The 115,343-nt window shown below is 36.1% G+C and carries 113 protein-coding genes and 3 tRNA genes (1 of these 116 running past the window's edge); 80 read left to right on the top strand and 36 right to left on the bottom strand.

Annotated features, from left to right (window positions below):
- Both IEV85_RS15705 and IEV85_RS15700 read right to left on the bottom strand, forming a co-directional pair.
- A protein-coding gene (locus IEV85_RS15705) for a DUF6048 family protein (RefSeq protein WP_188465111.1) crosses the window boundary here: on the bottom strand, positions 1–216 show its beginning. 525 nt of this gene lie to the left of the window's left edge; 216 of the gene's 741 nt are visible here — the first part of the coding sequence; it begins with the start codon at positions 214–216; its stop codon lies off the left edge, out of view.
- Positions 182–664: a DUF6452 family protein gene (locus IEV85_RS15700; RefSeq protein ID WP_188465108.1), complete on the bottom strand. Its 483-nt coding sequence runs from the start codon at positions 662–664 to the stop codon at positions 182–184. Before IEV85_RS15700 ends, IEV85_RS15705 begins: the two co-directional genes overlap by 35 nt.
- A gap of 220 nt (positions 665–884) precedes the next feature.
- Here IEV85_RS15700 and rimO point away from each other — a divergent pair, with 220 nt between their 5' ends.
- From rimO to IEV85_RS15645, 11 genes are all read left to right on the top strand, one after another.
- On the top strand, positions 885–2,195 hold the full coding sequence (rimO, locus tag IEV85_RS15695) for a 30S ribosomal protein S12 methylthiotransferase RimO (RefSeq protein WP_188465106.1): 1,311 nt from the start codon (positions 885–887) through the stop codon (positions 2,193–2,195).
- A gap of 4 nt (positions 2,196–2,199) precedes the next feature.
- Entirely contained in the window at positions 2,200–3,765 is a 1,566-nt protein-coding gene (gene bshC, locus IEV85_RS15690) for a bacillithiol biosynthesis cysteine-adding enzyme BshC (RefSeq protein ID WP_188465104.1), read from the top strand.
- Positions 3,758–4,342, top strand: coding sequence for a 5-formyltetrahydrofolate cyclo-ligase (locus tag IEV85_RS15685; RefSeq protein ID WP_188465103.1), 585 nt, complete (start codon positions 3,758–3,760; stop codon positions 4,340–4,342). The genes bshC and IEV85_RS15685 overlap by 8 nt, the downstream gene beginning before the upstream one ends.
- 106 nt (positions 4,343–4,448) lie before the next feature.
- On the top strand, positions 4,449–5,207 hold the full coding sequence (locus IEV85_RS15680) for a DUF4331 family protein (RefSeq protein WP_188465101.1): 759 nt from the start codon (positions 4,449–4,451) through the stop codon (positions 5,205–5,207).
- Between the two features lie 27 nt (positions 5,208–5,234).
- Positions 5,235–6,089 carry a DUF4331 family protein gene (locus tag IEV85_RS15675; RefSeq protein WP_188465099.1) on the top strand — a complete coding sequence of 285 codons (855 nt, stop codon included), beginning with the start codon at positions 5,235–5,237 and terminating at the stop codon, positions 6,087–6,089.
- Positions 6,090–6,162: 73 nt separating this feature from the next.
- The gene (locus IEV85_RS15670) at positions 6,163–7,467 is read left to right on the top strand and encodes a tetratricopeptide repeat protein (protein ID WP_188465097.1); all 1,305 of its coding nucleotides are present in this window, start codon (positions 6,163–6,165) and stop codon (positions 7,465–7,467) included.
- Between the two features lie 10 nt (positions 7,468–7,477).
- Complete coding sequence (locus IEV85_RS15665) at positions 7,478–7,873, top strand: hypothetical protein (RefSeq protein WP_188465095.1); 396 nt, start codon at positions 7,478–7,480, stop codon at positions 7,871–7,873.
- A gap of 148 nt (positions 7,874–8,021) precedes the next feature.
- Positions 8,022–10,271 carry a TonB-dependent receptor domain-containing protein gene (locus IEV85_RS15660; protein WP_188465092.1) on the top strand — a complete coding sequence of 750 codons (2,250 nt, stop codon included), beginning with the start codon at positions 8,022–8,024 and terminating at the stop codon, positions 10,269–10,271.
- 216 nt (positions 10,272–10,487) lie between these two features.
- Positions 10,488–11,954, top strand: a complete 1,467-nt coding sequence (crtD, locus tag IEV85_RS15655) for a 1-hydroxycarotenoid 3,4-desaturase CrtD (protein ID WP_188465090.1) — start codon at positions 10,488–10,490, stop codon at positions 11,952–11,954.
- Positions 11,944–12,603, top strand: a complete 660-nt coding sequence (locus IEV85_RS15650) for a carotenoid biosynthesis protein (protein WP_188465088.1) — start codon at positions 11,944–11,946, stop codon at positions 12,601–12,603. Before crtD ends, IEV85_RS15650 begins: the two co-directional genes overlap by 11 nt.
- A 202-nt stretch (positions 12,604–12,805) precedes the next feature.
- Positions 12,806–13,555, top strand: a complete 750-nt coding sequence (locus IEV85_RS15645) for a GIN domain-containing protein (RefSeq protein ID WP_188465086.1) — start codon at positions 12,806–12,808, stop codon at positions 13,553–13,555.
- A gap of 62 nt (positions 13,556–13,617) precedes the next feature.
- Here IEV85_RS15645 and IEV85_RS15640 read toward each other — a convergent pair whose 3' ends face one another.
- Positions 13,618–14,163, bottom strand: a complete 546-nt coding sequence (locus tag IEV85_RS15640; protein WP_188465084.1) for an inorganic diphosphatase — start codon at positions 14,161–14,163, stop codon at positions 13,618–13,620.
- A gap of 80 nt (positions 14,164–14,243) precedes the next feature.
- On the opposite strand from IEV85_RS15640, the gene IEV85_RS15635 reads away from it, so the two are divergent.
- Positions 14,244–15,170, top strand: a complete 927-nt coding sequence (locus IEV85_RS15635; protein WP_188465081.1) for a mechanosensitive ion channel family protein — start codon at positions 14,244–14,246, stop codon at positions 15,168–15,170.
- On the opposite strand, the gene IEV85_RS15630 is transcribed toward IEV85_RS15635, so the two are convergent.
- Positions 15,144–15,305, bottom strand: coding sequence for a DUF1328 family protein (locus IEV85_RS15630; RefSeq protein WP_188465079.1), 162 nt, complete (start codon positions 15,303–15,305; stop codon positions 15,144–15,146). The two genes, IEV85_RS15635 and IEV85_RS15630, sit on opposite strands and share 27 nt — an antisense overlap.
- A gap of 100 nt (positions 15,306–15,405) precedes the next feature.
- Here IEV85_RS15630 and IEV85_RS15625 point away from each other — a divergent pair, with 100 nt between their 5' ends.
- Positions 15,406–16,293 (top strand): SMP-30/gluconolactonase/LRE family protein, encoded by an 888-nt coding sequence (locus IEV85_RS15625; protein WP_188465077.1) that lies wholly within the window; start codon positions 15,406–15,408, stop codon positions 16,291–16,293.
- A gap of 77 nt (positions 16,294–16,370) precedes the next feature.
- On the opposite strand, the gene IEV85_RS15620 is transcribed toward IEV85_RS15625, so the two are convergent.
- The 4 genes from IEV85_RS15620 to IEV85_RS15605 all read right to left on the bottom strand — a co-directional run bounded on the left by IEV85_RS15620 (position 16,371) and on the right by IEV85_RS15605 (position 20,080).
- Complete coding sequence (locus IEV85_RS15620; protein ID WP_188465075.1) at positions 16,371–17,903, bottom strand: GH3 family acyl-acid amido synthetase; 1,533 nt, start codon at positions 17,901–17,903, stop codon at positions 16,371–16,373.
- Positions 17,904–17,931: 28 nt separating this feature from the next.
- A complete protein-coding gene (locus IEV85_RS15615) occupies positions 17,932–18,750 on the bottom strand; it encodes a Cof-type HAD-IIB family hydrolase (protein WP_188465073.1) in 819 nt (272 codons plus the stop codon).
- 25 nt (positions 18,751–18,775) lie between these two features.
- On the bottom strand, positions 18,776–19,063 hold the full coding sequence (locus IEV85_RS15610) for an SEC-C metal-binding domain-containing protein (protein WP_188465071.1): 288 nt from the start codon (positions 19,061–19,063) through the stop codon (positions 18,776–18,778).
- Between the two features lie 78 nt (positions 19,064–19,141).
- Entirely contained in the window at positions 19,142–20,080 is a 939-nt protein-coding gene (locus IEV85_RS15605; RefSeq protein ID WP_188465069.1) for a hydrogen peroxide-inducible genes activator, read from the bottom strand.
- A 341-nt stretch (positions 20,081–20,421) separates the two neighbouring features.
- Between IEV85_RS15605 and IEV85_RS15600 the strand changes: the two genes are divergently transcribed.
- From IEV85_RS15600 to hpf, 3 genes are all read left to right on the top strand, one after another.
- On the top strand, positions 20,422–20,913 hold the full coding sequence (locus IEV85_RS15600; protein WP_188465066.1) for a Fur family transcriptional regulator: 492 nt from the start codon (positions 20,422–20,424) through the stop codon (positions 20,911–20,913).
- Between the two features lie 151 nt (positions 20,914–21,064).
- A complete protein-coding gene (locus tag IEV85_RS15595; RefSeq protein ID WP_188465064.1) occupies positions 21,065–21,415 on the top strand; it encodes a HepT-like ribonuclease domain-containing protein in 351 nt (116 codons plus the stop codon).
- A gap of 1 nt (position 21,416) precedes the next feature.
- Positions 21,417–21,740: a ribosome hibernation-promoting factor, HPF/YfiA family gene (gene hpf, locus IEV85_RS15590; RefSeq protein ID WP_188465062.1), complete on the top strand. Its 324-nt coding sequence runs from the start codon at positions 21,417–21,419 to the stop codon at positions 21,738–21,740.
- Positions 21,741–21,746: 6 nt separating this feature from the next.
- Here the strand turns inward: hpf and IEV85_RS15585 are convergent, their stop codons facing one another.
- The 3 genes from IEV85_RS15585 to IEV85_RS15575 form a co-directional block, all read right to left on the bottom strand.
- On the bottom strand, positions 21,747–23,591 hold the full coding sequence (locus IEV85_RS15585) for an ATP-binding protein (RefSeq protein ID WP_188465060.1): 1,845 nt from the start codon (positions 23,589–23,591) through the stop codon (positions 21,747–21,749).
- A 165-nt stretch (positions 23,592–23,756) separates the two neighbouring features.
- Entirely contained in the window at positions 23,757–24,770 is a 1,014-nt protein-coding gene (locus IEV85_RS15580; RefSeq protein WP_188465058.1) for a LacI family DNA-binding transcriptional regulator, read from the bottom strand.
- A gap of 212 nt (positions 24,771–24,982) precedes the next feature.
- Complete coding sequence (locus IEV85_RS15575) at positions 24,983–26,101, bottom strand: glycerate kinase (RefSeq protein WP_188465056.1); 1,119 nt, start codon at positions 26,099–26,101, stop codon at positions 24,983–24,985.
- A gap of 179 nt (positions 26,102–26,280) precedes the next feature.
- Between IEV85_RS15575 and hemB the strand changes: the two genes are divergently transcribed.
- The 5 genes from hemB to IEV85_RS15550 all read left to right on the top strand — a co-directional run bounded on the left by hemB (position 26,281) and on the right by IEV85_RS15550 (position 32,174).
- Entirely contained in the window at positions 26,281–27,255 is a 975-nt protein-coding gene (gene hemB / locus IEV85_RS15570) for a porphobilinogen synthase (protein WP_188465054.1), read from the top strand.
- A 181-nt stretch (positions 27,256–27,436) separates the two neighbouring features.
- Positions 27,437–29,590 carry a TonB-dependent receptor gene (locus IEV85_RS15565; protein WP_188465053.1) on the top strand — a complete coding sequence of 718 codons (2,154 nt, stop codon included), beginning with the start codon at positions 27,437–27,439 and terminating at the stop codon, positions 29,588–29,590.
- A 39-nt stretch (positions 29,591–29,629) separates the two neighbouring features.
- Positions 29,630–30,274 (top strand): hypothetical protein, encoded by a 645-nt coding sequence (locus IEV85_RS15560; protein WP_229712611.1) that lies wholly within the window; start codon positions 29,630–29,632, stop codon positions 30,272–30,274.
- A 119-nt stretch (positions 30,275–30,393) separates the two neighbouring features.
- On the top strand, positions 30,394–31,425 hold the full coding sequence (locus IEV85_RS15555) for a sensor histidine kinase (RefSeq protein ID WP_229712610.1): 1,032 nt from the start codon (positions 30,394–30,396) through the stop codon (positions 31,423–31,425).
- Positions 31,422–32,174 (top strand): LytR/AlgR family response regulator transcription factor, encoded by a 753-nt coding sequence (locus tag IEV85_RS15550; protein ID WP_188465051.1) that lies wholly within the window; start codon positions 31,422–31,424, stop codon positions 32,172–32,174. The genes IEV85_RS15555 and IEV85_RS15550 overlap by 4 nt, the downstream gene beginning before the upstream one ends.
- Before the next feature lies 1 nt (position 32,175).
- On the opposite strand, the gene IEV85_RS15545 is transcribed toward IEV85_RS15550, so the two are convergent.
- Both IEV85_RS15545 and IEV85_RS15540 read right to left on the bottom strand, forming a co-directional pair.
- On the bottom strand, positions 32,176–34,155 hold the full coding sequence (locus IEV85_RS15545; RefSeq protein WP_188465050.1) for a M56 family metallopeptidase: 1,980 nt from the start codon (positions 34,153–34,155) through the stop codon (positions 32,176–32,178).
- A complete protein-coding gene (locus tag IEV85_RS15540; RefSeq protein WP_188465048.1) occupies positions 34,148–34,531 on the bottom strand; it encodes a BlaI/MecI/CopY family transcriptional regulator in 384 nt (127 codons plus the stop codon). Before IEV85_RS15540 ends, IEV85_RS15545 begins: the two co-directional genes overlap by 8 nt.
- 128 nt (positions 34,532–34,659) lie before the next feature.
- Between IEV85_RS15540 and IEV85_RS15535 the strand changes: the two genes are divergently transcribed.
- The gene (locus IEV85_RS15535; RefSeq protein WP_188465046.1) at positions 34,660–35,028 is read left to right on the top strand and encodes a hypothetical protein; all 369 of its coding nucleotides are present in this window, start codon (positions 34,660–34,662) and stop codon (positions 35,026–35,028) included.
- Positions 35,029–35,135: 107 nt separating this feature from the next.
- Positions 35,136–35,264 (top strand): hypothetical protein, encoded by a 129-nt coding sequence (locus IEV85_RS25105; RefSeq protein WP_262892153.1) that lies wholly within the window; start codon positions 35,136–35,138, stop codon positions 35,262–35,264.
- A gap of 180 nt (positions 35,265–35,444) precedes the next feature.
- On the opposite strand, the gene IEV85_RS15530 is transcribed toward IEV85_RS25105, so the two are convergent.
- Together IEV85_RS15530 and IEV85_RS15525 are read right to left on the bottom strand one after the other, a co-directional pair.
- Positions 35,445–36,518 carry a mannose-1-phosphate guanylyltransferase gene (locus IEV85_RS15530; protein WP_188465044.1) on the bottom strand — a complete coding sequence of 358 codons (1,074 nt, stop codon included), beginning with the start codon at positions 36,516–36,518 and terminating at the stop codon, positions 35,445–35,447.
- A gap of 64 nt (positions 36,519–36,582) precedes the next feature.
- On the bottom strand, positions 36,583–37,551 hold the full coding sequence (locus tag IEV85_RS15525) for a KpsF/GutQ family sugar-phosphate isomerase (protein WP_188465042.1): 969 nt from the start codon (positions 37,549–37,551) through the stop codon (positions 36,583–36,585).
- A gap of 77 nt (positions 37,552–37,628) precedes the next feature.
- On the opposite strand from IEV85_RS15525, the gene recQ reads away from it, so the two are divergent.
- The 4 genes from recQ to IEV85_RS15505 all read left to right on the top strand — a co-directional run bounded on the left by recQ (position 37,629) and on the right by IEV85_RS15505 (position 43,149).
- Positions 37,629–39,806: a DNA helicase RecQ gene (recQ, locus tag IEV85_RS15520; RefSeq protein ID WP_188465039.1), complete on the top strand. Its 2,178-nt coding sequence runs from the start codon at positions 37,629–37,631 to the stop codon at positions 39,804–39,806.
- A gap of 200 nt (positions 39,807–40,006) precedes the next feature.
- Positions 40,007–41,299 carry a phosphoribosylamine--glycine ligase gene (gene purD / locus IEV85_RS15515; RefSeq protein WP_188465037.1) on the top strand — a complete coding sequence of 431 codons (1,293 nt, stop codon included), beginning with the start codon at positions 40,007–40,009 and terminating at the stop codon, positions 41,297–41,299.
- A 42-nt stretch (positions 41,300–41,341) separates the two neighbouring features.
- Positions 41,342–42,661, top strand: coding sequence for a regulatory iron-sulfur-containing complex subunit RicT (locus IEV85_RS15510; RefSeq protein WP_188465035.1), 1,320 nt, complete (start codon positions 41,342–41,344; stop codon positions 42,659–42,661).
- Complete coding sequence (locus tag IEV85_RS15505) at positions 42,658–43,149, top strand: gliding motility lipoprotein GldH (RefSeq protein ID WP_188465033.1); 492 nt, start codon at positions 42,658–42,660, stop codon at positions 43,147–43,149. The genes IEV85_RS15510 and IEV85_RS15505 overlap by 4 nt, the downstream gene beginning before the upstream one ends.
- Before the next feature lie 264 nt (positions 43,150–43,413).
- On the opposite strand, the gene IEV85_RS15500 is transcribed toward IEV85_RS15505, so the two are convergent.
- Positions 43,414–47,436 carry a DEAD/DEAH box helicase gene (locus IEV85_RS15500; RefSeq protein WP_188465031.1) on the bottom strand — a complete coding sequence of 1,341 codons (4,023 nt, stop codon included), beginning with the start codon at positions 47,434–47,436 and terminating at the stop codon, positions 43,414–43,416.
- Between the two features lie 76 nt (positions 47,437–47,512).
- Complete coding sequence (locus IEV85_RS15495; protein ID WP_188465029.1) at positions 47,513–48,484, bottom strand: helix-hairpin-helix domain-containing protein; 972 nt, start codon at positions 48,482–48,484, stop codon at positions 47,513–47,515.
- Positions 48,485–48,838: 354 nt separating this feature from the next.
- Here IEV85_RS15495 and IEV85_RS15490 point away from each other — a divergent pair, with 354 nt between their 5' ends.
- The 12 genes from IEV85_RS15490 to IEV85_RS15435 all read left to right on the top strand — a co-directional run bounded on the left by IEV85_RS15490 (position 48,839) and on the right by IEV85_RS15435 (position 62,865).
- The gene (locus IEV85_RS15490; protein WP_229712609.1) at positions 48,839–49,705 is read left to right on the top strand and encodes an ABC transporter permease; all 867 of its coding nucleotides are present in this window, start codon (positions 48,839–48,841) and stop codon (positions 49,703–49,705) included.
- A gap of 205 nt (positions 49,706–49,910) precedes the next feature.
- Positions 49,911–50,450: a UpxY family transcription antiterminator gene (locus IEV85_RS15485; protein ID WP_188465027.1), complete on the top strand. Its 540-nt coding sequence runs from the start codon at positions 49,911–49,913 to the stop codon at positions 50,448–50,450.
- Between the two features lie 139 nt (positions 50,451–50,589).
- Positions 50,590–51,831 (top strand): ABC transporter ATP-binding protein, encoded by a 1,242-nt coding sequence (locus IEV85_RS15480; protein ID WP_188465025.1) that lies wholly within the window; start codon positions 50,590–50,592, stop codon positions 51,829–51,831.
- A complete protein-coding gene (locus IEV85_RS15475) occupies positions 51,825–52,553 on the top strand; it encodes a hypothetical protein (RefSeq protein WP_188465023.1) in 729 nt (242 codons plus the stop codon). Before IEV85_RS15480 ends, IEV85_RS15475 begins: the two co-directional genes overlap by 7 nt.
- Positions 52,550–53,587: a glycosyltransferase family 2 protein gene (locus IEV85_RS15470; protein WP_188465021.1), complete on the top strand. Its 1,038-nt coding sequence runs from the start codon at positions 52,550–52,552 to the stop codon at positions 53,585–53,587. The genes IEV85_RS15475 and IEV85_RS15470 overlap by 4 nt, the downstream gene beginning before the upstream one ends.
- Positions 53,577–54,539: a glycosyltransferase family 2 protein gene (locus IEV85_RS15465; protein ID WP_188465019.1), complete on the top strand. Its 963-nt coding sequence runs from the start codon at positions 53,577–53,579 to the stop codon at positions 54,537–54,539. Before IEV85_RS15470 ends, IEV85_RS15465 begins: the two co-directional genes overlap by 11 nt.
- Entirely contained in the window at positions 54,530–55,435 is a 906-nt protein-coding gene (locus IEV85_RS15460) for a glycosyltransferase family 2 protein (RefSeq protein ID WP_188465017.1), read from the top strand. The genes IEV85_RS15465 and IEV85_RS15460 overlap by 10 nt, the downstream gene beginning before the upstream one ends.
- Positions 55,432–56,505, top strand: a complete 1,074-nt coding sequence (locus IEV85_RS15455; protein WP_188465015.1) for a glycosyltransferase family protein — start codon at positions 55,432–55,434, stop codon at positions 56,503–56,505. The genes IEV85_RS15460 and IEV85_RS15455 overlap by 4 nt, the downstream gene beginning before the upstream one ends.
- Positions 56,486–57,313: an FkbM family methyltransferase gene (locus tag IEV85_RS15450; protein ID WP_188465013.1), complete on the top strand. Its 828-nt coding sequence runs from the start codon at positions 56,486–56,488 to the stop codon at positions 57,311–57,313. Before IEV85_RS15455 ends, IEV85_RS15450 begins: the two co-directional genes overlap by 20 nt.
- Positions 57,314–57,316: 3 nt before the next feature.
- Entirely contained in the window at positions 57,317–58,111 is a 795-nt protein-coding gene (locus IEV85_RS15445) for a glycosyltransferase family 2 protein (protein WP_188465010.1), read from the top strand.
- Between the two features lie 2 nt (positions 58,112–58,113).
- Positions 58,114–59,304, top strand: a complete 1,191-nt coding sequence (locus tag IEV85_RS15440) for a glycosyltransferase family protein (RefSeq protein ID WP_188465009.1) — start codon at positions 58,114–58,116, stop codon at positions 59,302–59,304.
- Complete coding sequence (locus IEV85_RS15435; protein ID WP_188465007.1) at positions 59,305–62,865, top strand: PKD domain-containing protein; 3,561 nt, start codon at positions 59,305–59,307, stop codon at positions 62,863–62,865.
- A gap of 100 nt (positions 62,866–62,965) precedes the next feature.
- On the opposite strand, the gene IEV85_RS15430 is transcribed toward IEV85_RS15435, so the two are convergent.
- Both IEV85_RS15430 and IEV85_RS15425 read right to left on the bottom strand, forming a co-directional pair.
- Positions 62,966–64,387 (bottom strand): ATP-binding protein, encoded by a 1,422-nt coding sequence (locus IEV85_RS15430; protein WP_188465006.1) that lies wholly within the window; start codon positions 64,385–64,387, stop codon positions 62,966–62,968.
- Positions 64,388–64,685: 298 nt separating this feature from the next.
- A tRNA-Phe gene (locus IEV85_RS15425) sits at positions 64,686–64,758 on the bottom strand.
- Positions 64,759–64,853: 95 nt separating this feature from the next.
- Between IEV85_RS15425 and IEV85_RS15420 the strand changes: the two genes are divergently transcribed.
- From IEV85_RS15420 to IEV85_RS15410, 3 genes are read left to right on the top strand one after another with little or no spacing between them, the layout of a single operon-like run.
- Complete coding sequence (locus tag IEV85_RS15420; protein WP_188465004.1) at positions 64,854–66,176, top strand: 4Fe-4S dicluster domain-containing protein; 1,323 nt, start codon at positions 64,854–64,856, stop codon at positions 66,174–66,176.
- A gap of 39 nt (positions 66,177–66,215) precedes the next feature.
- On the top strand, positions 66,216–67,013 hold the full coding sequence (locus tag IEV85_RS15415; protein WP_188465001.1) for a (Fe-S)-binding protein: 798 nt from the start codon (positions 66,216–66,218) through the stop codon (positions 67,011–67,013).
- 51 nt (positions 67,014–67,064) lie between these two features.
- Positions 67,065–67,508, top strand: a complete 444-nt coding sequence (locus tag IEV85_RS15410) for a VOC family protein (protein WP_188464999.1) — start codon at positions 67,065–67,067, stop codon at positions 67,506–67,508.
- A gap of 287 nt (positions 67,509–67,795) precedes the next feature.
- On the opposite strand, the gene IEV85_RS15405 is transcribed toward IEV85_RS15410, so the two are convergent.
- A complete protein-coding gene (locus IEV85_RS15405; protein ID WP_188464997.1) occupies positions 67,796–68,005 on the bottom strand; it encodes a hypothetical protein in 210 nt (69 codons plus the stop codon).
- Here IEV85_RS15405 and IEV85_RS15400 point away from each other — a divergent pair.
- Entirely contained in the window at positions 67,989–69,194 is a 1,206-nt protein-coding gene (locus IEV85_RS15400; RefSeq protein WP_188464995.1) for an AI-2E family transporter, read from the top strand. The genes IEV85_RS15405 and IEV85_RS15400 overlap by 17 nt on opposite strands.
- A gap of 54 nt (positions 69,195–69,248) precedes the next feature.
- Here the strand turns inward: IEV85_RS15400 and IEV85_RS15395 are convergent, their stop codons facing one another.
- From IEV85_RS15395 to IEV85_RS15370, 6 genes are all read right to left on the bottom strand, one after another.
- Positions 69,249–69,803, bottom strand: a complete 555-nt coding sequence (locus IEV85_RS15395) for an REP-associated tyrosine transposase (protein WP_188464993.1) — start codon at positions 69,801–69,803, stop codon at positions 69,249–69,251.
- 328 nt (positions 69,804–70,131) lie between these two features.
- Positions 70,132–70,848: a hypothetical protein gene (locus tag IEV85_RS15390; RefSeq protein WP_188464991.1), complete on the bottom strand. Its 717-nt coding sequence runs from the start codon at positions 70,846–70,848 to the stop codon at positions 70,132–70,134.
- On the bottom strand, positions 70,841–71,212 hold the full coding sequence (locus IEV85_RS15385; RefSeq protein WP_188464989.1) for a hypothetical protein: 372 nt from the start codon (positions 71,210–71,212) through the stop codon (positions 70,841–70,843). The genes IEV85_RS15390 and IEV85_RS15385 overlap by 8 nt, the downstream gene beginning before the upstream one ends.
- Positions 71,213–71,475: 263 nt before the next feature.
- The gene (locus IEV85_RS15380) at positions 71,476–71,925 is read right to left on the bottom strand and encodes a hypothetical protein (RefSeq protein WP_188464987.1); all 450 of its coding nucleotides are present in this window, start codon (positions 71,923–71,925) and stop codon (positions 71,476–71,478) included.
- A gap of 340 nt (positions 71,926–72,265) precedes the next feature.
- A tRNA-Ser gene (locus tag IEV85_RS15375) sits at positions 72,266–72,340 on the bottom strand.
- Between the two features lie 71 nt (positions 72,341–72,411).
- Positions 72,412–72,483 (bottom strand) — tRNA-Arg (locus IEV85_RS15370).
- Between the two features lie 321 nt (positions 72,484–72,804).
- Between IEV85_RS15370 and IEV85_RS15365 the strand changes: the two genes are divergently transcribed.
- From IEV85_RS15365 to IEV85_RS15345, 5 genes are all read left to right on the top strand, one after another.
- Positions 72,805–73,092, top strand: coding sequence for a MerR family transcriptional regulator (locus tag IEV85_RS15365; RefSeq protein ID WP_188464985.1), 288 nt, complete (start codon positions 72,805–72,807; stop codon positions 73,090–73,092).
- A gap of 78 nt (positions 73,093–73,170) precedes the next feature.
- Positions 73,171–73,398 (top strand): hypothetical protein, encoded by a 228-nt coding sequence (locus IEV85_RS15360; RefSeq protein ID WP_188464983.1) that lies wholly within the window; start codon positions 73,171–73,173, stop codon positions 73,396–73,398.
- Between the two features lie 65 nt (positions 73,399–73,463).
- Complete coding sequence (locus IEV85_RS15355) at positions 73,464–74,657, top strand: hypothetical protein (protein WP_188464981.1); 1,194 nt, start codon at positions 73,464–73,466, stop codon at positions 74,655–74,657.
- A gap of 17 nt (positions 74,658–74,674) precedes the next feature.
- The gene (locus IEV85_RS15350; RefSeq protein WP_188464980.1) at positions 74,675–74,926 is read left to right on the top strand and encodes a hypothetical protein; all 252 of its coding nucleotides are present in this window, start codon (positions 74,675–74,677) and stop codon (positions 74,924–74,926) included.
- A 38-nt stretch (positions 74,927–74,964) separates the two neighbouring features.
- Positions 74,965–75,546 carry a C2H2-type zinc finger protein gene (locus IEV85_RS15345; RefSeq protein WP_188464977.1) on the top strand — a complete coding sequence of 194 codons (582 nt, stop codon included), beginning with the start codon at positions 74,965–74,967 and terminating at the stop codon, positions 75,544–75,546.
- 58 nt (positions 75,547–75,604) lie between these two features.
- Here IEV85_RS15345 and IEV85_RS15340 read toward each other — a convergent pair whose 3' ends face one another.
- Complete coding sequence (locus IEV85_RS15340) at positions 75,605–75,787, bottom strand: helix-turn-helix domain-containing protein (RefSeq protein WP_188464975.1); 183 nt, start codon at positions 75,785–75,787, stop codon at positions 75,605–75,607.
- Between the two features lie 214 nt (positions 75,788–76,001).
- Here IEV85_RS15340 and IEV85_RS15335 point away from each other — a divergent pair, with 214 nt between their 5' ends.
- The 29 genes from IEV85_RS15335 (at position 76,002) to IEV85_RS15190 (ending at position 100,744) form a co-directional block, all read left to right on the top strand.
- Entirely contained in the window at positions 76,002–76,463 is a 462-nt protein-coding gene (locus IEV85_RS15335; RefSeq protein WP_188464973.1) for a hypothetical protein, read from the top strand.
- Positions 76,463–77,374, top strand: coding sequence for a transglutaminase-like domain-containing protein (locus IEV85_RS15330; RefSeq protein ID WP_188464971.1), 912 nt, complete (start codon positions 76,463–76,465; stop codon positions 77,372–77,374). Before IEV85_RS15335 ends, IEV85_RS15330 begins: the two co-directional genes overlap by 1 nt.
- 5 nt (positions 77,375–77,379) lie before the next feature.
- Complete coding sequence (locus IEV85_RS15325; protein ID WP_188464969.1) at positions 77,380–78,804, top strand: hypothetical protein; 1,425 nt, start codon at positions 77,380–77,382, stop codon at positions 78,802–78,804.
- Positions 78,805–78,829: 25 nt separating this feature from the next.
- Positions 78,830–79,444: a hypothetical protein gene (locus tag IEV85_RS15320; RefSeq protein WP_188464967.1), complete on the top strand. Its 615-nt coding sequence runs from the start codon at positions 78,830–78,832 to the stop codon at positions 79,442–79,444.
- A gap of 37 nt (positions 79,445–79,481) precedes the next feature.
- Positions 79,482–80,108 carry a hypothetical protein gene (locus IEV85_RS15315; RefSeq protein WP_188464964.1) on the top strand — a complete coding sequence of 209 codons (627 nt, stop codon included), beginning with the start codon at positions 79,482–79,484 and terminating at the stop codon, positions 80,106–80,108.
- A gap of 11 nt (positions 80,109–80,119) precedes the next feature.
- On the top strand, positions 80,120–80,512 hold the full coding sequence (locus IEV85_RS15310) for a hypothetical protein (RefSeq protein WP_188464961.1): 393 nt from the start codon (positions 80,120–80,122) through the stop codon (positions 80,510–80,512).
- A complete protein-coding gene (locus IEV85_RS15305) occupies positions 80,509–81,051 on the top strand; it encodes a hypothetical protein (protein ID WP_188464959.1) in 543 nt (180 codons plus the stop codon). The genes IEV85_RS15310 and IEV85_RS15305 overlap by 4 nt, the downstream gene beginning before the upstream one ends.
- A gap of 3 nt (positions 81,052–81,054) precedes the next feature.
- The gene (locus IEV85_RS15300) at positions 81,055–81,372 is read left to right on the top strand and encodes a hypothetical protein (RefSeq protein WP_188464958.1); all 318 of its coding nucleotides are present in this window, start codon (positions 81,055–81,057) and stop codon (positions 81,370–81,372) included.
- Complete coding sequence (locus IEV85_RS15295; RefSeq protein ID WP_188464956.1) at positions 81,369–81,680, top strand: hypothetical protein; 312 nt, start codon at positions 81,369–81,371, stop codon at positions 81,678–81,680. Before IEV85_RS15300 ends, IEV85_RS15295 begins: the two co-directional genes overlap by 4 nt.
- Positions 81,681–82,616, top strand: a complete 936-nt coding sequence (locus tag IEV85_RS15290; protein WP_188464954.1) for a hypothetical protein — start codon at positions 81,681–81,683, stop codon at positions 82,614–82,616.
- On the top strand, positions 82,597–82,782 hold the full coding sequence (locus IEV85_RS15285) for a hypothetical protein (protein ID WP_188464951.1): 186 nt from the start codon (positions 82,597–82,599) through the stop codon (positions 82,780–82,782). The genes IEV85_RS15290 and IEV85_RS15285 overlap by 20 nt, the downstream gene beginning before the upstream one ends.
- 2 nt (positions 82,783–82,784) lie before the next feature.
- Positions 82,785–83,204, top strand: a complete 420-nt coding sequence (locus tag IEV85_RS15280; protein ID WP_188464949.1) for a hypothetical protein — start codon at positions 82,785–82,787, stop codon at positions 83,202–83,204.
- A gap of 2 nt (positions 83,205–83,206) precedes the next feature.
- The gene (locus tag IEV85_RS15275) at positions 83,207–84,220 is read left to right on the top strand and encodes a peptidoglycan-binding domain-containing protein (RefSeq protein ID WP_188464947.1); all 1,014 of its coding nucleotides are present in this window, start codon (positions 83,207–83,209) and stop codon (positions 84,218–84,220) included.
- A gap of 35 nt (positions 84,221–84,255) precedes the next feature.
- Entirely contained in the window at positions 84,256–84,642 is a 387-nt protein-coding gene (locus IEV85_RS15270; RefSeq protein ID WP_188464945.1) for a hypothetical protein, read from the top strand.
- Entirely contained in the window at positions 84,564–85,127 is a 564-nt protein-coding gene (locus tag IEV85_RS15265) for a CHAP domain-containing protein (RefSeq protein ID WP_188464943.1), read from the top strand. Before IEV85_RS15270 ends, IEV85_RS15265 begins: the two co-directional genes overlap by 79 nt.
- The gene (locus IEV85_RS15260) at positions 85,117–85,800 is read left to right on the top strand and encodes a hypothetical protein (RefSeq protein WP_188464936.1); all 684 of its coding nucleotides are present in this window, start codon (positions 85,117–85,119) and stop codon (positions 85,798–85,800) included. Before IEV85_RS15265 ends, IEV85_RS15260 begins: the two co-directional genes overlap by 11 nt.
- Positions 85,787–86,017 (top strand): hypothetical protein, encoded by a 231-nt coding sequence (locus IEV85_RS15255; protein ID WP_188464934.1) that lies wholly within the window; start codon positions 85,787–85,789, stop codon positions 86,015–86,017. Before IEV85_RS15260 ends, IEV85_RS15255 begins: the two co-directional genes overlap by 14 nt.
- On the top strand, positions 86,014–86,418 hold the full coding sequence (locus IEV85_RS15250) for a hypothetical protein (RefSeq protein ID WP_188464933.1): 405 nt from the start codon (positions 86,014–86,016) through the stop codon (positions 86,416–86,418). The genes IEV85_RS15255 and IEV85_RS15250 overlap by 4 nt, the downstream gene beginning before the upstream one ends.
- Positions 86,418–86,828 (top strand): hypothetical protein, encoded by a 411-nt coding sequence (locus tag IEV85_RS15245; protein WP_188464932.1) that lies wholly within the window; start codon positions 86,418–86,420, stop codon positions 86,826–86,828. The genes IEV85_RS15250 and IEV85_RS15245 overlap by 1 nt, the downstream gene beginning before the upstream one ends.
- 10 nt (positions 86,829–86,838) lie before the next feature.
- Positions 86,839–87,102, top strand: a complete 264-nt coding sequence (locus IEV85_RS15240; protein WP_188464931.1) for a hypothetical protein — start codon at positions 86,839–86,841, stop codon at positions 87,100–87,102.
- Positions 87,103–87,187: 85 nt separating this feature from the next.
- Positions 87,188–88,246 carry a PD-(D/E)XK nuclease family protein gene (locus tag IEV85_RS15235; protein WP_188464930.1) on the top strand — a complete coding sequence of 353 codons (1,059 nt, stop codon included), beginning with the start codon at positions 87,188–87,190 and terminating at the stop codon, positions 88,244–88,246.
- Positions 88,243–91,158, top strand: a complete 2,916-nt coding sequence (locus tag IEV85_RS15230) for an AAA domain-containing protein (protein WP_188464929.1) — start codon at positions 88,243–88,245, stop codon at positions 91,156–91,158. Before IEV85_RS15235 ends, IEV85_RS15230 begins: the two co-directional genes overlap by 4 nt.
- Positions 91,155–95,492 carry an NACHT domain-containing protein gene (locus tag IEV85_RS15225; protein WP_188464928.1) on the top strand — a complete coding sequence of 1,446 codons (4,338 nt, stop codon included), beginning with the start codon at positions 91,155–91,157 and terminating at the stop codon, positions 95,490–95,492. The genes IEV85_RS15230 and IEV85_RS15225 overlap by 4 nt, the downstream gene beginning before the upstream one ends.
- Positions 95,493–95,803: 311 nt before the next feature.
- Positions 95,804–95,968: a hypothetical protein gene (locus tag IEV85_RS15220; RefSeq protein ID WP_188464927.1), complete on the top strand. Its 165-nt coding sequence runs from the start codon at positions 95,804–95,806 to the stop codon at positions 95,966–95,968.
- 44 nt (positions 95,969–96,012) lie between these two features.
- Positions 96,013–96,486 carry a JAB domain-containing protein gene (locus tag IEV85_RS15215; RefSeq protein WP_188464926.1) on the top strand — a complete coding sequence of 158 codons (474 nt, stop codon included), beginning with the start codon at positions 96,013–96,015 and terminating at the stop codon, positions 96,484–96,486.
- Positions 96,483–98,519: a DNA (cytosine-5-)-methyltransferase gene (gene dcm / locus IEV85_RS24900; RefSeq protein ID WP_229712608.1), complete on the top strand. Its 2,037-nt coding sequence runs from the start codon at positions 96,483–96,485 to the stop codon at positions 98,517–98,519. Before IEV85_RS15215 ends, dcm begins: the two co-directional genes overlap by 4 nt.
- Before the next feature lie 80 nt (positions 98,520–98,599).
- Positions 98,600–99,793 (top strand): P-loop NTPase family protein, encoded by a 1,194-nt coding sequence (locus tag IEV85_RS15200; RefSeq protein WP_188464925.1) that lies wholly within the window; start codon positions 98,600–98,602, stop codon positions 99,791–99,793.
- On the top strand, positions 99,783–100,094 hold the full coding sequence (locus IEV85_RS15195) for a hypothetical protein (protein WP_188464923.1): 312 nt from the start codon (positions 99,783–99,785) through the stop codon (positions 100,092–100,094). The genes IEV85_RS15200 and IEV85_RS15195 overlap by 11 nt, the downstream gene beginning before the upstream one ends.
- An 80-nt stretch (positions 100,095–100,174) precedes the next feature.
- A complete protein-coding gene (locus IEV85_RS15190) occupies positions 100,175–100,744 on the top strand; it encodes a hypothetical protein (protein WP_188464921.1) in 570 nt (189 codons plus the stop codon).
- On the opposite strand, the gene IEV85_RS15185 is transcribed toward IEV85_RS15190, so the two are convergent.
- Positions 100,741–100,983: a helix-turn-helix transcriptional regulator gene (locus IEV85_RS15185; protein WP_188464919.1), complete on the bottom strand. Its 243-nt coding sequence runs from the start codon at positions 100,981–100,983 to the stop codon at positions 100,741–100,743. The genes IEV85_RS15190 and IEV85_RS15185 overlap by 4 nt on opposite strands.
- A 119-nt stretch (positions 100,984–101,102) precedes the next feature.
- Between IEV85_RS15185 and IEV85_RS15180 the strand changes: the two genes are divergently transcribed.
- Entirely contained in the window at positions 101,103–101,258 is a 156-nt protein-coding gene (locus tag IEV85_RS15180; RefSeq protein ID WP_188464917.1) for a hypothetical protein, read from the top strand.
- A 154-nt stretch (positions 101,259–101,412) separates the two neighbouring features.
- Here IEV85_RS15180 and IEV85_RS15175 read toward each other — a convergent pair whose 3' ends face one another.
- The 4 genes from IEV85_RS15175 to IEV85_RS15160 all read right to left on the bottom strand — a co-directional run bounded on the left by IEV85_RS15175 (position 101,413) and on the right by IEV85_RS15160 (position 106,591).
- The gene (locus tag IEV85_RS15175) at positions 101,413–104,259 is read right to left on the bottom strand and encodes a P-loop NTPase fold protein (RefSeq protein WP_188464915.1); all 2,847 of its coding nucleotides are present in this window, start codon (positions 104,257–104,259) and stop codon (positions 101,413–101,415) included.
- Positions 104,260–104,434: 175 nt separating this feature from the next.
- On the bottom strand, positions 104,435–105,376 hold the full coding sequence (locus IEV85_RS15170; protein ID WP_188464913.1) for a TIR domain-containing protein: 942 nt from the start codon (positions 105,374–105,376) through the stop codon (positions 104,435–104,437).
- Complete coding sequence (locus IEV85_RS15165) at positions 105,369–106,418, bottom strand: nucleotidyltransferase-like protein (protein WP_188464911.1); 1,050 nt, start codon at positions 106,416–106,418, stop codon at positions 105,369–105,371. The genes IEV85_RS15170 and IEV85_RS15165 overlap by 8 nt, the downstream gene beginning before the upstream one ends.
- Positions 106,418–106,591: a hypothetical protein gene (locus IEV85_RS15160; protein WP_188464909.1), complete on the bottom strand. Its 174-nt coding sequence runs from the start codon at positions 106,589–106,591 to the stop codon at positions 106,418–106,420. Before IEV85_RS15160 ends, IEV85_RS15165 begins: the two co-directional genes overlap by 1 nt.
- A 596-nt stretch (positions 106,592–107,187) precedes the next feature.
- On the opposite strand from IEV85_RS15160, the gene IEV85_RS15155 reads away from it, so the two are divergent.
- Positions 107,188–108,327 carry a DNA polymerase Y family protein gene (locus tag IEV85_RS15155; RefSeq protein ID WP_188464907.1) on the top strand — a complete coding sequence of 380 codons (1,140 nt, stop codon included), beginning with the start codon at positions 107,188–107,190 and terminating at the stop codon, positions 108,325–108,327.
- 18 nt (positions 108,328–108,345) lie between these two features.
- Positions 108,346–111,471: a DNA polymerase III subunit alpha gene (locus tag IEV85_RS15150; RefSeq protein WP_188464905.1), complete on the top strand. Its 3,126-nt coding sequence runs from the start codon at positions 108,346–108,348 to the stop codon at positions 111,469–111,471.
- 36 nt (positions 111,472–111,507) lie between these two features.
- Here IEV85_RS15150 and IEV85_RS25225 read toward each other — a convergent pair whose 3' ends face one another.
- From IEV85_RS25225 to IEV85_RS15130, 4 genes are all read right to left on the bottom strand, one after another.
- On the bottom strand, positions 111,508–111,627 hold the full coding sequence (locus IEV85_RS25225) for an IS1 family transposase (RefSeq protein WP_188464902.1): 120 nt from the start codon (positions 111,625–111,627) through the stop codon (positions 111,508–111,510).
- Positions 111,609–111,866: a hypothetical protein gene (locus IEV85_RS15140; protein WP_188464901.1), complete on the bottom strand. Its 258-nt coding sequence runs from the start codon at positions 111,864–111,866 to the stop codon at positions 111,609–111,611. Before IEV85_RS15140 ends, IEV85_RS25225 begins: the two co-directional genes overlap by 19 nt.
- 456 nt (positions 111,867–112,322) lie before the next feature.
- Positions 112,323–112,703, bottom strand: a complete 381-nt coding sequence (locus tag IEV85_RS15135) for a hypothetical protein (RefSeq protein ID WP_229712606.1) — start codon at positions 112,701–112,703, stop codon at positions 112,323–112,325.
- Positions 112,669–113,604, bottom strand: a complete 936-nt coding sequence (locus IEV85_RS15130) for a hypothetical protein (protein WP_188464896.1) — start codon at positions 113,602–113,604, stop codon at positions 112,669–112,671. The genes IEV85_RS15135 and IEV85_RS15130 overlap by 35 nt, the downstream gene beginning before the upstream one ends.
- Between the last annotated feature and the right edge of the window lie 1,739 nt (positions 113,605–115,343).

Genomic DNA, 115,343 nt, shown 5'->3' with positions numbered 1-115,343 from the left:
TTTAGTTCCTATAGTACTAATACCCAACCCCACTAAATCTGCACCAATCCTGAGACCTGTAGGAATGTAAAATGACTTCGGGACCTTTGGCTTGGGAGGCTCCTTTTTGATTACATTTTCAGTAGTATCAGCTGTTGGAGGCGCTTGGCCAATCTGTGCCACCACAGCACTGGCAAATATATTAATTAATAAAAAGCTTAATATTAGGCGTCTCATCTTGTCTTCTTCTTAAAGTATCATTAACAATTATTAGGGAATCAAAGGTTTGAAGCACTGTATCAAGCCCTATAAATTCCATATCGATCCCACATTCAGGAGAATCCACCCTATTAATTTTCTCATGTGAAAAGCGAATGGTATCTACTTGCTCATCATAATAAAAATAGAAATCAGTAGTATCACCTTCAGGATTTAATCGTAACCGGAATGAACTAAGTAATAAATCAACAGTATCCGGCTGCTGAAAAATGGTTATAATTGCCTGTGGGCTTTTAATGGAGTCAAAAAGAACTGTCTTTTCGACCTCTCTTCCTTCAGCATTTAATTCTACTACGTCAAAAGTTACATAGTCAACATTAATACTACCACAGTTGGAATCCACTTCACAGGCAAAAATCAACGAAAGAAAAAGCCCGATCAAACAGTATCTTAATATTTTATTCATGGAGCTGCAAAGATATTTAATATTCTGACAAGCTAAACGTGAAGCCTGAATGATATTGCTTTTTAGACAAAAACAATACCAAAAATAAAGTACTTAATAAAAGATTCACAAAGGTATTTTTATATTCTCGTTTAAGAAAACTATACAAGCTAAATGCTTTATGAGGGAACGATTCCTGTACAAATTTCCTTAACTTTGCAATCTTAAATAAAGAAGTAATTTGAAAACCAAAGGATTAAAAAAAGACAAGGTAAATGTAGTCACTCTGGGATGCTCCAAGAATTTGGTGGATTCCGAAGTAATGATGACTCAACTGAGGGGGAATAATATTGATGTTACGCACGAATCGGATAAGGATGACTCTAATATTATTATAGTAAATACCTGCGGATTTATTGATAATGCCAAGCAAGAATCCATTGACACCATTCTGAGGTATGCTGATGCCAAAATGGATGGCCAGATTGACAAGCTTTATGTAACAGGTTGTCTGTCTCAACGATATAAGGACGATCTTGAAAAGGAAATTCCTCAGGTAGATGCCTATTTTGGCACAATGGAGCTTCCTCTTCTACTTAAAAAGTTTAAAGCTGATTATAAGCACGAGCTAGTTGGTGAAAGAATTATTACTACAGCCAATCATTATGCTTATATGAAAATAGCCGAAGGTTGCGACAGGCCTTGCTCTTTTTGTGCTATTCCTCTTATGCGTGGAAAACACGTTTCCCGCCCTATTGAAGAGTTGGTAAAAGAGGCGAAAAATTTAGCAAGAAATGGTGTAAAAGAATTATTACTGATTGCTCAAGATTCTACTTATTATGGGCTGGACATTTACAAGAAAAGAAATCTTGCCGATCTGTTAAGAAACCTTTCAGATGTTGAAGGAATTGAATGGATCCGCTTACACTATGCTTTTCCTACTGGTTTTCCTGAAGATATTTTAGATGTAATGGCTGAGAGAGATAACATCTGCAATTACCTTGATATGCCGTTGCAGCATGGATCAACCAATATGCTTAAATTAATGAGGCGTGGTACCACAAGAGAAAAGCAAGAAGCCCTTATTGAACGGATAAGAGAAAAAGTGCCTGGCATAGCATTAAGAACCACTTTAATTGCAGGTCATGCTGGTGAAACAGAAGAAGATTTTCAGCAAATGATGGATTTTGTTGAAAAAACCCGCTTCGACAGGTTGGGAGTATTCCCTTATTCTCACGAAGAAAACACACATGCATTTAGTTTTAAAGATGACGTTCCTGAAGAAGTTAAACAAGAACGCACAGATGCCGTTATGGAATTGCAGACTGCTATATCACAGGAATTGAATGAAGCTAAAATAGGTAAATCTTTCAAGGTTTTGGTTGATAGAAAAGAAGGCGGTTATTTTATAGGCAGAACAGAACACGACTCTCCTGAAGTGGATAATGAAGTTTTAATTGATGCGACTAAACAATATGCACGCATTGGAGATTTTGTACAGGTAGAAATTACAGATGCCACTGAATTTGACTTGTACGGCACAATAGAATAAAAATATGAAGGTAGAATGTATTGATTTTTCAGAAACCGGGCAGTTTGCTCCTATTTTTAACGATTTTATCAATCAAAAAGAAGTTTTAAAACCATTCTACCATCGTTTTCCACTAGTGGAAAACTTTAAAGAACAAATTGAAGAAAAGAAAAGCAGAAAGATTAGTAGACCTGTACTGGTTCAAACTTTAAAGGAGCAGTATCAAAACGTTCCGGGCTTAACTGATGCTTTCATAAAACAGATTGATCTATTAGCTGAAGAAAATACTTTTACCCTTACTACCGGGCATCAGCTAAATATTTTTACAGGCCCTCTATATTTCCACTTTAAGATTATTACTGTAATAAATGCCTGTAAAAAGTTAAAACAGACTTATCCGGAATATAATTTTGTCCCCGTTTATTGGATGGCTTCAGAAGACCACGACCTGGACGAAATAAAATCAGTACAAGTGGAGGGGAAGAAATATAAGTGGGATACGGAGCAAGCAGGTGCAGTAGGACATATGAATACCACCGGATTAGCTGAACTAGCTAGACTAGTAGAAAAAAATGACGGTCTGTTTCATCAGGCATATTCATCATCAGCTAATTTGGCAAATGCTGTAAGGCAATATGTTCACCAGCTTTACTCAACAGAGGGCTTGGTTGTTATTGATGCTGATGATAAAAACCTTAAGAAGGAATTCATTCCTGTTATAGAAGAAGACATTTTAAAGAATACCCCTAACAAACTGGTTGAAAATCAGTCTGCCAAACTGGATGAGTTAGGATACACTTCTCAAACATATCCGAGAGAAATTAACTTCTTCTACTTGAGAGAAGGTTTACGAAATAGAATTGTAAAGGAAGGGAATGAATATTCTGTTTTAGATACAGACTTTAAATTTTCAGAGGAAGAGATCAAACAACTAATTGAAAAACATCCGGAATACTTTAGCCCGAATGTTATTCTCAGACCACTGTATCAGGAGATGATTTTACCTAACCTTGCTTACACCGGTGGACCGGCAGAAGTAGCCTACTGGATGCAACTCAAGCCTGTTTTTGAACATTTTGAAACTCCGTTTCCCATTCTATTACCCCGTAATTTCGGAATGATTATCCCGAATAGAATTCAACACAAGATAAAAAAGCTTAAGCTTTCCAGTGTTCAGGTATTTAAAGAACGGGAAGAACTTAAAAAAAGCATTACTAAGAAGGTAAGTGCTCAAAAGTTACACCTAAATGAGGAGAGGCAACAGCTTATTCAACTAATGGATGACGTACAGCAGTATGCTGGCGAGGTAGATTTAAGTCTGGAAGAAATGGCATTAGCTGAAACTCAAAAGATTCGCAATTCCTTAGATAAAATTGAAAAGAAAATGCTGGCTGCTGAGAAAAGAAAACACAGCGATAAAATGCGCCAGATAGATGAATTGAAAGATTACCTTTTCCCTGGAAATGGTTTACAGGAGCGAAAAGAAAATTTCCTCCCTTTTTATACTGCTGATAAGCTATTTATAGAGAAATTACTTAAATCATTTGACCCTTTTCAATTAAAATTTCATATTCTCCGCTGGGATGGATAAGCAAACACTTCGAAAAGTATACCTGGGTAAAAGAAAAACACTAAGTACATTAGAGTACCAAAGAAGAAATCAATTGCTGACAACGCAATTAATAAGCTTTGTTAGGAATAAGCATTTTAAGAATATCCATATTTTCTTACCCATCACCTCACAAAAAGAGCCAGACACATTCCCTTTTATTTATCATTTATGGGAAAATCATCCTGAAATAAATGTGATAACCAGCATTTCAGATTTAAAAACTCCGGAAATGCAGCATTACCGCATTGATAAGCAAATTGTTATACAGCCAAATAAATGGGGGATTCCTGAACCCCGGAATGCGAGCCTCTTTCCTATTGAAAGAATTGATTGCGTATTGGTTCCAATGATAGTAGGTAGTAAAACGGGACACAGAATAGGCTATGGGAAAGGCTATTATGACCGATTTTTACAAAAATGTTCATCTTCCACTTTTTTTCTAGGTATCTCATTATCTCCATTACTTGAGGGCAATATTTATGCGGACAAGCATGATCAAAAAATGAATGCCACTGTAACACCCTTTCAAATGCATCCCTTCAACAAGGAATATTAAAAGCTCGCATATTATTTACCAAAAAGATACAATCTTTTACCGATTAAATCCGGCTTTTCATTTCTTCTCGTAATTGGCCTAACAAGTTCAAACTTAAAAAACAATTATGAAAAAGTTAATTATTGCATGTTCTGTTATGGCGGTTGTAGGAGTAGGTTCCTTTTTGATCGCAGCAGATCATATTGATGCTCCCGCAGTAGGATCACTGACGACAGGAAGTTCAGCTGCTGATATTACAGATTATTATGCTTTTGAGAGTAAAGAAAATTCTGAAAACTATGTTTTTGTAGTAAATGTACAAGGTTTAACCGCCCCAGCTGCTACGGCTGAAGCCTCATTTGACGAAGAAGTGATGTATGAAATCAACATTGATAACAATGCTGATAATGTGGAGGATTTAGTGATTCAGGCAATCTTCAGAAATGGAAATTTAGTGGTTTTTGGCCCTACTGCACCAACTCAAACCGGACTTTCAGGAAAAGTTGAAACCGCTGGAACAAGAGTTTCTACAGCTATCACTGCTTATGGTGACACTCCGGTGGTAGGTACAAGTGGCGGCATTAAGATTTTTGCTGGCCCAAGAGAAGACCCATTCTTTATGGATTTCTTTCAATTTGTATCGATAGTAAACGGGGTAGGCGCAGCATTAGGTGATGAGGTAAACACTGGAGTTTATGATTCCAACAGAGACTCCGACCCTGATACAGAAGGTGTGCAACCTTACCCTGCTTCTTTTAAAGGAAATGAGGCTACTGATACTTTTGCCGGATCAAATGTGCTTTCTGTTGTAATAGAAGTACCTAAAAGCAGTTTAGGAACCAGCGCTACTTTCACTTCATGGGCTGAATCAAAAAGAAAACAATAAAAAGTTAATAGTATAAAATTAGAAAATATGAAAATGTTTAAAAACATATATACGATACTAGCATTAGGGTTGCTTGTTACATTTGCAAGCTGTAATGATGATGATAAAATGGATGATGCAATGGGTATGGAACCTGAAGCTGTCATTGGAGCTGACTTTTCAGTAGATATTGAAGAGGTAGTAAATTTAGATGCTTCATCTACTACAGGAGAAAGTGTTACATATACCTGGACTGTAACAAGTCCTTCAGGAGCACAAGTTTCTTTAGCAAATGCTACCAGCGATATGATCTCTTTTACTGCAACACAAGAAGGAGAGTATGATGTAACTTTGGTAGCTGTCAATTTAGCTGGTACAAGTACTGCTCAATCCACAATAACTGTTATAAATCCAACTTATGCTACTGCGGATCAAATGGGTAGACCAGCTATCAACACTGTATTTAATTTCTTTGGAGATGCAGATACCAAAAATGGTTATAATATGACAACTCCTGAAGATGGAAATGTTCCTTCTGCAGGTTTTAAAGGAATATTGGATGCTTTGCAAACTTATATCGGTTTGGATCCTGCCACTTATACAAATGTTTTAGGTTTGGATAATGCTACAACAGCCAGTGTTTTGGCTACTGACGTTTTAATGTCAAACAAGAATTTCCCAAGTACTTATGGTCCTTCTAATCCCAGTGATATTAGATTGGGAGAAAATGTATTAAATGGAAGAGGTTTAGGTGACGATGTTGTTGATGTTACCTTGATTCTTGCATTTGGTGGTGATTTACAAAATTTAAGTGCAACTCAACAAGGTTTAATTGGTGATGGCGTAGCTGGTAACGATGCTGAATTTTCAGCAACTTTTCCTTACTTAGCCCCTGCTAACTAAAAAAGTGGCAGGATTAGTTTTAAGGGAGAGATGATTTTATTTCTCCCTTTTTTTTAAGATTAAATTTACAATCATGAAGAAAATATGTTTACTGCTAACTTTTTGTATTGCTATAGTAGCATGTACAAATCAGAATGTACATGATCACAAAATTGTTGATAAAACCGATTATTCTCAGTTTCTAAGCGAGTCAAAAGTGGAATTGGCAGATAACCAGGAAAGCAACGCTTCTTTTTGGGAAAATAAACTAAAAGAAGAACCAAGGGGCTACACCTTTATGCAAAAATTAGCTGTAATTAAAGCTAATCAATTTGAAAAAACAGGTAAGGTAGAATATTTAGACCAGTCCGACAGCTTACTCCTAAAAGCAAACACTTTTCTACAAGATAACAAAAGAGTAAGTAATTATCTTTCTCTGAGTAGCAATGCTATTACGCAACATCAATTCAAATCTGCATATGAATACGCTGAGCAAGCTTCCATAAGAACAGAGGAGAAGTTCGCTCCATATCTAATGATATTTGATGCTGCTATGGAAATTGGGGAATATGAGGTAGCCGAAGAAATGCTCATAAGAACCCAACGAAACACTTCTTTTGATTTTCTGGTCCGGAAATCAAAATTCAAAGACCACATTGGAGATTTAGATTCAGCTATTATTTTAACAGAGTATGCTATTAAAACTTTAGGCGAAAATGACAGCAGAAAAATTTGGGCACAAGCCAACTTAGCAGATATGTATGGCCACGCTGGTGAATTAGAAAAATCCTATCAGAAATTTTTAGATGTTTTGGATCAAAAGCCTGATTATTTACACGCGCTAAAAGGTATAGCATGGCTTGCGCTCTCTCATGATGGAAATACTGAGGCTGCAAAAGAAATAACACAGTACCTTTTAACTAAAACTGCTTTACCTGATGCCCACCTAATGATGGCAGAAATTGCTACGATTGAAGGAAAGGGAAAGCAAAAACTAGAGCATCTGAAAGCTTTTGAAAAAGAAGCTTCAAAAGAGAAGTATAAAAACATGTACAATAAGTATTTAGCTTCTTTATATGCAGAAGATTTTAAAATGTTTGAAAAAGCAATCACAATTGCTAAACTTGAGGTTAAAAACAGGCCTACTCCAATGGTATATTCATTACTTGCCTGGGTTTATGAGCAAAAAGGAGAGCATAAAAAAGCACTAAGCATTATCAATGAACACGTTGAAGGAAAAACTTACGAGCCTGAAGTAATTTACCAGATGGCAATGATCTATGCTTCTAATAATGAGTTAAGCAAAGCTAAAAAATACCTGATGGAAGCTTCTCAAGCATGGTTTGAGCTTGGCCCTATAAAAACAAAAGAAATAAACCTTAAACTTGCTGAAATATAATTAGCAAAGCATGACAAAACAATTGTCCATATTACTGATCTTCATTTATGGAATTATACTTTCCGGGAGCTTACTATCAGTTGGGCATAATCTGTTACATGCTACTTCATCAATCACAGGAATTCATCAGCATTCTACGAAAACACATAGTCATACGCACAGCCACAATCACCATCAAATAAGTGACCATGGAAATATATTCAATGACTTATTGACTCTTTCTAAAGATAACGCCAAGTTATTGACGGATATAAGTTTCATTTTATTCTTCTATGAACCCAGCTTCAAGTTAGGTGATAATGTGCCTTCAGAATTCCGTATCTGTTACCCAATTTTCACCCCTACTGAAATAACCCGCCCTAAGAGGCTGTACTCACCTCCGCCAGATCAATTTCAAAGTATATAAAGGTTAACAGTTAGGAGGTTCCAGATTCCAAAAACTATTTAATACCTCTACTGGATTTAACCTATTCAATTACTCTAGTATTGATCTTTTAGTATGCTTTCAACTTAATTGATAATTAAGTCATGGAACTGCTATGTAAAAAAAACAAATGAAAAAATTTAACATACTATTAATAATTACTGGCTTTCTATGTGCCTCCACTATTTCAATGGCACAGAAAGTACAACTATCGGGTTCTGTATTTTCTGATAAAGGGAAGCCGCTTCCGGGCGCTAATATTGTTACAGAAAATGGGTTAGGGACATCAAGCAACTTACTGGGCAACTATAACCTAAACCTTAATCCCGGAATTTACACACTTAATATTTCCTATATAGGTTATGAAACTATTTCCAGAGAAGTGATACTTGAGCAAAATCAAAACTCAAGCTTAAACTTCTATTTAACTGAAAGCCAAATTGAGTTGTCTGATGTAGTGGTTTCAAGTAATGAAAATGAAAATACTGAGAAAATATCAGCTATTGACATCAAGCTGAGACCTATACAAACCAGTCAGGACATTTTACGGATGGTGCCCGGACTCTTCATTGCACAACATGCAGGAGGAGGTAAAGCTGAGCAAATCTTTTTAAGAGGTTTTGATATTGACCATGGAACTGATATTGCACTTTCCGTGGACGGCATGCCTGTAAATATGGTTTCGCATGCGCATGGACAAGGCTACTCTGATTTACACTTCTTAATTCCTGAAACTATTGAGAAGGTAAATTTCAACAAAGGGCCTTATTATGCAGATCAGGGAAATTTCAACACAGCAGGATTTGCTGAATTTAAAACAAAATCATTTCTGGATAAAAGCAGTGTTAAACTGGAAGGTGGCCAATTCGGGACTATCCGATCTGTAGCTATGATTGACTTGATAGAGGAGAAGGAGAATCAAGATTTGTATATCGCATCTGAATTCTACCTTACTGATGGTTACTTTGAAAGTCCTCAGAATTTTTCCAGGCTAAACCTAATGGCAAAGTATTCAGGCAGATTGGAAGATAATAGCTTAGTAGAGGTTTCCGCTTCTACATTTAGCAGCAAATGGGATGCTTCAGGACAAATTCCTGAAAGAGCAGTAGAAAGTGGCTTAATCAGCAGATTTGGAAGCATTGACGATACAGAAGGCGGTGAAACCAGCAGGACAAATCTGAATGTTAAATACCTTAAAGCGCTAGACGAAAACAGCACATTGAGCCAGCAGGTGTATGCCATCGATTATAAATTTAATTTGGTTTCAAATTTCACTTTCTTTTTGGAAGATCCTGTAAATGGAGATCAAATTACTCAGAGTGAGCATCGAAAAATTTATGGTTATAATGGTTCTTACAAACGAGAGGACAGAATAGGTGGATTAAATCTTCTATCTGAACTTGGTGCGGGAGTGAGATATGATGACATAAATGATATTCGTTTATCTAAAACTATCAATCGCAGAGAAGTAGTAAGTGATCTGGCAAGAGGTGATGTAGATGAGTACAACCTACATGCCTATCTTTCGGAAACCATGTTTTTCAGTCCAAGGCTTTCCCTCACAGGCTCCATCCGGTTTGATTATTTCACCTTTAACTATGTAGATGCTTTAAAGCCTAATTATGAAAGAGAGCAGGTTTCGCAGGGTATAGCTAGTCCTAAGTTAATCTTCAACTATAAAGCAAGTAATAACCTTAACCTGTTTGCTAAGGGTGGAATCGGTTTTCATTCTAACGATACAAGAGTAGTAGTAGCACAACAAGGAGAGGAAATTTTGCCTAAAGCATATAGTGCGGATCTTGGAGCTACCTATAAACCATTTCCTAATTTGGCAATTAATACCGCTTTATGGTACCTCTATCTGGAACAGGAGTTTGTTTATGTGGGGGATGCAGGCATAGTAGAACCTAGTGGCAGAACGGAGCGCAAAGGAATTGATATTTCTTTCAGATACCAGCTATTGGATTGGTTATATTTTGATACCGACCTGAATTTTACAGATCCGGTTGCCCTTGATGAAGCTGAAGGTGAAAATCACATTCCATTAGCACCTACTTTTACCAGTATTGGAGGCTTAAGTTTTCAGCTGGATAATGGCTTAAATGGAAGCTTGCGTTACAGATATTTAGGAGATAGAGCAGCAAATGAAGACAACAGTTTAACTGCTGAGGGATATTTTCTTATGGATGCTGTGGTAAATTATACAAAACCTAAGTATCAGGTTGGAATATCCATTGAGAATATCCTGAACGAAGAATGGAAAGAAGCACAGTTTGAAACAGAATCGAGACTTTTTAATGAACCAGAACCTGTTTCTGAAATCCACTTTACACCAGGGAGTCCATTTTTTGCAAGGGTAAATGTTAGCTACTTCTTTTAAGCTATGCGATAGTATATTAGTGTCCTTTCTGTTTTCAATTTGGAAAAGACTAATGTAAAAGATGAATATCATTCTGGCACTTTGTTAGCCAGAATGATATTTTTCCTAAAATCTCAAACCTTTTGTGCGTAATTTCTCTTTTAAGATGCAGTAAATGAAGATACTTTTACGATCATATCTTCTTAATTTAGCGGCACAGTTTAATAATAAAAAATAATGCGGGCAATTATTGTAGGTGCAGGTATAGGTGGAATAGCAACAGCCATCCGATTGGCGAAAAAAGGCTATCAGGTTGAGGTTCACGAACAAAATAGCTATCCTGGCGGTAAATTAACTGCCTTTGAGCAAGATGGCTTTAGGTTTGATGCCGGCCCCTCATTATTTACCCTTCCTGAATTGGTGGATGACTTGGTAGGTTTACAAGAGCTCCCTGGTCAAATTGATTTCCCTTATTATAAATTAGATGAATCGTGCAGGTATTTCTGGGATGATGGGGCTCACCTGATTGCCAACACAGATCCTGTAAAGTTTGGCAACGAAGTAGAAAAAGTTTTTGGGATTGATGCTAAAGTAATCACTCAGTACATTAAAGATGCTTCCTTTAAATATGAAAAATCTGCTACTTTATTTTTAGAAAAATCACTTCATAAAACCAGTACTTTTTTTTCCAAAGAGGTTATTCCTGCTATACTCAATATTTACAGGTTTGGCTTATTTGAAACCATGCATCAGCTAAACCATAAGAGTTTAAAACATGCTAAGCTGGAGCAACTTTTTGACAGGTTTGCTACTTACAACGGTTCCGACCCCTATCAGGCCCCCGGAATTTTGACTTCCATTGCCAATCTGGAATTAAATAAAGGCACTTTTTACCCTAAAGAAGGTATGCATCAGATTACCGAAAGGTTGGTAAAAGTTGCTGAATCTTTAGGGGTAAAGCTTATCTACAATTCCTCAGTTGAAAAAATTATAGTGGAAAATAAACAAGCAAAAGGCGCTACTATTAATGGAGAGTTTCATTCTGCTGACCTGGTTGTAAGCAATATGGATGTTTATCCTACCTATAAAAGATTATTGCAGGATCAGCCACAACCTGAGGCTATTCTCAATCAGGAAAGAAGTAGTTCAGCGCTTATTTTCTATTGGGGTATTAACAGAGAGTTTAAAGAGCTTGGCCTGCACAATATATTTTTCAGTAAGGACTACAAAGAAGAATTTCGACATATCTTTAAGCTGAAATCGGTTCATCATGATCCTACTGTTTATGTCAACATTAGTTCCAAGCACAGCCCGGAAGACTCTCCGGAAGGTATGGAAAACTGGTTCGTAATGGTAAACGTACCGGCAAATTCCGGCCAGGATTGGGATTCCATTATTCCTGAAGCAAGAAAAAATATTATTGCAAAAGTTGGTAATCGGTTAAATGTAGCGCTTGAGCAATACATAACAACTGAAAACATTTTAGAACCGAGAACTATAGAATCAAAAACTTCATCTTACAAGGGTGCACTGTATGGGAGTAGCTCCAACAATCGGTATTCAGCATTTTTAAGGCATCCGAATTTTCATCAAAAAATAAAAGGTTTGTATTTTTCCGGGGGAAGTGTGCATCCAGGTGGTGGAATTCCATTATGTTTGCTTTCTGCTAAAATAATTGATGATTTAACGCCTCATGCCAGCTAATATTCTTCAGAAAACTTCTATACAGATTAAGGATAAACCTGTAGTAGGTGTAATAATATTGTCCGCTTTTTACTTCTTTGGCATATTAGGCATACAGACAAAGTATGCTGATTGGTTTATTGAAAAAACAGCCTTCAACCTGCTGCTATCATGCATTATCTTGTTTGTTTACCAAAAACATTATAATTATAGATTGCTGTTGGCATTTATATTTTGTTACCTCATAGGTTTTTCTGCAGAGTACATAGGAGTAAGCACAGGAATACTTTTTGGCAACTACCTTTACCCAACAACATTAGGTCCTCAGTGGATGGATGTTCCAATAATTATTGGGGTCAACTGGTTCATCTTAACATTTTGTGTCTGGGCCTTATTAAAAAATCTAAAACTTTATCCAATTTTAACTATTCTTCTCAGTACAATAGTTACTGTGCTTATTGACACATTAATTGAACCAGTAGCTATTCAATTAAACTTCTGGAAATGGGAAAACAATAGTATTCCTTTTCAGAACTATATAGGATGGGCACTCATTTCCTTTATCATTTTTTCTTTCTATAGCATAATAAAAATCCCAACCGATAATAAAATTTACAAAGTACTTCTCCTCTGGCAAATTATCTTTTTTACCGTGCTTAACATGCTATAAGTGTTGCCTTAGCTAATTTCTATTCCTGGAAAACAAAACGCATCAAAAAAAAATAAAAATTTCATTACCGGTGCAACTATTGCAAAAAATCAGCATCTCTATTAAAAACATATAAATCAGATTGATGGTGGATGTGACAGAACTTATGAATTTCAAGTAATAGCTCTCTACATTGCCACAACAAAAACTAAACAAAATTCTTATGAAAAATTTAGCCCTCATACTCATTTTATGGTTGCCATTTCAATTAATGGCTCAGCAAAGAGAAACCAGAAGTCTGGATAGTTTTACTGAAGTAAGTTCCAGTGCCAGCATTAAAGTTACTTTAGTACAAGGATCTTCCCCAAAAGTAGATGTAAGCACTGATGGAGAATTAGAAGACGTACTAACAGAGGTATCAGGAAATCACCTGAAAATTAGCAGAAAGCAAAATGACAGTTTTTTCGGCTCAAACTACAACAATGATAAAATAGAAGTAACTGTTTATTTCCAGGAAATAGACAGGTTGAAGGTAAGCAGCTCCTCTAAAATGGAGGTGAAGAACCTGATTAAAGGTAAAAGATTAAATGCTGAAGTATCAAGTTCAGGAAAATTAACTTTCAGTGCCGATGTTGAAGAATCTGATATTAGTGTATCCAGCTCCGGCAGATTGGAAGCTCAAATCAATTGTAAAGAGTTAGAAGCTAAAGTAAGCAGCTCTGGAAAAATAGAGATCAATGGAGAGGCTGATGAGTTTGATGCAACCGCCAGTAGTTCCGGCACTATAAATGGAGATGGGTTTACATGCAGCATTGCAGATTTAAGTACAAGTTCATCAGGTAAAATCAGTTTAACAGTGGCATCAGAGTTAAGTGGAAAAGCCAGTTCTTCAGGAAGAATTAGCTATAAAGGATCGCCAAAAATAGTAAGTGTTAATACAAGCTCTGGAGGCAAAATAAACTCAAAAGATTAAGTTTAGGTAGGTTAAATTTGAATCCGCTGATCAAAAGTTGAAAAGCGGATTCTTTTTACATCTTACTTTTTAAAAGTGTTTTCATAAAGTTCAATGCTGTCTTTAATAACTTTAAGTGCTTCTTTTCTATCAAAGAAGTCTTCAACAATTACTTCCTTATTTTCAAGCTTTTTGTAGTCCTCAAAAAATCTTTGCATTTCTTTAGAGGTATGTGGCGGTAAGTCATTGATGTCATTCATATAATTCACAGACATGTCATTCGCTGCCACAGCAATAATTTTATCATCTGCCTCGCCCTGGTCCATCATTTTCATTACACCAATTACTTTGGCTTTCACCATGCACAAAGGTGGCAATTCTATAGAAGTTATTACCATGATATCCAATGGGTCATTGTCATCGCAATAAGTTTTAGGAATAAAACCATAATTAGCCGGATAGTGAACAGCGCTAAACAACACCCTATCTAACATTAAATAACCTGTTTCTTTATCTAACTCAAATTTCCCTTTACTTCCTTTAGATATTTCTATAATGGCATTTACATAATCAGGAGCTTCCTCTCCAAAGTGGACATCATGCCAGGGGTTTCTTTTTGTATCTTGCATATTTAATTTTTTCGCAAATTTAAGCCAATAATAAGAAACCGCCTATTTAGAAGGCATAAGATTATATTATCTTTGTGATTATGATTAAAAATTCTCCTACCGCTCAGATAAAAAAAGAAAATAAAAAGAGAATCAGGTTTGTCCTGAAAGTAATCATCTTCAGCACTATACTATTCAGCTTTAACTATTTTCGTGATAGTATTATCTCCATTGGAGTACCTGTTCACTTTCTGAACGCAATTCAGTTTTACTTATATGCCGATCTTCTTATCTCACTGGCCAGGTTGATAGTAGTCTATTTTTATTTCAAAAAGCATAAACTGAGAAGAGATGTAAAACATAATTTTGAGGTAGGTATAAATCATATAGCTAATATACTACACACAATTGTATTTATTGCTGCTATCATTATGCTCTTTGGGCTTAACCCTATAACGCTAATTACCTCATTAAGTATTGTGGCTGCAGCAATAGCCATTCTTTCCAAAGATTATATTTCTAATATGATTAATGGAATGATCATTATGTTCTCAGATGAGCTAAGCCTTGGAGATGAGATTAAGATTGGAGATGTTAAAGGAAAAGTGATTGATATCACGCTCACTAATGTTCACATTGTTAATGATGATGAGGATTTAATTTACATCCCCAATTCCATCATTTTCACCTCTCAAATTCTAAATTATACCAAAAGAAGAGTGAGGAAAGTTAGCTTTGATTTCGATTTAAAAAACAATCTACTTACAAGTATTGAAGCTGTTGAAAAATATATTATTGATTCTTTAGAACCCTACAAAAGCCATATCCAACCCGAAAGCTACAACTTGAGAATTATAAAAATTAATGAAAACTTTACTTCATTAAAATTTCAGTTTGTATTACATAAAAGTGCCAAAATACCTGAGAAGGATATCCGCAGGGTGGCACTAAGAAAAGTATTATCTCTTCAGGAATTTAAACCTGAAGAGATGGTATCTACATCAGCGTTTCGCCAAACGCATGATTAGGCCTATGATAAATAAGACTAAAAAGATGTAAAATAAAATCTTAGCAATAGATGCCGCACCTGCTGCAATACCACCGAATCCAAAAATGGCTGCTATAATAGCAACGATCAGAAAAATAATTGTCCAACGTAACATAAAAAATATTTTTAGGTTAAAAAAACAAATGCAAACTTTTGCATTGATTTATAGTTATACTACATTCACTATTAATAAGTTGCTAAAAAACAATCAAATTATGAAGTATCAATTTTTAATATTTACCCTAGCGTTAACTGTAATCGCTTGTGAGCCAGGTAAAAAGAAGGAGTCGGAAGAAGCCAATGAAGCCAATAATGAAGAAATAATTGAAGTTCCGGTTGATCCTGAATTGGTGAAATTATGGGAAACGGATACTGTTTTAACCACCTGCGAATCTGTTTTGTATGATGGAGAAAATAGCAGACTTTTTGTTTCCAATATAGATGGCAAACCTCTTGATAAAGATGGAAAGGGTTTTATTTCTATTTTAAATTTAGATGGAAGCATTAAAACTTTAAAATGGGCATCCGGGCTTAATGCTCCTAAAGGAATGGGCATTTCTGATGGACATTTATATGTGACAGATATTGACAGAATAGTTGCGATAGATTTAGAAACTGGTAAAGTAGCTAAAGAATATACTCCTGAAAAAGCTGAATTTTTAAATGATATTACTGTAGCAGATAATGCTGTTTATGCATCAGATTCTAACCTGGGTTTCATTCATAAAATTGAAAATGATGAACTTACTACAGTAACTGAAAATGCTTCGGGTGTTAATGGCCTCTTAATGAAAGATGGAGACCTGCTTGTCTTAGATAAGAATGGTTTTCGCTCTCTCAACCTTGATAGCAGAGAATTTACTATGGTTAATGACTCAGTTACGGGAGGTGATGGACTTACAGTACTTAACGATAGCACTTACATAGCCAGCCGATGGAAGGGGGAAATTTATTATGTTACTGGTAATAAAGCTCATTTACTTTTAGACACAAAAGCGGAAGAATCTCAAACTGCTGATATTGGTTTAAACGCTAGCGAAAAAATTGTTTATGTACCTACTTTTTTCAAAAACAAAGTAGTAGCATATGAAATAAAAGATTAATCTCATTCTATTTAAAATAAGAAAAAAGGCTGCTAATCTTATGAATAGCAGCCTTTTTCTTGTCTCTCCATTCAGCTCTATTTGGAAGATTTAACAAACTCCTCAAATTCTTTGAAGGCTTCTTCTTTCATTACTTTTGCCATTTTCACCTGCCCTCCCTTTTTCTTCTTAAAATTATTCCATTCTACAAATAACTGAACAGGTACTAAAGAGACCTTAATATCTTTTAAAGCTTTATTTCGAGCTACTTTATAGTTCTTATTACTCTCTTTTAAATTTTCGTCCAGAAAAGTCTTAATTTTTGAAGTATCTATAGAGTTGCTATCACCCTCTATTCCCATATACCAATGGTGGATATAGTCATCCTGCTCACGCACAGCTGCCACAGTAAATTCCTTTATATTAACAGAGAAATTTTCATTGATACTACTTATAGCATCATCCATCTTATTCACTGCCAGTTGAGAACCTACAACATTTAGGAAAAACTTAGTTCTGCCTGTGATTTTAATTTCTGCCAGCTCCTTATTAGTGAAAGCAATAGTATCACCTATCATGTAACGCCATGCACCAGCTACAGTAGATATAACAAGAATGTAATCAACCCCTTCACTAACCTCAGTTATACTTAAGGAAGGAGCGTTTTCTGCAATGGAACCGTCTTCATTTAAATTATCAGCTTCAAATGGCACAAATTCAAAGAATATACCATTATTACAGATAAGCTGCATAGCATCCGTATCAGGCCTAACCTGGGTAGCAACATACCCTTCAGAAGCAAAGTAAGTATCAATGTATTGAACAGGCTTAGCAAACAATTTTTCAAAGCTTTTCTTATAAGGGTCAAGAGCCACCCCACCTGAAGCATAAACTGCCAGGTTGGGCCAAATTTCATGTATATTATTCACCTTATGATGCTCGATCACCTTTTGAAGCATCAATTCAATCCATGAAGGAATACCCGAAATACTGCCAATATCCCAATTAGATGCTTCCTCAGCAATTTTCTGAATTCGCTCATCCCAATCATCTATTGAGCTTATCTCCTGACCAGGCTTATAAAATCTATGAAACCAATTAGGAATGTTAGCTGCACTTATGCCACTTATTTCACCCTCATGGTGATCATCCACTTTTTTAAGATTAGTACTTGAGCCAAGCATTAAAACCTCCTTCTCGAAAAAAGCTTCCGGTAAATCATTAAAATTTGCTAGGCTCAAAACCTGATGAATTCCTGCTTTACGCACGCTATCCAGCATAGCTTCTGTTACAGGGATATGCTTGCTGGAACTGGTTGTTCCTGAACTCACCGCAAAATAATTGCACTTTCCAGGCCAGCATATATCCGGCTTTCCTTCCAGAGACTTGTGCCACCATTTGCTGAATATTTTATCATAATCATGATAAGGCACTTCTTTTTTAAAAGCTTCTTCAAGGTTTTCACTCTCCAATAGTTGCTCAAAACCATAATATTTACCAAAAGAGGTATCTTTGGCACCATTTAGCAAATCTTTTAAAACAGCAGCCTGTGCCACTTCGGGAGAATCTCGGTTTTCTAATTTACTACCAACTGATATGGCAGATTTTACCAGGTTAGCTATTATTTCCATGCAAAAATTAAAGTTTAAAAAATGTTAATCAGGAAAAAGAAAGGAAATGCTTTTCTATTGCTTTAGCAACACCGTCATTTTTAGCGAAATCTGTTATCTCATCTGCAACAGCTTTTAGTTCGTCTCTAGCATTGGCTACAGCAATTCCTTTTCCTACCTCTTTTAACAGTTCTATGTCATTAAAGTTGTCTCCAAATGCTACAACATCATCAATAGAGAAGTTATACTTATCTTTAATGAGTAAATTAAGTGCCGAAGCTTTAGATATTTGCAGTGGTGCTATTTCAAGATACGTATCTTTTGAGCGATATAAATGTAGAGGAGCCTTTCTTTCGGAGAGGTACTGAACCAACTCATCAATTAGAACGGGCTCACCCATACACATAACTTTGTGAGCTCCGTTTTCATTCGGCTTCCACTGAGACATAAGGTCAGAATTAGTTAAAATATGGGCCTTCACTTTAGTATTGCTCATCTCTCTCTCTGTCCAGACATCAATTTGAGGTGCGTACCAGTTATCCTCAAAATAGAAACTGGCATGAAGACTTGTTTTCGCGGACCATTCAGCTATATCCTGAGCAATGGAGAAAGGTATGGTAACTGAATCTACAATTTTAATTACCTTATCCTGATCAATTAAATAACCACCATTGTAGCAAATAAGTGGGTGTGTGGAAATGCCCAGCTTTTCTTGCAGATGCCGCATTGCTGCTGGCATTCTTGATGAAGCAAGAATTACCGGAATATCCTTATTGAGTGCTTTAAAGGTTGAAATTGTTCTTTTTGAAAGATCTCTTTCGCTATTTAGTAGTGTACCGTCAATATCGGTACAAATTGCTTTGTACATTATGGATTTATTTCCTGATTTCCTTTTAAATATCGTGCCAGTGGCCATGTTCAGCTGACCATACCTTTCCGGGAGGTGTTTCTCCTGCAGGCTGCGGAGTATAGGTATTGCTATTAGTGTTGCTTCGTGTAGAGGGTGCTTTATCCCAATTATAAAAGACGGAAAACCCTGCAAGCACTAAAATTACTGCAAATACAGAGATATAAAGAATGCTTTTATTACTTTTAACACCTTCACTTTTTCCCATGTGGCAGTTTTTATATTTCTTGCCACTTCCGCAGTGGCAAGGTTCATTTCTTCCTGGCTCGTTCATATCTATAAATTTTATTGATTAAATATACAGAAATTTTGTGAAGCAAAGTCAAGGTATTAAGAGCTTATCAGCAATAGACTATCTCCATTTTATTATCTGCAGTTCATTTTCATCTCTGTTCTTTAAACTATCAGGTAAGCTATGAATAATCTCTTTTTGTAAGGACTCAATAAGTCTTCGCTTCAGAAAATCTCTTTTCATCACCAGGCTAACTTCCCTAAATGGGGTAGGCCTTTTAAATGTATGAAGCTTTTCTTTATCTTGTTCTGACAAATCCAGGGTAGCAAGCTCAGGAAGCAGAGTGATGCCTCCTTGTTTATCAACCATTCTCTTTAAAGATTCAAGCGAACCACTTTGGTAGTTAAGGATATTATCCATATTTCTGTTTTGGCAGATATTGAGTACTTGTTCTCTAAAACAATGGCCTTCATTAAGCAGCCAAAGTTCTCCTGCCTCCAGGTCTTCTGCACTAACTACCTGCCCTTTTTCAATAGGTGTATTATGAGCGTAAGCCAGAAATTTTTCATAGTAAATAGGAACTTCTCTGATAGAAGGATCATCAACAGGCCCAACAACAATTCCTACATCTAATGACTCATCCTTCACTTTTCTTAGTGTAGCAGCAGTTAATAACTCTTCCACCTGAATATTAATAGCTGGATAATTTTTCATAAAACCTGTTGCAAAAAGAGGAATCAGGTAAGGAGCAATGGTAGGAATAATTCCTATTCGTAAATCACCGGCTACTTCACTTTTTTGATCTTCGATCAGCTCTTCCATCTTTTTAGCTTCATTCACCACCTTTCTTGCTTGTTCCAACAGAATAGATCCAAGCTCGGTAGGCACTACAGGATGCCTGCTTCTATCAAAAATTTTCACTCCCAGGTTTTCTTCAAGCTTATTAATTTGCATACTCAAAGTAGGTTGGGTAATAAAACACTTATCAGCTGCTTTGCCAAAGTGCCTGTAAGTATCCAAAGCAATAATATATTCTAATTGTGATATAGTAGCTTTCATAATTAAACGCTTAAAGTATCAATAATTTATGACAAATAGCTTATCTCTCCTCCATAGATAAGGTAGCCTGGAATATTGATGCATCCTTTAGGTTACCTTAAGATATATACCAGCTCATTTTGCCAATGATAAAATAAAGGAGTAAAGGTAAAACTTTGAAAGCATTAACACTTAATAATATCCCTCAATATAAATTGAAATAAGCTTGCTTATTATAATATAACTTGCGTTTTTCATGATTAAAATCATATTTTATACTCATCATACCATTCAGAATTAGTAAAATAATTAAGTTTTTATTTAACTTGTAGTAAACTTTAAAAAATATACCTATTGAGCATATGTCGGAACCGGTAAAGAAAGAAGTATTAATTAGGGCTAGAAAAATATTGGATGAATACTTAAATGACCAAAATTTAAGAAAGACAACAGAAAGGTATGCCGTGCTGGATGAATTGTATAAGCTTCCGCAAGATGAGCACATAGATGTAGAGTCATTATTTCTTAAAATGCGGAATAAAGAGTATACTATTTCTCGTGCCACTGTTTACAATTCTATCGATTTACTAGTTGAATGTGGCCTTGTGGTAAAACACAATTTTAAAGATAAAAATGCTTTGTATGAACCTGCATTAACATACGAGCATCACGACCACCTTGTATGTAACGAATGCTTTAAAATTAAAGAATTCCTGGATCCGGCCATTGAAGATATTAAAGCAAGAGTGGGTGAATCGCTTAGCTCTAAGATAAAATTACACTCTCTTGTTTTTTATGGAGACTGTACAATCTCCAACTGCGAAAATTTACAAAGAAAGCAAGCTACTTCCTGATCACCTTAGCATTTTTATAAACTGAATTTTATTATTATCTGATTTCTTTTTTGACTGGAAGAAGGCAATACCTCTTTCAATTAAGCAATTAATGCATTGTAAGTGTACGCGTTTTGTGCAACAATTTAGCACTAATGCCGATTAATAGAGTATGATGCACTTACAAGAAACAATACAACATCTTAACAGAATTGTAGATAATATAGCTGCTGTAAATGCTGAGACCAGCGGCATGACTGTTCAGGATTTTCAACAAAATGAAATGGCCAGACAAGCAGTGTTTGAATACCTGCAGGAAATAGGACAAGCGGCAAGAGAACTTTCCAATAATCAAAAATTACCTCCTGAGATTAACCTGGAGCCATTAGTAGCATTTAGAAATGCCAGATACAATCAGGAAGCTGAATTTGCACATCAGCAGGTGTTTAATGTAATTCCTGACTTGAAAGAAATTGCAGAACAAATTGAACAATCAGATTTATACCAAAATAACTTAAGATAAAATGAATATAACATTGGAACCGGTTAATTTTAATATTAGCCAAGAGCTGAATGATCATATGAGGGAAATGTTTAATAAATTAAGCAAATACAATGATCAAATTGTAGGTGTAGACCTATATTTAAAATCACTTCAGGAAACGGAAAATGGAGATAAGCTGGTAGAGGCTAAAGTTTTTCTGCCTGGTAATGATGTTTTTGTTACAGGTAAGGGTGAGAGCTTTATAACTGCAGCTCAAGAATGCTATGATGTTGCTAAGCGAAATGTGAGGAAAGCAAAAGAAAAAGTTAAAGACAGGCACGAAAAAAGACCTGATAAATTGTAATATTAACTAAGATGAGGCTAATTCAGCCTCATTTTTTATTTTGAGCAAGCTTACATAAAATGTACTTCCTTTTTTTAATTCAGATTCTACCCACACTTCCCCACCCAAAAGATTGACATATTTTTTCACGATAGAAAGCCCGAGCCCCGTGGATGGCTCACCATTGGTAGGCTTTGCACTTAATTTCTGATATTTTGTAAATGCCAGCTTTTTGTCCTGTTCTGTGAATCCCGGCCCCTGATCTTTCACAGTAAAGATTATATTATCATTTTTAGAGAGTACTTCCATCTCCACTTTTGTTCCCTTTTCAGAAAATTTGATAGCATTAGAAATTAAATTCTCCATAATTTGGGTGAGAAAAAGGTAATCAGTTTTTAACCCATAGGAAGCCTCTATCTTAAGTTGTAAATCAATCTCTTTTTCCTGCGCACTAGGTTTGAAATTCTCTACCAGCAGTTCCATTAATTGATTAATATCTATTTTCTCTGTATTGGCAAACATTCTATTTCCTTCCAGCGCATCAAAATCCAATATTTTATGAATCATTTGATTAAGCCTGCTGGCAGAATCTTTAATCTGAGAGGTTATTTTTTTATCCCCTTCTGCCAGGTTAGCAGCAGAAATTTGAAGTACATTTATTAAACCTGTTATATGATTAATCGGAGTTCGGAGGTCGTGAGCAAGTATTTTCACAAGATTGTTTTTCTCCTCATTTAAGGTGGTTAACTGTACATTTCTATTAATAAGCTGCTCATTCTTATTTCTAATACTTTCCTCTTGTAAAGTAATTTGTTTTTTCTGGGTTGATAGTTTCTTAACAATCTTTCTTGTATTGAATAATAAAACAAAAATGGAAATAGCGGAAACACTCACCACAATTATTAAAAAAATAAGCAATCTCCTGTAAAATTTTTCTTTAGCTAATTGATTTTCTGCATTTGCAATTTGCTCCATCTGAATTTCCTTTTCTTTTGTTAGAATAGAAGTTCCCAAATTATCGTCTCCATACGTACTTTCAATAAACATGTAAAGTTCCGGGCTTATGTATTTAGAAATAATATTGGCAATCTTCACCTTTGACTCAGGGTCCTCCAAAAACTGGTTTAAAGGTATAATCCAGTCACTTCCCTGTGGAGAGATATATGCGTAACCATCGCCTCTTAAGGTAAAGAAATTTTGGCGGGTTAATTCTCTCCCGTCTTTTATCATCATGAGGTAAATAGGCAAATCAATAAATCCGAAATAATTGTTTCCATTTACAATTTCATCCAGGATATTTTTATCGCTGTTAATATAAATTGTTTCAAATTTCAGATTCAGCTGCTCTTTTAAATCTTCCAGAAATTTTTCATAAGTAGTTCCCCTAATAGTAACAGCCGTTAATTTGCTCATTAATTTATTAATTTCATCGAGCGTACGTACAATAGGAGTTCCTTTACTTGATACTAAAACAGCTACATCAGAAAGGTAAGGGTCAGAAAAAGTAACTATTTCTTTTCGTTCCTCAGTAATAGAAAAGGCTGAAACTCCGAAAGTATTTGGTTTATCCAAATTAGCTACAGTCTGATGTATAGAACTGAAACTAGGAGTTTCTATCCAATTTAACTGGATATCAGTATCATATTTCTGCTTTAAATAGTCACAGAAAGCTTCCATCATCTCCACTTCCAACCCCTTCATCTGCCCTCTATCGTCTTTATAGACAAAAGGTTTAGAAATATACCAATACAAATCCAGCTGCGCGGTTTTAGCTCTCTTTGCTTGCTCCCAATACAAACCAGAGTTAGCATATGTCATTCTGCTACCATAGAATGACAATAAGACAAACATTAGAAGAGACCTAAACTTCATACCCTATATTAGATTAAGATTATGAATTTAGCACTAAATAAAGAATGGAAAAATTCTTTTCTTTCAAAAAAAGTAAATACCAGATAATCCTGGTAATAAGCTACTTAAAATAATTTTGATTTAAGATAATTCGCTTGAAAATTGCCTTTGATTAGTATTTAACTTCTAATTGATTGTTGAATCTCGTACAATTAATTCTGCATCAACAAAAATCTGTTTTACAGATTTAGAGAAGCCTGCATTATCTACAATATCCATCAGTAGCTTTACTGCTTCAATTCCCATATCGTACGGATTTTGAGTAACAGTGGTAAGGTTGGGCTCTACTACTTCTCCTACAGAATCATTCCCAAAGCCTACAACTTTAATCTGCTCGGGAACTTTGACTCCTTGCTTTTTAAGATGCAATATACTTTGTACAGCAATAGGATCACTTACAGCAAAAACACCATCCACCTTTGGTGAAATTTCAAGTAATTTCTTGATTACCTCGTCTTCAAACTCATCACTTTCCAAGCTTACTTCAATAATTAATTCTTCTCTCACCGGAACTTTAAATTGTTTCAGAGCCTGCAAATAGCCTTCTTTTCTATTCAGGCAATTCCTGAGATTTTCCGGGCCTGCCAGATGGGCAATATTTCTACACCCCAAACTTAACAGGTGCTGAGTCGCTTTAAAACCAGCCCCATAGTCATCTGCTTCTACCTGGTTAGCTTTTACAGATTTAAAAGCTCTATCAAAAAAAACTACAGGTATTCCGCTTTCTTCCAATTCAGAGATAGCCTCATAAGATTCTGTTTCACCTGAAATAGAAATTAAGATTCCTTCTGCACCACTTGCCACTAAAGTATTTAGCTGATGCGTTTCAAGCTCTACGCTTTCGTTAGATTGGCAGATCATTACACGATATCCCTTCTCATTAGCAACTTCCTGTATTCCACTTATAGTATGAGCGAAAAAAGGGTTTTTCAGACTGGGAACAATAACACCAATCATTTTAGTCTTCTTAGTTCGTAAAGCAGAGGCCCAGTTATTTTTCTTATAATTGAGCTCCTTTGCAAGCTTCTGCACTTTCCGAATAGTGGCTTGATTAATATTTTTATTATTATTTAAAGCGCGAGAAACTGTGGAAGGTGAAAGTCCTAATTGGCTGGCTAAATCTTTTATTGTTATACTCATTTCTTGAAATTAAAACTTTCAATAAAATTTCCTTAGTAAAATCTTAACTATTTCTAATGAACGCAAATAATTACACTTAATTTGACTTCTTCTATTAAGAAATACTTTAGCTAATCCTACGTAGAATAAATTTCTTCATTTAAATTAATCAAAAGTAAGAAAATCTTACCTCAGAAACTATGCCTATTTGCTTTAAAGCTAAATTAAATCATTTACATTGATTCTACCCATTGTTTCACTGCTTGCTTTAACATTAATTCTGACTGGTTCATCGCTTCCGCTTCACTTCCTGCTACATCAGTAAGACTGAATATTCTAGTCTTCAGAAACTGTTTTTTTAAAAGATCTCCCAAATCATTTTTACCTACTAAAAGTAAGAGGGGCTTACTAAAATTTTGAGCTAACCTATACATTTCTGTTACTACTTTACCTTCCAGGGATTGACTATCTAACTTCCCTTCGCCTGATATCACCCAATCTGCTGAGGCAACATGCTTTTCGATTTCCAACAACTTACTTATATAATTAGCTCCTTCCTTAAGTTGTGCATTAAGGAAAAAGGTAGCTCCCCCACCTAAGCCACCAGCAGCTCCTGCGCCTGACTGTTCATCAATGGAGAAGCCGAAATCACTTTTGATGAGTTTTGCAAGGTGACGAAAGCCTCTATCCACTATTTCACATTCTTCATCAGAAAGCCCTTTTTGAGGACCATAGACATATGCAGCCCCTTCATAACCATACAGAGGATTTCGAACATCGGTAAGTACCGTTACTTTTACACGATTGAAATAATTAATCTCCGGGGGAATAATTGTGGCTATTTGCGATAGCGTTTCACCATTAGGAATAAAAGCTTTTCCTTCAACATCCTGAAAAATATATTCCAAAGCATTTGCCATAGCCGTACCCGCATCGTTAGTGGCACTACCTCCAATGCATAAAATGATGTGGCTGGCTCCTCTTTTAATTGCATCCTTTATTAACTCTCCTGTACCGTAAGTATTGGCTATTAGCCCATTGCGTTCAGCAGCAGAAAGTAATTGTAAACCTGAAGCTTCAGCCATTTCAATATAAGCTTCTTTCTTTTTTGAAGCATAATAATATGAGGCCATTCGCATTCTCATCAGTGGTCCGTGGACAGCTACATTCAATTTCTCTGCTCCAAAGTGCTTACCTAAAATCGCTGAAGTTCCTTCCCCTCCATCTGCCATAGGAAACTTAATCACTCCTGCATCAGGCACATACTGTTTAATTACACCCCCAATAATGTTTGCTACTTCCTCAGCGCTAAGGCTTCCTTTATACTTATCAGGTGCAATAATAATTTTCATTTGCTGTAGTGAGAGGCATATTGACTTGATCAAAAATAGCAAAAAAGAGTTGCATCAGAAATATGAGGGATCTCATCAAGAATATTTACTCAGTTCCTATTTTACTATATTTTTCACCTTAAACTTATCAACTGATCTTGTAAAAAAGCGTAATTTTGACTAATCAATAAAACAATTACATGTTAAGAAGACCAAGAAGAAACCGAAAATCAGCTGCTATCAGAGAAATGGTGGAAGAGACAACGCTTACCACTAAAGACTTTATATTTCCTTTATTTCTATTGGAGGGTAAGAATAGAAAAATTGAGGTAGAAAGCATGCCGGGTATTTTCAGGTTAACTACTGATTTGATGCTAAAAGAAATTGAAGAATGCCTTAAGCTTGGTATTAAAGCATTCGATATTTTCCCCGTAGTGGAAGAAAAACACAAGGATAAAATGGCCACGCAAAGTGCCAACCATGATTTCTTCTACTTAAAGGCATTAAAAGAAATTAAATCCAGGTTTCCTGAAGCCTGCATTATGACGGATGTAGCAATGGATCCCTACAGCAGCGATGGACATGACGGAATTGTGGATGAAAATGGGTATATATTAAATGACGAAACACTGGATGTTTTAGCCGATATGGCACTTGCTCAGGCTGAAACAGGAATTGATATTATTGGGCCTTCAGATATGATGGATGGCCGGGTGGAGGTAATTCGTGATATTTTGGATGACAATAATTTCGAGAACGTATCCATCATGAGTTATTCTGCTAAATATGCAAGCGCTTTTTACGGTCCTTTTCGGGATGCACTGGATTCCGCACCTAAATCGGGAGATAAAAAGACCTATCAAATGAATCCTGCCAACAAGCATGAAGCACTTATTGAAGCAGAGCTTGATGCAGATGAAGGAGCCGATTTCTTAATGGTAAAACCTGCCCTGGCTTATCTTGATGTAATTCATTTACTAAAAGAAAACCATGAACTACCAATTGCAGCCTATAATGTGAGTGGAGAATATTCCTTGATTAAAGCAGCAGCTCAAAAAGGGTGGCTTGATGGCGAACGCACCATGATGGAAAGTTTATTAAGTATTAAGAGAGCTGGCGCAGATGTAATTTTAAGTTACTTTGCGAAAGAGGCGGCAGTAATTTTGAAAAGATAATTTACACCACTTTTAAAAGCAGGCTGGTCTTTATCCTGTCTGCTTTTATTCCAAATTCTAAAAAGTAGTTTTTTCCTCATCTTCCTCTTTATACACTTCATCCTTCTGATTCTACGGTTCAGTAAGCTTTAATTTTTCCTGAGCCGACATTCCTCCACATTTGGTGTAAACAAATGCACCAATGAAAACACTATTAACTTTTATTCTAGCCTTAAGCGCCACCTCAGTAGTTACAGCGCAAACTTTTATTCAGGGAATTGTTACTGACACAAAAGGAGAAGCTCTCCCCGGGGTTAATGTTTTTATTGAAGATACTTATGACGGCACCTCTTCTGATGGCAATGGTAACTTTAATTTTACTACTACTGAAAAAGGAGAAAAAACTTTAGTAGTTTCCATGATAGGCTTCCACCCATCTGCAAAAACTATAAACTGCGATGGCACAAAACAGCAGCACTCTTTTGTATTAAAAGAAAAGATTGACCAACTAAATGCAGTAACTATTACTGCCGGAGCTATGGAAGCCAGTGATGTAAAGAAAGCTGTGGTGATGAAGCCACTAGATATAGTGACTACTTCAGGAGCTATGGGAGATGTGATTGGAGCTCTTACTAAATTACCGGGAACTTCTACCGTAGGAAACGATGGACGCTTATTTGTAAGAGGTGGAGATGCCTCAGAAACCAACATTTATTTTGATGGTTTGCAGGTAGGAAATGCTTATGGAAGCACTGCCTCAAACGTGCCAACTCGCTCTCGTTTTAACCCTAACCTTTTCAAAGGAAGCTTTTTTAGCACTGGAGGCTACTCTGCAGAATTTGGGCAAGCACTTTCTTCCGCTTTAGTTCTTAATTCGATTGATATGCCACTTCGGAACCAAACTGATTTGAGCCTGATGTCAATTGGTGGAGATTTCACTCAGACTTTAGTAGGTGAAAGAAACTCTGTAACTGCAAGTGGTGCATTTATGAATTTGGCTCCTTATCAATCTATCATCAGTCAGAATATGGACTTTGAAAAAGCTCCTTCCAGCTGGCAGGCTGAAATACTAGGAAGGCAAAAGGTAGGGAAGTCAGGTTTACTTAAAGCCTTTTACCATACAGAGCATGCAAAAGTATCTGTTAATCAAGAACAACCGGGAACAGACGAGGTGCTTACTACTTCAATAAACAACAACTATAATTTCGGAAATATAAATTATAAACAAGCTCTAGATAATGGCTGGTCATATTATGGTGGAGTTTCCGCATCTTTTAATCAAGACAATATTGGAATTAATGGAACACAATTTAAGCTCACTAATACATTAAATCACATAAAAGGAGTAATAGTAAAAGATTTTTCTGATCGACTCTCAGTAAAGAATGGTTTGGAATTATATCATTCCACTTACAAAGAGAAAAATGAAACCAGTCAGCAGGAAAGAAGCTTTAATGAAAATACTTACAACCATTTTATCGAGTCAGATTACTACTTGAGCAAAAACCTTGTTTTCAGAGCAGGTTTACGATCCACTTACAATACACTCCTTGAAAAAATCTGGGCAACTCCACGTGCGTCATTGGCTTATAAATCAGGAGAAAACTCACAAGTATCTTTTGCTTACGGACAATTTAAGCAACTAGCAAAGCCTGAAATAAGAATACAAAAGAACGATTTGGGAAATAGCGAATCTTCACATTTCATTCTTAACTATCTCTACAGTAAAAAAGGAAGAACATTCCGCACAGAAGCTTTCTATAAATCATATGAGAATTTAATAAGATATGACTCAGCATCCTCTCGCAACCTCTATGGCTTAAATAATAATGGAAGTGGTTATGCACAAGGTTTCGACTTCTTCTATAGAGATAATAAATCTTTAAGAGAAACTGATTTCTGGATTACCTATTCATTTACCGATAGCGAAAGAAACTTAAATAATTTCGAGTCTAAAGTGACTCCCGGCTACGCTCCAAAGCATAATGCTTCAGTAGTGATGAAAAGATTCATCCAGGCATTAAATTCTCAGCTAGGGTTTTCATACTCCTGGAATTCCGGCTACAACTATCATAATCCTAACATGGCAGGTGAAATGCAATCTACAACCAGAGACTATAACAACTTAAGCATAAGCTGGAGCTATTTGCCAATGCCTAACCTGATTATCCATTTTGAATGCTCCAACGTGCTCGGATACAAAAACGAGTTTGGATATCAATATGCAACTCAACCTAATGCGCAAGGTCAGTTTGAAAGCCTTCCTATTCAACAGGTAGCGGACAGGTTTTTATTCCTGGGCATATTCTGGACAATCTCTAAAGACAAAAATGCTAACCAACTTAATAATTTGTAATTCTTAAAAAATTCATTTTTAACCCTAAAAATTAATCTCATGAAAAAGACAGTTTTAACATTCGCAATCCTTATCATAGTTGTAACCTCTTCAATCGCAGAAATCATCAACCCATACGAAAAGGCAATGAAAGCACAACTTGCATTACTGGATTCTGCACAAACTATTCAGGAATACCAGGCAGTGGCCAATAGCTTTGAAAGAATAGCACAAAAAGAAAGTAATGAATGGTTACCTTTATATTATGCAGCTTACAGCTATATTAATATAGGGTTTGACAAATCCTTAACGCTGGATCAGAAAGATACCTACTTTAATAAAGCAGAAGAACTGCTTAAAAAAGCTGAAACACTCTCAGCAAATAACTCCGAAATTACTGCTCTCCGTGGCTATGCAGTAATGGCTAAGCTAGCTGCAGATCCGGCAAGCAGAGGACAATCCCTTTCACCTGTGGCCATGCAATTATTTGGCAAGGCCATTCAGCAAAACGGTAAAAATCCACGTGCACTATACTTAATGGCACAGATGGAATATGGAATGGCGCAATTTTTCGGAAGTGGCACGGAAAAAGCCTGTTCAATGGCGAAAAAGAGTGTATTTCTATACGAAAATGAATCTATAGAAGGTATTAATCCTTACTGGGGAGCTGAAATGGCCAAAGAAATGACCACTAAATGTAAATAATGTATTGCCTATCTGACTTTAAAGTCAGATAGGCAAATATGCTTTAAAAGAAGAAACAATCCTCTATATTTAAGTTTGAAAGAGTAAAACCGCTAATGACCCCTGCCCAGCTTAACAATTTGAAAAGAATTAGAAAATTCATCTTCCTGAACTTAGGAATTGCCTTTGTTCTAATGGTGATGTTCTGCCCCAAATGCTTCCTTTCCTGGGAAGGAGTGGTTGAATTAATTCCTGATTTTATTTTTTCGTTTTTGATGTCATCAACATTAAGTTTCGGAGGGTTTATGGTGGAATCTTATTTTGATAAAAAAATGAGCTGGATCAAGTTTCCAGTAAAAAGGTTATTGCTTACAGTGACTACCTATCTTCTCTACTCCTTTATAGCTAGTTACCTGCTCACAGCAGTTTTCACAATACTTATTAACGATGCAGAAACCATCAGAAAAATTGATTGGGTAAAAATGATGGACAATACCATCTTACCGGTAATTGTTGCTTTAATAATCATTACCATTTTTACTGCGCGTTCCTGGTTATATGAATGGCGTAATGCAGCTATTGAAACTGAACAGCTACGTTCGGAAAGGCTGGCAGGTCAGTATCAGTCCTTAAAAGATCAGTTAAACCCGCACTTCCTTTTTAATTCATTAAATGTTTTATCCAGCCTGGTATATGAAAGTGCTGATCAGTCTGCCGCCTTTATTCAGCAACTATCAAAAATATATAGGTATGTGCTGGATGTACAGCAGGAAGAACTTGTGCCTTTATCCCGAGAAGTAGAATTTGCTAAAAACTATTTGAGCCTGCAGAAACTTCGTTTTGATGATAGCCTCACTTATACAATATCGATTTCAACAATGCAAGGCTATTATTTACCTCCACTCTCATTGCAGCTCTTATTGGAAAATGCAATAAAGCATAATGTGATTAGTAATAAAAATCCTCTTCAAATCACGATTAAGCAGGAAGGGGAGAGTCTTGAGGTCAGTAACAATTTTCAGCCTAAGCAGACAAAAGAAATTGAAAGTAGCGGAATAGGTCTTGAAAACATCAAGAAGCGATACGAGCTATTGAGTGATAGGGCTCCTCAGATAAGGGAGATAGAAAAAGCATATATAGTTATTTTACCTTTACTAAAAGTAGAAAAATGAGAGTATTAATTATTGAAGATGAGCGACCAGCTGCTAATAGAATTAAACAACTAATTGCTGGTTATTTACCTGAAGCTCAAATTTTCGGGCATTTGGATAGTATTTCTTCAGCTGTAAAGTGGTTTAAGAATGAACCAGCGCCTGATCTTATCTTCAGCGATATTGAATTAGCTGACGGGCAGAGTTTCAGCATCTTTGAGCAAGTTCATGTAAAAAGCCCCATCATTTTCACTACAGCATACGATCAATATGCTATTAAAGCATTTAAGCTCAATTCCGTGGACTATCTGCTCAAACCTATTGATCCGGCAGAGCTTGAAAAAGCAATATTGAAATTTAAAAACAGTCAGTTACAACCACAAATTGACCTCAGCCAATTGCAAAATCTACTAAAAACCGGGAATGTAAATTACAAGAGCCGCTTTATGGTAAAAATTGGAGAAAGAATTCAAAGCATAGCGGTAGATGATGCCTGCTATTTTTTTAGTGCAGAAAAGACAACTTTTATTCAGTTGAAGGAAGGGAGGAAATATATCCTGGATTATACACTTGATCAGATTGAAGAAATGCTAAACCCTCAGCAGTTTTTCAGGATTAACAGAAAGTACATTGCGTCTATTGATGCCATAGCTGATATTTTCAGCTACTCCAATAGCCGGCTGAAAATTAAATTAAAAGGCTGTGAGGATAATGATATCCTCATCAGCCGGGAAAAAGTGAATGTTTTCAAGGGTTGGCTTGATGGATAAACTATTTCTTTTTTGAGGTAATTTCAATTACACCATTTTTACCTTTATCGCCATACTTTTCAATGGCTGTTTCTCCTTTTAAAACATTTATATGTTTAATATCCTCAGGGTTAATTTTTTTCAATTTAGATTTTTTAATTGGTTCACCATCTAAAACGAAGTAAGGTGGAATTTCAGAGTCCGGGTACTTATCACTTACTTTAAACTTTAAATTTCCCCATATCTCTACTATTGTGATTTTAGTAGTAATCTCTATTACTCCCTTTTTAGCTCGCTCTCCATATTTAGCAACTGCATTTTCATCTTTAAGCACTGTTATTTTTTCAATATTTTCGGGAGATAAATCCTCAACCAATTCCAATCCGAAACCTAAAATCTCCTCATCCACTACAACTAAAATAGAATCAGTACTAGAAATAGGTTCTTCTACAGCATGTTCCTCCTCAATTGGGCCTATATTGGTAGCAATTCTCATTGTTCTAAACATTAGAGGACGCTTAACAGAAGTGGAAGATTTGCTTTGTTCTTCCTGTACCTGTTTTTCCACTTTTACATCCTCCGTTTTACTAACAGCCACTAAATCCGCAACAGGCTCTTCATTTTTAATTAATACTATACCTCTCTTAGCATACATTTTATATTCATCTGGCACTACAGAAGGCAGGTATGCCTTAATTATGTTATTTTTCTCAACATCAATCAATTCATGAACATTGGCAGATTGCTCTACTTTTTTACCATTCATGAATACAGCCGGATCTGTTAAGGCCTCCAATCCAGCATTGGGATATAAATTTTGAATTTGTTGGAAGAAAGTAGTTGAACTACTTTTAACTTCGCTTAAATCAAAGTTGTCATTATTCAAATCCTGAGAATTCGAATTTATTTCACTTTTTGCTGCCGAACTTGCCTCAAAAACCGTTGATTTATCGGATTTAGATTCATTTAATGTGAGCCAGCTAAAGCTCATCATAAAGAAAGCTAGAATAATAAGGCTAAGAAATGGCTTAACTGAACTCTTTCTAGCAGGATTTTTATCAAGTATTCTCATAATTCTTTTATTTAATTGTGAAGGTTCTTTTGAAAAATATAAACTCATTCGAGTGGGTTGATCAATTAATTCTTCCACGTTGAGCAACGCTTTAGCATAAGTGAAAGGATTTCTGGTGTATTCAATAACTGCGTCATCACGTAGGTTTTCCCTCTCCTCCTCTAAAATCTTAGTTAGTTTCCAAACTAAAGGATGATAAAAGAAGATTACCTGAAGGCTCATCACCAAAATATTAATAAGGTAATCCCGATGTTTTATGTGATACAATTCATGAAGGATAATGGCTTCTATTTGATCTGCTGGAAGCGTAGTGAAAAAACCTAGCGGAAACAATATAACCGGTTTAAAAAGGCCAAAAGTCAAAGGGCTTTTCACCTTGCTGCTAAGCATTAATTTCACTTTTCTCTTAATCTTAAGTCTGGTTTTAAGTTCTCCAATTCGTCCTTTCCAAAACGGAGATAATTCTTTACAACCATCTTTCATGAAAAACTTTAAATAAACAAAGCCTCCAAAAAACTTTATACCATAAACTAAAACACCTATGAGCCAGAAAACACCTAAAATAGCTTGAAAAGGAGCCAACAGTGCCATAAAAGTATCCGGTTTATATATCTTTCCATTTTCTGAAGTGCCAGATAATAAATTAGCAAAGGCCTCAGGGCTCAAGTGCATCACTATACTATCCGAGTTCTCATTATTTCCATATGAAAAGAATGGTTCGCTGCTCCACAAATAGGTAAAAGTAAGAGTGATCACGAAAAGTGACACAAGCCCTACTAAAGCAGTTTGATATCCAATTTTAGCATTTGTATCAGGATTTAAATACTGATATCCCTTGAGCAACACCCAAATAAGCAGCCCTGATAGTATGCTGACTGCGACCCAACTTCCACACATTAGCAGCAAATTGTTATTTAGTAAATTACTCATTTTCTTCCTGTTTTTTAATCCATTCCTTTAACTGAGCTAATTCTTCAGGTGATGTTTTCTGATTTCCCAAAGCATGCATGACCAACTCCATGGCAGAACCCTGAAATAAAGTATCTGACAAGCCCGCAAAAATATTGCGCTTGGCAGAAGCTTCATCTAGCAACGCAGTATACCTATGTGGCTTTTCATGCTCATTTCGAGTTAGCATTTTCTTTTCCAGCATTCTTTGCATTTGCTTTAAAACTGTAGTATAACCTATGTCTCTCTTATGTTGCAAAATAGCATGAACCTCACGCACACTTATCTTAGGAGCATTCCACAATACCTGAAGTATTTCAAGCTCCCCATCTGATGGTTTTAAAGTTTTTTTACTCATAACTATTAATGTATTTTGCTAAGTAAACGACAATTGTCGTGTAATCCAAATTATATTACGACAATTGTCGTTTAATGTGAAAAATAATTTTTCCACTGCTGAAATCTTTTATTTAAAAACTACGTTAATTGGCATGTTCCTTCAATAGAGGAATCCGCTATATGAGGCCAACAGCTATCTTTTTGCTTGCTTTTTACATTCTTACCATTTTTGGAAGGCCTGCTCAAGCTTTAGCTGAAAAATTGGCTCCTTCAGACTCTGACCAACTAGTTGAATTAAAAAATTCACTGAAGGAAAATTTTTATACGGCTCCTCTATCCCAAAGCCAGTCTGCCACTGAAGTAAAAGACAAATCTCCTGATGTTAGCATAATCAGCATAACTCCTCTATATTTTAAGAGGGCTCACGATAAGCTTAGCAGAACTTGCAATTCTGAACTTAACACTTCTACAAAAATTCATTACTGCTGGAGTAAAATCTGCATTAATGCTCCTTAATATTTAGTCTCTTTACTGTTCCACTCCAACTTCTTGAACACGCATAAAAATTATGCGACTAAAAGAAAGGAGCTTAAGAATATCAAGACTTGTAAATATTAACGAAAATGAAAACTGAAGTAAAAAATAAAGTAAATAAACCTATTGAAGAAATCGAAGAGGCTAACTGGGCTGTTGTAATTCCTGTTTTAATAGTAATGGCAGGCTTAATGATTGCTTTTTACTTTTTATATTAAATAGAGCCCATTAGGCAACTACACGAGAATCAATGATATGTATCTGAAAGTTAGCAGCAAATGATTACCCATTGTGTAAGCTAATTTTAGATTACATACAAATGCACAATATAGATAGGCAAAAAAAATGGCTTGCTTTTTCCAAAGCAAGCCATTCTTATTTTATAGCTTCAACAGAATCTATATAAAACTATCTCCTTTTTTGTTTTTCACTGCCGCAACAATATCCTTCACTTCTTTTTCAGCATTTTTCTTACAAATCAGAATTACACCATCCTCTTCAGCTACTAAAAAATCTTTCATGCCATGTAAAACAACCAGTCTGGACTGATCCGTAGTTACTATGTTATCTGTGGAATCAAAACATAATACATTTTCCGGAATAGCATTATTGTCATCATCTCTGTTACGAATTTCATGAAGCGACTCCCAATTACCTAAATCTGACCACCCAATATCTGCCAGTAAAACATACACATTTTCTGCTTTTTCCATGATACCAAAATCGATAGAAATGTTCACACATTGAGTGTAGGCCTTATTAATAAATAATTTTTCATGTGTACTGAAATAAGGTTCTTCTCCATCAGAGAATATTTCAGCAATATCAGGCAGGTGGTTTTCAAATGCTTTTATTATTGCTTTGGCAGACCAGATAAAAATACCGGCATTCCACACAAAATCACCACTTTCAATAAATTTTTTGGCTAATTCCAACTCCGGTTTTTCTGTAAAGGTTTTCACTTTCTTCACCACTGATGAATCCGGAATATATTGTATATAACCGTACCCTGTTTCAGGCCTATTTGGTTGCATCCCAAGTGTTACCAGATAATCATTTTTAGAAGCACTATCCATTGCTACCGACAAAGCCTGATGAAAAGTATCTTCCTTCAATATAAGGTGATCGGCTGGTGCAACTACCATAGTTGCTTCAGGATTTTGAGAAGCTATTTTATATGCTGCATAAGCAATACAAGGTGCAGTATTTCGCTTGTTAGGTTCTAAAAGAAGCTGATCTTCGGTAATTTCCGGGATCTGCTCTTTCACCAACATTTCATAGTCTTTATTAGTAACCACATAAATATTTTCCCGCTTGTAATGAGTTAGAAAACGCTCATAAGTCATTCTTAGCAAGGATTTCCCCACCCCTAATAAATCATGAAATTGTTTTGGCTTTTGGCTGGTACTTACCGGCCATAAACGGGTTCCCGTTCCTCCGGCCATAATTACCACATATCTGTTTTCGTCCATTGGTTTAAGGTTAATAATTATTGGTGCAGGTTTTATTTTGTAAAAGTATCATTTGCAAAGTTATTTAGGCTATTCCTTCCTTTAAAAGGTCATGAAGATGAACAAACCCTATAGGTTTACCATCCTTTACGGCAACAATTTGAGTAATGTTTTTACTCTGCATTATCTGTAATGCCTTAGCTGCAAAATCTTCTGAAGACAATGAGGTAGGATTAGCAGTCATGAAATCAGTGGCTTTTACCTGACTAATATCTCGGTCAGATTCCATCAATCTCCTCAAATCACCATCCGTGATAATTCCTATTAGCTTTCCCTCTTCATTAACTACTGACGTAGCTCCCAATCGCTTTGCAGAAATCTCAAAAATAACTTCTTTAAAATTAGCGGTAGCTTTAACTTTTGGCAACTGATTCTGTTTAATCAGGTCATCAATTCTAAGATATAACTGTTTCCCTAAAGAGCCACCGGGATGATACTGTGCAAAATCTTCTGAAGAAAAATCTCTTGCTTCTAATAGACAAACCGCCAGCGCATCGCCCATTGCCAAATGAGCAGTAGTGCTAGTGGTAGGCGCAAGATTAAGCGGACAGGCCTCCTGCCCTATTGTGGCGTTCAGCACAAAATCTGCCTGATGTGCCAGATAAGAATCTACATTACTAACCAGGGCAACGAGCATAGAGCCTCTTCTTTTTAGCAAAGGCACCAGAACTTTCACCTCAGGAGTATTTCCACTTTTAGAAATACAAATCATTATATCATCTTTTTGCACCATCCCCAAATCACCATGGATGGCATCTGCAGCATGCATAAATAGAGCGGGTGTACCAGTCGAATTTAGGGTAGCTACAATCTTTTGAGCAATGATAGCACTTTTGCCTACTCCGGTAATAACCACCCTTCCTTTTGCGTTAAGAATTTCGTAAACACACTGCTCAAAATCACTATCGAGGTAGTTCACTAAATCATTTATTGCTTTTGCCTCATTAATTAGAACATTTTGGGCTATTTTTAGAATATTTTTTCTTAAATTCAAGGTATCTGACGTTAAGGAACTAAATTTGACACAAAGATATATATTTAAGAATTAATCAAGCAATTGATGTTAAAGAGATGATAGAAGCGCAACAAGCTACTTTAAAAGAAAAACTAAAAGAAGTATTTGGATACAATCAGTTCAGAGGGAAGCAGGAACTGATTATGAAGAACATCCTTGATAAGAAGAATACATTCGTTATTATGCCTACAGGAGCTGGTAAATCACTGTGCTACCAGTTGCCTGCTATTTCTCAGGAAGGCACGGCCATAGTGGTTTCGCCACTGATCGCCTTAATGAAAAACCAGGTAGACACCTTAAATGCCTTAGGCGTAAATGCTCGTTTTCTGAATTCCACACTCTCAAAAACGGAAGTAAACAGAGTTAAAAAAGAAGTATTAAATGGAGATTTGAAATTGTTATATGTGGCACCGGAGTCTCTTACAAAAGAGGAGAACGTAGCATTTTTGCAAAAAGCCCATATTTCATTCGCTGCCATTGATGAAGCACATTGTATTTCAGAATGGGGACACGATTTCAGGCCTGAATACAGAAAAATAAAAGCTATTTTACAGCAAATTGCAGATATTCCTGTAATTGCTTTAACAGCAACTGCCACACCAAAGGTACAGCTGGATATTCAGAAGAACCTGAATATGGAAAAAGCCAACGTATTTAAATCGTCCTTTAACAGGGATAATTTATTCTATGAGGTTCGTCCAAAAAACCAGGCTAAAAAGCAACTGATTCGCTTTTTGAATGACAGAAAAGGTAAAAGTGGAATCATCTACTGCCTCAGCAGAAAAAAAGTAGAAGAAATAGCAGAATTTCTGAATGTTAACGGCTTTAATGCTGCTCCTTACCATGCGGGTCTTGATGGCAACATGAGAATGAAAAATCAGGACGACTTCCTAAATGAAGATGTAGATGTCATTGTAGCTACAATTGCCTTCGGAATGGGGATCGATAAACCGGATGTTCGCTTTGTGGTGCATTATGACACCCCTAAATCAGTTGAAGGTTATTACCAGGAAACAGGTCGTGCCGGCAGAGATGGTTTAGTAGGTGACTGCCTGATGTTTTACAGTTACAATGATATTCTGAAACTGGAGAAATTTAATAAGGATAAGCCTGTTACTGAGAAGGAAAATGCCAAGCTATTGCTTGAAGAAATGTCATCCTACGCAGAGTCTTCCGTTTGCAGAAGAAAGCAACTTCTTCATTATTTTGGAGAAACCTACCATGAGCCTTGTGGAAAGTGTGACAACTGCACACATCCGAAAGAGAAATTCCAGGCCAAAGAGGAAATGATCATTGCACTTAAAACTGTTAAATTAACAGGAGAGCGTTTTGGAATAAATCACCTGGTAAATGTTATCAGAGGTTCAAAAGATCAGTATGTTACAAGCTACAGCCATGATCAATTGGAAGTGCATGGAGTGGGAAGCGAAAAGGAACCTGAATTCTGGAAATCTGTAATTCGCCAAACCATGCTTAACGGCTATTTGGATAAGGACATTGAGAACATTGGTGTGCTCAAAATGAATGAAGCAGGTGAAGAATTCCTCAAGGATCCTAAAGATATAGAATTCACCATTAACCATATTTATACGGATGTGGGTGATGAAGATCAGATAGAAAAAGAATCGTTAGCTACTAAATCTTTTGATGAAGTACTTTATTCCCAACTAAAAGCTTTAAGGAAAAAAGTAGCTAAATCTAAAAATGTACCTCCATACGTGGTATTCCAAGACCCTTCTTTGGAAGAAATGGCTACCACCTATCCTACCACTAATGATGAGCTTGCTGCCGTTAATGGAGTTGGATTAGGGAAAGTTCATAAATTTGGCAAACCTTTTCTGGATTTAATCAAGGACTACGTTGAAGAAAATGACATTACCACTGCAGCCGATGTAATGGTAAAATCTTCTGTTAACAAATCCAAAATGAAAATTTTCATTATTCAGCAGGTGGATAAGAAAATTGAATTAGAGGAAATTGCAGAGATGAAAGATATCAGCTTCGAACAGCTTATCACAGAAATAGAAAACATCTGTTATTCCGGCACTCGCTTAAACCTTGATTATTACCTTGAGCAAATTATAGATGAGGATAAGCAGGAAGAAATTATCGAATACTTCTTATCAGCTGAAACAGATAGTATTGAAGATGCTATGGAAGAATTTGATGATGAATTTTCTGAAGAAGATATGCGTTTGATGCGGATTAAATTCTTATCGCAGTACGCTAACTAAGAGTGAAGCTTAAGGGAGAAAATGCTTCGTTCATTCCAATAAGGCTAAACAGAGCCCTTGCTTCAACAATTTATCAGTGCAAATCAATTTTTTTACTGTTTGTAAATAAATAACGAGATTTGTACTGATTTTAAAATTTGTCAATTATTAAAATATGGGTTTGCTTACTTGCGAATCCAATTTTGCTTAAAAAAACTTTAATGAATATACTTATATTAGGTGCTGGAGGAAGAGAACATGTTTTTGCAACAAAAATAGCTACCAGTGACTTATGCGATCAATTATACGTAGCCCCAGGTAATGCAGGAACGGCAACAATTGCTAAAAATATAAACTTATCCCCTACTGACTTTCCAGCCATAGGTGAGTTCTGCCTTAAAGAGCAGATTCAAATGGTAGTAGCAGGGCCGGAGGCACCTTTGGTTGCAGGTATTAAAGATTATTTTCAAAATAATGCTTCTTTACAAAATATTCAGGTAGTTGGACCTGGCAAAAAAGGGGCTGAATTAGAAGGAAGTAAAGATTTTTCCAAGCGCTTTATGCAGAGGCATAACATTCCAACTGCAGCATATGCAACATTTACCAAAGAGAAATTAGAAGATGGTCTCACCTATCTAAGAAGCATAAGTGCTCCCTATGTACTGAAAGCTGACGGATTAGCGGGCGGAAAAGGTGTGGTGATTTGCGAAAACCTTGAGGAAGCTGAACAAACACTAGTGGAAATGCTTAGGGATGCAAAATTTGGGGATGCAAGTGCCAAAGTTGTTATTGAGGGGTTTCTTTCGGGAATTGAATTGTCTGTTTTCGTTTTGACGGATGGAGAAAATTACAAAGTGCTGCCCGAAGCCAAAGATTATAAGAGAATTGGTGAAGGCGATACTGGGCTAAATACCGGTGGCATGGGAGCTGTTTCCCCTGTTCAATTTGCAGATAAAGCTTTTATGGATAAGGTGGAAAGCAAAGTAATTAAACCTACCATTGATGGATTAAAGGCAGATAGTATTCCCTACGAAGGGTTTATCTTCATTGGTCTAATGAATGTGGCTGGCGAACCTTTTGTAATAGAATACAACGTGCGAATGGGTGACCCGGAAACACAAGTAGTTTTTCCAAGGATAGAGAATGATGTAGTCGCTTTATTTCAAAGCCTTAAAGCCAAAACACTTCACCAGCAAGACTTAAAGATTTCAGATAAAACCGCTGCTACTGTTGTAATGGTAGCCGGGGGTTATCCGGGCAATTACGAAAAGAATAAAACTATAAAAGGGCTTTCAGAAGTTAAAACCGGCACTGTTTATCATGCCGGAACTACCTTAAAAGAGGCAGAAGTTGTAACGGCAGGAGGTCGTGTAATGGCTATTACCGGAATGGGTAATGAATTAGAAACAGCTTTGCAAAATGCTTATGAGGGTACAAAAAGTATCTGTTGGGATGACATATACTTTAGAAAAGATATAGGCCGTGATTTAATGGCCTTACAAGAAAAAAATTAGTACAGCAGGCCTTAAGTGGCTTTATATATAAATAGTAATATTATGGGATGCTCATCGTGCGGAATAAAAAAGAAAGAGGGAGAAGTAAGTGGATGCCAGAATAATGGTGGTTGCAGTACCGGAGGATGCAATAAAATGAATGCGTTCGACTGGTTATCCAATATGGATTTCCCCAGTTACGATACTTTTGATGTAGTAGAAATAAAATTTAAAGGTGGCAGAAAAGAATTTTTCAGGAATGTACATAATCTTAATTTAACAACAGGTGATCCTGTTGTAGTGGATGTTCCTAATGGACACCATATAGGTTATGTATCTTTGCAGGGTGAATTGGTACGCTTGCAGATGCAGCGCAAAAAAGTGAAAAATGATGATGAAATAAAAGCCATCTACAGAATTGCCTCCGACAAAGACCTTGAAAAATGGTATGAAGTTCAAAACAGAGAACTTACCACCATGTACAGAGCAAGAGAAGTAATTAAAGAGTATAAAATGAATATGAAACTGTCTGATGTAGAATTTCAGGCAGATAATACAAAAGCTACTTTTTACTACTCTGCTGAAGAAAGGGTTGATTTCAGAGAGCTGATTAAAAAATTGGCTGGTGAATTTAAAATCCGGGTGGAAATGCGCCAAATCTCTTTAAGGCAGGAAGCCGGCAGATTAGGTGGGATAGGATCTTGTGGTAGAGAATTATGCTGCAGCACCTGGCTTTCAGATTTTAAAAGTGTTTCTACAAATGCTGCACGATATCAAAACCTTTCATTAAATCCGAGCAAGCTTTCAGGGCAATGTGGCAGGTTAAAATGTTGTCTTAATTATGAATTAGATACTTATATTGATGCACTACAGGGAATACCTGAAGTAAACAAGCCTATTCAGACACAAGTAGGGAACGCAAAGCTACAGAAGACTGATATTTTCAGACGAATTATGTGGTTCAGTTATTCTGATGATAATATATGGCATCCGGTGAGTACTGACAGAGTAGCTGAAATATTATTGCTTAATGAAAAAGGAGAGAAACCTGAAACACTTCTGGAAGATGTACTGGAAATTGAGGACCATGTAAACATTAACAGCGATTTAATCAGGTTAGACAGAAAATTTTCTACGCCTAAAAAGAAGTCAAAATCCAGAAATAAAAAAAGAAAATCAAATGCAGGAGCAGCTCCGCAGAATAAATCTGCCCAGCAGCAAAACAATGCAAATCAACCTAAAGCGAAGAGAAAGCCCAATCAGCCGATAGTAGAAAACCAAACCAAAAACAAAGCTGAAGAAGGAAACCGACCCAAAAATAAGCCTAAGTTCAAGAAGCGATTTAAAAAGAATAATAAGCCTAACAACAAAAAGGAAGAATGAAGCAATATTTAAACTCGTTATTTTTACTTTTCTTAGCTTTTGTAGCTTTTTCCTGCACTGAAAACAGATATTATGAAGAGAACATAGACTTTTCAGATAGAATCTGGCAGATGAATGAAACTGCCAGTTTCACTTTTAACATTGATGATGACAGCAGTTATTATGAGCTATATCTAAACCTTCGAAATGATGTACAATATCCCTATAGAAATATTTATGTGCATTATACTTTACAGGATTCAACCGACAGGGAGTTAGAAAAGGAGTTGCAAAACATTCAATTATTTGATCCCAAAACAGGTGAACCTTTCGGAAGTGGGGTGAGTAGCATTTATAGTCATCAGGTTTTATTAAAAGATTCTGTGCTGTTTCCCAGAGAAGGCAGATACACCATTGCCCTTAAGCAATATATGCGTACAGATTCACTTCAAGGAGTTTACTCCGTTGGTTTAAGAATTGATAAACAAAGCAGTTCAGTCAATCCTTAGACTTTTCCAGTATCCCAAAGTAAGAAGTAACATTTCATAGTAGGTCATCATTGCAGGTTTAACGACCAGCGGCAGGAACTAAGCAATCTTATCAATTAAACCCAGGTTTACAATTCAAAAGATTGCTTAGCATAATTCTGACAAAAATGTCAGAATTCAATGCTCACAATTATCAGGGTAATTTAAGGTTATTCTTAAATTTCTGACGCAGGAAAAGCTTATCATAAAGACATTGCGATCGTGATAAACACATTATGGAAAATTTTAATTGCGCTGAATAAATTTCTGGATTTTTTCCATCATTTCAGCCTTATTATCCCAATAGTTACGACTTTTCACGCGAATGTAGGGCCAGTTCATTTTCTGAAGCATAAATGGAGTATAAGCATAAATATCTTTTACAGAAGGGTTCTCATAAAACAAATCATCATCTGACAGAAGCAAGCCTTTATATTTTTCCTTCTCAACAAAGCTAAGGTCTGCAAAAGGGAGCTCTTCTTTAACTTCCACTTTCTCCAGAGATTCATTTAATTCTGTAGCTAATTTTTTCTTCAAAAACCAATGATTACCGAATTTATCAAGGGTAGCTGGCTGTGGTTTAAAGTTATTTTTAGATACTTCCAATGCATAATTCAAATAAGCTTTAAGTAACTTTGGCCCCTCATTTTTTGTGTCATCCACCTTTAATTGCTCAGGATAAATGCTACTAACAATTATAATTTTCTCCCTGGCACGCGTAATGGCAACATTTAACCTGTTTTCTCCTTTTAGGGTATTGATACTACCAAACTGCATATTCATTTTACCCTTTGCATCAGGCGCATAACCTGTACTAAATATGATTACATCCTTTTCGTCTCCCTGAACATTCTCAATATTCTTTACAAAGAAATTGTCTGGCAGTGTAATGTTACCTGTGCTTACCTGCTCTTCTAAAATATCCCAGATCAGCCCTTGCTGAGGAGCATTAAAAGTGACCACTCCTATTTCCTTATCAGGCTCATCTTTTAAATATGCCTTAATAATATCAACTACATTCAGTGCCTCGATTTCATTTTTCTGATTTTCCCAAATACCTGCCACTTTAATATAATCTATCCCCGGATCTGCCTGATTGATATAATTGAAATCCGGTAGCAAACGAAGTTTACCATTATAAAAATGCTTGTTAGAAAAATCAATTAAATCCAATGATTTGCTTCTATAATGACCTGCTAAATGTACATTCATCAGGTATTTGTTAGCCAAATCCAAAAGACTATCAATTTCCAGATCTACATGCTCAGGCTCATCTTCTTCCCATCTTACTTTATATAAATCATTTGGACTAAGCTGCTTATCATCTCCTGCTATTACCACCTGTGAGCCTCGGTACATTGCAGGAATTCCCTTTTCCACAAAACATTGGGAAGCTTCATCAAACACCACCAGATCAAACATTTGCTCCATAGGAAAAATTGCTGACACGGATTCCGGGCTTGCCAGCCAGCAAGGAATTAAATCAAACAGCTCTTCATTAAATTCTTTGATTAATTTTCGGATAGGCCAAACCTGCCTTTTCTTAGTAACCTGATGGCTCAGATCCCGATATGAGACCCTGTTATTAAGCCTGTTATACTCCACATTGCTGAAAGTTCTTTCACGTACCTTCAAAGTAAGAATTTCATTGCTAAGCCTCCACTTTTCTTCAATGGCCGACTGTAACTCATCGGTTTGCTTGTCAAACTTCCTTGTAGAAACCTCTCTTAAGATAGGATACTTGGTTTCAATATGGTCCAACCAGGATAGGTAAATACTGTTAATAAATATTTTCCTTATATTTTTCTGATTGATTTGAAGATCACTTTCTTCAAATAGCCTTAGCACACCTTTTTCATGCGGAGCCATAGCTTCATACATTTTATCGAAATCAACCAACTCGTCAAAATGCTTCTTGAAAGCTTCCGCATAGTTAGGAACAACACCGCTTTGCTCCAGGTGGTCTATTTGAGTTCTTGTAAAATACTTCTTCCAGGATTGCTTTTCAGCAATTACAGATTCTGATAGGGCTATTATCGCGTCAATTTTGGCCAGAAAGCTTTTTATGGAACCGTCTTTGAAGAAAGTAAGCTCTTTATAATTGGTAAAGATGGATAAAATTTCTTTCGCCTTAATCGCATTCTTTTGCTCTTCGAACCACTCATTAAGCAAAAGCTGATCTTTGGTATCCGGCACATTTATTAACCACTCCTGATTCTTCAGCTTTGTCATATTATGCTCAAAGTTCAGTCGGTTATCTAATAGCCTTTCCATCTGAACTACGCCTTCTTTGTTCATTACAACAGCATTGGCAACAGCTACTTTTTTCAGAAAATACTTTTCTTTTGAAAAAACATGCCAATTAAGCCATTCAGGAGGCCTTTTAAGAGATTGTCTCCTTAACTCCAACACTTTTTGCAAAGTGCCAAGATTCTCAGCGGCAAGACTACTTTCAATTCCCCCATCCTTAAAACACTCATTAATTACACGCTGATTATTAGAAAGCCATAGCAAACGAGTATTCTCATCTTCATCAAATTGCATTAAATGGTTGAGGTAGTCAAAAACATTTGGGCTTAATAACTTCTCAAACTGTAATAACTTTTCTTTATGATAAACAACATCCTCGAACTCCTTTAATGACATTTTGGAGCCAACAATATCAAAGGCTTTTTCACCATTATTTTCAATATATTCAGGAATATGTTTTAGTAAGCGCAAGATTTCTTTTTTATCAGAAAGAGTGAAATCGGTAAAATCCACCCTATCATTCCAGATAAACTGTTCACTGCTGAAGTCATCTACATAACTTTGATAATGCTCTATTTTGTCTGAAAATTGTCTTATCTCAGAAAGGTGAAAATGTCTGTATTCCTGCTTTAAATTGATCGAAGGCAGAGAAATATCTGAATTAAGATAAAGCTCTTTAGCAGAAATCCCGCATTCACCCTCATCGAAAAATGCTTGCCGGTATTCTTCCCGCTCCTCCACAATTTGATCAATCCTTCTACTCGCATGCAGAAAATCTCTTTGGATTTGCACGGCATCAAGCCCGTTATTCTTTACTTCATATTCATCAATCTTCTCAATTTGACTTTGGACCTGCTCAAAAATTCTCTTTTTATCATTCTTAAAATCATGCACTAAAGCCGCAAAAGGATCCATCTCGATAGACTGCAGTTTTTTGTAAATCACATCCAATGCTGCACGCTTTTGGCAAACCACTAATACTTTCTTTCCTCTTGCTATAAAATCAGTAATTAAGTTGCTGATCAGTTGAGATTTTCCCGTTCCGGGAGGTCCCTGAACCACCAAAGAATTTCCCCTCTTTACAGCTTTTAAAGCATTCTCCTGGTAAGCATCCATGGGAAAAACACTAAAAGTTTCTTCCTCTTTTATGGTATCAATAAATCGGTATTTTTGCCTGTACAAATCAGGATTTTCTTCCGTTTTATCAAGTGTCCTACTTAAAAAAAACTCTTCAATATCCTGCACTTTTTGCTCTTCATCAAGCATAAAAGTGTAATCAGGAACTAAATAAGAACCGCTTTGCGGGAAAATACCTAATACTGCTTCGGGGAAGAGTTTGATCTCTCCTTCCTTTTGTTCTTCCTCAAAATCTGCTTTTTTATAATTTTTAAAAGATTGTAGTTTATCTATGAAGTTATCCTGGTTAAAATTTAAGTTAACAGCACTTTCTTTAAAAATTTGGTATAACTCCGTTCTGAAAACGCGGCTATCAGTGTCATAAATCTCAAAAACTTTTTCCAGCAAGTCATCATTCACTTTAATACCATGGTAAAAAGCGTAGGCGAGCAAAAAAGTCTTATTAAAAGTGATATTCACCTCTTCCCTCAGCTGCATTACCCACTGGTCATCTTTTTGTATGATTTCAACAGGAAAGAAAATGAGTGGACATCTCACAAGAGTACCACCTTGTAGTTTACCTCTTACGAAAGGCCATCCGACATACAGGTCCTTGGCCCCTCTTTCATCATGAATGAATTTCTCAATTCTCTTTAGCTTTTTTAACTTCCCACTTAACAAGTTGTTAGCCTCCATACGAGGATCCGAAATAGCCGCTAAGGGAATATCTTTCTTTTTGGCGAGCAAAGCTTCAATCAGAGAAAAGGATGGCTTATTGAGGATAAAATCAAAGTCATGCAAATCGATAGTTTGATCTGAGATTAGCCTTAACAATAACAAAGAGCGGTTGCTGCTTGAAAGATTTGTTAACCGTTTTAAATAGTACCTCAGAATTTCATGCATGCAAAAAAATGTTTAGCAAGGTTAAATTTAAAAAAAAATTATGTTTTTCTCTTAACGAAGTAAATTAGGTTTAGGTCTATCTAGCTTCAAACGACAAATATTCTTCAACCTTTTCAATAAAAGTTGAATCTAAAACTTTTACATTCAAGAGTTCTGCAGCACTATTATAATCCCCATGCATATCCCTGTAGGCGATTATTAATTTCGCTTGCTGGTATGAAATATAAGGATGATTAGCTAATTCTTTCTCAGTGATACTGTTAAGTTTTAGTTTCTTCACATTTAATGGTGGATTAACTTTCGCATAAATTTTCAATGAATCAAGATTAGGTGATTTTAAACCATAGATTTCGTTGAATTGATCCTGCCGTATAAATCCACCCAGCAGATCACGGTAGTCTACAATTCTTTGAGCGTATACAGCACCTATTCCGTATATCTTTTTGAGCTGAGCAGTATCAGCCTGATTGATATCAAAAGGAATTAATTGAGACTTAAATGATTTAGAAAAATTCTTTTTGTTGCGAGAATACAAGGTATCTCTATCGACTGAACTATGATAATAAGACTCAGATCTATTCTTACCAGATTCTGGTAAAGCTTTAATCTTTATAAAAGGTTTTAATGTTAGGTATAAGGTAGAATCCATTCCGTAGACTTTGAGAAGCTCTGAGGAGCTAGTAAAAGGCTTTACCTTTTCCCTATATTTCAACACCCTATCTGCCAGGAATTCTGGCAAACCAAAACTTTGTAATTCAGCTGAAGTAACTGTATTTAAATCAAAATCATACAATAAACTTTCATTAGAAATAGCCGCTTCCTCATTCTTAATAATTACATTTTCATCCATTACCCTCAACAAGCTATCAAGCTTTCTCACATCTGAGGCCAGCAACAGATCGGGTTGCATCTGTAGAAATACTTGCTTGGTAAGCAAGGGAGCAAACAAAATCAAGACCATCAGCAACAACAATATGATAAAACCATTTGCTTCGGTACGGGAGAATCCAAAGAAATTTCTTAACCTGCTAATAATTCTTTGCCACATAAAGGTACGTATGGTTGAAATAGGTTGAAATCTGAAATAGAAGAAGTATTTATCTTTCTATGCCTTTTAAAAGTACGAATGAAAGTAAATAATAAAAATTAATGCTTCAAAAATATGAGTGTTAGCCGCTTTTAAGAATGAATTAATAAAAATACCTGACTATTGGGAGTTTACGTGTCAGGGCACGAAGCAATCTTTCTAATTATACCTCTATCATCAATAAAAGATTCCGTCCTAAAGGCAGAATGGAAGGCTCGCAATCACTAACAACAATGATAGCTTCACTTCTTAAAACTAATTACCAACTTTTCGATTACCCTTATTTTTCAATCGCTATATAAAGCACTGATAATAATGAACATATTACTTAAAGCCATTATCTTTACGCCAATTATGGAAAAACTAGTAGTAGATGCATCAAAGCCAAAATGGAAAATTAACATTGGCGAGCTTTGGCATTACAGAGACTTATTTTTGATTCTTGCTTATAGAGATTTAAGAGTGCGTTATGCGCAAACTTTTTTGGGTTTGCTATGGGCAGTTCTTCAACCCGTTACCACCATCATTATTTTCACAGTTGTTTTCGGAAAAGTAGCTAATGTAGATACTGAAGGTATCCCCTATCCTCTTTTTGCGGCAATTGGATTAGGTAGCTGGTCTTATTTTTCCTTCGTTTTAAACCAGTCTGGCAACTCTATTATTGGAGCTCAGGAAATGGTGAAGAAAATTTATTTCCCACGCCTTGTTATTCCACTCTCCAAGGCTTTAGTTGGCTTTGTAGACTTTGCAATCATTCTACTATTCATCATAGTTTTAATGATTTATTACGGTGTGGCACCCTCCTCACAAATTGTATTTCTACCCATATTTATATTGTTGACAATTCTTTCTGCTTTAGCGGCCGGAATCTGGTTAAGTGCACTGACCATTCGTTATAGAGATTTCCAACACATTGTTCCATTTTTAGTGCAATTTGGTCTTTATGCGACTCCAGTTGGCTATTCAGCGAAAGACCTGATTAAAAATTTGCCAGAATGGGCGACTTTCTTAGTATATGCCAATCCTATGGCAGGTGTGGTGGAAGGCTTTCGCTGGAGTATTATTGGTGGCACTCCCCCAAGTATTTATGCTTACTTTTCATTTATGGTTGTCTTAATTCTTTTTATTTCTGGACTGTACTACTTTAAAAGGGTAGAGCGTGTAATGGCAGATATTGTTTAAATACTATATCCCTTAAAGTAAAACAACCACTTCCTTCACAATAACATTTACTTAATAAGTACTTGGTATAAGAAACCTTGCATGTATGATTTATTTTAAAATAGTACTATTTAAATATACTAATAATGCTATTTTTAGAGATATTTTTGAAAAAAGTCTTACATTTGTAATTAAATATTAATTAACCAAAATATCAAAATTTAATGTGATTAAAGAGGAGGGACATAAATGGTTTGCTATTTATACTAAGTCAAGAATGGAAAAGAAAGTGGCTGATAGACTAACCGAAAAAGGAATTGAAGTTTATTGTCCCACCCAAACTGTGCTTAGACAATGGTCGGATCGAAAAAAGAAAGTAAAAGTAGCTGTATTTTCTTCCTATGTCTTTGTAAAATGGAACAATGACCAGGAACGCCTTAAAATCTTACAAACTCAGGGAGTAGTTAACTTCGTACGTTATTTGGGACAAGATGCTAAAATTCGATCTAGCGAGATAGAAGCCATACAAAATTTATTAGGTGAATATGAGGAAGTAAGTGTTGAACCTATTTCTGAAGGAGATAGGGTGCAAATTGAGCAAGGTAGCATGAAGGGGCAGAAAGGAAAAGTAATTAAGACCCAAAAAGACAGGGTAATTGTATTTATAGAAAGCCTTGGCTTAAGCCTGACTGCGGAAATCAGTAAAGCCAGACTCAAAAAAGTGGGAGATAAAGAAGATATTAAAGACTCTAAGTTCCATTTTTAATTGGAATAACCTGGGTTGAAATAGCTCTTTGCTAAGTCGTAACATGTGACTGAAAGGGCGGAGCCGTAGATAATTAGTAATTAATAATTTGATAATTAGTTTTTTAAATAAAACACCTTCATAGGGAGCTATATAAAGAATGTCAGATACTGCGATTAAAGTTGAAGGCTTAGGTAAGCAATACATCATCGGCCATAAAAAGCAGGGCGATCTTCGCTATGCTTTAGGAGATAAAATAAAGGGCTTGTTTAAGCCTGATGCAAGTGAGAAGGAAATATTTTGGGCACTTAAAGATATCAACTTCGAAATAAAGCATGGTGAGGCTGTTGGTATTATCGGTAGAAATGGTGCAGGTAAAAGTACACTGCTGAAAATACTTAGTAGGATAACTGAGCCAAGCACAGGCCGATTTACTATTAACGGACGTGTGTCCTCATTGCTTGAGGTAGGTACCGGCTTCCATATGGAGCTTACAGGTAGGGAAAACATCTACCTTAATGGCACCATTCTGGGTATGAAGCGGGCAGAAATCAGACAAAAATTTGATGAAATAGTTGACTTTAGTGGAGTAGAAAAATTTCTAGACACACCAGTAAAGCACTACAGCTCCGGCATGAAAGTGCGACTGGCTTTTTCAGTAGCCGCCCATCTGGAACCTGAAATCCTTATTGTTGATGAAGTGCTTGCCGTTGGCGATGCCGAATTCCAGAAAAAATGCCTGGGCAAAATGGATCAGGTAAGCAAGAATGAGGGTAGGACAGTGGTTTTTGTGAGTCACAATATGGGGGCTGTGCAGAATTTATGTAGTAGGGGGATTTTAATTAAAGAAGGAAAGCTTAAATTGGATGATAGGATTGAAACTGTTATAAATGAATATAAAAGATATTCATTTAGTGATTTGAATGGCAAAAAATACATTTCTGATAGTCAAATAAGAGAAGGAAGAGGAATCGCTAAAATACAGAGTATTGAAATTATTGAAAATGGAGAAAACGTAGAGTTTTTCACTATCGGTTCAAATGCTGTTTTCAGATTGAAAATTGAAAATAATTCACAAGAGTCATTAAAAAATGTAGAAATTGCAGTTGGAGTGGATGACTCATTAAATAATAGAATTATACATTTGTCAAATTACTTTTCAAATCACCCTATCGAATTGATACCTGGTAAAAATACTATTGATATCAATATTCAAAATTTACCTTTGATGGAAGGTCGATACAGTCTCACTTTTTTTATGACTACAAAAGATATCTTGGAAGATTGGTTGAAGGATATTTTTACTTTTGATGTAGAAACAGGTGATTTTTATCATAATGGGCGATTACCTAGACTAGGTAAAGCACAATTTTTACTAAATCACAACTATAGTATATGTTAATACAAGAAATGGCAAAAGGAAAACTAATGCCTCTTTGGTATTGGAGATTAACACAATTTCTTAAAAATAAAATATATGGTAACAAAAGCAATTCTCTCAGTCCTTCAGAGAGTGAATTAGAATGTATTTATGAAAATAAAAGTTTAAATACTGAATTGCAAAATATAATTAATTTAGATCAATCAAATAAATGGACACTGGATGCTGAAGTTTTAAACTTTTTATGGGAAGAACTGAATCATCATAAACCCAATGTAATTTTTGAATTTGGAAGTGGTACAAGTACAGTTTTATTCATGCACTATTTTTCTAAATACCCTACAACTAATTTTACGCTTTACACTATTGATCAGGATAATTCATTTTTAAGCAAAACAATTGAAAGCATTCATGTCCCGAAAAATGTTGATTTTAAACCTATATATGTTGAAGTGGATAAAGAAGGCTTTAAACTAGAGGAGTTGATTTCAAAAAATATATTTGCAAATATAGAATTAGAATTTATATTAATTGACGCTCCATTCGGAGGATGGATGATTAGAAAAAATACAATTCCTTCAATATTAAAATATTGTGCAAATAAAGCAGTATGGTTTTTAGATGACGCTTTTCGTGATAGTGAAATTCAAATTCTGAGAAAATGGAAATCTATGAAAAGTATTAAGATTGAGGGAATTATAAACATTGGAAAAGGATTAGGTAAAGGCTTAGTAAGAAAATGACAAACCCTTTAGTTTCAATTATAATACCTTCTTTCAATCGCGAAACTTTAATTAGTGAAACACTAGATTCTGTGATTAATCAAACCTATGAAAACTGGGAATGTATAGTTGTTGATGATGGAAGTACAGATGACACAATAAATACTATTGAAAGAAGAATAAAAAAGGATTTTCGAATTAAACTATTTTCAAGAGAAAGAAGCCCGAAAGGAGCAAGTACTTGTAGAAATATTGGTATTGAAAACTCGAAGGGGGATTATATTATTTTCCTTGATTCGGATGATCTTTTAAAGGATGACTGTATAGCAATTAGAGTATCAAATTTCATGAAATATAGCGACTATGACTTTCTCGTATTTAACTGTTTAGGTTTTAAATCTTCACCAGGTGATTTTAATCTTAAATGGAATCACTTAACAAAATCAAATATATCTCCAATTGAAAGATTTATGCAAGGTGATACGCCATGGGCCACTTTGTCTGTAATATGGAGTAGAGAAGCTTTTAATATTAATGGAGGGTGGGATGAGGAAGCACTTTGTTGGCAAGATTGGGAAATTCATATTAATTCATTGCTTCTAGGGCTTAAATTTAAAACATTTGATAATTCTCCAGATTCCTATTTTAGGGTCGATCATCAATTTGATTCTATTGGGAAAATTGAGAACACGAAGAAACAGTTATTTTCTCGATATAAAATTGTGACTAAAGTATGGAAGAAAAATGAGATGCAAATAAAATCTTTAAAGCTTGAAAAATTTTTTATGCTATGGCTTTTTAGATTAAGTATTTTCTTTTTAGAGTTAGGTGAAAAGCAAAAAGCAGAAGAAGTTTGGAATACAAATTATAAATGGAAGTTAAATAGAAAATGGTATTTCAAACTATGGGATAGTTATTTGAAATTAGGTTACTACAAGAGATCAAAAATTAATGCTCCATTAAAAAAAATGATGGATTATACTGCTTATAGAATACTTAAAGTCCATTTTTGGGACACAAAAAACAGTTTTAAGAAAATATTAGTTGAATTGTAAAAACCCCTCCATTAGTGTAATAATTCCAGCCTATAATGTTGAGAAATACATTAAAAGATGCTTAGATTCGATTTTAAACCAAACCTATCAAGATTTTGAGATATTAATTTACAACGATGGATCCAAAGATAAAACTAGTGACATTATTTCTACATATTCGGATAATAGAATACATGTTTACCACAATGAGGAAAATAAAGGGGTGGTTCATGCAAGGAACTTTCTTTTAGATCAAGTAAAAGGCGATTTTATTATGTTCCAAGATGCAGACGATTGGTCTCATCCCGAAAGAATGGAGAAACAAATTCATTTTTTAACAACCAATTCTGAATACAAAGCATGCGGTACCCAATTTATAAAAACTATTCAAGATAAAGAAATTGAAAAATCCAGTCTACCTGTAGGTTACAGTATGATAAAAAAAGCTATCCCACAGCAATATCTCTTTCTTCCGGGTACATTATTTTTGGTCAGTAGTATTTTACAAGATTTAGGCTACTTTAATTCCTTCTTCCAAAATGACGGAAATGAAGATCTTTATTGGTCTTCAAAAATCGTATTAAATTATAAGTTTAAAAACCTAGAAGAACACCTTTATTATTATGAATTGAATATAAATTCCATTACAAAGACTCAAGTAAAAACTGAAAGAAAGTTTTATATTCATCAAATCACTGAAAGACTATTAAATACATATCTTAGAACTGGTACAAATTTGTTAGAAAAAAATGATAAGGATGGTCTAAATAAACTTGAAAACAAAATAAAAGCAAAATTCAAGGAAACTACTAGTAGGGACGATCTGTTTGAGAAACAGATAGGGCAAATTATTTATTTTAAACAGTATAAAGTTGCTCTTAGAATAATCATTTTTAGGAAATTTCAAGGTGTATCTTTAGAAAGAAGAATCAGACTAGCAATTTACGTCATTAAACGGTCCGTATGGAAGTAACTGTTATTATACCTACATTCAATCGAGCTGGCCAAGTCATAAATTTATTAAAATCCTTGGAGAAACAAACTTTCAAAGAATTTGAAGTGGTCTTAATAAATGACGGATCAGGAGATAATACACTTGAGACTCTTAACGAATATAATCAAACTACTAATTTACAGTTGACTATAATTGATTCAATCAACAAAGGTAGAGCTGTGAGTAGAAATTTAGGTGTCAAACAAGCAAAAGGTAAAATTTTGATTTTTTTTGATGACGATGTCCGTGCGAATCCAGATTGTATAAAATCTCATGTTAATTTTCACAGGGAAAAAACCAATTCAGTACTGAGTGGCCCATGTTTATATGATAAATCTAAATTAACTACTGATTTTCACTTCTTTAGAAAGAAACTGGAAGAAAATTGGTATTCTCCAAAAAAAGAAGCTCAGTTATCAAAATCATTACGACTAAATGGAGGTAACTTTTCGATTAACAAAGACCTGTTTCTGGCATCTAATGGCTTCGATGAGAGGCTTAAAGATAAAGAGGATTTTTTTCTTTCTTTTAATTTGTATCAAAAACACCAAGTAAAAATATATTCATTAAATACTGCTTGGGTATATCATGATGATTTTAAGAACTTACATCAATATATTAAAAGAGGTATAGAAAGTAGGAAAGAAGAACAAAAACTGGCTGTGTTTGAGCCTGATATTCAATTATTGCAACCTGAGCGATTTAAATTTCTTCCTAGGAATAAATTTAAAAGCATAATTTTTAAATTTTTCAAAATTCCCTCAGTTATTCAGTTTTTTAGTAATTCTATCATAATATTTCTATTACCAAAAACAGTTAGGTATAAAATATATGATATTATAGTTACAGCAAACATAACATATATAAATCTTTGAGTTTTCTAAGTAACAAAAATATACTTATAATTTCGCCTGAACCTTGGGATCATATTTTTGTTTCTAAACACCATTATGCTACCCATTTAGCTCGTCTAGGTAATAAAATTTATTATTTGAATCCGGCTTCTGATGGTTTAAAATGTCATGTTACAACATTCGTGAATGTATTTTCTGTACAGTATAATGGCTTTATCAAGGGCGTCAGGTTACTACCAAACGTTTTACAAAAGAAAATAATAAGAAGAAAGTTTAATGAAATAGAGGAACTTTGTCAAACTACTTTTGATATTGTGTGGTCATTTGATAACTCAGTTTTCTTCAATTTTTCTGCTTTACCTGAAAATGTTTATTCGATTTCACATATCGTGGATTGGAATCAAGATTTTGAATTTAAGAAAGCCTCAGAAACTGCTGATTTGTGCTTGGCTTCATCCAGATTTATATTAGAAAAACAACGGAAATATAATCTAAATAGCTTCAATATTGGACATGGATTCAATTGCATTGGGAAAGAGTCAAAGCAAATTGAACTTATAGGACATAATAAAATCAACTGTGGGTATGCTGGTAACCTTGATATCAAATACCTTGATTGGGAATTAGTAGGGAAATTGGTAAGTGGTTTTCCAACAGTAGACTTTCACTTTGCAGGTCAATGGGACTCACGAGCAAACTTCTCCTACTTAGATGAAATGCAAAACTTTCATTATTATGGTAGTTTATATGCTGATGATTTACCATCTTTTTATAATAATATGGATATGTTGATTGTAGTCTATCAATACGAAAAATATCCTGAACAATTAGCCAACCCTCACAAAATAATGGAATATTTAAGTAGCGGAAAAATTATTTTAGCTACTTGGAGTGATCAATATAGTGAAATTACCAAAGACGACTTAATCATAATGAATAAGACTAAAATGGGTTTTTTGGAGAGTTTCAAAGAAGTAAAAAACCATCTAAAAAAGTGGAATAATCTTCAAAGGACTATATCTAGAAAAAAAATAGCGGCACAAAATTCATATAAAAATCAAATAATTAAAATTGAAAACTTACTCAAATAAATATCGGATTCTAAATAAGATATATCAATTAGGCTTATTAGAATCAATAAATTTTAGCATATCAACTTCTATAAATAAAAGGAAGTTTAAAATTCCCATTCAAGCAGGATTAGGCTTGTCACATCTAGTAAATGAAGAGCCTTGGATGACACATTTTCTTTTAGAATTTAGAGAGTTCTTCAAAAAAAAATACTTCCTTGATATAGGAGTAAATATCGGTCAAACTCTTTTAAAATTAAAATCAATCTACCCAGATAGCAAATACATAGGATTTGAGCCAAACCCGCATTGCTTATCATATTTAAGTAACCTAACTCATAGTAATTCTATATCTAACACAACTATTCTACCAGTTGCAGCTTCAGACAAAACGTCATTAATTGAATTATTGTTTGATAATGATAGTCTTACGGATTCTGCTGCCGGTATCAGTAAATTTTACAGAAAAGGGACAAAGCGAAAGATAAATATACTTGAGTTGGATCCACATTTAATTCTAAATCTTAAAGAGAAGGAAATCGGCCTAATTAAAATAGATGTGGAAGGTTCAGAACTGGAAGTTTTAAAGGGGCTAAAGCAAATTATTGAAAATAATAAACCGATTATTTTTATAGAAATCTTGCCGGTCTATTCTGAAGAAAACAATGAACGATTGGACAGACAAAATGAAATACAAAAATTAATAAATGCTTTTAATTATGAGGTTTTTCGAATCGATGAAAAAAATCTAGAATTACATCTATTAAGAGCGTTTGATGTTCATGGGGATTTATCGCTCTGCAATTATATTCTGAAACCTAAGAAATAAATTTTGATTAGTATTATTTTACCATTTTTCAATTCCGAAGAATATTTAAAAGAATCAATTCAATCAGTTCTAAATCAAAACTTTCATGATTGGGAATTAATACTAGTTAACGATGGTAGCACTGATAACTCTAAGGATATCGCTCGATCGTATCGTGATTCTAGAATTTACTATTTTGAACAAGAAAATAAGGGTGTTAGTGAAGCAAGGAATTTAGGTCTTAGAAATATGAAAGGGGATTATTTTTGTTTTTTAGATTCGGATGATGTTTTACCACCAAAAAGTTTGAAAAGCCGATTATCAATTTTTGAATTAAACCCTAATATTCATTTTGTAGACGGCAGAGTAATTAAAATGGATAAAACGCTTAATATAACTACTCAAGAGTGGCAACCAACACATGAAGGTAATCCGCTTAAAGATTTAGTAAGTTTAAATGGAAATTGCTTCTTAGGGTTGACTTGGATGATTAAGAGAATTTCGGGAAAGAATTATCAGTTTGATACTAATTTAACTCATAGCGAAGATTTATTATTTTACATGAAACTAGCTAGGAATGGAGGAGAATATTCATTTACAGATGATCCAATTCTTTATTACCGTGATACACCTCATTCTGCTATGAAAAATCTAAAAGGACTTGAACATGGTTATAGATTTACAGGGAATTCGATAAAAGAATGGAACGAAGTAGATAAAAAATTATTGAAGACATATCAATTCCGTTATAAAAAAGCTATGTTCTTAGCTTATTTAAGAGTTTTTCAACCGATTAATGCTATTTTAACAATTTTCTAAGATTGAAAAACACTATATTTATTTTTGCCTATTATAGCTTTAAAGACCCTGTATTTCAGTCTGCAGTTTTACCCTATTTAAAAGCCATTCAATCTAATAATACTCAATACATATTGCTTACATGGGAACAAAAGCAATTCTCACTTTCAAAAATTGAAATTAAAAAATTGGAAAATGAGTTGACTGATTACAATATAATTTGGAAAAGAACTTCTTGGCATTCTGGTTCATTTAAATTGATTAAGAAGTTTTTCGATTTTACTTTTGGACTTTTTTATAGTTATTTATTAATTCAAAAATATAAAGTAACAAAAGTTTTTTCAGAGGGTTTTCCAGGGGCAATTATTGGTCACTATTTAAGCAAATTATCAAGGAAGCCACATATCATTCATACTTTTGAGCCACATGCAGATTACATGCTTGAGTCGGGGGTTTGGCAAAAATCAAGTTGGGAATATAGATATTTAAAAAAGATGGAACTTCCAATTGCGAGACATGCCCAACATATTATAACTGCAACTTTTGCCTATAAAAATAAATTAATTGAAGAGGACATTAAAACTCAAATACATATAATACCTTCTTGTATTAATATGAGTGATTATTACTTTGATGAAGAATCAAGGCTTCAGATTCGAAATCAATTAAATATTCGAGAAGATCAAATAACAATCGTTTATTTAGGTAAAATTGGAGGAATGTATATGGAAGATGAACTTTTCAATTTCATTCAACATTGCCTAAAACTTGATTCCGATAAATTTCATTTTTTATTATTGACTAACCGCTCTCAAGATTTGATTGATCAAAAACTAAACCACTATGGTATAGCATGCGATAAAGTTAAAACAAAGTACCTTAAGAAAGAAGAAGTGAAAAATTACTTATCTGCAGCTGATATTGGTTTTTGTGGTATTAGGCCAATCCCAAGTAGAAGATTTTCTTCTCCAATTAAAAATGGAGAGTATTGGGCATGTGGTTTACCTACCCTGATCCCTGTTGGTATTTCTGATGATTATCTAATTATAGAAAAAGAAAATATAGGATTGGCATTTAGTAAAATTGAAGAAATTTCATTAAACGTTATTGAAGATTTATTATCTATTTCTAGAACCAAAACAAGAACTATAGCATTAAGGGAAAGAGATATTAATAGCTATATTGATAAATGGGGTTTAATTTTCAGTAATTAAATGCGATATTACATAACAATATTTTTTCTTGGATTAGTTTTTAAACTTAGTGCCCAAGTTATAGCTGATTTTAATTTACCCTCTGAAACTTGCTTAGAGGAACAGTTTCAATTTGAAAATACTGCTTCAGATGCTCATAGATATGAATGGGAGTTTTGTTTTTCAGACTTTAATGGTATTTCAACTACTTTTGAAATTGGGACTTTACCAGGTTCCGGTAGACTTTTGGCATTTGATGTGAAAAAAGTAAATGATCATTGGGTAGGATTTGCAGCCGGCTACAATAGTAATATACTTTATAGATTTTTATATGAGGACGGTTTGAATGCTGCTCCTACGTTGGTTGAAGAGGTTTCAATTAATTCTGGTTTCTTAGGGAGAGTTCTTTCTATTGAAATGGTATATCATAATAATAGCTGGTACGTATTAATTTATAATAGGGATGATGCATCAGTTAAAAGTTTGAAATTTGGAAATAATATTTTAAGCAATAATCCTTCTCAATATTTGTTGAAATCAGGTTTATCAGGAGGGTTAGTAAAAATGCAACTAATTAAAGACCAGGATAATTTTTATATTATTACTAATAATACAAATGGTAGTATAAATATTTTAAAAACTAATAACAATTTTGAAAGTCTAATTTCAAATACAAATACATCTACTACAAATAGTATTGCTGGTGTTACCTCATCAAGAGATGTCAAACTTATAAAGCAAGATGATAGATGGTATTCCTTTATTTCTGATTTTAATACAAGTACAATTTACAGAGGGAAGTTCCAACCTAATATAATGAATGGTTACATTGAAACACCTACGCTCATTGGTTCAAATCTTTTTTCAGGTAGACCTAATAGCTTATATTTAACCCCGTCCCGTGAAGGTATTTATTTGCACACTCTAACCTTTGAGGGTATTTTAAGTAAAATTAAACTTACAAATATTGAATCAGGCATTAATACTGATGATATAGTAACGTATGGTTTGGATAATATTTACAATGAGGGCTATGCCCTTAAATTTTTTAGAGATCAGGGGACTTGGAAAGGTATAGTTCTGAAGGATAATAATAATCCAGATTCTAAGTTTTTCTTAATTAAAAATGATTATGAATGCTCAAGCTCTTTAGTATTCTCCACCGCCACCCAACCCACCATTTCCTACTCCGCCCCCGGCACTTACCCTATCACCCTAACAGCTTATGATGATGAAGGCAATTCATCCTCCATCACCAAAGAAATTACCGTTACCAATAACACTGCACCCGAAATAGATATTGAAACAGGTGCAAATCTATGTATTACTGATCCAATCAGTTTTACAGGTATCAGCAATGAAAGCATCAGCAGCTGGAACTGGGATTTTGGAGACGGCAATACAGCCACGGGGCAAAATACTGAATTCACTTTTACCAGCCCGGGCACATATGAAATTATTCTGGAAGTAGAAGGAGCCAATGGCTGTAATAATAGAATTAAGAAATCTATAACACTATATGAACCTCTGCCGGTTACGTTTTCCAGCAGTGCGCAGGGGGCCATCTGTTCGCAAAAGCCCACTTTATTTACTAACACCACTGACTCTCCTCCCATCTCTACGTATGAGTGGAGTTTTGGAGATGGAACTACTTCAACAGAAGAAAACCCAGAACATGTTTATCAGTCAGCAGGAGATTACACGGTGAGGCTCTCTGTTGCTTTTGCGGGCTGCGAATCTTTCGCTGAGCAAACTATTACTGTTAATCCAGGGCCGGAAGTGAGCTTTTCTACCATTGATAACTGCCTTGGCCAATCCATTTCATTTAATAATACAAGTTCTGGTGATTTTATAAGCAGCTATCTCTGGGATTTTGGAGATGGTACAACCTCCACTCAAGAAAACCCTGAATACACATTTGAAACAGCAGGTGTTAAAAACATTTCCCTCACAGCCTTTACCACCAATGGCTGCGACTATACCATTCAGCAAAACATTGAAGTTTTTCCTGTTGCAGTGGTAGACTTTGAAGTGGAAATTGCCTGTGCTACACAGCCCATTCAATTCAATGAACAAGTTTTTCTGGAGCTATCAAATGTTACTGACTACCTGTGGGACTTTGGCATTGCAGGAAGAACAGATGATATATCAACTTTTGCTAACCCTCAGTTCACTTTTCCAGAAGCAGGTACTTACCAGGTAAGCCTGCAAGTAACCACAGCAGATGGGTGTGTTAGCAACAAACAAAAAACAGTAATGGTAAATCAAGTTCCTGAGCCGCTATTTAACTATACTCCTAAGTGCGTAGGTAATTCTATCACATTTAATGGTAATAGTAATGAAGAAGTCGCTTCGCAATACTGGGAATTATCAAATAGTAAGGGGGAAGTAGTATCTGTTGGAGCAAATGAAAATTTCACTTACATATTTCTCAATATTGGAAATTATACCTTGAGATACAGGCAGCAAAACCAACAACTTTGTAGCAATGAGTATGAAGAAACGATTAGAATCTTACCCAACCCTGTACCCTCTTTCGCAGTTTCACAACCTTGCCTTGGCTCGTCTATAACATTCCAAAACACAACTGACCTAAAAGGAAATACTTTAGAATCATATAATTGGTTAATAGATGGAGAGCTGGTTTCCAATGATGAAAATGTTGAATTTACATTTGAAGAAGCGGGTAATTATACAATAATCCTTGAAGCTATTACTGCTTCAGGATGCGTTGAAACCACCTCTCAAACAATAACAATTGAACCTATTCCTTCGGTCAACTTTACCTTAGAACAATTAGTAGGTGCCTATCCATTTTCTGTTAATACAAAAGTTGATTCTGTAGCTGGCTTCTCTTATAAATGGAGCATCAATAATCAGGTGGTATCTACTACCTCAGTGCTTAACGAGGTTTTGGAGACAGCCGGTACCTATTTTATCAATCTGTTAGTTAAAAATCCTGAGGGATGTACTGTTACCTCCTCACAACAGGTTAGAGTAAGAGCCCCGGAACTTGACTTTTCATTAGCGAATTTAAGGATAATTCCTTCAGATGATTTTACAGAATTCGTGGTTTCTATCACTAACAAAGGCAGCATAATTCCACAAGAAGTAGACCTTATTGTTGATTTTGGAGCGTACAGTATTACAGAGAGAGTAGACCGTACAATTAATCCTGAAAGCACCATAAATTATGCTCTTAACACTAAGCTTTCTCAAAATCAGTTAAAAAGGTTGAGCAGGATTTGTCTGAGTGCATCTATTAAAAGTAATATTTTATCAGAAGAAAAAAAGAGTGACAACAGGGTATGCAATAATCTGGAAAGTACTTTTAAAATTATGGACCTGTACCCTAATCCTTCCACAACTCAACTAACTATTCCACTTATCATTCCTGAAAAGGGAAATATATTAGTTAACCTTGAACAAGCTGATGGTAAACAAAACCGACAGTATAGCTACAACCTGGAAGATGGCTATAACGAGATTACTCTGGAAAGAGGCAATTTGAAAGCCGGAGTATATTTCGTTCGGATTAGCTACCAGGGAAAAGAAGAAATGAAAAAAGTTGTTTTCAGGTAAACAATTTCTTCAAAATATAACTTTAAAGGTTATTGCGAGCCTGGAAGTGATCTTTCTAATCAACCGTGAATGGCTAATTTGTATTTTCCAGTAATTAAACTCATTCTTCCCATTTAACAGCTGCGCCCATTATAATTACTTTAAAAGTGCTTCCCCTACCTAATTCCGATTTCAACAAGATATCAGCATTGATTTTCTCCAGAGCCTGTTTTACTATAAAAAGCCCTAACCCTGACCCCTCAGCTTCACTAGTAGCCCGATAAAACATATCAAACACCTTATGCTGGCTTTCTTTAGCTATCCCTTTGCCGTTGTCCTCCACCGAAATCTGGATATTCCTATCCATTCTTTCAAATCGGATAGCAATGTATTGATCCGGCTTGGTAGCGTCATGATATTTAACAGCGTTGGAAAGCAGGTTGGAAATGACCACTTTTAACTGGTAATAATCTGTTCTGAGCACATGATGTATTTGCTCATCGTAATCCAACCTGATAGAATCGGCCCCCTGATTAAATTTTAAATCGGCAATTACATCTTCTATCATTTCACCCAGCCTGAAAGTTTTAAGGTGAATCTCAGTTTTAATGTTCCTGGAATAATTGAGAATATCACTAAAAATATCATCTAGTTTTCTTACACGATCCTCCATCATGTCGATGTACTTCTTACCGCTCTCCTCTTTCACATCATGCCTGGCAATATTGATAAGCCCTAAAAGAGAAGCTACCGGTGCACGAAGATCGTGAGAGGTGCTATATAGAAAGCTGTCCAGTTCACGATTAGTCTTTTCCAGCGTAGTACGTTCATCTTCCAACAGCCAGATTACCATACCTATTCCGATGAGGGAAAGTAGAAGAAAATCAATAATAGCAACTGAGTAGCTCAATTCCAGTTGGTAATTATCCTCAAAAATCATTCGAAAGTATATAAGAAAGTACTGAAGACTTTCAAACCCGTACAGAATAAAAGCGATCCACAACAAATTTTTACCCACAGTACTACTTCTTCTACCTATCCGCATGATAGTAATACCTGCTAAAATGAATGCCAGGCCTGCAATAAGTGACTTCAGCCCCAAAGGCGCTACTACTGAGAAGATGATTTCTGATTTATCTTCAAAAATGAATAAAACACTAGAAAATAAGCTGGTTAAAATTATAATCAGGTACACAAAATACTCCATTCTTGGTTTTAAGCCCTTTCGTTCAATAAGGAGAAATGTACCATACAAAAGCCAGAAAATATGGCACAATCCGGCAATCATAAATGAAAATGTAAAGAGGCTTTGCCAGATATTATTGAAGGGAGAGTCATCGGCAAAATACATAGTACCCAAAGAAAGGAACAGGTAGAATGAAAAGGCTAACCAACTTAATGCCCAAATTTTTAGGTGCTTCTTTTTATATAGGCTATAAAAATACCAAAGTACAAGCGATAAGATAATTCCCCATATAGCCTGACCTATAAAGCTATAAAATAGTTTTTGTAAGAATTCTTCAAATAATGCAGATTGAATCAAATCAATTTCATTTAAAAGATTGCTAAATTAATAACTTAAGAGTGAATTCACTTATCTGTATTGATTTTAAATAAAATAAAAATAGTAGGTATGCATACTATTTTTGCTCTCCAATGTTTATTTTTATATTTCTATTTGGTAAAGGCTTGATAGTTGGTATTAGTTGATGATTCAAGGTTCCTGCTACTTGTAATAGCGTTTCTCAAATAAAAAGTATAAATTATACCCAATAAATAATGATAGAAATTGACCTATATAAAAGAAACAAAAAAGCCTCACTTTTTAAAAGCGAGGCTTGTGGTGCTGAGTGGACTCGAACCACCGACTCACGGATTTTCAGTCCGATGCTCTACCAACTGAGCTACAGCACCGTGATAGAGTGGTGCAAAAGTAGATAAATAATTTATCCTGCAAAAAGAATTTGAAATAAATTATAAAAAAAATTTTAGACTGTTAAACACAACCTATGGAATACATCTCGCAAATCGCTTTCCTTCTGGTACTTGCAATTGCAATTTTCTTTTTAACCCGAAGAATCAGAACGATAAAAAATAATATTCAACTTGGCCGGAAAGCTGACAGATCAGACAATAAGCCTGAAAGATGGAAAAATACTTTCCTGATTGCTCTTGGTCAGAAAAAAATGTTTAAAAAACCTATCCCTGCATTTCTTCACCTTTTAATTTATGGAGGTTTTCTGATCATCAACCTGGAAGTATTGGAATTCATTATTGATGGTATTGCAGGAACTCACAGAATCTTTGCTCCTGCTTTAGGTTCATTCTACACTGTAGCTATCAACGTATTTGAGTTTTTAGCAGTAGCAGTCCTTTTTTCATGTGTGGTATTTCTTATCAGAAGAAATGTACTGAAAGTAGACAGGTTTAAGCCTTTGGCAGGCTGGCCAAAGCTTGATGCCAACCTTATTCTTGTAATAGAGATAATTTTAATGCTAGCTATATTAACCATGAATGCTACTGATCAACTTTTGCAGGGAAGAGACGAGCATTACATCCAGACCGGCTCTTTCTTCTTCAGTAGCTTTTTGATACCCCTGTTTGAAAATATGAGCATAAGCACATTAGTATTTGTGGAGCGTTTTGCATGGTGGTTCCATATTATAGGCATTCTGGCATTTGCAGTTTATGTAACTTATTCTAAGCACCTTCATATTTTCATGGCTTTCCCTAACACCTATTACTCAAGGGTTGAGCCTAAAGGCAAAATGAAAAACATGAATGATGTTACTACCGAGGTAAAATCGATGCTTGGAATAGATACAGGAGCTACCAGTGGAGAGCCTCCTGCTGAAGTGGCAAGGCTTGGCGCCAAAGATGCAAACGATTTAGAATGGGTAAGCCTTATGGGCGCTTATGCTTGTACAGAATGTGGAAGATGTACAGCAGAATGTCCTGCAAACATTACCGGCAAGAAACTTTCTCCTCGTAAAGTTATGATGGACACCCGTGACAGAATAGATGAAATGGGTAAAAACATTAAAATGGGCAAACCTGCAGAAGAAGGAAATCCGCTTTTCAGTGATAGCTACATTACCGATGAAGAAATAAATGCCTGCACAAGTTGTAATGCCTGCGTAGAGGCCTGTCCAGTTAATATTAACCCTCTCGACATTATTTTGCAGGGCAGAAGGTTTAAAGCAATGGAAGAATCCAGCTCACCTCAATCTTGGAATGCCATGTTCCAAAATATTGAAACCAGCTTTGCTCCGTGGAAATTTCCTCCAACAGACAGATTTAACTGGGCAAAGAAATTGACTGAAGAGAAATAAGCTTAAAAAATCTAAAATTTTAATTTTAAAAAGAACGAAATGAGTGATATAACATATAAAGTACCAACCATGCAAGAAATGAGTGGCAAAGGAGAGTCTCCTGAAGTACTTTTCTGGGTGGGCTGTGCAGGCTCTTTTGATGACAGATATAAAGCTGTAACTATTGCCTTCACTAAAATTTTAAATAAAGTAGGAATCAATTTTGCAGTTTTAGGCCCCGAGGAGTCCTGTACAGGAGACCCCGCCAGAAGAGCCGGAAATGAATTCCTTTTCCAGATGCAGGCTATGTCCAATATACAGGTGCTGAACGGCTATAATGTTAAAAAAATAGTGACAGCATGTCCTCATTGCTTTAATACTTTGAAGAATGAATATCCTGAATTAGGAGGTAATTACGAGGTCATCCATCATTCGACCTTTTTACAACAATTAATCAATGATGGTAAAATCACACTTAAAGGTGGTGGCGAGTATAAAGGTAAAAAGATAACATTTCATGACTCATGTTATCTGGGTAGAGCCAATGGTGTTTACGAAGCACCGAGAGATGTAATTAAAGCTCTGGATGCTGAACTGGTAGAGATGAAACGTTGTAAAACGAAGGGCTTATGCTGCGGTGCCGGGGGTGCTCAGATGTTTAAAGATGCTGAGCCTGGTAGAAAGGAAGTAAATATTGAAAGAACAGAGGAGGCTCTGGACACTGGTGCTGAAGTAATTGCTGCAGGTTGTCCTTTTTGTATGACGATGATGAGCGATGGCGTAAAAAACAAAGAAAAGGAAAGCAGTGTAAAAGTGCTGGATCTTGCTGAACTAATCGCAAAAAATGAGGGCTTGTAAAAGCCCTTTTTTTTACCTCCAAAATGTTTTAATCCAATAAATACCTTCTTCATGAAAAGACTCTTTGCACTCAACACTTTGCTAACCTCATTGCTCTTATTTTCTTTAGCATTAAACGCTCAGGTAAAACTCAATCACATTGCAGTTTATGTGGAAAGCCTGGAGCAAAGCACTTCTTTTTATACTGAAATTATTGGGTTAGAACAAATAGAAGAGCCCTTTAAAGACGGAAAACATACCTGGTTTAAGTTAGGCAACTCCCAATTGCATTTAATTGAAGGGGAGTGGCAGGAAATATCAGTTAACAAAAACAATCATCTGTGTTTTAGCATTGCCAACATGGAGTCATTTGTAGGTCTGCTGAAAAGAAGAAAAATACCTTTTGAAGATTGGCCTGGTAAGAAGGGAGCTATTACCACAAGGGTGGATGGTGTACAGCAAATCTATTTTCAGGACCCGAATGGCTATTGGATTGAAGTAAATAATGATTATTGATTTAATAGGGATAGACTATCAATCCTTCCCAGTCTTTGAACTAAACTTCAAATGAGATAACTTGAAAGTAGCGTGTTTTTAGGACATCTCAGTTTTTCTGACTCATTCCGGACCAGTCTTCTTACCCATTAGTCAGCACAGGCTTTTTTCTGAAGAGAAGCTAAAATTGCAGGCGATCATTATAAATTAGTAATCGAAGTCCCTCTAAAAATTTTCAATTGATACCTTATATATAGCAGATTTCTCCCCTCTATTCCTGGAAGAGAGGAGGCAGAATAACATCGAGCCTATTTCCACAACATCTTAACAGTGTGAAATTGTGCATAAATACCTCCGGATTTACCATTAAATACCACTAAAACAAACAGCCTTCCGAATTTCCCGTATCCTTTCTTAGAAGTATTGCCTTGATTAATCTCAACAGGCTCAGTTCTACTGCTAATTGCCAGTAGAGCATTTTTTATCTTTAGCGCTTCTTTTATGAATAACAAGCTCATTCGATTCCTTTTAGTTGTCTTCCTCATTGTAGGCATATTCTATTTTCTGTTTTTAGGAATGAATCGAGCCAAGGGAATTTTAGCTCCCATCTTTCTGGCGATGATACTCTCCATGATGCTGGCTCCCGTGGCAAATTTCCTCGAAAAAAAAGGCTGGAAGAAAGGTTGGTCCGCCTTGTGTTCCGATTTGATATTTGTACTATTTATAGTAGGCACATTATGGGCAGTAGGGATGGAGGTAAAGAAAATGACGGATCAGTGGTCGGACATTGAAGACCGGCTAAGTCAACAGTTTAGCAGATTAGAAACTTTTGTAGAAAACAACAGTGGCTTTACGATAGACAACCCTTTGGAAGACAATAATAAAGCGGGAGAAAATCCATCTCCACCTGAAAAACAAAACAACAATAACTCAGCTGCAACCAATCAGTCTGATCAAGCGGATAAATCTTCTCAAAATAGTAAGAGTAGCATGAGTTCATCAGTAAAAGGACAGCTTACCGCAATAGCGTCAAGCACTTTTAACTCTTTTGGCAATTTGCTATTAATCGCTGTCTACATTTTCTTTATGCTGCTATACAGAGATAAATTTAGGAAAGCGGCATTAAAGTTTATTCCTGAAAAGCATCAGAGTGAAGGCAAAACTATACTATCAAAGATAGTAACGCAGGCGCGGCAATTTCTGATAGGTAAAACCATTCTTGTAGTGGCACTTACTATTGTTTACTCAATCGGCTTCTCCATCTCTGGCATGGAAAGTCCTTTTACTACGGCTTTTCTGGCAGCAGTGCTTTCCCTGGTGCCTTATGTGGGCCCTTTAATAGGAGGGGTAATAGCTTTAGCTGTGGCCTACATCACCACTGGCCACTTGAATGCAGTTTGGATTGTGCTAGGAACCTATATGATTGCTCAGTTTATAGAAAGCTACCTGATTGAACCCTTCCTGGTGGGCAACAGAATAAAAGTAAATCCGCTTTTCACCATCTTCTCTGTAGTAATTGGTGCAGCAGTGTGGGGAGTGATTGGCATGATTGTATTCCTGCCTCTATTTAGTTTTATCAAATCGATTTCAGACCATGTGCCAATTCTTCAGCCTTTAGGTTATACTTTGGGCATTGAGGACAGTGGTGAAGGCGAGGGCATGGAATCTAAATTGGCCAAGAAGGTAAAAGGGTGGTTTAAGAGTTAAAGTGAGGAAGTAAAAGCGGCTCTGCTTGCGCGCGTTGCGAAGCTAAACGCGTGCTTAGCACAATAATTCAATTTCCAACAATCCACTTCTTAAGCTAGCATATTCCTTCGCTGAACTGTACTTATAATCCACTGCTTCTTCAACAATCTCTGATACAACAGGATTATTATGAATGTAATCTAGTTTCTGTTGCAATATAAAATTATTATCTAATTCAATAGATCGATTTCCATCCTGCCACACCTTATTAGATTTTATTCTTTTCAATTTCTTCCCTGCATTTTGGAACGCCCTTAATAACCATTCCTTTCTACTTTCATTTAATAAGCTGATTCCCTCTATTATTCTCTTATTACTTAATTTCTTAAAATCTCTCATGATACCTCCCAGGCTTTCATTTGAATCATTTGAGCTTATAATTAAATGTAAATGACTAGGCATAATACAAAATGCATAAATTTTTAAATTTCGCTTCTTCTGATAATATCTTAAAGTATCGATAATGATGTGACTATACTCTTTTCTGGCAAATAAATCTATCCAATAAACTATGGTGCAGGTTACAAAATATATTCCTTCCGGATTATTAAATTTATATTTCTCAGACATGGTTTTGTTTCAATTCTTTGATAATCGAACTTATAAAAACATATCCTATTTTACAATTCTTGTGATCTTATGATCTTAGACATAGTGTGCTAAAAAGCAAATAGCACGCGTTTTGCTGCGCAACGCGCGCTAGTGGAAATGCTAAAACAAGACAGGCTTATGCGTCTTGATGCTTTTGACACACGCGAAAACGCGTGCGCCAGCGGGGGATAAAATGCTCACCACTAAAAAATTCAATCAGTTCTTTCAGGAAAATATTAGCAAGTAGCTTCTAATTTCCTCATCTGTTTAATTTTTTTTTGGTTCTGCCTATTGATTTATTCCGCACTCATATACGAGTGATTTCATTGCCTAAATATCCAACAAAGGATGACTTTACCCATTTCACCTCACCACCGACTAAATGGTAACTAAACTTCATCAAGCCTTGATCGTAATACCAGTAATAATAAATTCCATTATCTTCTTTATTTAATAAATTCTCTACCCTGTTTCTTGACAGTATAGGGGTTAGTATAATTTCCTTTTCTTTGCTCAAAGGATACTGTCCAATTATACGTTCATAATCATCTACACTTTCTAAAGGTAGACTGTACTCCATTTCACAAAAATTAGATAGAAAAAAAGAAAAATTATGTATTAATGTTGTATTAGACCAATTAAATTCTTTGGCTATTCTATTAAATGCCTCAATTTGTATTAAATCCGTCATATCAAACCCATTTGCTGGATTTGTCACGAATCCCTTCTTAATATTATTAATATCGCCATTTGCCCAAACCCCATAATAAAAGGAGTAAAAAACACTCTTATAGGAATAGTTAACACAATATATTTTCGACTCTCCTTTTTCTTTAAACAACTTAAAACTAAACCTTTCAGAAATATTCTCTGGAATATATCTCAAGTTTCTCCAGAGAAAATCTGTATCTATTTGCTCAAGAATGGCTAATTCTATTTTTTGTTTAAAATCAATAGGTCTAATTCGAATTAAAAAAAAACCGATTAAAATAATAATTAATATTATAGATATTTTTCTATTCATCTTCCCCTGCTATTTCCTTAATCACTTTCTTCTGTTCATCCGAGTAGTCCGCTCCTTGCTTATACATCACATCATAATCCATTAAATCCTTACCACCCTTCGAATCACCTTTAGAAGAATTAATGGGTTGCTTCAAAACAAAAACAATGGAATCAAATATTAATGTATCATTTGAAAAATAACCTATATTTAGAGGATTTTTATACATCACTAGAAATTTTTCTTTATTTAATTTTTGCGCATAGCTTGTATTCAGAATCTCATACGAAGAAATACTATTATTTTTATCTTTTGAACATCCAATAATTAGTAGAGCAAACAATATATATTTAATTCTCATTTCTTTTCTAAATTTAGCTTCCATTCAACCTAAATAATGATGTGATTATACTCTTTTCTGGTAAATAAATCTATCCAATAAACTATGGTGCAGGTTACAAAATATATTCCTTCCGGATTATTAAATTTATATTTCTCAGACATGGTTTTGTTTCAATTCTTTGATAATTGAACTTATAAAAACATATCCTATTTTACAATTCTTGTGATCTTAGACATAGGGTGCTAAAAAGCAAATAGCACGCGTTTAGCTGCGCAACGCGCGTTAGTGGGGAAGTCGAAAGTAACCTATCCATAAGGCCAAACACCACCTTCCTGTCGCAACAACCAATCTCTATATTTAATTATCAAAAGAAACCCACTTAAAAAAAACAGGAATAGTATCAGTGAAATAATAATATTAGAATATTTTCCTTTAAATGTATTGATTACAAGAGTTTTAGGATCGGAAGGTAATAATATTACTTGGATAATGTTTCCTGCCTCTAAGGATCCATCTTTTGTGTATATTTTGGCTGAAAGAGTTTCTTCTCTAAAACTGTATCTAATAGTAAGTTCTCTATATGATTCGTCAGTTTTTTCTCCTATTTCCAAAATCTCTCCTCCGACAACAACACCATCATTATAATAGTTAACAACCTCTTTAATTTCACGAAAAACAAAAAAAAGAGAAAGAATACTGCCAAATAGTGTTAATACAATTGCTCCAATAAATAACACATAATTCTTTTGATTCATTTTTAACTGCTTTAAATCAATTCCCAATTTGTAAATCATAGGTAATTAGCCCGCTAAACCTAGTTTGCAACGAGGATTCTCAAAGTATGAGTTTTCAACTCAGAAAGCTAACTTATACTAAACCTGTTCTTCAAGAATAATCCCTTGCTGAACTGTATACATTTTCTCCTATTTTTATAATGTTAAAAGCTTGCTCCAGCAGAAGGATAGATTATCTTTTTCTAAACACTGAAAATGCCTAGTCTAAGCATCTTCGTTACGAACGAAGGTGAGAAGGGTTAATAATCTAATCTGGATTACTTAATCTATAAATATAAGGTGGGGTTCTCTATATAAAAAGTGGCTCCGGCAGGAATCGAACCTGCATCTAAAGTTTAGGAAACTTTTTAACCCTCCTTATAACTATCTGAAAGCCAAATCTATAAGAAAAGTATGTGGGGAATTAGTGAACAGTTAGTGAACTCAAATTTAAGTTTGAAAAAGTAGTAGCCCTGGCAGGAATCGAACCTACATCTAAGCTTTAGGAAAGCCATATTCTATCCATTGAACTACAGGGCCAGTAATACTGAGGTGTATTTTTCTTTAAAATCAGGGCGGATAATCCTTTAAAAATATCATTAAAATCACCCTTCAAATAGTAAAGCGTCTCTATCACTTTTGCTCTGCAAAACTACACAAATTGCCTATCTCTCACAAACCTTAAAATATTTTTCATTTTTTTATAAAAAACTCTAAAAGTAAACAGACTGTAAACCAAACCATTAAGATTACAGCTATACCCCTACCCTTCCCCTTTATATGGCTATGCAACTGGTATGAATAGCCTTTCTGCGCAATAATTTGTTGCCTTATTTAGCGGCTGAATTAGATATAATCAGCATGACAACAGATGACCTTAATCAACTAGTGACCCGCCGGGATTTAGAGCAATTCTACAGCAAATTAATTAACGATATAGCACAAACTATTTCCAATAGTTTAAATACTAAGGAATTCTATTCCCCAAAGGAGTTTTCAGAATCAACAGGTATGAAATATAGTACAGTGGTACACTACTGTAATACAGGGAAACTTAAAGCTAGGCAAGACAGTCCGGGTGGAACATGGTCTATACATGTGTCTGAACTTGAGCGATTTGCGTATGAAGCAAGTGAAAACACCAGATAACCCTGTGAATATACAAAACTAAAACATACTTTTGCCAAATTTTTCTTGTAATTAATCAAGATAAACTATCAACCATATATGAAAGAACTTAATTATCTGAGCCCTTCTGAATTAATAGAAAAGTATCCAGAGGTAGCCACAAAATTTAATTGGAGTGCCAGAGAACTTGGCTTGTTCCTGAAATGTAAACTACTGGATGGCTATTATGACAGAAGGAAAAGATGCGCAATGATAAAAGAAAACTCTTTTTTACAGCTTGTTCATTTTGTTAATAGTCTAATAGATTCCCAGAAAATAAATTTTTAAAATATGGAAGGTCTTTCCCTTTTTGATAGTCTAAGCTGCTCATGTACTAACGAAGGTCAAGAATTATGATTGCAGAAAATTTTAACGCTTATCATCACTTTGATTTTCAGTCAGTATTCACGGCTACAAAAGTCTTTATTGATGAACATAATGAAAAGCATCCCCAATTAACCGAAAAACTAAATGCCAATCACCGAGCTACCTGTGAATTGATCATAAGACTTTACCTCAAGCAGCTTAACAACCTGCAGAACAATTATGACAAGACTATTCAGAAAGTCCAAGGATTTAAAACATTCAATACGAGTCTGGCCAGTTGCAAAGGCTGCACAGTTCGAACTATCCTCAACCATAAGGCTCGACTTAAAATGGCAGGATTTATTATAGCTGAGGAAAACAGGGGCGCTCAAGGAATTGAGCTTTGGATTAATACTAGTATAATTTTTCCTAATCAAAGTGCCAATAAAGACGCTTCTGGAAAAAAAGAAAAAAAACGGTTTCAATTAGATGGTCAAACTTCAGAAGGGAAAAATTTTCACCCTTTAGTTCATGTACTTCATGAACAGAAAAATAATAATAGCAATGTGGATAGATTAGAAGATGTTCTCCCGCAAAAGCGGGATCACCATAGTGAGCTGCCTGAAGGCGAGCTCACAAGAACATTACATGAACCTCACATGAACACGGGGGAAAATGCGAAATCTGTTCCTAATAATCCAGCAAAACCGGATGGAGCAGATCGCATTTCCTTACTTTTTTTAATCCGGCAGTTTTGGGAATTCAGCAGAAAGCTCCTATACCCTGATTTAATTCTAAGTCAACCCGAGCAAAAAGACATCATGAACATGATTTGGGCAACAGTTTACATGAAGCTTAACTCATCCCTTTCAAAGGAAGACTGGTTGAAATATCATGAACAGGCTATTGAGCGTGTGATCATGGTTAGGAAGTGGCTTGATAAATCTCCTAATCATTGGGTTCCACCACCTCATATCTACTTTAGTCCTCACAATGATAAGAATGATTTTCAAAAAACCTTAAAATGGCTCGTCAAAAGGGAAATTCTCAAGACTGAAATTAGTCAGCAGCTGATGCTTCAGAAGGTTCGGAATGAGCATCGACTTCATGAGGAAGGAAAGGGAAGGTATAAACACCTATCTCGTTTGCAACTGTTTAGATTACAGGAACAGAGGCTAAGCAAAATGAACAACCCTGAGCTACTGAAAGCCTATTATTTGTACATCCGAAGAATATTTTAACTTAGATAAGCAATCTTATGATGTCTGAAAACGCAATTAATGGTGCATTAACTAAATGTATTGTATGGTTTTATGATGGTAACTCCAGAACCTTCTATTCGCGAGATAAATCGCACAAAAGCGCAAAACCAAACATGGCGCTGGGTATAAGAAGGCTGGAAAAAATGCTTTTGGAAACCTTTAAAGGAAAATGGGAAACCGCTATTATCTATGTAAACAAAAACAACGGTGAAGAAATAGCTAAATACAAAAAGGGTGTGCGCGTCTAAGTGGACTGGTCTTTGATTCAGTTTCTTAAAAGATTATTATGGAAAAAGAACAAGCCACCAGTAGCAGTTATTTCGAACGTTTTGAAACCTTCCTTTACTCAAGGAAATTCATATTTTTAGTAGTAATTGCAGGAACAATACCTATGATTATGCATTCCCATGAGCTATTCTATCAAATCTCTCCTTTTGAAGGCAATGATCTGGTCAAACGTATTTACTCCATCTTCTATGCCATCAGTTTTGACCTGACCATACTAGTGTTTACTATTCATTACATAAAAAAGAAACCTCAGCTTTATGCATGCTTTGCCTTCATTATAAACTTGCTTTACTTCAACCCTTTTGGATTTATACCCTCTCAGTATATAGTCGGTTTTACGAAAGTCTTTCTGGCTGGTGTATTAGCGTTTACAGGATATAGTTACGCGGAACTATTTGTAGAAAAAGTAGCCGAAAACAAGAAATCCACAAAGAAAAGAACTGTTTACAAGGCTGTAAACATACAGGCTGTTCCTGAACGTAAACAGGAAAAGGAATTAGTAGGTGAGTTCCAGTGTGGTTCCTGCGAGAAGTCCTTCAAATCCATTAAAGCACTAAATGGACATATGAAAGTTCACTAAGAATGGTATACGAATTATCTCTAAGCTCTTCCAGCTATCCAAAACTGCTATATTTTATCTATCTGATATCTGAAAAACAAAACTCCTCATAAATCCTCTTCAACTCCCTTGGATATAATAACTGTCTCCTACCAGTATTCAGTCCATCAATATCCTTAAGTTTCTTTCTTAAAGTTTCACGACTGATTCCCATTTCCCGGGCCAGCTCGGCTTTACTCTTAAATTGTAATGATTGGTTCATGCCTCTAAAATAAAAATAAAAGCTTAAAGAGAGTACTTCAAATAATTCAAGAGGTACAATCTTTTCCTTTCAGATGAAATTCCACGTACTAAAGAGCTACAAATAAGTTTTAAACGCTTAAAAAAGGAGAGTAAACCTTCCTTTTCCCTGACCTACCAAGCTGATTTTTATCTTTCTCCTCCGACTGTAATATTTGAGCAAAAGAATAAAATATATGCTTAAATGGATTGTTGGCGGGGCAGCCGCTTTTTTTACAGGTCGGTATTTATTGAGGTTAAATAGAGCCTCCAATACCATAGTGACGCGCACAACTCTGGCAGTTAATAAAGTGGGGCTTTCCGGGATTGAGTTGAAAGCTTCTGTACGTTTACAAAACCCTAACCCGATATCATTATCACTTCAATTTCCATTTGTAAACCTTACTTATAAGGAAGTATCAATTGGTTCTTCTCAAGTAAAAGATGAAATTTTGGAACTACCTGCTCATGGAGAAAAAGCCTTTAATATTATTATTCAATCAGTTGGCTGGTTGGCTCTCATTCAAACATTGGGATCCGATTTGGTTCAAAGTATAAGAAGTGGACAAAAAGCCACTATCGAACTCATGACTACAGTCACGACCAAAGTCAATGGAATCCCTTACACTCAAGCTGAATTAATCAAACTGGCCATCTGATGGAGACATTGAAAAAAAGATATATCAAGCCAGGTCATGAGTTTAACAGGTTGATGCCTCGAAGCATCAATCTTGACAGTGTTGTTCGCCCTGCCGGAAAGGCTCAGCTCCATCATACAATCAATCTGATCAGAGAAATAGTACCGGAAACTAAAGAAGATACGCGCTTACTTGCCCAACGTTTAAAGGGACAAACCGTCAGAGAAACATGCAGGAATATCTGGCAATTTGTTTACAATCATATCCAATATGCCAGGGATAAAGCAGGGATTGAACAGGTAAGAAGGCCTTCCAGAACATGGGCTGACAGGAGGAAGGGAGTGGATTGCGACTGTTACAGTGTGTTTATTTCCAGCATCTTAACCAATTTAAATATCCCTCATCAACTAAGGATTACCAAGTATGGAGGAAAACCTAATTTTCAGCACATTTATCCAATAGTAACGCTAAATAACGGCTCTCACATTACACTGGATTGTGTGACTGATCACTTCGATTTTGAAGTGCCTTATTCTGATGTAATGGACTTTGACATGTCCACTACTCCTAAAGTAGATGAAATAAATGGCTACAATGGCATCTGTGGGGTAGATAGTTTGGATCTGTTATTAAATGGACCAGATAGACCGGGAGAATTTGCGCTGCGAAAAATAGTGCGGGCGAAACAATCAGAAAGTTCTCCCACCAGAAAATTGATTTTGAAGCCAGTACTTTCAAAACAATCAACAGGTATGAAAGAAAGTGAGCTTCCTAAAGCCTCTTTAAGCACTGTAGAAATTAAACCAGCTGCACCGTCTTTAAATACTAAAAACCTACCAAGCTCTGGAAAACAAGCCGGGAAACTGTGCAAAATAGTGTTTTCAGTTGCCATAGGAATGGGAGCTTTTAAAATAATTCAACTTTTAACATAGTAAATATGGAACTACATAGATTGGATGGCATCACTGCCTCCGGACTGGACAACCTGGATATTCAGGACATAGACTTTGAGACACTGGAAGAGGGAAAAATTAATGGCCATCAATTAGAAGCACTTGAAGCTTTAGGTTATATCAAAGAACCTGAAATTGCCTATGAAATTTTGGATGAGGCAGGTAATGTAATCATGTATGCCGATGCAGAAGAAAACCTATATGTAATGGACGGGCTAGGCGAGCTTGGTTTTCTAAAAAAGATTGGAAAAGGGCTTAAAAAAGCCACAAGCTTTGTCGGTAAAAAGATAATCAAGCCTGTAGCAACGGGAGTAAAAAATGCTGCAAAGTTTACCGGAAACAAGATACTTAAGCCAGTTGTATCAACTGTCAATCGTTATATGAATCCGGCCACCATCTTATTGAGGAATGGATTTCTGCTCGCCATGAAAACCAACCTGATGAAGGTAGCAGAGCGACTTCGATTTGGATACCTCAGCGAGGCAGAAGCAAGGAAAAGAGGTATGAATATGTCCGGCTTTGCCAAATTAAAGGAGGCAATTAGCAAAGCTGATAAGATTTATGAACTGGCTGGTGGAAAGAAAGAAAACCTAAAAAAAGCGATTCTTACTGGAAAGGGAAACAATGACAAGGCTGTACCGCTGAATGGATTTGGTTTAGGAAGTCCTCTTGACTTCACGGAAGAGTTTGCAGATCCTTTTGAGCGGATGGTGGTAGAAATGGATGCTGATGAAATTGAATCTATGCTCCAAGGCAGCCTCGAAATGGAAGGATTGGGGGTCGTTGTAACAGGTACTGCCATCGCAGCTGCCTCAGGTGCTGTAGCCTCAATCTCTGCCTTATTAAGCAAAATAACGGGCGTTTTTGATAAAGGAAAAGCCCAGGTAAGCCAAATTAAGGAAAGTATAAGTCAGACCGTTAACAATCTCAAGCCCGCTCTTCCTGCCCTACCTTCATCAGGTAATGCTTCGGCTGTTGCACCAGTGGTCAGACAATTGCCTCAAAGCAGCTCCCAAGTACCAGTTAAGTCAGTTCCAGGACTACCTGCAGTGAAAACCGCAAGTTTAAAGCCATCTGCTCCATTCGCTGCTGCAAAATCTACTTCTCCAGGTAATCAGGCTATGATTGCTAGCTCTGCTACTCAACCGATGATCATAGCATCGGCAGAAAAAGCGCCAGGCTTTATTCAAAAGAATAAAACTGTACTCATAGTTGGTGCAGGCTTAATTCTGGCAAGTGGTGGGGTATACTATGTGGTAAAACAATCCAAGGAAAAGAAAAAAAGTGCTAAGTCTTTAAACGGTATTAGCAGGGATAGTAAAGGCCGGTTCAAGACGAAAAATAATAACAAACCTGCCAAGCGGAAGGCTAAGCCAGCTAAAAAACTGGTTCCCACTGTACTCCTATAAGAATTTACTATTTAAAACAACAAGAATGAATAAAAAAGCAGAAGTAAAAGACAGCCTGCTCGAAACAGGAAAGAACTTAGGTTCAGGACTGGTGGGTATGATAGCAGGCTCAGCCGTTGGCAGACATTCCCTATGGATTGGCGCACTAACTATCTTTGGTGGTGCATGGTACAAATATGATTGGCTCACATCCACAGGTGTGGGAATGGTGGCTTCTAACGGTTTTGGACAAAGACAGGATGAAGAGGTCAGTGGATTAGATGGCTTTCAGGATGAAATAGCTAATGCAAAAACCAGGGCTTTGGCATCTCTTAAAGCATTGGGAAAAAAGGTATATCTGGATAAACTCTCCCCCTCCTTAAGTGAGAAAATCGGATTAAACGGTATGGAAGATGGCTCAGTCGTGATGCTGAACAGCCATATGGATGGAATGGGCAACTTCGATACCTCTGAGGTAGATGAGATCATTCGTCAATTAGAATCAGGCAATGCTGAAACTATAGTGGAAGACACGTCCTATCAGCAAAGAAACTTTGATGGCATAGAAATGGGCAGCTTTGGTGATGTCGGAATGTTAGGAAACCAGGACATTACGGATCTGGCCGGAACCGATGCTCTTGAACTAAACGCAGTAGCATAATTCAATTTTGAAGAACAAATAAATCAACTATAACAACATGAACAGAAAAAATTCCAGAGAACAATTTCTCGAAATCGTTAATGCTCACCTTTCTCTAAGAGAGGCTGGCAAGAAACATGATCCTGCAATGGTAAAAGTAGCAGAAGGCATCAAAGAAGGAAGGCTCCAACTATCCGACAGTGCATACTATGCCATTAAGTACGGTGGAGACAAGGCTACCATTCACATGTTTGAAACACAGGACGCTAAGGAAATTGGTGTAACTAATGTGACCCAGTCAAAGCTACCAAAAGACAGATTATTCCTTTGCAATAGAATTACCTTACTCGCTAAAGTATTTGATGGTGAAACACCTCAGTCTGATACTGGCTGGAAACAGCTGATCAAGTCTACCAACTTCGATTCAATCAAGTCAGTAGCTGGCCTTCAAAATGGAGTATGGACCTTCATGGCCAACAAAAAGATCATTGTAGATGAGCGACCTATGCAGGAGTTTGTAACAGATAATAATACTCAGATTCATTTAGGCACTTACTATCTGGAAAACCCAAGGTTCATCCGCGATGATGAAGAATTTGAATTCACTATTGAACTGGGAGACGATGCCCCAGATAACACCTTAATCAAGGTCTTACTCGCTGGCACTTCTACTGTACCTGCATAATTTAACTACTGATGGAAAAGGATACCAGGGAAATCAGAAAGAGCTTTTCATTTAGGGTAGATAAAGCCAATAAGGTTTATACACCTCTTAATTGGGAATTGCCCAAGAAAACGAAATATGTAAGAGGGATTCAGCTCACCTCTGATTTTCCTCATAAGCTTTATTTCAGGGGCAGCCAAAAAATTGAAATAGGAGGCGATGAGCTTTTTCCTGAAGGTTTTGATAGTAAGATACTCGTTTCTAGCATCAGTGTAGCACCGAGAGAGCGATTCTTTGAACTAGGAGATGTACTCCCTGGGGACTTGTCAGTCAAGGTTCGCTTTGAAGATAAGGATCATGAGCGAGCTGGAATCGGAAATGGCTATAATGTTTCTTTTGTCTTACTAATTGATGAATTGATATGATGAGACAAAATTTGGAAGCACTGGGAGATGATCATCCAGAAATGAATCAATCTATGATTAAGAGGCGGTTAATCCCTATTGAAATGCAAATCACCGAAAAAGGGCAATATCAGACTTTCCAACAGAAGATTCCTTTTCAGGTACATAAGGTTGTTGGAATCATCTTTACTCATAATACTCCTTCGGAAATTCCTTTTGCCAGTAGGGTTTACGTGGGAAGTGCACCGAACGCAGCAATTTCTCAGTCTCTGATCTACAGGTTACGAAACGAGAAGACTACTGGTGCAACGCTTTGCTTGTCGGTTCATGTTCCTCCTTGTGAAAAGCTGTACTATGCTCAGCCTCACAAGCTGGGTAAATACAATCTGTTCATCAATGGGAGAACCGGGAAATTTAAAGAGCCGGTCACAATTTCACTAAGAGACTTTTGGACTGGCTCTGAAGAATATTATTGGGTCTGGGAAAGTAAATATGAAGGTTGCGGAACTGTAGAATTATGTGTTTCTGCCGATTCCAGGAATGAAGATGAGGATTATTAAAACATGGAATTAGGAGAACTTTCAATCATAAGCAAGCAGGGTGTGGAGCTGAAAGAGCATGTAACGAGTATTGTGTCTATTGAGCGAGATCAGAATGCCTTGGAGCAGGAGCAATATCTGGCGGGATATGACTTGAATTGTAATGGGATTGAAATGGAGCTTAATGAACCACTCAGCATTCCAATAATACATCCTCTGGATGTACACATTGAGGGGGATTACATTTCAGGAGCCTATAGAGACAGTCAAATGGCTTCGGGACCCTACACGATCAAAATTTGGTTGATGCTGGAAGAATCTGAGAAATCAATTCAATCGTGACTGAAGAATTTGTCTTAAGATATCTGCCTCAAAGAGTCGAGGAAAGAGGTTTCCAGAAACACCGCATGATTTTCCAGGATTTGAACCTGCAAGCGAGACAGGAAATCATCCTTTCCGCTTATAATGAAATCTGGTTTTTACTGGAAGCCCAGGAAGGGATAAGCATCAGCTCAGACCTTGGTGAATATGATGATAGCAATCCGCTGCTCTCAGAAAATATACATGAGCATGCCGATGCCATCATCATCAGAAACAATTCAAATGAAGTAAAAAAAGTAAAATTTATTCAAGTGCTATTGATCAACTAAATGGAATACAGGCAACGAAAACCAGGATCTGTAAGACTTACCGAAGAGCAGTATGAGGAGATGGAGCGTTTAGGAATTGATAATGAAAGCGCCTATGTAAAGCATAAGCTCAATGGTGCTCAGCAACATCTTCAGGTGTTAAGAAATGATGCAGAAATTCTGCAAAGTGAGCAAAGCATTCCTGCTAAAAAGCCAACATTTCAAATGGGAATTTCTGAGCATCTAAATTATTCTAAAGACCAGGCAAAGCTGCAGGACCAGCTGGCCATTCAGAAGCTATCGCTAGAAAATGACCAGTTAAAGCACAAATTGGAGGAGCTTTCCCGAAGCAGGGAGGAAGCCTTAGATGGAATTCATGGACAGGTAAGCAATCTGTTAAGGGACGAGCTACTCAAAAGAGATTTCGAAGCTGCTAAAAAAGATAATGCGGCTTTGCTAAAGGAAATAGAGAAGCTGGAAAAAGCACTTGAAAAATCGGAGGATACGCTCGATGAAAAATCTGCCGAGATCGATGAGCTTATTAAGAAGCTTAGCATGATTGAATTGGGAAAGGCTTTGCTCCCGGGTGCTATAAGCGGACTTGCCAGCAAATACCCTAAAGAAATACAGGGGCTGGCAACTACCTTGGGTAGCCTCAGTGGCGAAGACATGAAGCAATTGCTTCCTGCAAACAGCTTATCAGAAGAACAACAAAATTTGCTCCAGATAGCAGAGTATTTCAAGGAGCTATTCAATGATGAGCAATTTGAGCAAGTGGTACAACTCATCGCGCAGCTCGGTGAGCAAACTAAGGAGGATGAAAGTATGATTGGCAAGGTGAGCTACTACCTGACCCAAATGAGCAAAATCAGAAAAACAAAACAACAAGCTGCCTCCAGTCAGCAAGAGGGAGTAAATACTATTCAAGACAATCAAAATGGAAGAATTCAATATTAATGTGAAGCTACAAGCTAAAAGCAAAGTAGAAGCCAGTCAGGTAAAGAAAGCTTTTGAAACGATGGTAGATAGCTTTAAAGCTGAAGGTATCATTAAGATGGAAAAGATTTTTAAGACTGACGCTTTTGTACGGAATGTGGTCAAAATGAAACTCAATATTAAGTAAAAATGGCTTTACCAGTAATGGCATACAAAGCATGGCAAAACAGGCCAAAGATCAGTATGGGAAGTCGAATCACTTCTTCCCTTCTGGCACTTGGTGCAGCAACGGGTGTATTTTTAGGAACAAGGGCATTGGTAAAGAACTTCAAACAAGGGATCAGGGAGCAACAGGCACTCAGCGAAGGCAACCCTGCAGCTTTTGCCACCCAGCTAAAAATGGCTTTCGAAAATGACAATTATTTCGGGTGGGGGACAGATGAGGAAATGGTTTTTACTGTGTTGGAGTCCATACCTAATGGTTTTATGAACAAAGTACAAAGGGCATACCGGGACCTCTATGGCAGAAATCTGTCGGCTGATTTACAAGATGAACTTTCCTCAGAAGAATTTGTCACTGCTTTACAGATTATTAATTCAAAAACCTGATTATGGGAACAACAAAAAGTACTCAAAAAAGAAGCAACGGTGCGCAGAAGAGCAGTCTCAGAAAGACATCTCCTGGAATAAATCGCCGATATATTATTTATGGTCTGGGAGCAGGAGCTGTTTTAGGTGGTGGCTACTTTCTATACAACTATCTGCAGGATCGGCAACTTATGCAACGCAGCGAAGGCTTAATTGTCAACAACATACTACCATCGCTGCCTGCCTCTGTGGCACGCTTAAGCAGTGGTTCCTTTCCACTAAAAAGCGGATCAAAAGGAACACTCGTAAAGCAATTGCAGCAGGCTTTGCTCAATATAGGTGGTGAAACTGCTCAGCATATTCGTTCCACCAGCGTCAGGCCTGACGAAACACCTGATGGGGTATTTGGTAGTGGGACTGAAAAGGCCCTAAGAGCTGCAGGTTATAATAGTGTGGTGTCAGAAAGTACGTTTGCACAAATTATCGGCAGCAGCAAAAGCAATGGAGCATTAAACGGAAAAACTATTGCTGATCAGCTCATTAAGGCAGCAAACGAGCAAAATCTTTTTGCTGCTCTAGCTGCTTTAAAGCAAATGCAAAACACCAATGATTATCAATCGGTAAAGAGTCATTTCGCAACAGCCAGAGTTGGTGGGGTTCGAGTGACCAGCCCTGTCAATGCTCTACTAAGTGTAGCATTCAAAAACAATGAAGCAGCCAAAGTGAAAATAAGGGCAGAATTCAGCAGAATGGGGTTAAAACAGTCAGCCAATGGCACCTGGACTCTATCCGGACTAAATGGCTTGGGCTCCATGAAAGCCCTACAGAATTACCTGAAGAGCAGCGAATCTTTCAGCATTGCCATTACCCGTAAACCTACCATGCTTCGCAACGGCCAGGGGGATTACATGGTGCCGGCTATTCCTGCGCAAACTGTATTAGGCTACCTGACCAATGATAAAAAAGGTGTGGCCCAAATTATTACTGAAAATGGTGTAACAGTGTATGCCCCGTCTCAAAATCTAAAACTCATCTAAGCAATAATTCTACCAGATAACTAAATTTTAAAGATATGAAAAATTGGATTGATAAACATTTGATTCCTCTTCTGAAATGGTTGTGGAACTACCTGAAAGTTTGGCGTGAGTTATCGTCTATAGTGATAGCACTTGTATTATGGGTGAATAGTAGTTGGCTATTGAGGAAACTGGACCCTACAGCAGCTACTTATGATGCCGGCATATTCCAGATGTATCTCTTTGCTATTATCGGGCTATTCCTTTTACATGGCATCGTGCGAATATTAATGAAACTGATCTGGCCTACCTCAGATGACTACCTCGACAATCAATTTGCTCAAGACTTTAAAACCATAACCGCATGGCAAAAGCTAAAACTATCTACCTCTATATTCTTTGCTTTTTTATTTGCCGCAGTGTTGTTGGCCAGAATCCTGTAACATCTGCTGAGTTCAAAAATCAGCAAAGGCAATGCCTTCAGCAAGTATACAACAGTCAAATAGGTGTCAGGGAGCAAGGCGGAGCTAACAGGGGGACGCAGGTGGAGCAATATCTGGCTTCGGTAGGTTTTGCTCCAGGTTATGCCTGGTGTGCAGCTTTTATCAGCTGGTGCTACCAGCAAGTGGGCATCGAGCATCCAAAAAATGCATGGGTACCGAGCTACGCGCTAGAGCGAAATTTAATTTATAAAAGAGGAGAGTTCATAAAGCAGCTTCCTCAGCAGGGAGATTTGTTTCTCATCTGGTATGAAAGACTAAAGCGTCCTGCTCACATTGGTTTTGTGGATCAGTGGCAAGGCAAATGGGTCATTACTGTAGAAGGCAATACGAATAATGATGGTTCGAGAGAAGGTGATGGCGTGTACAGAAAGCGGAGGTTACAAAAGCAAATCTGGGCTGTAAGCAATTTTATAGATGCTGAATAAAACAAAGCAAATATTAAAGCGCAAAGGCTACAGACTTTTTACTCGTCCTTATGAACTCAATATAGTTGCCTATAGAAGCAAGTATGTGCGTAGTAACCGCTTCGATGATGAGATTCATGTTTTCTACAAAAATCATATAGGTCAGTGGCTGTATCATATTTTTCCCGCAACTACCGATCCCGGACAATATTGGTTGGACAACCCGATGCATCCGCAAGGCACCGCCTTTCTGAAAACTGGGCAATACTTAGATGCTTATGCTATGGGCCTGCACCGGGGCATTTATGAGGCACTTGTCCAAATCGATGAGGTAACCGTCATCCGGAACTACGACAGATCCGGCATTTTCAATTGGTTTGAAAGCGGGTTCGCAGACAAAGGAAGATTTGGAATTAATGTGCACAGGGCCAAAGAGACAGGTTCAGCTAAAACTATTGATAGCTACTCAGCCGGCTGTCTGGTATTTGCCAACACATCTGATTTCGACTTTTTCATGAAGCTTACGTCCATCCACAGAGAATTGTATGGGAATAGCTTCACATTAACTCTTGTGGATTTTAGAGATGAAAGAAGAAGGAAACTCAGCACTGCTGCCTGGGCTTCTATACTTACAAGTTCAGTTGCAGCGATTGGTCAGAGACTTTTTAAAAAAAATGACTATGAAATTATCTAAAAATACGCAGAAAGCAGGGCTAGCTCTAATGGGATCTATGGCTGGATTCCTATTGGCTAAACAGCTAAAAATTGAGGATTATTATCCATTCATTCTACTAGGGGGCTTTCTTGGAAATACAATAGGAGAAGAATTGATTCCTGAAAAGCAACCTACCCCGCTAAACGCACTGAGCTTTATAGACAGTAATGGACAGCTAAAACTGATCATCTTATGAAATTAGACCTGAACAAATTATATATAGTATACATTCCAACCAAAAATGCCGAAAAGGAAGATGTATTTGATGGCCATCCTGATACTTTGGAAGGACTTTTTAACCAGGTACGCGGAGGATTAAAAATTGAAAATATCCATGCTATTTATAGCACATCGGCAGAAGCGGAGAAAGAATCTGCAAAATTACTTATCAAACGAATGAATAAAGTAAGGCAGACTTCATCTGTAAAAAAAGGAAGCGGTTTTGCCATTTTTGGCGCTGAGGTGAAGGCTTCAGATAAATATAAAGTACAATCCAAGCCGAAGGTTTACATCACAAAAAAAGCAGCCATGATTGCCTTAGACAAAATGCTGAAGAAAGGATGGAAACGGTCTGAACTTAAAATATTGAGGTATTGATGATGAAAGGAAGAGTCATTTCAACAAAAAAGTCAAAAAGCATAAAAGGAAGGTATGCCATTTTTAAAAGCAGTAATAATCGCTTACTCGAAAAGGGGCTATTCACTGCCGGAGAACTTCAGAATTACCTGAATCAAAAAATGAATGAAGGCCACTCCTATTATGCCATAGAACTCAAAGGTCTTGATCGTAAACTGACTGCCTCTGAACTGAAACCTCTGGAAAATAAAATAAGTAAAGAAACATCCGGTTTACCTGCCAAAGATTTAGCCGACTTAAAAACTTTACTGAAAACCCTGAAGACAAAGCCTGCATGGGAAGGGATGATCAAAGCTTACTTATTTGATACTTTCCTTCGTGACAAAATCCCATTAAGCATTTGGAAAAAAATAGGTGGTAAAACACTATAAGTGAAAAAGTATGGAAAATTCAGTTTCACCTCCAAGTATTCATAATTCCTCATTAGAGAGAGTTCCATCCAAGTTCGATGATGAGCAGCTACCAAAAGTAAAAGCCTACTACAAATACGAGCTGGCAGAGATGTACAATGTCTGCACTAAAACTTTCTCCACCTGGATTCATATGTATTTTGAAGAGTTACAACAATTTGGCTATACAAGACATACCAAACTTCTCCGCCCGGAGATTGTCAGATTTTTATTTGAGAGATTGGGGGAGCCCTAAAGACTGCACTTCTTTTTGATAAAAAATTTTTAATTAATACCGTCAGTATATACATTTAAAGATCAATCAAATCCTTAAATGTTATATGAGACCCAATATTTTTGAGAATGCTCCAGGAGAATTAAGCCAAGATGCCTTCCTAAGCTGGTTAGCACAATGGTCCAGTGCCATTTTTCAGCAGACAGACTATGCTTTAAATGAATTATCTACAAATTTCATTACTTTTCTTATACGAAAAAGCTATCCAAACTATAATGAACCAATTAAATCTTTGAAAGTCATACGACAACATGGAAAAATTGATATTTCTCTGATTGTTAATGATGAATTCTACATTCTCATAGAAGACAAAGTATATGCAGATGAGAACAATGACCAATTAACAAGATATCTGGTCTTTGCGGAAAATTACTGTGCTACAAGAGGACTAAAAGTCGTTCCTATATACTTAAGAATTATTAACGAATCCTTAGATTCGTTACACAAAATTAAAGAGAAGAAATATAACATTGTTAGTAGGGAAGACTTGTTAAATATTTTTGCTGAGTCAACCAAAATTGAAAATGATATATTTAGAGACTATAAAAATCGCTTGGAAAAAATACAAGCTGAGCATCAATTTGATAAAATAGAAGTGATCGAGTGGAATGTGCATGCATGGATGGGCTTCTACACTCAATTAGAGAAAGTAGGTATTGCAATTAAATGGCATTTTGTCAACAATCCCTCTAAGAGATTTTTAAATGCACTCCTTTCATGGGATTCTTTAGATGGTTATCCAGTTTATATTCAAATAGAAGAAGGTGACCTTGTTTTTAAAATCAGTACACACCCTGATGACACCTCTAATAAAACTCTATCAAAAGAACAAAAAGCTGAATTGAGAAATAATTATTCGGCAGTTATTATCAATAAAGCTAAGCAACTTGGATTAGTGGAGATTTTCAAACCTAAGAGGATGGGAATTGGCAATTGGATGTCTTTGGCAAAAGTTTCACAAGAAGACTGGTTAACGCTGAATGAAAATAAAATAGATCTCACAAAAACTACCATGAAATTGCAATTCTATAAGAATTTCACAAAAAAAATAACTTCGATTGACCAAAACAATACTCTTCTTCATCACAATTACGATAAACAATGACTGAAAATTACATAAAATACTGGCGTAACAGCCTTGCGGATGGAGAACGAATGGAGCAAAATCTTCAGAAATTGGATCATTTTAAAATTGAATGGGTCGACCTTGAAAAAGGCACTCTCCCCTCAGCGGAAGTTAACCTGCTAATCGATAATTACGAACTCAAAGTAAATAGGGAAAAAGGTATTGAAAATAGAGATGATGATGATTGGATAGAGATAGGTGAGATTTCAATAATCATAGCTCCGTTCGCTATTCTTCCAAAATATGAACACGGGAAAAAGGTAACAGAACGAGATAACATTTATCCATTCTGGCTCAATGCCCGTGTAAATAGATATGGCTACCTCAGTATTCCTGATATCAAGTTTCCTGTCTTTATCAGAAAAGTACTGGAACCTACTGTTAAAGAGGATCAATTGATAATTCTAAGCTCTGTGGAAAAAGTAGATCAGATTATGAGCGAGGGCAACTCTGATATAGAAGACTGGGCCGACTATTGGATTTTTATCACCTCAATATTTGAAAAAGTTACTGGACAGGAGCTTAGCTCTTTTTCAGTAGATGAACTAACTATCAAAAATGAAACTATAGTAGCTCTTGATGAGAAAATGGATGGTGCAGGTGATGGTATCATTAAGCTCTATGACCAGTTATTAGAGGAAGAAAGAATCCCAGCTCTTTTATCAAAGCTCAGCATCACAAACTGCCCAATTATCAAATCTCTCATTCCTGAAAATAACTGGCCAAGTATCATGTACAAGCATCTGGGTCAGATGGGAAATAAATTTCCTTTATCATTTACACAAAGACAGAGCCTAATTCACTACAATTCTCTTGAAAATGGTGATTTAATGGCGGTAAATGGGCCACCAGGAACAGGTAAAACTACTTTATTGCAAAGTGTGGTGGCACATGAATATGTGAAAGCTGCCATTATGGGCAAAGATCCTTTTATAATGGTTGCAAGTTCTACTAATAATCAGGCTGTCACAAATATTATCGAAAGCTTTAGTAAGGCTGATTCTACCCATAAACTATTATCCGAAAGGTGGCTTCCGGATATTAACAGTTATGCTCTTTACCTACCCTCATCATCCATGATTCCTAACGATGGAGTTCATTATGCTCAAATTAATAGAGAAGGCCTTCCATCAACAATAGAAAAACCAGAATATATTGATAAGGCAAAAGAGTTCTTTATTGAAAAAGCTGAGATTCATTTCGGCGAATCCTTTGATGATGTTGAATCTGCCACTAATTACCTCCAAGGTAAGCTAAAGTTATTAGATAATCGACTGAAAAAGATTCAGCACGGATGGAAGAATTATCTTGAAATTCTGAATCTACTGGAAACTTACTCTTCAACAAAGTCTTCCATCTTTTTTAAATGTAATGCTTTGGATAGACAAGCTATAAATATGGAAGCTTCTGAAGTGTCTCGACTTTTGGAGGCTTACTACGTCATTAAAGAATCAGAGTCTTTCTGGCTAGTACTTTTTTCATTCCTGAAATTCTTCAAAGAGAAAAGAGCCATTCCCTATAAACGATTATTTCAATCTTCGAAATTACAGATTTTCAGTCCAGATTATAATGATATAAACCAGATTGAAGAAATTCTTCTACAGAAACTCGATTTGCTAAACAAAGTCATTTCACTTGATGACCAATGGTCTAATCTGAAATCATCCAATGCTCTTGAATCGAACCCTCCTTCATTATTCGATGAACTCGATCTGGGGCTTCGACACGAAGCATTCCTTCTAGCCACACATTATTGGGAAGGAAGATGGATTTTGGAAGCTGATCAAGTAGTTACAGAAAACATACATTGGAAAAGTATGGAACCTGATATGATTAGAAGGTATAAGCGATATGCTATGTTAACTCCTTGCTTCGTTTCCACATTTTATATGCTACCTAAATTCTTTAGCTATAAAAAATACGGAGAAAAAAACACTCTTAACCAATTTCCACTTCTAAACTTTGTTGATTTGCTAATTGTGGATGAAGCAGGTCAAGTAACTCCTGAAGTAGGTGCTGCTTCTTTCGCCCTGGCCAAAAAAGCACTGGTGGTTGGAGATATTAAACAAATAGATCCTATCTGGAAAATTCCAAAACCAATAGACCATAGTAATCTATCTAAGTTTAAGCTTTTGACCTTAGAAAATAAATTTGATGACTTAGATGAAAAAGGATTTACTGCTAGTGCAGGAAGTATAATGAAGCTTGCACAAAACGCCTCATATTATCATGCTGCGGTAAAAGAAGCTAGAGGAATGATGTTGGTGGAGCATCGCAGATGCTATAATGAAATTATTGACTTCTGCAACAACTTAGCCTATCATGGTTTGCTTAAGCCAATGCGTGGGTCATATGCTAAACATGAAGTAAAACCTCCTTTACCTGCAATGGGATTCATTGACATCTTGGGAAATTCAATAAGTGAAAATGGGAGTCGACTCAATGAAGAAGAGGCAATTGCAATTGCTAATTGGCTTCTTGAAAATCACGACCTGATTAATAACTTTTACTTCGATTCGAAAAATCCAGAGAAAAAATTGGAGGAGCACATTGGTATTATTACTCCTTTTGCCTCTCAAAAACATTTGCTTAAAAATATAATTAAGACAGCAGGGTTCGATACTAAAAAGCTTACCATTGGTACAGTACATGCCTTACAAGGTGCTGAGAGATCAATAATTATATTTTCGCCAGTTTATGCTTCAAATGAAGAAGGTAGGTCTTTCTTTTTTGATCGTGGGGTAAATATGCTTAATGTGGCAGTTTCAAGAGCCAAAGATAGCTTTTTATTGTTTGGTGATACTTCAATTTATGATCAGAAATCATCGACTCCTTCGGGAATGCTCATGAGATATTTGAAGACAAAGGGAAAAAATATTTCAGCAGAATGATAGAACTAAAATGGGCGATTTTTCAGGAGAAATTCTCTGGCAAAGAACAAGATGCTTTTGAAGCTCTTGCATATGAGTTGTTTTGTCAAGAGCACAACCGACCATTTGGTATTCATTCCTACGAAAACCAAACGGGTATTGAAGCTGACCCTATAAAAATTGGAGACGATTATATAGGATTTCAAGCAAAATTCCTTAAAGTCAAACCATCAAAAAGGAAATCAAAGTTGATTGAGGCTTTTCAAAGTGCGAAAAAGAAAAACTCTGAATTAACAAAGGTTTTGTTCTACATTAACCAACCATTTGCAGAAAGTCCTTTCCCCAATCAGAAAAAGTCACAAATACAAATCGAAATAGAGGATGAGGCTAAAAAGCTAGACATTAATCTAGTTTGGAAAGTGCCAAGTCAATTGAAGATCCAACTTTCACAACCTGAGAATCAACGTATTTACAATCGTTATTTCTCTCGACTTACCTTACCCTCATCAAAAGAGATATTAGAAAAGTTTAAGTTATCATCTTTTCAACTTCAAAATATTAATCAATATTTCGAAGGTCTGGTGGATTCTCATATTCCTCGTAAAGAGACAAGACAATTATTGAAGTGGATCAAAAAACCACTAGGCAAGGCTGAGAAAGGAATTATACTTTTGGAAGGTAATGCTGGATATGGTAAGAGTGTTATTATTAAAGATCTGTATGACGAGCTAAATAGTACAAAAATTCCTGTTTTAGGTATTAAGGCGGATAAATATTATCCCAAAACCAAAAAGGAGCTTCAGGAGCAATTGGATTTTGACCTCCCTATTGAAATACTAGTAGAAACACTTGCTGTTACGAATGATTCCGTAATTATATTGATTGACCAACTTGATGCACTCTCACAATCCATGTCCGCAAAGAGAGAATATCTTGATTCATTTCTTTCACTTATCAATTCTTTCGCTTCCATAAGTGACGTAAGAATTATTATATCTGTCAGAACTTATGACCTTAATTACGACACTTCTCTACGCAACATATCTAATCAAAAAAGCATAAAAGTTGGGGTTCTTGATCCACAAGATGTGCAGCAGGTTCTGAAGGAGAAGAAAATAGACCAGGAACAAATAAATCCTAAACTATTAGAGTTAATTCGGGTACCTCATCACCTGAACGTACTATGTAAAGTCAGTTCAGGAAACCAAACCTTGGACGGTATTCAAACTTTACATGACTTGTACAATGAGCTTTGGCATCAAAAAATCACTAAATATACGCATGGTTCATTGTGTAAGGAAGCTCTTTACGAAATCGCTTCTCACATGTACAAAACCTCCAGCATCAACCTTTCCAAATTTAAAATTGATCAAAAGTATTTCACCTCAGTTGAGTACCTAAAAAGTAATGGTCTTTTAGTAGAATCGAAGGGTGAAATTCAGTTTTTTCATCAAACATTTTTTGATTATTGCTTCGCAAAACAATTTGTTGATAGTGGGCAATCCATAGAGAAATACATCTTAAGTAATCATCAAGGACTATACATAAGAGCGAGCCTTAAGATGATTATGAGCTTCTTGCGAGATCATGATTTAGAGAAATATATAAAAATCCTGCAAAGGGTTTTAGAGTATTCTAAATTCCGGTTCCAAATAAAAGTCCTACTTGTTACAGAACTGGGGTATAGAGAAGATCCAAATGATTCTGAAAAGAATTTCGTAAGGCGAAAGATTCTATCAAATAAAATTTGGAAAGACATTTTTATGGAGGCAATAAACACATCTTCTTGGTTGGACTTTCTAAATGAAAGTGGAGAGTTGAAAAAACTGATCTCAGAAGAACCTTTTACAAAGGCATTCAATAGCTTTGGCCTACATGTACTTAAAAAGCAAAATAAAACAACTGAAGTTCGATTAAATCAGCTATTTAATCTCTTTAAAAGGCTGCTTCCCACTTGCAGGCAGCAAATACTTCAGATTCTTTTTGACCTTCCTGAATTTACAGATAAAGCCATGCTTATTTTTAGGCTATTATATTTTATCAAAAAGTGGGATCACCCTTTAGCTACTCATTTGTTCGAAAAGTATGCTGATGATGAAATTGTAAAAGACACCCATGGCTTTTATTCTATCTTAGAAGATGCTTCAAGAGAAAATCTTAATTGGACCTTAAAAGTTTATGGTGAATACTTAACAAAGAAGATCAAATCACAGAAAACCCTCTACGATAAACCTAAGTTGAGCTATGATGATTCTGAACTATTTAAAAAGATTTTTGAGATTGATCTTGAGCAGTCTTTTGATTTCACACTCAATTTGGTAAAGTCAATAAATAAAAGAAAGCTAAATAATGAAAATGAGTTGAAACTAAATTTTGACTTACCTTATTTTTTCTCATATCCTGGATCAAATCGTAATGACTATGAAGAAGTCCTTCAGCTTTTGATCGATAAAAGCAAGCAGTTATACTTCCAAAATCCTAATAAATACAAAGAGTTTGTTAGTGATCACTTGAATGATCATTCATTAACCATTCTTGTGATATTAATTATTAGTTTACAAGATCAACCTGAAACACACAAAGAATTAATTGTCGAATTACTAAAGTCATATTCAGATAAGGGAGGCTTTGAGATTTCATCCAAAGCAGGGTTTTATGTAAGGCAGCTCATTTCGAAATCGTACGCACACTTTACAGATGAACAAAGGCAAAAGGTCAATGATTTAGTGCTTAGTATTTTACCAGAGAGGGATTGCAAAGTCTATATCAATAGAGAAGGAAAAAAGTATCATTACCTGCGCTGGTCAGGAGGGATTAAATATGAGTATCTCTGTGCTATTCCACATAATTTATTGATTAACCAGCCATTGATAAAAAAAGTATATCAAGAACTCGAACGAAAATTCGGTCAATTTAAAGAAGACAAACCACAAGGTAGTGTTTTGAGAGCAGTTCCTCCACCTCTTTCTTCTTCTGCCTATGAAAACATGAATTTCGAACAATGGGAAAATTCATTCATGCAGTATGATGAAGAGCAATTTCATGGTAATGGTCCTTTGAATGGCTCAAAAGTAGAGCATTCAAGGGCTTTTGAAAAACAAGTGGCCGAAAGACCTCAATATTTTGCTGCGTTGATTGAAAGGTTGATTGAAGAGGATAAAGTTGATCATAATTATATAATCTCTGGACTAGATGGCCTAGTAAAAGGTGAATATGATACTAATGAATTTAAGAAATTGTTTAAAAAAGCACTAAATCTTCGCCTTGATAGTTCAAATATCAGGATGCTTCTATTGCTAATCAGTTACCTTATTAATACAAAGAATTGTGATGATGAGGTAATCACTTTCTTATGTAATACTGCACTTAACCATGAAGACCCTGCTGATAAAGAAGAATTAGAAAATTCCATTCAATATGGAATTAATACAGTAAGAGGTTTAGCCGTTAGCAAAATACCTTATTTATTCTCTTATCCTGACCATAGAGATTTGGTATTTGATACTGTTGATAGAGTACTTGACGATTTTAGTGTTGGAGTTAAAGCTACATTAATGCCACAGCTCCACTACCTTATGGATCTTGATAAGGAAAGAACACTAAAGGTATTATTGCGAGTGACAGAACAAAATGAAATTGAGGTACTAAAACACACACTTAGAAGCGCTCAATGCCTTGCAGAATACTTTTTCAAAGAGCTTGAACCCTACTTTAAAACGTCTTTAGATCACAAAGAAATGCATGGAGATTCGGCTGTTATTCTGGCATTGCTATGGATTGACGATCAGCAACAATGCTATGGTCTTTTGAAAAAATTCTTAAAGAAAAACGAAGAGGCTCGATCAAAAATGGTTGATGTTGCAATCCATAATTTATTCAACGAAAATCCTATATCGAGAAAAAGAGCTGAAAAGCTATTTCTACAATTTTTGGATAGCAAAGATGAGAAAGTTATACAGGAGTACTCTACAGCTTTCTTACATTTAAAAGATAAAGGAGAAGATTGTTTTATGAAGATTCACCCTTTACTAGTGAAATACTCCAAATCCAACGTTGTAAAACGCTCTCCTCATTACTTCTACGAGTACTTATTATCTAATGCAAAAAAGTACCCTAAAGAGTGTATTGATCTACTTTCTCAATTTAAAAATTATGACAAACCTGATATATCAAAAAGTGGTTACTATAATGATGACCCTGTAAAAATTTTATTAGGAGCCTACAATAGTCTTAGAAGTGTGGGAGAGTCAGACTATAGATATAAAGAAAAGAGTATAAAAATATTTGATCAGCTGTTAAAAGATGATCGGTTTAGGCAATCTGCAAATAATGTCACTGATCAAGCGGACTCCTAAATTTAAGGCATGAGAACTAGTTGTTCTTTGTCTCCTTATGTCATTTTTTATCCATGTATGACGTATCATATTTTCCCCTTAGTCGTAAAGACTTTCATATCATCTCTGAACAAGATCTTTCCTCTTCCATGTTGAGAAGAAATGGCTTAATGATGGGCAGTTTAGGAGTTCACAATTCTTTTTGCTTCCTATCTTGTTAAAACTATAATTTAAAGAAATAACTTTAGTTCATAATTGCAATACTGTCTTATCCCGAACTAACCCGAAATCGCATTTCTCAACTTTCCTAATCTTACCACCAAAACGGTAAGATGAAATATAAGAGAAAGAGTAAGTCTACTTCAGGGAAGTCAGCCAACACACAAAGAGTAACGATAATCAGCCGTCATGCAAAGCGCACCAGAAAGGCTGGTGAAGCCTGGACAAAAGCCATTCAACGCGCAACTAAAGAACTGAAGAAAGAAGGTAAGTTGTAGTGGCTGGCAAATATTACAAGAAGGAAAGGAAAGCCCAGCTGCTAATGGGTGAACTTTCAGGAATTGCCGGACAATTCAAAGCCAATTTAATTCCTGAAATTAAACTTAGTTACAATAAGGGCAAAAGAGTGTTGGGCAATGTCAAATCTTCCAAAGATGCTGCTAATTTTATTCGTTCCCAATATCGTAGAGGAAGTATCGAAGCCCAGGAGTTCTTTAATGTCATTTACCTGGATAGGAAAAACAGCGTAATTGGATACTATCGCCATTCAAAGGGGGGAATTGCCGGAACGGTAGCCGATCCCAGAATCATTTTTGCCATTGCTTTAAAGAGTTTGTCCAGTGGCATCATTATCGCCCATAATCATCCATCAGGCACTTTAAAACCGAGCAGTTCGGATATCAAAATCACGAGGAAGATCAAGCAGATAGGTGACTTGCATGAGATCAGTTTGCTAGATCACTTGATTGTGACAAAAGAAAGTTACTTCTCATTTTCTGACGAGGGAATATTATGAGTGACCTCATCTTGCTTGACCTCTTTAGCGGCATAGGAGGTTTCCCTAAAGGACTCTCTGCTGCCGGAATGAGATTCCGAAAACACTACTTCAGTGAGATAGACAAATACGCTATTGCCAATTATCATTACAATTTCAAAAATGCCATTTATGCAGGAGCAGTTGAAGAAATCAAGAAAGGAAGCATCGAAAAACCAGACATTATCACTTTCGGATCTCCATGCCAGGATCTATCCATTGCTGGAAAAAGGAAAGGCATCAAAGGAAAAAGAAGCCGGCTCTTTTTTGAAGCAGTTAGAATCATCAATGAACTCAAGCCCAGTTTGTTTATCTTTGAAAACGTCAAAGGACTTTTTTCCAGTAACCAGGGCAAAGACTTTGAAATCGTATTGCGAGCGTTTGCCGACCTTGGGCTTTATGACATCCAATGGCAACTGCTTAATACTGCCTGGTTTCTACCCCAAAACAGAGAGCGGGTGTACCTTGTCGGATCTCTTAGAACCCAAGCCAGACCCGAAGTATTTCCTATCGGACAGAGCCATAGTGCGATTAAAAAAAGCAATGAAAGCCTCTCACAAGCCAACATTGCTCCAACAATAAGTACTAAAGTGGGTGATAGCGGGAACTATTCACCCTATATCTTAACCTTAAGAGGTAAAAAGTACGAAAAGGGAGAGAATCTGAACATTAGAAAAGCAGGTATTTCTAACTGCATTACCAAAGCGGATGACCATAATTTCCTGTTGGAGAAATGGCATCCAATGCGATCTGTAAGAACCGAAAAAGCAAAGGCAATCAGGCGCGCTAACCAGAAGAAAGGCATTGATTATGCTCCATTCAGGGAGAGAGGTTTTGAAGTAAGGCAAGATGGCATTACCGGAGCGCTTACTACTAACACAGAAAGTGAAAATTTGCTTACGAACATGGAAACTATCAGAAGGTTTACTCCTTTGGAATGTGAGAGATTGCAGGGGTTCCCTGATGACTGGACAAGCAAAGGAATCTTTGATGGTGAGTTGAAAGAAATAAGTGACAGCAGGAGGTATCAGCTTCTTGGCAATGCAGTGAGCGTAGCTGTGGTGGAAGCCGTAGGATTAAACATACAAAAGAGTCTAGCTAAAGAGAAGGGATTAGTAGAACCAAATCTTGAAGGTTTAGACTTTGTGAGGACACCTATTACCTATTACGGAGGGAAACAACGACTGGTAAGTCTCATTCTTTCCCTGATCCCGGATCACAGATTATACTGTGAACCTTTTGTAGGAGGTGCTGCGGTTTTCTTCGCCAAACAGCCTTCTGAAATGGAGGTCATCAACGACTTAAACGGAGAAGTAGTGAACTTCTACCGCGTTTGCCACAGTGATTTCAACAAATTGGAGAAACTGATAAAAAGCACTCCACATAGCAGGCAGGTGCATAAAGAGACTCATGATATGCTGAAGAATCCAGAAAAGCTGGATGCTGTTCAAAGGGCCTGGGCATTTTGGGTGCAGACCAATATGAGCTTCTCCGCAAGGATATTTGGAGGGTATGCCTACGAACGGAAATCGAATGGCACTCAGAAGCGATTTTTAAATAAAAAACTTGCGTTTACGAAGGCCATTAAAGATCGCTTGGAAATGGTAGACATGGAATGTAATGATGCTATTACTGTAATCAAAAGCAGGGATACTGAAGATAGTTTCTTCTATTGTGACCCTCCTTACTTTAATTCCGATATGGGACATTACAAAGGTTATTCAGAAAAGGACTTTGAAGAGCTCTTGATTACTCTGGCTAATCTCAAAGGAAAATTTCTATTGAGCAGTTATCCATCAGGAATCCTTAAGAAATATTCAAATAAACATAAATGGCACACACTGGAGAAAAGCTCGGGGGTCTCTGTTACGCATCAAACAGACAAAGTCAAAACTGAGGTTTTAACTGCTAACTATCCACTGAAAAATGAATTAGATGGGGTCACAAGCCTACTACTTCTAAAAGCCAAATCACTTAAAATGAAGCTGACTCTTAAGGATCATCTAATATTGTAGATGATAATAACTATTAGTTAAACCTCCATTATCATGAATCAAACGGAAAGCTAAAAATCAGATCGTCCTATCCTTGGCCTATGATTTCTGTCATCAACTATCAAGAGAATATTAAGCAGGTAAACCTGGCTAAGCTGCCTAAAGTTTACCAGGAAGGTCATGAGTTCTTCATGGAAGCCAAAGACTGGTACGACAAGGATAAAACAGTGAAAGAGTCGATTGATTTATACCTAAACAATCTTAATCAGCAACTTCAGTTAGCTAAACCTAAAGCAGAAACAGAGGAGCTCTTTATTGAAAGTTTTCTGAAGTTCGACCGTAAGACGATGAGCAAACTTCAGTTACGCAACTATATCAGCTCACTTCAAAAGGCCATAGCAACCAAACAGATTACCAGGTCTTCCATGCATGCCAGGCAAATTCAGAAAATCCAGGAAAAACTGATAAGTCAGTACAATAAATTAGAAGGTAACAGGAAGATTAAGATCCTTATCAATAAAGATTGGAAGGCAGAACTACGAAGGGCAATAAGCTCCAATGAGCTGAACGGTTTATCTGGTTTGCCTTTATCAAGAAAGGCACATTTACCAGCTACTAATACGGAAAAACGCTCGCTGTCAATTTTCAATTCGATGAATGACATTAACACCGCACCTTCTGAAAATTCTTTTAGACTAGCTGGGGACTTAGGCAAATTGCTAGGTGACCTGGAGCGATTTGAATTGGCCATTACTTTAGAAGGCGACCAGGGAGGTGGAAAAACACGGTTTGGCTACCAGTTGGCAGATGCTTTCGCTGGTTTAAATAATCAGATCGCAATATTTTCCCTGGAGATTGGCAGGCGCTCGGATTTGATCAGAAGAATGCGAGAGGAATATGTTGCTCCCGGCAACAGAGGTAAAATCTTCATCACCGATCAACTACCTCAAGGCATTGAAACGATCAGGAAAGCAGCGAAGGAATTTGATGTAGTTGTTATTGATAGTTGGAATAAACTCAATGCTCATTCTTCTGAATTTGATAAACTCCGGAAAGATTTCCCTGATACGATCTTCATAGTAATCTTTCAGCGTACCACCCAAGGTACTATCCGTGGTGGCACTGCACCACTATTTGACGCGGGCGTCAACCTTGAAGTAGTAAAAGTGGATGACTCTTTCCGAAACAATTATGCAGTTGCCACTAAAAACAGGTATGGTGAAACAGGTTTGCAATACAACATAGCAACGAAGTCGATTATTAACTCAGGTGAACTAGTGGAAGATGAAAAATGAAGATGTAAACCAGCCTTTCAGATTAAATACCACACTGAATATGGGACATATGTTATTAAGCTCAATCAGTTTGCTCATTGTGGTAATCAGCATGTGGGTGAATGTTCATGTAAAGTTGGCTAAGTTAGAGCTGGAAGTTAATACGCAAAAGGAGAAACATATCAATCTTAAACTCACCCAGGACAAACTTTTGCAACAAATCAATAATACAACCACTGAAATGACTAAGCTGCTATATGAAATAAAAATTGAGTTGAAAGACAAAGCAGACAAACTTACTGACTTTAAGAAATCTCATTGATGGTATTAATATTCCAATTGATAAGAAAATACTTTTGGATTGCGCAGTTGATCCTAATCTTGATACTCGTCTACATGCTCATGGTAAAAAGATCCGAAGTGCTTGATTTTAAAGAAGCTTCAGAGCTCAGTTTTCAGGACATGCAGCAATGGAAAGACAAAGCAGGTAAAAACCGCCTGAGGGTGGAACTTGCTGAAATTGATGCCTCCAATGCTAAGATGGCGCTGGCAGAGAAACTCCAGGAAACTATAAGAAAAGATATTGGCAATATTAGAAAGAACCTTATTAGTTATTCAACTGTAAAAGCATCTACCTCTGACTCATTAAACATACCTTTAATAGATACTGTTTACTTGAAAACTGATAATGTTGTACTATCTGCAAAGAAGTTTACTATTTCAGATGATCACCTGAACATGGAAGGTCTCTATTTACCATCTCTTGATACGTTATCGATAACTTATGAGATCATTCATAATTTTGATATCACCTACTACTACCGAAAGCCAGGAAAGAAACCCTTTAACTTATTTAAGAAAAAACAGGCTATAGCAGAAATTAAATTTGATAATCCTCAGTCACAAGCTGACAGTCTTTATACTATTATACTAGAAAGAAAGCCTTCCTTCCTGAGTAAATTGTTTAATTAATCATCAAATCCTTCCTGAAAAAATTCGGTAAGCGTCATATCAAAGGCTTTCACTACTTTTATCAAGCTACTAAACCGAAGATCTTCACCTCTTTCATACCTTCCGAACTGGGCTCTTGGAATATTATGCTCGTATGCAAAATATTCGTAATTAGTATATCCTTTTGCAATACGCAACGTCTTTATTCTATTACCAAGCTTGCTAAGCTGTTCTTTGCTGAAGTCATCATCCTTTGACATACAACAAAGGAAAAATCATTCATACCTATTTGTTACCACTTATTAATTACTACTAATAAATAGTATATTGTATTTTAAAGTAAATTGTATTAGTTTTCAATCGAAAAGCAAAAGTAACTATGGGAAATTCTCTCACAGAAGATAAAAGAAGGTTAAGAGAAGAAGCAGTTCAGGTTCTGTATGATTCATTAAAATCAAAGCACAATATCTCAAAAGAAGAATGTTATGAAATTTATGATAAGATGCAGATGGTGAATGAAGCTTCTGAAGAATAATAGTTATTATATCCCTTTTTCAGCCACCATAAAAAGCGATTAGTTCCTTATAGCATTCATACCTATTTTTAATATTGTTTGTCAGGCAATTTGCTAATAACCTACTTGAATTTGCAAACTTGATACTTATCATCTCCAGTTTTTGCAAACGGAATTATAATCTTTTTAGACTCTGAAGTATCATCCTCATCTTTGTCTCATCAGCATTACTTAATTTTTGATTAGATGATATTTCTTCGACCCATAAATGAAATTGACTAGTATCTAAAGACTCCTTTTCTATGTTGCTGTTCTCTAAAAACCATTTATCATAGGCTCTAAAATGCTTTGCAAAGCCTTTTTCAGATAATAACCTTAAACCATTGTAGTAATTCAATTCTACCGTTGCTGCTTGAAAGGGTGATTTTTGGTTCTCTAGTATTAATTGAATTAGTACTCTTCTCATCACTGGACTGTCGTGCAATTTAATTAAAGACCAAATTGTTTTCCACATGGAATTTCGTTTTAAGTCCTCGCATAAATACTTAGCGAATTCCACTTCATCTTTTTTGAAAATACCGTAGACCATCGACATATAAGTAAAGTCTTCAGCTATACTTTCACTTAGATAGTTATGGTATTCTTCTTTAAGTATGTAAGCTCTAATAGTTGCTAGTTTGAATATGTGATCAGCCTCTACAGTTACATTAATTGAAACATATTCATAAAATTTGCTATCACTTACTATTCCCTTTAGTAATTCCAGCTTGCTGTATTTAACTGACGTTTGATATAGAAGATCTACAAAAGCAGAACCTAAGTTTATAATCATTAAATCTTCTTTGCTTTTCGAAGAATGTATTTCTTCTCTTTTCTTTAAAGCATAAAAAAGACCATCTGTTAGATTTACTAAATCAGCTTCTTTAATCATATTTATTCGATCTAAAAAAAGTAGCTCATATGAAATATTAAGTTCAATTTGCTCGTCAATTTCATTAAAAACTTTTTTCATCCCTTCAATGAAATCATCTACAGCTATTTGGCTTACAGTAATGATCCTATTCAATTTTAAATCGTATTGGTAATCCACTTTCGCCAAGAATTGCCAGTTCACGCCCTTTTGTAATTCAAGCTTGTTATCTCCAACTACTACTTTAATTTCTTCATAAATCAGATTTAGATTCTTTAACTTCTGAACAATTGCATTCTGATTTTCTTCAATAATTTCAGTGCCTGTAGTAAGAGCATATTTATAAAGTTTAAACCACGCATCACGAACAACTTCATCTTTACTAAAACTGAAACAAGCAATGGTGTTTAGTCTTTCTTTATCCTCGTGTATACTATTTTCCTTCCAAATCAATTCGGGTTTACGAACCAGTTGATTAGCCTTAATTTTAATAACCTGTAAGCTACTTTCTTTTAATTTATCTAAACCAAAACATTTGTATATACAGCCTATAATATTGTATAGATTTTGATCATCATATGTGCTCACAAAATGTCTAATTACAGACCAGAAATTCTCCTCATGAGCTTTCTCTAATCCCAATACTTCTTCATCTTTATGATTGCTTAGTGCTATAACCAATTTCTCTTGTAGCAAAAGAATATATGCATCATTGATATTCTTCACATCATACAATATTGCAGCTATTTCTTTTTCAACTTCAGGTGATTTTAATAAAGACTGTGTTTTTTCAGAAAACGATATATTGAGCATCTCCTTTATTTCATTTATTGAAAACTTCTGAACATATTTCTTCATGACGAAGTAAGAAATTGCTTCAGTACTAATTTGTTTACCAAAATGATTTCTTAGAAGACCTACTTGGTTTATATAAATTTTAATCTCCCTAGGTTTCGGATTAAAATCAGGGGATGTATTTGTAAAGTGAAAAACATTTTTAACAACATTAATTTCATCTCGATTCCATTTACTAAGACTTTGATCGATTAACTTACCGCTTGTTTCTTTCCAGCCCTTTACAACAGGGTTGGGAACGTTAATTCTCACTTGTAAAATTTTATCCAGAAAACTAATAGAATTATTGGCTGGCTTCTTAACATGGCTTAAAAGGCTATTTGAATTTCTTTGTTCCCAAAGCAACCCAATTCCTGATGGATCGAAAGGTATTACAGTATAAATTTTATCATGTAAAGAATTAGTACTTTCTATACCATTTCGATGTTGTAGAAAAATCTGTAAGGTGGAAAATACCTTAAGAGCTTGGTCCTCTTCTATTCTATCAAGGTTATCGATAAAAATAATCAACTTTTTATCTTTCTCTATAAATATTTTATTTAATATTTGATCAAAGTATTCTTGAAATTCAATGGATGTTCTTTCTTGCTCTGTAATTACTTTTTCATCTGGAGTACTACTTAAAGAACGATTAATGAACTGCCATTGTGATAAATCTAAAATATCTTTGCCACTACTTTTTAAATAGATAATTTTTAAAACGATTAATAATATTGGAAATAGAGAGAAGAATAATCCACAAACAAATAACCAATCGATATTACATTCTGTACAAATCAATGTTAGGTTCGAATAATTGACATTCCCTAGTAACTGAATTCCCACAGGGATAAGAAAAAGGATTACCGAAAATACAATAGCGAATTTTGAGATTTTTCCTTTCTTCGACTTCTCATCAGTGGTTTTATTATATTTTATATTTGACTGTAAGATACTGATGTCTTCATTCTTTTCTTCACAGCAGCTTTTAATCATTGACTCCAAAAACACTCTTCTTAAAGGATCACTTTCATGCGCCCAAGCATCAAAATAGAAGGTCGCATATAAGTCTTTCTCTTTATCTAATTGCTCTTTTAAATGTCTTACGACAGTGGATTTGCCCGAACCATATTCACCTTCAATGCCTATAGCTAACCCCTTATCATTTTCTTTGATTGTTTGATAAATGGTTTTGGCAATTCTCTCATGAGCCTTATTCCCAAATAAATCTTTATTCGTAGCCTCTTCAGTTAAAATTGTATAAGGATATTTAGTCATTTTATTTCTTCTAATTATAAATAGGAAAGGAAAACCAACCCTTAAAACAATTAACCAAATGTTGAAAGCAATGGACATTTCAATTGGGATCCTTTTTTCGAACTTGGAAAAAAATCTTGATGAATAAAAAAATGTGCAGCGATTCACTGCACATTTTTGTCACTAATTTGTTAAACTAAAACTCAGACTCCCAAACCACTTCTACACAAGCCTTGGAATAATCATCAATAGAAATTAGATACTCAAGCGTTCTTTTAAAATTCTCAAGTTCTTTCCTTTCTACTTTATATTTTATCTTATTATTCCCTAATGAAGAAGTTGGAATTAATAATTCCACCGAAGGTCGGATAGAATTAAGAGTAGTAGGCATGTCAATTATTATCAGTTCATCTTGCTTTTTATGAAACCATATTGGAAATGGTCTGTTGGATTGACCTATTTCATCCCCTACCAAACCATTACTTCTATAGAAAATCTGAGCTTTCTCACCAATATCACTACTTAACTCCTCAGGTATAATAATCTGTACTTTGGCATTAGAATGCTCACAATCATTTTTATTAAGTAAAGTTCCCTGCGTTTCTATCACATATCTCCCAACCCTCTTCAAAAAGGAATTGAAATAACCAATTGCAAGGGAGGTTGATGGTAATATTTTAATAATACTCTTACTATACTCCTCAATTATGACTTGCTTTATTTTACTTAATAATTTCTCCCACTTCTCTTCGCTAAAGCCAGAATCAAACCGAGGAGTAGTATATCCAAGTAGATCAGTTGGCAGATTTGCACCCTCTTCCTGTAAGAGAAAGGTTCTAAGGTTCCCCATAACACCTAAAAACAAGCCATACTCAAATATGACATTATCACGCGGAATACTCTTAACACTTTTCCTGATTAGGGCAATATCATCTTTAGTAGCGATCATTATACCAAAATCATATGAATAACTCACATTTGACAAAGACTCAAGAAAAGATTTGTTGTATTCAAACACCCCCTCATTCCAAATAGTACACTCAACTCCGCCCCCCACTTCAAGGAGACGTTTTACAATCTTCGCAATTTTTAAGGATTCGGTGGAGCTACCTATGAAAACGCTAATTTTATTATCCATAAGTCAACCTTTTCTTTAAATCAGTATAAATTGGTTCTACTTCAGAAAATAACATTCTTAGCTTTTCCAATTTTGTATTGTCCTTTACAAAAATAAGCTCCTTCCCGTCAACAGAGCTCAACCTTCTTGCATGCTCCTCATTGGACAGAATGCTACGTAATTGGTAATATAATACATCCACTAATTCTATGTAGGACTTATACCTGTATTTATCTATACAAATATCATAGCAAATAGCATTAATATCAAAGCTAGATAAATCAATCTCTAAATCTGATTCAGCTTTAACTGTTTTTAAAAACCTAATCATTTTCTTTAACCTACCTTCTGTAAAGGAACTTCTCGAATTAATCCTTTGAATACTTAGAAATGGATAATCAGGCTTTTCAACTTCATCCTCATCTTTATTATAGATCTGAATTCCACGATTCTCTCCTTTTCCATTAACTATTGAGTCAACATCGTCATACCAATTTGCAATAACTATATCAACATCTCGATTTAAGTGCTGATTAGTGATTTCTATACATTTGCCTTTATTCAAATTGCATATATCATAAACTGCATATAGAGTAATTTCCGAATCTTTTCTCAACAGCCTCAAATCTTCTAAACTATCTCCATAATAGCGCTGGGCTGCTGATTCGTTTTTTAGCCTATTCAATTTAACATAATCATGTATTTTATTTTCCTCAATTACCTTAGAAGTATTTAAAGCATCGTAAGTATAAAATTTTTCAGAAATCACTAACAAATCAATATCACTATATCCTTTTATATGAGTATTCGTCATTACTGAGCCTTGGTATCTAAAGGAATGATTTGTTAATTTCAAATTTAGATGTGATTTCACCCTTTCCCCTGCTTCTTTGGTAATACTTGTGTATTGAGGTTCCACAGACTTCATCGCAAGTCTGACAAAGGTTTGAATATCGCTGAATGAAATACTTGAAAGCTCCTCATTAAATGATTTACTAAAAGTAATTCTATCTGGATTGAGCCTTGAGCGCGTAGATTCAATTAAGTTTCTGTAACTTTTCATTACTTTTCCTTTCGCACCCCCTTGAATGGTCGTCCATCCTGTTTAGCGTCCATAAATTTACCACTTGTTGCATCTCTTTTTATCCATTGCTGAGTTTTAGGATTAAAGGTTTGCGTTCTTTCTTTGACTGCCCCATTCCGAGCATTGTCTCCATATGGTTTGTTTGTTGCCATAAAGAATAAAATTTAATAGTTTCAACTCATTAGTCCGGAATGAGATTTACCGGCTTGTTATGTAGATGAAAATAATCTGGTAGGAAATATTTGTAATTGAAGTTGAAACAATTACCTTTGCGGCCAGTATAACATATCTGAGAGTGCCATTAACAAGTATCCAGCATTCTCAAGAAGTGTTTTAGAAACGTCCAAAATCTAAAGCACTTCTTACATCTTATTTTTTTCATTAAACACCATGCCATACTAATTTACCTGCAACTTCGGCAGTTAATTAGGCTTGTTGTTATGAAGAATTATGACATGCTTCATTACTTCCTGCAATAATGGCAGTTTTTTCTGTAAGGTTTCTTTTCAAATTCTTTATAATCTTACATTAACATTTTAAAGGTAGGAGTTAAGAGATTTCAAAATCCTCGCTATATATTGAATTAATTTTCCTCATCAATCAAAAAATTATCTCATTAAAGTAAATATTAATTTATATTGAGAGACATACTTTATCTGACTCTAAAAAATAGGTTATACATTTTTTCCTTACACGTAAACTAATATAATTAGTAATATCTCTATATTTGCTAAATATATTAGTAAATATGAGACAGATCGCCCACATTGACTTAGATGCTTTTTTTATCAATTGCACCTTATTGAAGCTTCCTGATCTGAAAGGGAAACCTTTACTCATCGGAGGCTTAAATAACCGGGGCATCATTGCTTCCGCTTCGGCTGAAGCCAAAAAATATGGCGTGCAAAAAGGAATGCCCACCCGTGTTGCCCTGCAACGATGTCCTGATGCGGTGCTGCTGAAAGGGGATTTTGACCTGTTTACCAAATATTCAGACATCGTGAATGAAATACTCACCGAAAATACGCCTTTACACGAAAGAGCTACGATTGATGAGTTTTATGTTGACATGACAGGTATGGACAGGTTCCACGGCTCCTCAAAATTTACGCGCGAACTGGTGAATAAGGTGAAGTCCGAAACCGGGCTTTCTTTGCTCTATGGCTTAAGTGTCAATAAAACCGTGGCCAAAATATGCACAGCTCACGCCAGACCATTAGGAGGCTACGAGGTAGTGGAAAACTTAGTGCAGCCTTTCCTGGATCCGCAGTCCATCAGGCGTTTGCCGGCCGTGGGTACCACTACTTTCAAACTACTCCGCAGAGTTAGAATTAAGTTTATCAACCATATCAGGCTATTGCCTCCCGAAGCCATGAATGAATTGCTGGGAAAGAACGGTATCGGCATCTGGAAAAAAGCCAATGGCATTGATCCTACGCCCGTTATCCCCTATTCTGCAGAGAAATCCATTGGCAAGGATTTTACTTTCGATCAGGATACTCAGGATATGAAACTGCTGAAGGCCACATTGCTCAAACTGGTGGAATACCTGGGCTTTCAATTGCGCAAACTCAAGCAAATGTGTGCCTGCGTATCGGTGCGGATTCGCTACTCCAACCATGATACGGAGACTATGCAAAAGAAAATTCCTTTTTGTGCCAATGATGAGATCCTGATGGAAATAGCTTTTGAGCTTTTTAAGAAGCTTTATAAGAGAAGAATGCTCATCAGATTGGTCGGTGTCAAACTATCTCATTTAGTTCAGGGGAGCCACCAGATTAATTTATTTACAGATAATACCAAAACCATCGAGTTATACCAGGCCATGGACTGGCTCAAAAACCGCTACAATAACCCCGCTATTGTACACAGGGCTTTGAGCTTATAATTAATAATTACAGGTATTATGTATTTAAATTGTCACTCTTTCTATTCATTACGCTATGGTACTTTGTCCATTGAGGCATTGATACAACAAGCACTATTAAATGGTGTAGATTGTTTAGCACTTACTGATATTAACAGTACCACCGGCATTACTGATTTTGCTAAAAGATGTTTGGAGGCAGGGATTAAACCAATTGCAGGTGTAGAAATCAGGAAAAACGAGACTTTATTGTATGTGGCTATCGCCAAAAATTTAGATGGATTCAGGGAGATCAACGAACTGCTGACCAAAACGAATTTATCTGAGATGCCTCTGCCCTTGCAGTCTCCTCATTTTACGAATGTTTTTGTCATTTATCCAACGCATAATGTCCCTGAAATCCTTCAGAAACATGAATTTATTGGCATTAAGCCTGCAGAACTGAGAAGATATAAACCTTCATTTGCGCTCAAAGCGGACAAACTGGTATGCCTCTATCCTGTTACCTTTTTCGGCAAACAGGAGTTTAACCTGCATAAATTGCTTCGCTGTATTGATAAAAACATCCTCCTAAGCCATTTGAGGGATAGTGAACATGCCGGTATCGGTGAATATATGCTTCCGCTTCATGAACTGAAGCTGCTTTATAAAGACTATCCGGATATCATCAGGAATACAGAACTGCTTATGGACCAGTGTAGCTTTCCATTCGATTTTAAATCGCCCAAAAACAAGAAATGCTATACTTCCAGTTATTACGAAGATAAAATTCTGCTGGAAACCCTGGCATTGGAAGGCTTTAAAGACCGCTATGCGCCTAACGACAAAATTGCAAAGCAACGCCTCTACGATGAGCTGGAAATCATTCACAAAATGCAATTTGGCTGTTACTTCCTTACCACCTGGGACATCGTCCGCCATAGCCTGAGCAAAGGATATTTTCACGTAGGCCGAGGTAGTGGTGCCAACTCGCTGGTGGCTTATTGCCTAAAAATTACCGAGGTAGATCCTATAGAACTCAACCTGTATTTTGCCCGCTTCCTGAACAATAAGCGTACAAGTCCGCCCGATTTCGACATAGACTGGAGTTGGACGGATCGGGATGATATCATTGATTATGTTTTCAAGCGATTTGGAAGGGAACATACCGGCTTCTGTGGAACAGTCACTGATTTTAAACATCGTTCTACCATGCGTGAGCTCGGAAAGGTATTTGGTTTGCCTAAGGAGGAGCTCGATCAGCTTTCCCGTACTTCTATGGAGCATCCTCCTTCAGATCACCTGGTGAAAAACATTCAGCACTATGGTAAGATGCTTGCTGGCTTTCCCAATCAGCTATCCATGCATTCCTGTGGGATTTATATTACGGAAGAACCTATTGCCAATTATACGGCCATGAATATTTACCCTAAGGGCGTTCCTACCTGCCAGATAGATATGTACATGGCAGAGGAATTTCACCTGGAGAAGATAGATATTCTCTCCCAGCGAGGCTTGGGACACATTAAGGAAGCCGTACAAATTGCTGAAGCCAATAGAGGTGTAAAAATTGATATTGCTGATACCAAACGCTTTAAAAGAGATGAAAAATGCAACGAGTTGCTGCGCACGGGTAAAACGCTTGGTTGTTTTTACATTGAAAGTCCGGCCATGCGCGGTTTGCTCCGGAGACTTAAATGTGACACCTATGAAACACTGGTGGCGGCCAGTAGCATTATTCGTCCGGGTGTTGCCCAAAGTGGGATGATGCGCGAATATGTGGAAAGGCATCGGGACCACTCCCGCATTCAATATTTCCACCCGGTATTTGAAGAGCAGCTGAAAGATACCTACGGGGTAATGGTGTACCAGGAAGACGTCATCAAAATAGCGCATCATTTTGCCAAGCTCGATTTAAATGATGCTGATGTGCTGAGGCGCGGGATGTCGGGTAAATCCCGCTCGCAAAAGGAAATGGATAAGGTAAAGAATCAGTTTTTTACCAATTGTGAAGCTCTCGGCTACAAAAAAGAAATTGTAGAAGAGGTTTACAGGCAAATTGCCTCTTTTGCGGGCTACAGCTTTTGTAAAAGTCACAGCGCTTCCTATGCCGTGGAAAGTTATCAGAGCTTGTATTTAAAGGCGTATTATCCGCTGGAATTCATTACTGCAGTGATTAACAATAATGGTGGTTTCTATAGGCCTGAGGTATACATCAATGAAGCTCGCATGTTAGGTGCACATATTGAAGCTCCGGATATCAATTTCAGCATGGCCAATGCCAGCCTTAAAGGAGAAACGATTTACCTGGGGATTGACCAGATCATGCATCTTTCTCAGAAAGGGATTGAAACAATTGTTTCAGCTCGTAGCAAGAATGGTAAATTTTCTTCCCTTCAGGATTTACTAGGTAGGACTGAATTAACATTTGATGATACAAGCTACGCCATTTATGCCGGGGCTTTGCGCAGTATTTCCAGAAGTAAAGGGCAGCTCATTATTGAGGCCAAGCGCTTTTTCTCTCATGAGCCCGTAAAAACCAAAGAATTACAGCTTTTTGATATGAAGCCCAAAGAATTCAGCTATGAGCTGGATGAAGGAGACATGTTTGAAGATGCCTTTGATGAAATGGAAGGCTTGGGATATCCTGTTTCGGTCTCCCCTTTTAACCTACTGAAAACTAATTACCGGGGTGCTATATTTGCTTCGGAATTACTGCAGAATGCCAACAAAGTAGTGCGCATGGTGGGCTATTTGATATCCATTAAAGATGTACCTATTACTAATAAGGATGGTAAAACTAAAATGAATTTTGGCACTTGGATTGATGTTTATGGAGGCTATTTTGACTCAGTACACTTTCCTGTCACACTTAAAAGCTATCCTTTCACAGGACTTGGCTGTTACTTATTGTTAGGAAAGATCACCGTTGATCATGATTTTCCAACCCTGGAAGTACAGAAAATGGAGAAGCTACCAATGATCCCTGATCCACGTTACAGCGAAGAGAGTAGGCCGGATAACCATGTATGGAACAATATGAGGGTAGCCCACAGCTACACTTCACGTGCTCCTTATCCTAACCAGGAGGAGCTCGATGAATTGTATGGCAGGAAACCAGTTTCCGGTAAATACACTACAGAAAAAGGAAGGGAAAATCAGCTGTCTATTGGGGGAAGGAAGTAGGCTTAATCCATTGCATTTAGCTCACTGAATCCTGCTTTAACCCCAGAAATAAATAGTTAAACATGCAATTAGCATCACTTTACTTTTAGAAAAGCAAATACTTCTTGTGTTTAACCTTTTTAGATGCGTTCTTAAACTCAGGTTTTTCCTCTCCAAATAATTGTTAGCACATAGGGTTTGATTGAGTGTACTTCCGCAGGTATAAGAGACCTATATAAGTTTAAATTATCTGTAATTATTTCTGTAGGGTCTGAATACAAAATAATGTTAACCACCATTCCCAAACTTCTTTTTGTTCTGGAACCTACATAAAAATCAACTACTTGCCTGGTATTCTTTTCCATAGCAATTACTATCCAAATGGGATGGCTCTTGTTTTGAATACATGTGTGCAATTCATCTATTTGATAGACTTTTTTTTAGGGATAGACAGTTTGCTTATGGAAGAAGCAATTTTTTCAACTCGGCTGGTCACTGTGCCTTTAGAAATTTTTAACAATCGACTTGTACTTCTCATTCCCACACCCTCTTTTACAAAGTTAGAAATGGTAACGTCACTTCGTAGACCTTATATCGATAAAATCTCTTTTGATATTTTTTACATAATTGACACCAATGTTGTTGAGAACCATGCCTGTAACCTTTTTTATGACATTTACCATCACAGTATTTACAGTCAATCGTTATTTTAGTTACGGTTTGTTGCATTAGGGTAAGTTTAGCTGATTTATAGTTGGTTTAAGCTAACCAATTTTTAAACAGATACTTAATAATGTAAGAATAAACATTAGGTAATGCCTAAAAATAGTTATAACGCGAGAAAGTTACGTTTTGAAGCATTACCGGGGTATTTATTGATACTTTTTAGGTTCAGTGACTGATTTATAATCTATGGTTTCATTTATCTTATCAATCTCTATAAAAGCACCCAAACAATAATTTGATACGCGTTTATTATTTAAGTAAAGCATAAAGTAATTATTATTTTTCACTTCTATTTCCATTTCGGCTGCTAAGTCTAAACTTGTATCTGTAGAAATCACTTTCTCAAAAACAATTTCTTCTTGATATTCAACTTTTATTTTATCATTATCAAATCCAGACTCAAAAAACAACACTGCTTTTTCAATATTGATTTTTTCACATTCAGTAACTTCCTTAGTTGTACAAGAAGCTATTGTAATTAAAATAATTACCCTAAAAACCATTTTGCAAATTCTCAATTGTATCATTTATCAATTTTAATTGTTGAGGAGTAACACTCTTATTATCACTATTGTGTAGCATTACATTTTTGCTATCCAAGTAATTTCCATTATCATCCTTCCCTGGAGCAGAGGAATTTGGATTTGGATGGGTCAAGCCACCAGTATGCCCTAATTCATGAACTCCTGATTTAATTAATCCTTCTCTATCATTTTCTGCTTTTCTTGCATTTAATTGAATACGATTTGATTTTGTATCACCAATTTTATCCACTTTACCATAAGCATAGTTAGATATTGAATTTCCAGACATTTCTATATTGTCTCTTAATTCTATATAAAAATCACCTTCACTGACTGGGGAATCAAAATCAATGGTTGCTTTTGTTATAACTTTATATCCGTCTGAATCAACACCAGAGTATGATTTCTCACTTTCATTCATAACATCCATAACTAAAGCCATTGCTGAAGTATTATCCAGTTTAGAATTATTCTGAACCTTTACATTGACAATGTTTATGACAGTTTTATTATCATCGTCCTTAATACTTTTCCACTCTAATCCTTCTAACTCAATCCCATCAATTACCCTATTCTCACTAAAAGCATAAGGTGAGTTATAGTAGTAATCTTCTGCCAATGGATCCACATTAAAGAACCTTCCCAATTCCGGCATATCGTTTCTCCATTTAAACTGAACCCAATTCAGATCAAAGTCTTTGATTACTTCCTGGTCCTGAAAAGTGTTCATTGTGTTTTCTTTACTGTACTCCCTTTTATAGCTATTGAAAGTCAGACCGAATGGATAGTAATTATAGCAATTTTTTAACGCACCCTCTTTTTTCTCTAGGCTCCCCCCTGAAAAAAATGCGGTTTCGCCTATGCCTTCCCCTGCCTCATAATATGATAATTTTAAACAGCCCATTGAGCCTTCAAGATAGTTTTTTGTTTATAATAATCCTTCTGAACCTGTAAATAAGTCTAAGAGCTTTTTCTGTTTTTAATAGCTTTTATAATCCCTGTTATTGGCAGCCTTGGCAAAACTCTTTCAAAAAAGTCTCTTATTAATGGTATTCTGTCTTTTGGGCATACCATTAGCAGCAAAAACATTATAATAAACCATCCAAAAAAACTTATTGTAATAACTCCCATATCTTCTTCTTTTAGATAAATAGTTTTTTCTGAAGCAAAAGACAGACTTTCATCATTTTTCCTTCAAAATCATTAATCCAAAGGTACTAAGAGGGGTTTATTATTCAGAGGACAAGAAATATATCGATCAAAGCAATCATTACAGCAAAGTGTACTTGGGGTTTCCGTCTATTAGGTTTAATCGATACTTTTTAGAGGACAAAATGCGCGGTAAAACATCTCGGAAAAAAGTAAATGGCATCATTTCACTTTGTTGTCAAGCACTTACTTTCCTGCCATTTGGTTTTTATCGAGATGCTCCAAGCGAACTGCTGCACTTCATTAAATGTAAACCTGCTTCCAGAGCGCGGTAAGCCATACACTGACTAAAAATCTGATAATAATAGCTAGAACCTCTCACTTTCATAACCTGCACTGTCTGCTCTGCGGGCCACTGCGGGTACCACCAGCCAGCCTGCCAGAAGAAGTGCGCAGCACGACTGGCAGTGTCTGGCGGTGGTCGCAGGCCCGCCTAACTCTGGCTGAGGTTTTGTTTTTTTTGCCTTAGCCCCGCAGGGATCAAACACATCAAAAAAGCAAAAGGGAACAGCCGTGGCGAGGAGCGGATGGGCAGCAAGTGGAGTAAAATGCAAGTGGGATTTGTGTGGCTGCTAAATATGCGCTGCACTCTGATGCCTTTTTACCTGCTGTAGCTTTTCGCAAAGCTGGTAATCATTCAACTAATAATCAGTGTGTAGCGCATGTTTTAAGGTGTGAAGACTTGCAGTTTTACGGAACGCAGCCTGACCAACGCACCGCAGGCACACCGCTTTTCCGCTGCCAGCCATAAGCTGGCAGCGTGCAGGCCGAAGGTTGCAAAGCCTTGTGTAGCTGAGATTATTTTATTATCTTTATCTCATGTTAAACTCGTGGGAATCGATATTTTTACTATTCTTGCTACCAATTATAACTGGTATGTTCTCAGGTGTTTTCACTTCTTTAATCACACATTCCCTTTTAAAAAAAAACCTAAAATTTTAACATTGTAAAGCTTTTGACGGCATTTGCGTAAATAATACCGTCAACTTTCATAAAATGACGGCATTTTACGCATTCTTTGCGCTACACACGCATTTTTTGATACGCAATAAATTCGCTATATTTGATACTCAATGGAGCTGCTGCAAGACATATCTGTTAACCTTATTTCCGATGTAATTTCATTCGGCACAGGAGCTTTATTCACTCGACTTGCCCTTTTAAAAAAAAACTTATTAGTGTAACATTTTAAACACTGCTTTTAAAACCCTTTTAAAAACTATTTAAATCAGGGTACTTTTTAAAAGCAGCTTTAAAACACTTCTTATTCTTGATATTATCTAATTCATTAACGACCTCAGCCCAACGGATGGAACTGCTGTACTTCTTCCTGTAAACCTTCCATATCATTTTGCAAATAACTTTCTGTACTGCTGATGTAGCGATGGCCGGCAAGGTGTTGTACTTCCCTCAGGTTGTACATTTTAAGCCATT

Source organism: Marivirga lumbricoides (genome assembly GCF_014636295.1).
Classification (GTDB): Bacteria; Bacteroidota; Bacteroidia; order Cytophagales; family Cyclobacteriaceae; genus Marivirga; species Marivirga lumbricoides.
This window is presented reverse-complemented; position numbering and strand designations above follow the sequence as displayed.

Coding starts and splice junctions, on each gene's coding strand:
- IEV85_RS15700 (WP_188465108.1), bottom strand. CDS start 664: ATGAATAAAATATTAAGATACTGTTTGATCGGGCTTTTTCTTTCGTTG.
- bshC (WP_188465104.1), top strand. CDS start 2,200: ATGAAGGTAGAATGTATTGATTTTTCAGAAACCGGGCAGTTTGCTCCT.
- IEV85_RS15685 (WP_188465103.1), top strand. CDS start 3,758: ATGGATAAGCAAACACTTCGAAAAGTATACCTGGGTAAAAGAAAAACA.
- IEV85_RS15680 (WP_188465101.1), top strand. CDS start 4,449: ATGAAAAAGTTAATTATTGCATGTTCTGTTATGGCGGTTGTAGGAGTA.
- IEV85_RS15675 (WP_188465099.1), top strand. CDS start 5,235: ATGAAAATGTTTAAAAACATATATACGATACTAGCATTAGGGTTGCTT.
- IEV85_RS15670 (WP_188465097.1), top strand. CDS start 6,163: ATGAAGAAAATATGTTTACTGCTAACTTTTTGTATTGCTATAGTAGCA.
- IEV85_RS15665 (WP_188465095.1), top strand. CDS start 7,478: ATGACAAAACAATTGTCCATATTACTGATCTTCATTTATGGAATTATA.
- IEV85_RS15660 (WP_188465092.1), top strand. CDS start 8,022: ATGAAAAAATTTAACATACTATTAATAATTACTGGCTTTCTATGTGCC.
- crtD (WP_188465090.1), top strand. CDS start 10,488: ATGCGGGCAATTATTGTAGGTGCAGGTATAGGTGGAATAGCAACAGCC.
- IEV85_RS15650 (WP_188465088.1), top strand. CDS start 11,944: ATGCCAGCTAATATTCTTCAGAAAACTTCTATACAGATTAAGGATAAA.
- IEV85_RS15645 (WP_188465086.1), top strand. CDS start 12,806: ATGAAAAATTTAGCCCTCATACTCATTTTATGGTTGCCATTTCAATTA.
- IEV85_RS15640 (WP_188465084.1), bottom strand. CDS start 14,163: ATGCAAGATACAAAAAGAAACCCCTGGCATGATGTCCACTTTGGAGAG.
- IEV85_RS15635 (WP_188465081.1), top strand. CDS start 14,244: ATGATTAAAAATTCTCCTACCGCTCAGATAAAAAAAGAAAATAAAAAG.
- IEV85_RS15630 (WP_188465079.1), bottom strand. CDS start 15,305: ATGTTACGTTGGACAATTATTTTTCTGATCGTTGCTATTATAGCAGCC.
- IEV85_RS15625 (WP_188465077.1), top strand. CDS start 15,406: ATGAAGTATCAATTTTTAATATTTACCCTAGCGTTAACTGTAATCGCT.
- IEV85_RS15620 (WP_188465075.1), bottom strand. CDS start 17,903: ATGGAAATAATAGCTAACCTGGTAAAATCTGCCATATCAGTTGGTAGT.
- IEV85_RS15615 (WP_188465073.1), bottom strand. CDS start 18,750: ATGTACAAAGCAATTTGTACCGATATTGACGGTACACTACTAAATAGC.
- IEV85_RS15610 (WP_188465071.1), bottom strand. CDS start 19,063: ATGAACGAGCCAGGAAGAAATGAACCTTGCCACTGCGGAAGTGGCAAG.
- IEV85_RS15605 (WP_188465069.1), bottom strand. CDS start 20,080: ATGAAAGCTACTATATCACAATTAGAATATATTATTGCTTTGGATACT.
- IEV85_RS15600 (WP_188465066.1), top strand. CDS start 20,422: ATGTCGGAACCGGTAAAGAAAGAAGTATTAATTAGGGCTAGAAAAATA.
- IEV85_RS15595 (WP_188465064.1), top strand. CDS start 21,065: ATGATGCACTTACAAGAAACAATACAACATCTTAACAGAATTGTAGAT.
- hpf (WP_188465062.1), top strand. CDS start 21,417: ATGAATATAACATTGGAACCGGTTAATTTTAATATTAGCCAAGAGCTG.
- IEV85_RS15585 (WP_188465060.1), bottom strand. CDS start 23,591: ATGAAGTTTAGGTCTCTTCTAATGTTTGTCTTATTGTCATTCTATGGT.
- IEV85_RS15580 (WP_188465058.1), bottom strand. CDS start 24,770: ATGAGTATAACAATAAAAGATTTAGCCAGCCAATTAGGACTTTCACCT.
- IEV85_RS15575 (WP_188465056.1), bottom strand. CDS start 26,101: ATGAAAATTATTATTGCACCTGATAAGTATAAAGGAAGCCTTAGCGCT.
- hemB (WP_188465054.1), top strand. CDS start 26,281: ATGTTAAGAAGACCAAGAAGAAACCGAAAATCAGCTGCTATCAGAGAA.
- IEV85_RS15565 (WP_188465053.1), top strand. CDS start 27,437: ATGAAAACACTATTAACTTTTATTCTAGCCTTAAGCGCCACCTCAGTA.
- IEV85_RS15560 (WP_229712611.1), top strand. CDS start 29,630: ATGAAAAAGACAGTTTTAACATTCGCAATCCTTATCATAGTTGTAACC.
- IEV85_RS15550 (WP_188465051.1), top strand. CDS start 31,422: ATGAGAGTATTAATTATTGAAGATGAGCGACCAGCTGCTAATAGAATT.
- IEV85_RS15545 (WP_188465050.1), bottom strand. CDS start 34,155: ATGAGTAATTTACTAAATAACAATTTGCTGCTAATGTGTGGAAGTTGG.
- IEV85_RS15540 (WP_188465048.1), bottom strand. CDS start 34,531: ATGAGTAAAAAAACTTTAAAACCATCAGATGGGGAGCTTGAAATACTT.
- IEV85_RS25105 (WP_262892153.1), top strand. CDS start 35,136: ATGAAAACTGAAGTAAAAAATAAAGTAAATAAACCTATTGAAGAAATC.
- IEV85_RS15530 (WP_188465044.1), bottom strand. CDS start 36,518: ATGGACGAAAACAGATATGTGGTAATTATGGCCGGAGGAACGGGAACC.
- recQ (WP_188465039.1), top strand. CDS start 37,629: ATGATAGAAGCGCAACAAGCTACTTTAAAAGAAAAACTAAAAGAAGTA.
- purD (WP_188465037.1), top strand. CDS start 40,007: ATGAATATACTTATATTAGGTGCTGGAGGAAGAGAACATGTTTTTGCA.
- IEV85_RS15510 (WP_188465035.1), top strand. CDS start 41,342: ATGGGATGCTCATCGTGCGGAATAAAAAAGAAAGAGGGAGAAGTAAGT.
- IEV85_RS15505 (WP_188465033.1), top strand. CDS start 42,658: ATGAAGCAATATTTAAACTCGTTATTTTTACTTTTCTTAGCTTTTGTA.
- IEV85_RS15500 (WP_188465031.1), bottom strand. CDS start 47,436: ATGCATGAAATTCTGAGGTACTATTTAAAACGGTTAACAAATCTTTCA.
- IEV85_RS15495 (WP_188465029.1), bottom strand. CDS start 48,484: ATGTGGCAAAGAATTATTAGCAGGTTAAGAAATTTCTTTGGATTCTCC.
- IEV85_RS15490 (WP_229712609.1), top strand. CDS start 48,839: ATGAACATATTACTTAAAGCCATTATCTTTACGCCAATTATGGAAAAA.
- IEV85_RS15480 (WP_188465025.1), top strand. CDS start 50,590: ATGTCAGATACTGCGATTAAAGTTGAAGGCTTAGGTAAGCAATACATC.
- IEV85_RS15475 (WP_188465023.1), top strand. CDS start 51,825: ATGTTAATACAAGAAATGGCAAAAGGAAAACTAATGCCTCTTTGGTAT.
- IEV85_RS15470 (WP_188465021.1), top strand. CDS start 52,550: ATGACAAACCCTTTAGTTTCAATTATAATACCTTCTTTCAATCGCGAA.
- IEV85_RS15460 (WP_188465017.1), top strand. CDS start 54,530: ATGGAAGTAACTGTTATTATACCTACATTCAATCGAGCTGGCCAAGTC.
- IEV85_RS15435 (WP_188465007.1), top strand. CDS start 59,305: ATGCGATATTACATAACAATATTTTTTCTTGGATTAGTTTTTAAACTT.
- IEV85_RS15420 (WP_188465004.1), top strand. CDS start 64,854: ATGGAATACATCTCGCAAATCGCTTTCCTTCTGGTACTTGCAATTGCA.
- IEV85_RS15415 (WP_188465001.1), top strand. CDS start 66,216: ATGAGTGATATAACATATAAAGTACCAACCATGCAAGAAATGAGTGGC.
- IEV85_RS15410 (WP_188464999.1), top strand. CDS start 67,065: ATGAAAAGACTCTTTGCACTCAACACTTTGCTAACCTCATTGCTCTTA.
- IEV85_RS15400 (WP_188464995.1), top strand. CDS start 67,989: ATGAATAACAAGCTCATTCGATTCCTTTTAGTTGTCTTCCTCATTGTA.
- IEV85_RS15405 (WP_188464997.1), bottom strand. CDS start 68,005: ATGAGCTTGTTATTCATAAAAGAAGCGCTAAAGATAAAAAATGCTCTA.
- IEV85_RS15395 (WP_188464993.1), bottom strand. CDS start 69,803: ATGTCTGAGAAATATAAATTTAATAATCCGGAAGGAATATATTTTGTA.
- IEV85_RS15390 (WP_188464991.1), bottom strand. CDS start 70,848: ATGAATAGAAAAATATCTATAATATTAATTATTATTTTAATCGGTTTT.
- IEV85_RS15385 (WP_188464989.1), bottom strand. CDS start 71,212: ATGGAAGCTAAATTTAGAAAAGAAATGAGAATTAAATATATATTGTTT.
- IEV85_RS15380 (WP_188464987.1), bottom strand. CDS start 71,925: ATGAATCAAAAGAATTATGTGTTATTTATTGGAGCAATTGTATTAACA.
- IEV85_RS15365 (WP_188464985.1), top strand. CDS start 72,805: ATGACAACAGATGACCTTAATCAACTAGTGACCCGCCGGGATTTAGAG.
- IEV85_RS15360 (WP_188464983.1), top strand. CDS start 73,171: ATGAAAGAACTTAATTATCTGAGCCCTTCTGAATTAATAGAAAAGTAT.
- IEV85_RS15355 (WP_188464981.1), top strand. CDS start 73,464: ATGATTGCAGAAAATTTTAACGCTTATCATCACTTTGATTTTCAGTCA.
- IEV85_RS15350 (WP_188464980.1), top strand. CDS start 74,675: ATGATGTCTGAAAACGCAATTAATGGTGCATTAACTAAATGTATTGTA.
- IEV85_RS15345 (WP_188464977.1), top strand. CDS start 74,965: ATGGAAAAAGAACAAGCCACCAGTAGCAGTTATTTCGAACGTTTTGAA.
- IEV85_RS15340 (WP_188464975.1), bottom strand. CDS start 75,787: ATGAACCAATCATTACAATTTAAGAGTAAAGCCGAGCTGGCCCGGGAA.
- IEV85_RS15335 (WP_188464973.1), top strand. CDS start 76,002: ATGCTTAAATGGATTGTTGGCGGGGCAGCCGCTTTTTTTACAGGTCGG.
- IEV85_RS15330 (WP_188464971.1), top strand. CDS start 76,463: ATGGAGACATTGAAAAAAAGATATATCAAGCCAGGTCATGAGTTTAAC.
- IEV85_RS15325 (WP_188464969.1), top strand. CDS start 77,380: ATGGAACTACATAGATTGGATGGCATCACTGCCTCCGGACTGGACAAC.
- IEV85_RS15320 (WP_188464967.1), top strand. CDS start 78,830: ATGAATAAAAAAGCAGAAGTAAAAGACAGCCTGCTCGAAACAGGAAAG.
- IEV85_RS15315 (WP_188464964.1), top strand. CDS start 79,482: ATGAACAGAAAAAATTCCAGAGAACAATTTCTCGAAATCGTTAATGCT.
- IEV85_RS15310 (WP_188464961.1), top strand. CDS start 80,120: ATGGAAAAGGATACCAGGGAAATCAGAAAGAGCTTTTCATTTAGGGTA.
- IEV85_RS15305 (WP_188464959.1), top strand. CDS start 80,509: ATGATGAGACAAAATTTGGAAGCACTGGGAGATGATCATCCAGAAATG.
- IEV85_RS15300 (WP_188464958.1), top strand. CDS start 81,055: ATGGAATTAGGAGAACTTTCAATCATAAGCAAGCAGGGTGTGGAGCTG.
- IEV85_RS15290 (WP_188464954.1), top strand. CDS start 81,681: ATGGAATACAGGCAACGAAAACCAGGATCTGTAAGACTTACCGAAGAG.
- IEV85_RS15285 (WP_188464951.1), top strand. CDS start 82,597: ATGGAAGAATTCAATATTAATGTGAAGCTACAAGCTAAAAGCAAAGTA.
- IEV85_RS15280 (WP_188464949.1), top strand. CDS start 82,785: ATGGCTTTACCAGTAATGGCATACAAAGCATGGCAAAACAGGCCAAAG.
- IEV85_RS15275 (WP_188464947.1), top strand. CDS start 83,207: ATGGGAACAACAAAAAGTACTCAAAAAAGAAGCAACGGTGCGCAGAAG.
- IEV85_RS15270 (WP_188464945.1), top strand. CDS start 84,256: ATGAAAAATTGGATTGATAAACATTTGATTCCTCTTCTGAAATGGTTG.
- IEV85_RS15265 (WP_188464943.1), top strand. CDS start 84,564: ATGGCAAAAGCTAAAACTATCTACCTCTATATTCTTTGCTTTTTTATT.
- IEV85_RS15260 (WP_188464936.1), top strand. CDS start 85,117: ATGCTGAATAAAACAAAGCAAATATTAAAGCGCAAAGGCTACAGACTT.
- IEV85_RS15255 (WP_188464934.1), top strand. CDS start 85,787: ATGAAATTATCTAAAAATACGCAGAAAGCAGGGCTAGCTCTAATGGGA.
- IEV85_RS15250 (WP_188464933.1), top strand. CDS start 86,014: ATGAAATTAGACCTGAACAAATTATATATAGTATACATTCCAACCAAA.
- IEV85_RS15245 (WP_188464932.1), top strand. CDS start 86,418: ATGATGAAAGGAAGAGTCATTTCAACAAAAAAGTCAAAAAGCATAAAA.
- IEV85_RS15240 (WP_188464931.1), top strand. CDS start 86,839: ATGGAAAATTCAGTTTCACCTCCAAGTATTCATAATTCCTCATTAGAG.
- IEV85_RS15235 (WP_188464930.1), top strand. CDS start 87,188: ATGAGACCCAATATTTTTGAGAATGCTCCAGGAGAATTAAGCCAAGAT.
- IEV85_RS15230 (WP_188464929.1), top strand. CDS start 88,243: ATGACTGAAAATTACATAAAATACTGGCGTAACAGCCTTGCGGATGGA.
- IEV85_RS15225 (WP_188464928.1), top strand. CDS start 91,155: ATGATAGAACTAAAATGGGCGATTTTTCAGGAGAAATTCTCTGGCAAA.
- IEV85_RS15220 (WP_188464927.1), top strand. CDS start 95,804: ATGAAATATAAGAGAAAGAGTAAGTCTACTTCAGGGAAGTCAGCCAAC.
- IEV85_RS15215 (WP_188464926.1), top strand. CDS start 96,013: ATGGGTGAACTTTCAGGAATTGCCGGACAATTCAAAGCCAATTTAATT.
- dcm (WP_229712608.1), top strand. CDS start 96,483: ATGAGTGACCTCATCTTGCTTGACCTCTTTAGCGGCATAGGAGGTTTC.
- IEV85_RS15200 (WP_188464925.1), top strand. CDS start 98,600: ATGATTTCTGTCATCAACTATCAAGAGAATATTAAGCAGGTAAACCTG.
- IEV85_RS15195 (WP_188464923.1), top strand. CDS start 99,783: ATGAAAAATGAAGATGTAAACCAGCCTTTCAGATTAAATACCACACTG.
- IEV85_RS15190 (WP_188464921.1), top strand. CDS start 100,175: ATGGTAAAAAGATCCGAAGTGCTTGATTTTAAAGAAGCTTCAGAGCTC.
- IEV85_RS15185 (WP_188464919.1), bottom strand. CDS start 100,983: ATGTCAAAGGATGATGACTTCAGCAAAGAACAGCTTAGCAAGCTTGGT.
- IEV85_RS15180 (WP_188464917.1), top strand. CDS start 101,103: ATGGGAAATTCTCTCACAGAAGATAAAAGAAGGTTAAGAGAAGAAGCA.
- IEV85_RS15175 (WP_188464915.1), bottom strand. CDS start 104,259: ATGACTAAATATCCTTATACAATTTTAACTGAAGAGGCTACGAATAAA.
- IEV85_RS15170 (WP_188464913.1), bottom strand. CDS start 105,376: ATGGATAATAAAATTAGCGTTTTCATAGGTAGCTCCACCGAATCCTTA.
- IEV85_RS15165 (WP_188464911.1), bottom strand. CDS start 106,418: ATGAAAAGTTACAGAAACTTAATTGAATCTACGCGCTCAAGGCTCAAT.
- IEV85_RS15160 (WP_188464909.1), bottom strand. CDS start 106,591: ATGGCAACAAACAAACCATATGGAGACAATGCTCGGAATGGGGCAGTC.
- IEV85_RS15155 (WP_188464907.1), top strand. CDS start 107,188: ATGAGACAGATCGCCCACATTGACTTAGATGCTTTTTTTATCAATTGC.
- IEV85_RS15150 (WP_188464905.1), top strand. CDS start 108,346: ATGTATTTAAATTGTCACTCTTTCTATTCATTACGCTATGGTACTTTG.
- IEV85_RS15135 (WP_229712606.1), bottom strand. CDS start 112,703: ATGATACAATTGAGAATTTGCAAAATGGTTTTTAGGGTAATTATTTTA.
- IEV85_RS15130 (WP_188464896.1), bottom strand. CDS start 113,604: ATGGGCTGTTTAAAATTATCATATTATGAGGCAGGGGAAGGCATAGGC.